The organism is Alsobacter sp. SYSU BS001988 (assembly GCF_054796215.1).
This window is the reverse complement of the sequence record NZ_JBTAMK010000003.1, coordinates 112003-223462: the sequence shown is the minus strand read 5'-3', so window position 1 is coordinate 223462 and position 111460 is coordinate 112003. Positions and strand designations below refer to the sequence as shown.

Below are 111460 nucleotides of genomic sequence, written 5' to 3'. Positions count from 1 at the left end.
GCGCGAAGCTCTGGGGCGAGAGCAGGAAGGCGGCCAGCAGCGCGGCCGCGAGGAGCCTCGGCCACAGGGCCCGCAGCGTCGTCACCGCGCCCTCCCCCGCTCCAGCACGCCGCGCAGGGTCAGCACCCCGAGCGGCCGCTCGTCCGGACCCGTCACGGCGATCCGGTCGACGCCGCGCCAGACGAGTTCGGCCAGCGCGTCCTTGAGGCTGGCGTCGGCGTCGACGGCGCCCGGCGTCCCGGCCGGCGGAGCCCCCGGCTCCACGGCGTCGCCGGCGCGCAGCAGCGACAGCAGCCGGAAGGCGCGCTCCGAGGACCCGGTCAGCCGGGCGACGTAGTCGTCCGCCGGGCGGACCAGCAGCTCGGCCGGGGCCCCGTATTGCAGGAGGCGGCCGCCGCTCATCACGGCGATGCGGTCCCCCAGGTGGAAGGCCTCGTCCATGTCGTGGGTGACGAGCAGGACGGTGGTGCCGAAGCGGCGCTGGATGGCGAGCAGGTCGTCCTGCGCCTTCATGCGGATGATGGGGTCCAGCGCCCCGAAGGGCTCGTCCATGAGGAGGATGTTGGGCTCGGTCGCCAGCGCGCGGGCGACGCCCACCCGCTGCTGCTCGCCGCCGGAGAGCTCGTGCGGATATTTGCCGGCGAACTGCGCCGGATCGAGCCCGAACGCCTCCAGAAGCTCCGTGACCCGCGCGGCGGTGCGGGCGCGCGGCCAGCCCAGCAGGCGCGGCACCGTGGCGATGTTCTGCGCCACCGTGCGATGCGGGAACAGGCCGTGGCCCTGGATGGCGTAGCCGATGCCGCGCCTCAGCTCATGGCCGGGCTTGGCCGCGACGTCGACGCCGTCGATGGTCACCGTTCCGGAGCTCGGCTCCACCAGCCGGTTGATCATCCGCAGCAGCGTCGACTTGCCCGAGCCGGACTGCCCGACCACGACCGCGATGGTCCCGGGCTCGATGGTCATGGACACGCGGTCGACGACCGTCGTGTCCCCGTAGCGCTTGGTCAGGGCGTCGAGGACGATCATGCGGGCGCCTTTCGCAGCGCATCCACGGCCGCGTCCAGCAGCACGGCGGCCGAGAAGGCGAGCGCGACCGTCGGGACGGCCCCGAGCAGGACGAGGTCGATCGCGGTCTGGCCGACGCCCTGGAACACGAAGGTGCCGAAGCCGCCGCCGCCGATCAGCGCCGCCACGGTGGCGAGGCCGATGTTCTGGACCAGCACGATGCGCACGCCGGTGAGGATGACCGGCAGAGCGAGCGGAATCTCCACGCCGCGCAGCACCTGCCAGCGGGTCATGCCCATGCCGTAGGCGGCGTCCACGGCGGCGGGGGAGACCTGCCGCAGGCCGAGCGCCGTGTTCGCCGTCAGCGGCAGCAGGGCGTAGAGGAACAGCGCCACGAGCGCGGGGGCGGCGCCGATGCCCCGGACGCCGAGATCGCCGGCCAGGGGGAACGCCCGCCCGAGATAGCCCAGCGGGGCCATCAGGATGCCGAAGAGCGCGATGCTGGGGATCGTCTGGACGATGTTCAGCGCCGGCAGCGCCGCGGCGCGCAGGCGCGGGGAGCGGTGGCACGCGGCGCCCAGCGGAGCGCCCGCCAGAATCGCGGCGGCCACCGAGCCGCCGGCGAGCAGCACGTGCTGGCGGGCTTCGCGGGCGAAGACCTCGGCGCGCGAGGCGTATTCGCGCAGCACCGACAGGGAATCGAACAGGCCGGACTTGAGCATGAGGGCCGCGACCGCGCCTGCCGCCGCCAAGGCCAGCACGCGGGCGAGCGGGCCGGGCCTCAGCCGGGCCAGCGCGTCGGTGGCCATCAGGCCGACGGCGAGCAGGAGCAGCCAGGCGCCGCCGCCCGGCGCGATGCGGGCGAAGCGGTCGCCCGGCGGGGAGAGATGCGCGGCGCCGAGAGCGACGGCGGCCAGAAGCGCGGCGACTCCGGCCAGGGAGGCCGCGAGCCGCGCCTTGGGGCTCGCCGCCAGCACGGCGACGGCCGCGACGCCGCCGACCGCCGCCCAGAACGCCGCGGCGCCGGCGGGCGGCAGGGCCTCCCACACGCCTTTCGGAGCGCCCGAGGCGATCCGGTTGGCCTTGAAGACCAGGAACGGCATCAGGGCCATCCCGGCGCCGCCGATGGCGCACAGGAGGACTCCGAGGCGGTCGATGCGACGGGTCCGTTCGCCGCCGCGCTCCGCCGATGGCGCCGGCAGCGCGGCGGCGGCTCCGGACGGCGCGGCCACGGCGCGCTTACTTCTTCAACAGGCCCTTGGATTTCAGGTAGTCCTCGGCCACCGCCTTGGCGGGTTCGCCGCCCACCTGGATGCGCGCGTTCAGCTCCTGCAGGGTCTCGCGCGTGAAGCTCTCGAAGACGGGCTTCAGCATGTCGGCGATCTTCGGATGCTCCTTCAGCACCGCCTCGCGGATGATGGGGGCCGGGGCGTAGACCGGCTGGTCGTTCTTGTCGTCCTCCATCACGGTGAGGCCGGAGGCCGCGATCCCGCCGTCGGTGCCGTACACCATGGCGGCGTTGGTCCCATTCGACTGGTCCGCCGCGGCCTTGATGGTGGCCGCCGTGTCGCCGCCCGAGAGCACCAGGAGCTGGTCGGGCTTCAGGGCGAAGCCGTAGGTCTTCTGGAAGGACGGCAGGGCGGCCGGCGAGTTCACGAACTCGGCCGAGCCGGCGAGCTTCACCTTGCCGCCGCCTGACGCCCATTTGCCGAAATCGCTCATGGTGGCGAGCTTGGCGCCGCTCGCCACGTCCTTGCGGACGGCGATCGCCCAGGTGTTGTTGGCGGGCGCGGGCGTCAGCCAGACGATCTTGTTGGCGTCGTAGTCGAGCTTCTTCGCCAGTTCGTAGCCTTTGGCGAGATCCTTCCAGGCCGGGTCTTCCGCCTTGTTGAAGAAGAAGGCCGCGTTGCCGGTGTATTCCGGGTAGATGTCGATCTCGCCGGACGTGATCGCCTTGCGGACCACGGGCGTGCCGCCGAGCGTGAGGCGGTCCTGCGTCTTCACGCCATTGGCCTCCAGGACGATTCGGATGACGTTGCCCAGCAACGTCGCCTCCGTGTCGAGCTTGGAGGAGACGACGACGTCGGCGGCGCGGCCGGCGCCTGCTGCGCCCGCCGTCAGCGCCAACGCCAGCCCGAGCGTCTTCAAGGAACGAAACATGGAGCCCTCACGATTGCCAATGCTGGCCCCCGCCAGCCGCCAGAGTGGCCGCCAGCGTTCTCCGCCGTCAAGCGGAACGCGCATCGGCGCCCGGTGCGGCGTCCTGTGAACACGCTCACACGCCGGATGGCTCCACCATGATCTGATCATGGGGCCGAGAGGTTCTCCTTCTCGACTTCCCTCCGAGACCGTCCCCTGGCCGCGTCGCGTCGGGCCAGGGGACATCCACTTCCCGCCGGCGTTCCGCGCCGGCGGTTTTTTTCGTCCGGCTCCGCCCTTCAGGGCGCGGGAACGTAGAGGGCGCCGCCGGCGGCCGTGAACTCCCGGGCCTTCTGGTCGAGGCCCGCGGCGCGCTCCTGCTCGGCGGCCGCGTTCATCGCGGCGGCTTCCTGGCGCAGGTCCTGGCTGATCTTCATCGAGCAGAATTTCGGGCCGCACATGGAGCAGAAATGCGCCACCTTGTGCGCCTCCTTGGGCAGCGTCTCGTCGTGGAAGGCGCGGGCCGTGTCGGGGTCCAGCGACAGGTTGAACTGGTCCTCCCAGCGGAACTCGAAGCGCGCCCGCGACAAAGCGTCGTCCCGGACCTGCGCGGCGGGATGGCCCTTGGCGAGGTCGGCCGCATGGGCGGCGATCCGGTAGGTGATCACGCCCGTCTTGACGTCGTCTCGATTGGGCAACCCGAGATGCTCCTTGGGGGTGACGTAGCAGAGCATCGCCGTGCCGAACCAGCCGATCATGGCCGCCCCGATGCCGGAGGTGATGTGGTCGTAGCCCGGCGCGATGTCGGTCGTCAGCGGCCCGAGCGTGTAGAAGGGCGCCTCGCCGCAGGTGGCGAGCTGCTTGTCCATGTTGGCCTTGATCTTGTGCATCGGCACATGGCCGGGGCCCTCGATCATCACCTGGCAGCCCTTGTCCCACGCGATTCGCGTGAGTTCGCCCAGCGTGTCGAGCTCGGCGAACTGGGCCGCGTCGTTGGCGTCCGCGATGGACCCCGGGCGCAGGCCGTCGCCGAGCGAGAAGGACACGTCGTAGCGGCGCATGATGTCGCAGATCTCGCCGAAGCGCTCATAGAGGAAGCTCTCGCGGTGATGCGACAGGCACCAGCGGGCCATGATGGAGCCGCCGCGCGAGACGATGCCGGTCACCCGGCGGGCGGTCAGCGGCACATGGGCCAGGCGGACGCCGGCATGGATGGTGAAGTAGTCGACACCCTGCTCGGCCTGCTCGATCAGCGTGTCCTTGAACACCTCCCAGTCGAGGCGGGAGGCGTCGCCGTCCACCTTCTCCAGCGCCTGGTAGATCGGCACCGTCCCGATCGGCACGGGCGCGTTGCGCATGATCCAGTCTCGGATGTTGTGGATGTTGCGGCCGGTCGAGAGGTCCATGACGGTGTCCGCGCCCCAGCGGATCGCCCAGACCAGCTTCTCGACCTCCTCGGCCACCGACGAGGTGACGGCGGAGTTGCCGATATTGGCGTTCACCTTCACCAGGAAGTTGCGGCCGATGATCATCGGCTCGAGCTCCCGGTGGTTGACGTTGGCCGGGATGATGGCGCGCCCGGCGGCGATCTCCCGGCGGACGAATTCCGGCGTCACATGGGCCGGCAGCGCCGCCCCGAAGCTCTCGCCGTCCGCGATGCGCGCGCCCGCCTCCGCGAGCGCCGCCTCGCGGCCGAGATTCTCGCGCGCGGCGACATAGATCATCTCCTCGGTGATCAGGCCGGCGCGGGCGAACTCGTACTGGGTGACGAGCGCGCCGGGCTGGCCGGCCAGAACGGACCGGGGCGCGGGGCAGGACGGAACCAGCCTGTCGGGCGGGACCGAGCCGTTGTCCTCCGGCTTCACGGCGCGGGGCTGGGCCGGGGCGAGGCCGAGCCGCTTCTCCAGCCAGGGCTTGCGGATCTCCGGCAGGCCGGCCGCGAGGTCGATGACGGCGTCCGGATCGGTGTACGGCCCGGAGGCGTCATAGACGCGGACCGGCGGCTCGTCCGCGGAAGGCGCCAGCGCGATCTCGCGAAACGGGACCTGGATTCCGGGCCCGCCCGGCGCGGGGGCGTAGACCTTGCGGGAGGCCGGCAGAGGACCGGTCGTGACCGACTGCGGCGCGTCGGCGCCGTTGCGCGGGGAAAGCGGGGTGTGAATCGTCATGGGATCTCCTGGTGCGATGGAGACCCGGGACTCGCGTGGGGTGGCGCCGTGAAGCAGGTTCCTGTCCCTCCGCCGGTATGACCCGGATCAGGTTCAAAGGGTCCGGCTCACCGCCGTCTCAGCTCCGCCCTGGAGCTCCCCTCGGAATGGGCCGAGGATGGTCTTCAATCCGGGGTTGTGTCAACGGCTCCGGCGTCGGGCGCGCGGCTCACAGCTCGGCGAGCAGGATGCTGGTCTCCGAGTGGGACACGCCCCGGATCGCCCGAATCTGCGAGATGGCGCGGTCGAGGGCGCCGAGGTCATGGGCGTTCAGCTCGACGGCCAGGTCCCAGCGGCCATTGGTGGAGTAGACGCGGGCGGCTTCGGGGATGCGCTTCAGCGGCCCGACGACGGACTTCATGTCGACCGTGCGGACCTCCAGCATGGTGAGCGCGCGCACGCCCACCGCGTCGGCCTCGGAGCCCAGCCGTGCGGTGAAGCCCAGCAGCACCTTGTCCTCGATCAGGCGGGCGATTCGGTTGGCGACGGTTCCGCGCGAGACGTCGAGGATGCGGGCCAGCGTGGCGGCCGGCATGCGGGCGTCGCTGCGCAGCAGCTCGACGAGTCGGCGGTCGGTCTCGTCCAAGAAGCCGTGCTTCTGACTTTTCGCCATCGCAGCCTGCCTTTTCGTCAGCTCAATGGCTGATCGTAGCACATTGCTGGCTTTCTGTTCAGCACGCCGTCCCGCATCATCGATCCTGGATGTCGAACACCGGAGAGAGAGCGTTGGCTAATATCCTTGTCCCGTCGCAGCAGGCGTCCCGCGCCCGGCGGCATGACGCCGCCCTGTCCGAGATCGCGCTTCTCGGGATCCCGCTCGAATATGGCGCGGGCGCCCGCGGAACCCTGATGGGCCCCGCGGCGCTGCGCACCGCCGGACTGCCGGAGACGCTGGCCGGCCTGGGCTACCGGGTGAAGGACCATGGCGACATCGCGCCCCCGCACGCGGCGCTCGCGCCGGCGCTGCAGCCGCTGGCCGAGCGCTGCCGCAACGTCGCCGAGATCGCGGCCTGGACGGCCGCCATCCACGACCGGGCCTATGGGATCATGACCTCAGGGGCTCTGCCGGTGTTCATGGGCGGCGACCACAGCCTCTCGATGGGCACGGTCAGCGCCGTCGCGCGCCGCTGCGGCGAGACCGGCAAGGACCTGGTCGTGCTCTGGCTGGACGCCCATTCCGATTTCAACACGCCCGCGACGACGCCCTCCGGCAACATGCACGGCATGTCCGTCGCCTTCCTGTGCGGCGACCGCAGCCTCGCGCCGCTGCTCGGCGGACGGCCGTTCCCGCCCGTGCCGGCCGACAAGGTGCACCTGTTCGGCATCCGCTCCATCGACGCGCAGGAGCGCGAGGCGATCGAGGACCACGGCATCGCCTGCAACGACATGCGGCTGATCGACGAGTTCGGGGTCTCGGTGCTGATGCAGCGCATGCTGGAGGGGCTCGACCCTGACCGGACGCATCTCCACGTCAGCCTGGACGTGGACTTCCTCGACCCGCAGATCGCGCCGGGCGTCGGCACCACGGTGCCCGGCGGGGCGACCTACCGCGAGGCGCATCTGGTGATGGAGATGCTGCACGACAGCGGCCTCGTGGGCTCCATCGACCTCGTCGAGCTCAACCCCTTCCTGGACGAGCGCGGCAAGAGCGCCCTGCTGATGGCCGACCTCACGGCCAGCCTGCTGGGCCGCTCGATCCTGCTTCGGCGCGACGTGGGGACGCGACGGCCGACCCTTCAGACCAACGGATCCAGCGCCATGGAGGTGGTGGGATGAGCATGCACGCGGCGGACCTCATCGCGGTCGAGCAGACGCTCGGCGCCCACAACTACGCCCCGCTCGACGTCGTGCTGTCGCGCGGCGAGGGCGTCCATGTCTGGGACGTGGACGGCAACCGCTACCTGGACTGCCTCTCGGCCTATTCGGCCGTCAACCAGGGCCACTGCCATCCGCGCATCCTGGAGGCCATGATCGAGCAGGCGCGCAAGCTCACACTGACGTCGCGGGCGTTCCGCAACGACCAGCTGGCGCTCTTCTACGAAGAGGTCGCCGCGCTGACGAACGCGCACAAGATCCTGCCCATGAACACCGGCGCGGAGGCCGTCGAGACCGCCGTCAAGGCGGTGCGCAAATGGGGCTACGAGGTGAAGGGCGTGCCCGCCGGGCAGGCCGAGATCATCGTCGCGTCGGACAACTTCCATGGCCGCACGCTCGGCATCGTGGGATTCAGCACGGACCCGGAGGCGCGCGGCAATTTCGGGCCCTTCGCTCCCGGTTTCCGGGTCACGCCGTTCGGCGACGCGGCGGCGCTGGAGGCCGCCATCACGCCCAACACGGTGGCCGTGCTGATCGAGCCCATCCAGGGCGAGGCGGGGGTGATCATCCCCCCGCCGGGCTATCTGCGCCGCGTGCGCGAGCTTTGCACCGCCCACGGGGTGACGTTCATCCTGGACGAGATCCAGACGGGGCTCGGCCGCACGGGCAAGCTGCTGGCGGAGGAGCACGAGGGCGTCGAGGCCGACGTCACGCTGGTCGGGAAGGCGCTGTCGGGCGGCTTCTACCCGGTCTCCGCCGTACTCTCCAACACGCAGGTTCTCGGCGTGCTCAAGCCGGGGCAGCACGGCAGCACCTTCGGCGGCAACCCGCTCGCCTGCGCGGTCGCCCGCATGGCGCTGAAGGTGCTCGTCGAAGAGGGCATGATCGAGAACTCCGCCCGCATCGGCGCGGCCATGAAGACGGCGCTGGAGGGGCTCGGGAGCAACATCGTCAAGGAGGTCCGCGGGCGCGGACTGATGCTGGCCGTCGAGCTCCATCCCGAGGCCGGCGGCGCGCGGCGCTTCTGCTACGCCCTGAAGAACCGCGGCTTGCTGGCCAAGGACACCCATGGCCACACCATCCGCATCTCGCCGCCGCTGGTGATCACGCAGGACCAGGCCGACTGGGCCGTCGAGCAGATCGGGGCCGTGCTGCGCAGCGAGGGCGTGGCGGCGGCGTGAGCGACGCTCGCCACTCTCCCGATCGCGCGCAGCGGCGGGCTCAGCGCTCTTCCTTGCGGAACGGCTTCAGCAGCGCCGCCGGGGCCACGGCGTTGCGCGACATGATCGCCATGGCGACGATGGTCAGCACGAAGGGCAGGATCAGGAAGGCCTCGTAGGGAATGTGGCCGATGCCGCTCGCCTGCAGGCGCAGTTGCAGGGCGTCGATGGCGGCGAAGAGCAGCGCCGCGCCGGCGCAGCGCCAGGGGTCCCACCGGCCGAACACGACGAGCGCGATCGCCACCCAGCCGCGGCCCGACACCACGCCGAACGTGAAGGCGTTGAACTGGGCCATGGACAGGAACGCCCCCGCGAGCCCCATGAAGGCGCCGCCCAGCACCACGGCCTGGAACCGGATCGCCACGACGTTCACGCCGGCCGAGTCGGCCGCGCGCGGGTTCTCGCCCGCCATGCGCAGCGCCAGACCCCAGGGCGTGCGGTAGAGCAGGACCGCGATCACCGGCACGGCCAGCAGGCCGACATAGACCAGGGCGAACTGGTTGAAGAGCACCGGCCCGAGGATCGGGATGTCCGACAGGACCGGGATCGGGACAGGCTGGAAGCTGACGATGCTCGGCGACGCGCTGCGCTGGCCATAGATGAGGCGGAACAGGAAATAGGCGAGCCCGGAGCTGAACAGCGTCAGCCCGATGCCGGCGACGTGCTGGCTCAGGCCCAGCCCCACCGTGAAGACGGCGTGCAGCGCCCCCGCCAGAGCCCCCGTCGCGACGGCGGCCAGGATGCCGATCCAGAGATCGCCGGTGAGGTTCGCGGCGGTGAAGCCCGTCATGGCCGAGAGCAGCATGATGCCCTCGATCCCGAGATTGAGGACGCCGGCCCGCTCGGAGATCATCTCGCCCAGCGTGGCGAGGATCAGCGGCGTGGCGATGCGCACGATGGCGGCCAGGAAGCCGACCTGCATCAGCTGGGCGAGGACGTCGCTCATGTGGCGACGCCCCGGACCCGCCTCAGGCGGTAGCCGGTGAAGAGCAGCGCGACCAGCATGGCGAGGAGCGCGATGCCCTGCAGCACGTCGGCCAGGAACACCGGCACGCCGGTGGCGCGCGACATGGCTTCGGCCCCGGTCATCACCACGGCGAAGAAGATGGCGGCCGGCACGACGCCGAGCGGGCTGAGGCGCGCCAGCATGGCGATCACGATGCCGCTGTAGCCGAAGCCCGGCGAGAGGTCGCTCATCACCTGGAAGTGGACGCCGCCCACCTCCCCTACTCCGGCGAGGCCCGCGAGGCCGCCCGACAGGGCCGCGGTCAGCAGGATGATCCGGCCGACCGGGATCCCGCCATAGCGGGCGGCGGCGGCGTTCTCGCCCGTCACCCGGATGGCGAAGCCGAGCGTCGTGCGGCTCATCAGGAACCACACCGCGCCGGCCGCCGCCACGGCGGCGAACACGCCCAAATGCAGGCGGGTGCCGGCCAGCAGCACCGGGAAGTTCGCGTCGTCCTCGATCGGCGGCGAGATGGGGTAGCCGCTCATCGGGTCCTTCCAGGGGCCCTCGATCAGCGCCATTACGGCGTAGAACACGATGGAGTTGAGCAGCAGCGAGCTGACCACGTCGTCGACCTTGAAGTTGACCCGCAGCACGGCCGGGATCATGGCCACGCCCGCTCCCGCGGCGGCGCCCGCCAGCGCCATGGCGAGCCAGGCCAAGGGCGCCGGCATCGGGAACGCCCCGATCCAGGCGCTCGCGACCGCGCCGGCCAGGAGCTGGCCTTCAGCGCCGATGTTCCAGAACCTGGCCCGGAACGCGACCGCGACCGCGAGCCCGGTGAAGATCATGGGCGCGGCCTTCACCATGGTCTCGGTCAGGCCCGTGCGGCTGCCCAGCGCGCTGGCGAAAAGCACCGCATAGGCGTCCAGCACATTCGCGCCGGACAGGCCGATCAGCAGGCTGCCAAGCAGCAGCGTCGCCGCGATCGCGAGGAGCGGCAGGCCCACATTCAGCGCGTGCGGGGTGGTCTGGCGCGGTTCGAGCTTCAGCATCTCAGGCCCGCCCTTCCACGCCGCTCATCAGCAGCCCGAGCCGGGCGACCGAGGCGTCGGCCGCGTCGAGCACTCCGGCGATGCGACCCTCATACATGACCGCGATGCGGTCGGAGAGCGTCAGCAGCTCCTCCAGGTCCTCGCTGATCACCAGCAAGCCGCAGCCGCGGCCGCGCAGCTCCAGGAACTTGTCGTAGACGAAGCGCGCCGCGCCGATGTCGAGCCCGCGCGTGGGTTGCGCCACGACCACCACCTTGGGGTCGAAGGCCAGCTCGCGCGCCAGCAGCGCCTTCTGCAGGTTGCCGCCCGACAGCGCTCCCGCCCTCGCCATGGGTCCCGGGCAGCGGATGTCGAAGGCGCGGATCTGCTCCTCCACGAAGCGCAGGATCGCGCCGGGCTTGAGCAGGCCGTGGCGGCTGAAGGCCGGATCCTTGATGCGCGGCAAAACCATGCTGTCGGCCAGCGGCAGGCTGGTGACGAGGCCGGTGGTCATCCGGTCCTTCGGGATGCGCCCGAGGCCGTGGGACTGGACCTCCGCGGGCGTGAAGCGCTGGATTCGCGCGCCGCAAAGGGTCATCGCGCCCTCCGACGGCGTGAGCATCCCGGCCACGACGTCCGCCAGCGCCCGCTGGCCGTTGCCGGACACGCCCGCGACGCCGACGATCTCGCCGGCCCGCACGGCGAGGCTGACGTCGCGCAGCGGCGCGCCGTCATGGCCACGTGTCGAGACGCGGTCGAGCGTGAGGAGCGCCGGGCCGGGCGTCACGGGCGGGCGCACGGGCGCGACGATCTCCTGGCCGCACATCAGCCGCGCTATCTCGGACGCCGTGGCGCCCGCGGGATCGGCGATGCGCCCCGCGACGCGCCCATGGCGCAGGATCACGCAGCGATGGGTGAGCGCCCTCACCTCGTTCAGCTTGTGCGAGATGAACACGATGCCGAGCCCTTCGGCGGCCATGCGGCGCAGCGCTTTGAACAGCCCCTCCACCTCGTCGGGCGCCAGCACGGCGGTTGGCTCGTCCAGGATCAGGAGGCGCGCGCCGCGAAACAGCGCCTTCAGGATCTCCAGGCGCTGCTGCTCGCCGACCGACAGCGCTCCGACGGGCAGGTCGGGCTCGATGCGCAGGCCGAAGTGCCGGCCGATCTCGTCGAGGCGCGCCAGCGCGCCGGCGCGATCGAGAGCGCCATGGCGCCCGGGCATCCCGACCAGCAGGTTCTCCAGCACCGTCAGGCGCGGCGCGAGGTGGAAGTGCTGGTGAACCATGCCGACGCCCGCGGCGAGCGCGTCGGCCGAGTTGCGGATGCGCACGGGCCGGCCGCCCATCTCGATCGTCCCCGAGTCGGCCGCATAGGCGCCGAACAGGATGTTCATCAGCGTGGTCTTGCCGGCGCCGTTCTCGCCCAGGAGGCCGACGATCTCGCCCGGCATGACGTCGAGGTCGACGTCCGCATTGGCGCGCACGTTTCCAAAGCTCTTCGACACGCCCCGCATGGCCATGAGCGGGACGACGGCGGGCGCCGGCGATGGGGGATGGGGTTCACGCATGGCGGGGTCCGGCCGGCGCGGTTCGGCGCCGGCCGGCGTCGCTGGATCAGCTCGAGCTCGGGGTGGCCTCGTCGACGTCGACGCGGAACTCGCCGGAGAGGATGTCCTGCTTCTTCTTCTCGACGAGCTCCTTGACCTCCGCCGGCAGCTTCGACTCGAACTTGCCGTAGGGCGCCAGGAAGGAGCCGCCCTTGCCCATGCGCGAGAAGTCGCCGTAGTCCTGCGCTGTGAAGACGCCCGCCTTCACCAGCTTGATGGCCTGCTGGACGGTCGGGTACATGTCCCAGACCGGACCGGTGATCACGGTGTCGGGCGCGAGGCTCGACTGGTCGGACATGTTGGAGATCGCCAGGATCTTCTTTTCGGCCGCGGCCTCGATCACGCCGAAGCGCTCGGCGTAGATCACGTCCACGCCCGCGTCGATCTGCGCGATGGCGGCTTCCTTGGCCTTGGGCGGGTCGAAGAAGGAGCCGATGAAGGTGATCTTCTTCTTGATGTTGGGGTTCACTTCCTTCGCGCCGGCGAAGAAGGCGTTCACCAGCCGGTTCACCTCCGGGATGCCCATGGCGGCGACGGCGCCGACCGTGCCGCTCTTGCTCATCTTGCCGGCGATCAGGCCGGACAGATAAGCGGGCTCGTGGATCCAGTTGTCGAAGACGCCGAAATTGGGCTCAGCCGGACCCGCGCCGGAGCCGAACAGGAAGGCGACCTTCGGGAAGGCCTTGGCGGCGCGGCGCGCCTCGCGCTCAGCCGCGAAGGCGTCGCCCATGATGAGGTCGAAGCCGCCCTGGGCGTATTCGCGCAGCACGCGGGCGAAATCGGAGGCCTGAACCTTCTCGGAGTATTTATACATGATGCCGAGCTCCTTCTCGGCGCGTTGGAGGGCGACATGGATCTGGTGGTCCCACGGCTCCTCGATCGGCGTGGCGAAGATCGACGCCACCTTGAGCCCGTCGGCCGCGCGGGCGCGCAGCGGCAGTCCGGCGGCCGCCAGCCCGGCCGCGCCGGCCAGGACGAAGCCGCGGCGGGACAGGCCGTTCCCGAGAATGAACCGTGTCGGATCTTGCGTCATGACCGCCCCCTTGGCAGCCGGAAAGCCCGGCTTCGTTGAATCCGGGCTGGAGTTTGGTCCGCCCAGGCGACTTTGTCCATCCGGTCAGGTTGGCTTTCACCGCCCATTTTGACGGCCGAAAACGCCTGTTCGTCAATCAGTTGGCCGCTTTTGGCGCATAGGAGGCGGGGTCGACGGATCCGGGTCGCCCAGGCAGGCGCAGGCTGGTCAGCCGGGGAGCGCTTTCGGCGATGACGACGCCGCGCCGCACCACCGCAAGCCGCTGGGCGCGCAGCCGGATGGCCTCGATCGGATCGGCCGCCTGGAGGAGCACGAAGTCGGCGTTGCAGCCGATGTCGAGCCCATAGCCCTCCAGTCCCATCACCTGCGCCGGGATGGCGGTGACGGCCTCGAAGGCGTAGCGGATGGCCTCGCGGCTGGTCATCGGAACCGCGTGGACCGCCATGTGGGCGACGTCCAGCATGTCGGCTCCGCCGAGCCCGTACCAGGGGTCCATGACGCAGTCCTGCCCGAGGGCGACCGGGATGCCGTGCTGGCGCATCTCCGGGATGCGCATCAGCCCGCGGCGGCGCGGATAGGAGTCATGCCGGCCCTGGAGCGTGATGTTGATCAGCGGGTTGGCGATGGCGAAGATCCCGGATTCGGCGATCAGCGGCAGCAGCTTCGAGACGTAGTAGTTGTCCATCGAGTGCATGGAGGTGAGGTGCGATCCCGCGGCGCGCCGGCCGAGCCCCAGGCGTTGCGCCTCGCAGGCCAGCGTCTCGATGTGGCGGGAGAGCGGGTCGTCGCTCTCATCGCAATGGAGGTCGATCATCAGGCCGCGCTCGGCCGCGATCTCGCAGAGCGCCCGCACGGAGGCGGCGCCCTCCTGCATGGTCCGCTCGAAATGCGGGATGCCGCCGACCACGTCGACGCCCTTGTCGAGCGCCCGCCGGAGATTGTCGGCGGCCGTCGGGGAGCGGTAGTAGCCGTCCTGCGGAAAAGCGACGAGCTGCAGGTCGAGCCAGGGCTTCACCTGCTCCTTCACGTGCAGCAGGGCGTCGACGGCCAGCAGCCGGTCGTCGCAGATGTCGACATGCGAGCGAACGGCCAGCAGGCCCTGCGAGACGGCGAGGTCGCAATAGCGCAGCGCGCGCTCCACCACGGCCTCGACGGTGAGGATCGGCTTCAGGTCGCCCCAGAGCGCGATGCCTTCCAGCAGCGTGCCGGACTGGTTCATGCGCGGCAGCCCCAGCGACAGCGTCGCGTCCATGTGGAAATGGCAGTCGACGAAAGGCGGCGAAACGAGCTGCCCCTTTGCGTCCAGCTCCGCCCCGGCCTCCCCCTGCAGCGACGGCTCGAGCGCGGCGATGCGCCCTCCCCGCACGCCGATGTCGAGGCGGCGGCCGTCCGGCAGGGCGGCGTTGCGGACGATGAGATCGAAGGACATGCGAGGCTCCACGCGTCGGCGGCCGATGCGGTCTCTTCCCACAGGCGGGCGGCGGGGCGCAACGGGCTGTTGCGGCGCGAGCGCAGCCGGGCGGCTCCTTGCACGTCAGCGCAGTTGCGAGTTGCGAACAAAACGCGAAACGTGCTGGCATCGCCCAGCATGATCGAATCGCCCCTCGCCGCGCCGGTGGCCTATCTGGACGCGCTCAACCCGCAGCAGCGAAGCGCGGTGGAGCATGGCGTCCATGCGGGCGCGACCGTCGGGCCGCCGCTGCTGGTGATCGCCGGCGCGGGCTCGGGCAAGACCAACACGCTGGCGCACCGGGTGGCGCATCTGGTGGTCAGCGGCGCGGATCCGCGCCGCATCCTGCTCATGACCTTCTCGCGCCGCGCCGCCACGGAGATGACGCGGCGGGTCGAGCGCATCGCGCGCCGCGTCATGGGACCGGCGGGCGGCGCCGTGGCGGACGCGCTCACCTGGGCGGGCACCTTCCACGGCGTCGGGGCGCGGCTGCTGCGGGACTATTCCGAGCAGATCGGGCTCGACCCGGCCTTCACCATCCACGACCGGGAAGACTCAGCCGACCTGATGAACCTGATCCGGCACGAGCTGGGCTTCAGCAAGACCGAGAGCCGCTTTCCGACCAAGGGCGCGTGCCTCGCCATCTATTCGCGCTGCGTCAACGCCGAGGCGGCCATCGAGGAGACGCTCGCCGCCGCCTATCCGTGGTGCGCCGGGTGGGCGGCCGAGCTGCGCCAGCTCTTCGCCGCCTATGTGGAGGCCAAGCAGCGCCAGAACGTGCTCGATTACGACGACCTGCTGCTCTATTGGGCGCAGATGGCGGCCGAGCCCGCCATCGCGGCGGACCTCGGCGCCCGCTTCGACCACGTGATGGTGGACGAATACCAGGACACCAACCGCCTGCAGTCCTCGATTTTGCTGGCGCTGAAGCCGGACGGGGCCGGCCTCACCGTGGTGGGCGACGACGCGCAGTCGATCTACTCGTTCCGGGCCGCGACCGTGCGCAACATCCTGGACTTCCCGCGCCAGTTCTCCCCGCCCGCCGCCGTGGTGACGCTGGACCGCAACTACCGCTCGACGGCGCCGATCCTGGCGGCCGCCAACGCGGTGATCGGCCAGGCGCGCGAGCGGTTCACGAAGAATCTCTGGACCGACCGCGACAGCGGCGGGCGCCCGCGGCTCGTCAGCCTGCGCGACGAGAGCGACCAGGCCCGCTACGTGGTCGAGAAGGTGCTGGAGAACCGCGAGACCGGGGCCATGCTGAAGCAGCAGGCGGTGCTGTTCAGGACCTCCCATCACAGCGGGCCGCTGGAGATCGAGCTCACGCGGCGCAACATTCCCTTCGTCAAGTTCGGCGGCCTGAAGTTCCTCGACGCCGCCCACGTCAAGGACCTGCTGGCGCTGCTGCGCTGGGCCGAGAACCCCCGCGACCGCGTCGCCGGTTTCCGGCTGCTGCAGCTCCTGCCCGGCGTCGGTCCGTCCTCGGCGCAGCGCATCCTGGACCGCATGGCCGAGGCGTCCTCCCCCGTGGCGGCCCTGGCCGAGCATCCGCAGCCGCCGCGCTCCGGCGCGGACTGGACCTCGTTCGTCGACACCGTGGGCCAGCTCGCCGGCAGAGCCGCAGGCTGGCCGGCGGAGTTCGAGCTGGCGCGGCGCTGGTACGAGCCGCATCTGGAGCGCATCCACGAGGACGCGGTCACAAGGCAGGCCGACATCCTGCAGCTGGAGCAGATCGCGTCGGGCTATCCGTCACGCGAGCGGTTCCTCACCGAGCTGACCCTCGACCCTCCGGACGCGACGAGCGACAACGCCGGGCCGCCGCTCAAGGACGAGGACTACCTGATCCTCTCCACCGTGCATTCGGCCAAGGGGCAGGAGTGGAAATCGGTCTTCGTGCTGAACGCCGTCGACGGCTGCTTCCCGTCCGACCTCGGCACGGGCACGACGGCCGAGATCGAGGAGGAGCGGCGCCTGCTCTACGTGGCGATGACGCGGGCCAAGGACGACCTGCACATCCTGCTGCCGCAGCGCTTCTTCAAGCACCAGCAGTCCTCGGGCGGCGACCGCCATGTCTACGCTTCGCGGACGCGGTTCATCCCGCCGCAGCTGCTGGCGCATTTCGAGAGCTGCGCCTGGCCGCCGGCCTCGGCCGAGGCCGCGCGCGCGGCCGCCCAGGGTCCGCGCATCGACATCGGCGCGCGGATGCGGGGCATGTGGCGCTAGCTTGCCGGCGGCGGATCCTGGCAGACGTCGACCCATTCGGCTCCGGTGATCTCGGCCATGCGCTCCGGCGCGATCCGGACCGCCGCATGGATGTCGCCCGCCGCGGGCAGCACCTCGTCGAAGGCCTTCAGCGACACGTCGCAATAGACCGGAAGCGGCGTGGCGAGGCCGAAGGGGCAGACGCCGCCGACCGGATGCCCGGTGAGCGCGACGGCTTCGTCGACGGAGAGCATCGTGGCCTTGCCGCCGAAGGCCGCCTTGACCTTCGGATTGCTCAGCCGGGCGTCGCCGCGCGCCACCACCAGCATCGCCCGCTCGCCGACGCGCAGGGACAGCGTCTTGGCGATGCGGCCCGGCTCGACGCCGTGGGCCTGCGCCGCCAGCGCGACGGTCGCCGTGCTCTCGGCGAGTTCGACGACGGTCAGTTCGGGGGCTTTGTCCGCCAGGAAGGCGCGGACGGTCTCGAGGCTCATGGCCGGGTCCGGATGGATGCGGGCCCGACCTGTAGCGCAGCCGGCGCGCGGCGTGAAGCGCGCCGGCCGCCGTCGGGATGCTCTACTGCATGCCGATGGTGGTCAGGTCCTGGAACCAGTGCTGGGCCTGCACGAAGGATTTCACCTTGGGCGACAGCGCGTGCGGGTTGGTGTCGTGAACCACCCAGACCAGCACCGAGTCGTCGACGATGATGGAATGCGCCTGGGCCAGCAGCTCGTCCTGCTTGGCGACGTCGAAGCTGCGCTTGGCGTCGTCGATCAGGGCGTCGACCTTGTCGTTCTTGTAGAAGCCCCAATTGACGCCGACCGGCGCGACCTGGCCGGAGTGGAAGAACCGCACCAGCGCATAGAGCGGATCGGAGGTGACGTAGGCGACGTTGTTGGCGCTGACGCCGGCGTTCATCTCGTCCTTCGCGCCCTTGCGCCACTGCGTGTAGAGCACCTCCAGCTCGACGGGCTTGAACTCGATCTCGACGCCCACCTCCTTCAGGTTCTGCTGGATGTATTCGTTCATCGGCAGCGACTGCATCTGGCCGGTGCCGCCGATCGCGATGGCGAAGGTCGCCTTGAGGGGCTTCTCGGGCGAGTAGCCGGCCTCCTTGACCAGCTTCCGGGCGGCCTCGGGGTCATATTTGATGTCGAAGGCGGGCTTGCCGAACCAGGGGCTGGACGGGTCGACCTGGCCCTTGGCGGGGCTCGCCAGCCCGCTCAGGAGCTGCACCAGGCCGGCGCGGTCGATGGCCAGGTTCAGCGCCTTGCGCAGGCGGATGTCCGTCCAAGGCGAGCCCGGCAGCGTGCTCAGGTGGTAGTTCCACACATGCGGGGTGACGTTGTCGACGATGCGCATGCCGCCCTGCTTGAGGGCTGCGACGGTGTCGGGCGCGGGCGCCTCGATGACGTCGACCTGTCCCGACAGGAGCGCGTTGGTGCGGGTCAGCGCTTCGGGCAGCGGCACGAGGACGAGCCGGTCGACCTTGGGGACGCGCTTCGGGTTCCAGTACCCGGCGTTCTTCACGAGCTCTGCGCGCTGGCGCGGCTGCAGCGAGTCGAGCTTGAAAGGGCCCGTGCCGGAGGGCTTCTGCGCGAATTTATCCCAGTCCCTGCCTAGTTTTTCATACTGGGCAGGGCTGGAGACCAGGAACCAGAGCATCTGGTAGGGGAAGAAGCTGTCGACCTCCTTGGTGACGATCTCGACGGTGGCGTCGTCCACCTTGCGCCAGCTCGCCACCGAGGGCAGCCGCGGCTTCACCTGCGCGCTCTGGCGCTTGTCGAAATGCGGGGCCTTGTCGTCCAGCACCTTGTCGAGGTTCCACACGACCGCGTCCGCGTTGAAGGGGCTGCCGTCGTGGAAGGTCACGCCCTGGCGCAGGGTGAACCGCCACAGCTTGGGATTGGCGGGATCGACCTTCCACTCCGTGGCGAGGCCCGGGATGAGCTTTCCGGGCCGGTCAGCGACGTCCATCTCCCAGGCGACCAGCGGGTCGTAGATGGTGTAGCCGGTGAACTGGTAGGCGCCTGCGCCGCGGTCCGGCTGGCCGGAAGTGAGCGGAATGTCGTTCATCGAGATGCCGTAGCGGACGATGGTCTCGGCCGACGCGGGCGCGACGAGCATCGCCAGAGCCACGGCGGGAAGCAGCTTGCGGAACATGAAGGCTCCTTTCGGGTGCGCCCGATCGGAGCAAGCCGCGTGCCATGGCGGCAGGATGCACGAAGGCGGCGCCTGCGCGCCGCCTCCGGATGGGGCTTCCCTTCTGCCGGGACCCGGCGCCGCTCAGACCGTGCGTTCGCGGCCGAGGGCGGCGGCGGCTTCGACGGGCGCCGGATCGCTCGCGGGCAGGTAGCGCGCGCGCATCGGCTTGAGGACGAACATCGCCAGCAAGGCCGCGACGGCGTTGAGCGCCACGGTGATCATGAACACCGCGCTCCAGCCATGAGAGGCGGCCAGGATGCTGGCGAAGGGCACCATGAAGGAGGCCGTGCCCTTGGCGGTGTAGAGCATCCCGGCGTTGGTGGCGGCGTATTTGGAGCCGAAGGTGTCGCCGCAGGTGGCCGGGAAGAGGCTGTAGATCTCGCCGAACACGGCGAAGAACAGCGCCGTCACCAGCACGAAGACCACCGGGTTGTGGCCATAGGCGGAGAGGGTGAGGATCGACAGCGCCGCGATCGAGAAGGCGATGAACATGGTGTTCTCGCGCCCGATATTGTCCGACACGAAGCCGAAGAACGGCCGGCCGAAGCCGTCGAAGATGCGGTCGAGCGAGATCGCGAAGGTCAGGGCCGCCATCTGCACGCCGAAGAGGGACACCGGCACGTCGGCGACCTTGTAGTCCTTCGCGATCGGGGCGATCTGGGCCGCCGCCATCAGGCCGCCCGAAGCCACCATCACGAACATGGCGTACATCAGCCAGAAGACCGGCGTGCGCAGGGTCTCGCCCGGCGTGCGGTCGACGCGCGTCTGCGGGACGCGCACCATGCGCTTCTGCGGCGGGCCGGCGAAGTCGGGCTTGCGCAGCAGGAAGGACATGATGAGCACCACCACGCCCTGGCCGACGCCGAAGGTGAAGAACGCGTCCTGGTAGCCGGTCGTGGCGATCATCCTGGCGATCGGCACGACCGTGATGGCGGCCCCCGCGCCGAAGCCCGCGGCGGTCACGCCCGCCGCCAGGCCGCGGCGGTCCGGGAACCACTTCAGCGCGTTGCCCACGCAGGTGCCGTAGACGGAGCCCGCCCCGACGCCGCCCAGGATGGCGGCCAGATAGAGCAGCGCCAGCGAATCCGCATAGGAGTTCAGCACCCAGGCGAGCGTGATCATCACTGCGCCGAAGCGGATGACGACGCGCGGCCCGTAGCGGTCCACGAACCAGGCCTCGATCGGCACGAGCCAGGTCTCCGTCGCGACGAAGAGCGTGAAGGCGAGCTGGATCGCGGCGCGACCCCAGTGGAACTTGGCGTCGATGGGGTCGACGAACAGCGTCCAGCCATATTGGAGGTTGGCGATCATCGCCATGCAGATGACGCCGAACGCCAGCTGGAACCAGCGCGCAGACGGAGCTTCCTGCGTTTTCATCCCTATGTCCCTTGTTGTTGTAGGACGAGGATGGCCGACTGGTATGTGGCATACAAGATAGAACTTGCGTCCACTCCGATTACGATTTCGTAATGCAGCGGACAATTGTCATTTAAAAACAAAATAGAAGCTCCTCTCACGCCACGAAAAATAAACTCCGCCGCAGCATCGCTGGGCGGAGTTGCTGACAATCACAGCAGTTTGCTCGGGATGGAACGACCGAGGTCCACGAACATACAGATGGTACGGCTGCTGGCACGTTATGGATCCGCAACATACTTGCGCGGGCCCGACGGATCCCGGAGCCGCCAGGGGCCGGGATCCGGGCCGCCGAGGAGGCCTCATTTGCAGGTCCGCGGCGTCCCCGCCATCATGGCGGACCACACAGGACCTTCGACGGCATGGCCACCGACATCGCGACCCGCGTCTTCAACCACAGCTTCAGGATCGATCCGGCGGTCCGAACCTTGCTGGACACCGATTTCTACAAGCTGCTGATGCTGCAGCTGATCTGGACCATGCACCGGGACCGGAAGGTGACCTTCACGCTCATCAACCGGTCGCGCCGGGTGCGGCTCGCCGACATGATCGACCGGCAGGAGCTGGCCGAGCAGCTCGACCACGCCCGCACCCTGCGCTTCGCCAAGAACGAGCTGATCTGGCTGGCCGGCAACACCTTCTATGGCGAGAAGCAGATCTTCCAGCCCGCCTTCATGGACTGGCTCGCCGGCTTCCGGCTGCCGGACTACGAGCTGTCGCAGCGCGACGGCCAGTTCGAGCTGCGCTTCGAAGGACCGTGGTGCGAGACCACGATGTGGGAGGTCCCCGCGCTCTCGATCCTCAACGAGTTGCGGTCGCGCCACGCCATGCGGCGGATGACGCGGTTCGAGCTGGACGTGCTTTATGCGCGGGCCAAGGCGAAGCTCTGGGCCAAGATCGAGCGGCTGCGCCTGCTGCGGGCGGAGGGGCCCCTGGTGCTGGCGGATTTCGGCACCCGCCGGCGGCATGGCTTCCTGTGGCAGCGCTGGTGCGTGGAGGCGCTGCAGGAAGGCCTCGGCCCCAGCATGATCGGCACCTCCAACGTCAAGCACGCGATGGATCTCGGGCTCGAAGCCATCGGCACCAACGCCCACGAGCTTCCGATGGCCTACGCCGCCGTCGCGCGCGACGACGCCGAGCTCGCCGAGTCTCCCTATGCGGTGCTGCGCGACTGGGCCCGGATGTATGGCGGCAACCTGCTGGTCTTCCTGCCGGACGCGTTCGGCACGCCCTCGTTCCTCGAGCACGCCCCGGACTGGGTGGCGGACTGGAAAGGCGCGCGGCCGGATTCGACCCCCGCCATCGAGGGCTCCGAGCAGATCATGGCCTGGTGGCGCGAGCGCGGGCGCGACCCGCGCGACAAACTGATGGTGCTCTCCGACGGCATGACCATCGACAGCATCGAAGCCGCGGTCAGGCATCTGCGCGGCAAGGTGAACGTCTCGATCGGCTGGGGCACCGACCTCACCAACGACTTCGCCGATTGCGTGCCCAACGGCAGCGACGCGGACCTGCGGGCCCTGCACCTCGTCTGCAAGGTGGCGGAGGCCGAGGGCCGGCCCGCCGTGAAGCTCTCCGACAATCCCGAGAAGGCGAGCGGCCCGCCCTCCGAAATCGAGCGCTACCGCCGCGTGTTCGGCTCTCCGGCGTGAGCCTCAGCTCCTGGGTGTGAGAGCCTCGTCGATCTCGTTGGCGCGGCGGGCGGCCGGGCGCGCGCTGATCCGCTCCCAGTAGCGCTCGAAGGCCGGGCGCTTCTCGACCGTTCCGAACATCATGCCCCAGCCGAGATGCGCGCCGACATAGAGGTCGGCCGCGCTGAACCGGTCGCCCGCCAGATAATCGCCCTGCGACACGGCGGTCTCCAGCGCGTTCATGACGTCCGCATAGGTGCCGTAGCCCGCCATCCTCTCCCGGCCCGGCGGAAGCTCGAAGCCGAGCGCCCGGTTGGTCGCGGCGGATTCCAGCGGACCGGCGGCGAAGAACATCCAGCGGTAATAGGGGCCGCGCAGGGCGCTTCCGGCGGGCGGCGCGAGGCCGGCCTCCGGGAAGGCGTCGGCCAGATAGGCGCAGATCGCCGCCGTCTCGGTCACGACGGTCGAGCCATGCGTGATGGCCGGCACCTTGCCCATGGGGTTGATGGCGAGGTAGGCGGGCGACTTCATCGCGCCTTCGAACTCCAGGATCTCGGTGCGGTAGGGCCGCCCCACCTCCTCGAGCATCCAGCGGGCCGTGCGGCCCCGGGACATGGGATGCGTGTAGAAGACGAGTTCGTCCGCCATCGGGTCCTCCAGGATGCGCGCCGGCGGCCGGGAGCTTATCGCGAGCGCAGAAGGCGGCAAGCTGGAGCAGAGCCGGAGCCAGCAACCCGAAGAGGGGCGCTCCCCGAAAATTGATCGCCAGAGTACGGACGCGCGAGGCCGACCGTATAGAATGGCCGGTGCCCACAGGAGCTCCCCCATGCCTTTGCGTGACGTCATCGCATCTACTCGCGTCTCGCTGTCGATCGCCGCCGCCGCGTTGGTCTTGCCTGCGGCGTCGACGGCGCAAACGCCGACGGCCCGCATCCGCGGCGTCATCGAAAGCGCCGGTCCGGCCCAGATGGTGGTCCGCACGCGCGAAGGCGACGTCCTGCCCATCGCCCTGAAGGGGACCGTGACGGTGAGCCGGCGCGTGAAGGCGACGACGGCGGCGATCGGACCGAAGGCCTTCGTGGGCGTCGCGGCCGAACCTGGGCCGGACAGGACCCTTCGCGCGGTCGAGGTGTTCGTGTTCCCGGAAGCGATGCGCGGGACGGGAGAGGGACACCGGCCCTTCGACCTGACGCCGGAGAGCACGATGACCAACGCCACGCTGACCGACACGGTGGAGACCACCGACGGAAAGGCGATGAAGCTCGCCTACAAGGGCGGGGAGCAGACCATCCTGCTGACGCCCGAGACCGCCGTCTTCACCTATGCGGCGGGCTCGGCGGACGATCTGAAGCCCGGACGGCGCATCGCCGCCACGGTCGAGCAGACGCCCGACGGCGGCGCCCAGACCTCGCGCGTCTTGGTCGACACGCCCTGAGTTCCGGCGCCGGGCGTCTTCCCGGCGCAGCCGAACTCGCCTAGAAGACGGCCATGGCCCACCGAGCAGGAAGCGCCGACCTCCCGCTGCATGGCGGCCGCGTGCCGCCCTGGCTGGGACAGCGAATGACGCGGCTCAGCGCGGTGATCGCGGAGGCGATCGTCATCCATTACGGGCGCGACGAGCTGCTGCGCCGCCTGGCCCATCCGTTCTGGTTCCAGTCGTTCGGCGCCGTGATGGGCATGGACTGGCATTCCTCCGGCATCACCACCAGCGTCATCGGCGCGTTGAAGCGAGGCCTCGCGCCGCTCTCCGGCGAGCTCGGGATCCACGTGTGCGGGGGACGCGGCTCGCATTCGCGCAAGACGCCGCACGAACTGGCCGCGATCGGGGAGCGGGTCGGCTTCGACGGGCATGCGCTCGCGCGCGCCAGCCGCCTCGTCGCCAAGGTGGACAGCGCCGCCGTCCAGGACGGCTTCCAGCTCTATCTGCACGGCTTCATCGTCGCCGACGACGGAAGCTGGGTGGTGGTCCAGCAGGGCATGAACGACGCCAAGCGGCAGGCCCGCCGCTATCACTGGCTCTCCGAAGGGCTCGCCAGCTTCGTCGAGGAGCCGCATGCGGCCATCGAAGGGCGCTCCCGGGGCGAGATCGTCAATCTGACGGACCGGCGCGCCGCGCCGTCGCGGGCGCGCCAGATCGAAATGCTGGGATCGCTGGGGCCGGACGGCGTCGTCCGCGAACTGGCCCTCCTCGAAGGCGGGCCGGCGGCTCCGCCTCCCGCCGCCGATGCCCAGCTCAGCCTTCCCCACCTCGTCATGCCGGCGCATCACGACGTGCGCGCGGCCGACGTGGTCGCCAGCCGGCTTCACTCCACCTTGGCGGCCGCGGCGGACCGGGGGCCGGTCGACTTCGCCGACCTGCTGCTGACGCCGGGCGTCGGCGCGCGAACCGTCCAGGCCCTGGCGATGGTGGCGGAGGTCGTCCACGACGCCCCCTACCGGTTCAGCGATCCGGCCCGCTTCTCGCTGGCCCACGGCGGAAAGGACGGCCACCCCTTCCCGGTGCCGCTGAAGGTCTATGACGAGACGATCCGGGTCATGAAGAGCGCCGTCGCCGGCGCGAAGCTGGATCGCGACGAAGAGCTCGCGGCCCTGCGCCGCCTCGACGAGCAATCGCGCAGGCTGGACCGGGTGATCGACGGGCCGAGCCTCCAGGAGCACATCGACAAGGAGCGTCAATCGTCGGCCGCCTGGGGCGGACGGACCGTGTTCGACAGGCCGGAAGGCTGACCTGCGGACCCGTTCCTGCATAAATCGGCGGGGGACCCGCCATGGCTCCCGGTCGCCCAGTAACCCGAAGATCTTCTCAGAAAAGCGACAGGTGTTGAGCGCGCATCTTTGCTGAGTGATATCCGCAGTCGTCTCACGAAGACGCTGCCGCAGGGCGCAGTTTTAATCATATTTTAACGGCCTGTTTGACTCCACAGTCATGGCCCACCTAACGTTCGATGGTCACGCGTATCGGGCGTCCCCTCGTCGCCCCTGAGTGAGTATCGGAGAATACAGTGGTCGAAAACCAAGCCGTGAACGGAACCTCGAACGGGGTTTCGCATGTCAGAGCCCCCGCTCCTCTTGCCGATCAGGCGATCCTGGACGGTCTCAGCCGCGCCCTGATGGGCGACAAGCAGGACGTCAAGAAGCTGACCGCGACGACCCGCGTCATCAATGCGTTCTACAACTATCTCGGCGTCGTGTGCGGCCGTCCGTCGGACGACACCACCCCCCAGGACACGATGCGTCTCGGCATGATCCTCAAGATCCTGGACGAGCTGGAGCCGCAGGACCGCCTTCGCCGCCTCTCCTGATCCGCTTCGCTGCGGCCGAGACCCAAAGCCCCGCCTCCGGCGGGGCTTTCGTCGTGATGCGCGCCCTCAGACCAGCTGCTCGGTCGTCACATGGAACGACAGGAGCGTATTCTGGCCGAAGGTCAGGGTGAGCGGGACGTCCGCGGCGTCGCGCCCGAAGGCCATCAGGATCCGGCCGATGCGCGGATCGTTGTTGCGCGGATCGAAGGTGTGCCACTTGCCGCCGAGAAACACCTCGATCCAGGCCGCGAAGTCGCCGGGGGCATAGGGGGGCGGCAGCCCGATGTCGCTGATGTAGCCCGTGCAGTAGCGCGCCGGGATGTTGAGGCAGCGGCAGAACGCCAGCGCGAGATGAGCATAGTCGCGGCACACGCCCCGGCGCTCGTCGAAAGCCTCCGCGGCGGTCCGCGTCGGGCGCGAATGCTCGTAGCCGAACTGGATCCGCTCGTGGACGTAGTCGCACACGGCCTTCACCCTGGGCCAGCCCAGCGGCGCGCCTCCGAACAGGTTCCAGGCCGTCTCCGAAAGGCGGTCCGTCTCGCAGTAGCGGCTGCCGAGAAGGAATTGCAGCGTGTCGGCCGGGAGGAGCTCGATCGGAATCTGCTGGGCGTCCGGCTCGGCCGGATCCCACTGCCCGGAATCCCGCACGACCGTCTCGGTCTTCAGCGTGATGCGGCCGGCGGGCGCGACGAAGCGGTTGCACCAATTGCCGAACGTGTCGCGATAGCCCTCGATCGGGACCGCCGGGGTCGTGACGAGATAATCGGGCCGCTCCAGGTCCGACACCCTGGAGGCATGGACGTTCAGCATCGCGATCACGGGGGTGACCTGCTGGAACTCGTAGACCATCTCGCAGCCGACCAGGATTCTCATGGGGTCTCCACTGGCGCCGTGGCGTCGGGTTCGGGGCGATCGGACGGCGGGGCAGGACCGCGCCGGCAGACGCCGCGGGTGTGCCGCTCGATCTCGGCGAGCGCGGCGTCGAGCGAGCGGTGCGGCCCGAGATGGCACCCTTCCATGGTCTGGACGGCGAAGCCGTCCGGCTCGATCGCGAAAGCGGCCGCCTGGGTCTCGACCACGCGGCCCATCGAGCGGCCGAGCAGATCCGTCAACATCCAGGGGCCGGCGTCGCCCGCAGCAGAAACCGTCACGTCCATCGATTCGCGATCCAGCCTGGGCGTGCGCCGCCGCCGGTCACGCGAGACCGGCCCGGACGTCAACGAAGGAGCCTGCGATCCGGCCGGGGCCCAGGACCCGGCGAGCGCTGCCTCAGGCAGCCAGGCGTGTGTCCCGACAGCATCGCACGTTTGAGCCGTCCTCACACGCGCTCGTTTACGCCCGAGATCTTACCTTATGCATCGAATTGTTTGCTTTTGATCAATGATGCATGTCAACGATTGCGCAGCTTTTGATTGAGTGGCGGGCGCGCATGGCTGGCGGCGGAGGAGGCGAGGAGGACAGCTACTGGCCCGGCTATGTCGACGCCCTCACGACCATGACCATGGTGCTGACCTTCATCATGATGGTGCTCGGCGTCGTGGTGTTCATGCTGTCGCAGAACATCTCCCGCACCCTGTTCGAGGCGATCGCCAGGGCGGCCCGGATCGACATGACGGGGCTGGCCGGCAAGACTTACGAGGAGCAGCGGCTCGCCGTGCTCGGGGCGCTGGAGCGCAGAGCCGAGAAGGACGGGACGGCGCAGATCGCGGCCCCGGCGCCGGGTCCGCCCCCGATCGCCAGGCCCGTGGTGGCCGAGCAGGCCGAAGAGAGCGCGCCCGCCGAACGGGACCTGCGGCTCGGGGCCGGCAAGGTGCTGGAGGAAAGGCGGTCCGAGACGGCCGAGGCTCCCCGCCAGGGCGGTGCGGCGACGGAGGTCGGAGCGGGGCTTCGCATCGCCTTCGCGCAGGGCGCCATCAAGCTCGGCGACGGGGCGGCGGCGGAGCTGGCGACCTATCTGCGCCAATCCGCCTCGGGGACGTTTCTGGTCCAGGCCAACGCGGTGGAGACCGGAAACGGCGCCACCGACGCCCGCCGGCGGGCCTATTACAGGGCCATGCTGGTCCGGTCCCAGATCGCCGGGAACGGCGTCCCGGCGGACCGCATCACCGTGCGGGTGCGCGACGCCTCGGCCGGTGAGGACGAAGCCGTCGTGATGGTGTTCGGGCGCAACGGCCGGGCCGCCCCATGACCGATCGCAGGCCCCTTCACGCATCCCGTCCGGTTCCCCTGCGGAGCGCCATCCCATGAAGAACATCGTCCGCAAACAGGCCACCCGCATGGCCGTCGTCCACCTTCTGCTGGCCAGCCTGGTCGTGTGGCAGAAGCATTTCATCTGGGGAGGCATCCAGTCCAATCCGTACCTGAACGCCATCATCATCGGGGTGTTCGGGTTTGGCGCGATCCTGGCGATCCGCTCCCTGCTGGGCCTGCGCAACGACGTGAAGGCTTTCGCGGCGCTCAAGGACGTCTATGACGACATCCAGGCCGAGCGCCACAGCGCCTCGGCCGATCACGACGCGCGCAAGCTGCAGCGCTGCGCCGTCCCGGGGATCGTCTACGCCTCGCCGCAGCTCTTGGGCCACGTGTTCACGCTGACGCTTGACGAGCTGCTCCGCACCCGGCACATGCGCATCTCCATCGCCACCATGCAGCACCTGATCGCCGCGATCGACGCCCGCATGGCGCACCAGCGCTCCCTGATGGGCTACCTGACCGGCCTCAGCGTCTTCCTCGGGCTGATCGGCACCTTCATCGGCCTCATGGAGATGGTGGGCTCCGTGGGCGGCATCATCGGCGGGCTCGCGAAGGGCGATTCCGCCTCTCCCGAATCCATCAAGCGGCTGATCCACGACCTCGAGGCGCCCCTGGTGGGCATGGCGACGGGCTTCTCGTGCTCTCTGTTCGGCCTGTTCGGGTCGCTGACGCTCGGCCTGCTGGGCCGCTTCGTGAACACGGCCGCGGACGCGATGAAGCACGAATTCGAGGGCTGGCTCGCCGGGATCTCCCAGATCGAGACCGCGCGGGCGGAGGCCCCGACGGGCCAGCAGGACGCCGAGGCCGGCCGCCTGTCGGCGGGCGCGCAGGCCGTGCTGGCGGCGGCCATCCGGCAATCGGTGGATTCCATGGACCTGGCGACGGTGGGCCTGCGCCGCGTCGTCGAGCGCCAGGACTACCACGCCGAGCTCATCGAGCGGACCTGCCGCCTCCTCGACAGGGCGGCCCAGAACGACAACGCCGCCCTGGAGGCGCTGCACCGGACCGACGCGCTGCAGGCCGAGATCGCCCGGATGCGGGAGGACCTGCTGCGCCACACCGAGGGGCTGCGCCAGGGCTTCATGCGCGGCTTCGAGCAACTCGGCCGCGTGGCGCGCGAGCATCACGGCTCGGCGATGCGCAGCATGGTCGAGCTGGGCGCGGCCCAGACCGAAGGCACGATCCTGCTGCGCCGCATCCACGAGCACAACGACGCCAAGCCCGACGAGAGGCTGGTGTCCGGCATGATCGCGCATGCGGTCGCGACCGGCGTCGGCGACCTGGCGAGCGCGCTGAACAGCGCCGTGCAGGAGATCGGCCTGGAGGTCGCGCGCCTGACCGAGGAGCAGCGGCGGACCACCGCCGCGGTCGGCGCGCCGGGCTCGGGCGAACTGGCGCTCGAGATCCGCGCCCTCAGCCGCACCCTGCAGGAGGGCATCGGCGACGGACTCGCCGACATGGCCCGCACCTTCGACAGCGCCTTCAAGTCCTACGCGGCGATCGTCAGCAATGTGGTCGACCAGGCCGAGGAAGCCGCCCTCGCCCGCAAGGCCGAAGCGCCGGCGCAGCGCTCGGCGTAGACGGAGCATAATGATGAACCATCCGCAGAAATCCGCAGCGTCGCCCTCCTGGATGGACCGGTTCAGGCGCGCCAGCGCCCGCAACCGCGCCTTTCCCCGCCATCCCTGCGCGCTGCGGGCGAGCCTGCTGCTGCCCGAGAAGGCGCTGAGCCTCGACGGCGTGGTGACCGAGCTCTCGCGCGGCGGCGCCCTGTACCGGGAGGCGAGCCGCTACATTCTGGACCGGCGCGGTTCTCCGGTGGTGATCGAGCTTCCGGGCGTCGCCCTCGCCGGGATCATCGTCAACGTCTCGCCCGCCGGCTACGGCGTCAGGCTGGACGACGTCATGGACGACGATCTGCTGCAGGGCGTCCTGAACCGGCGGGACGCGTTTCCTGGACGGCGGGGGCTGGGCGACGCCGCCTAGCGCCTCAGCGCGTTGTCGCGCACATAGCGCAGGGGACGCAGCAGCGTCTCCAGGATGGTGTGGCGGCCGGACAGGATGTCGACGTCCGCCACCATGCCGGGGACCACGGGCCGATCCGGACCGAAGCTCGCCGCGCTGGCCTCCAGCCTGATCCGGAAATAGGGCTGACCCCTCTCGTCCTGCAGCGCGTCGGGCGAGACCTCCACGACGGCGCCCTTCAGGCCGCCATAGACCGAGAAGTCGTAGGCGCTGATCTTGACGATGGCCGGCAGGCCCGGCCACACCTCGGCGCGGTCGCTCGGCGACAGCCGGGCTTCGACCGCGATGGCGCTGTCGGTCGGCACGATCACGGCCAGCGGCTCGCCGGATTTGACCACGCCGCCCACGGTCGAGACGTAGAGCTTGTTCACGATCCCGGAGATCGGGGCGACCACGTCGGACCGGACGCTGCGGTCCTGCAGGGCGAGCGCGCTCTCCTTCAGCTTGGCCTGCTGCAGCGCGACGTCCGAGGCCTCCTTGTCCGCCTCCGATGCGAAGCGCAGCGCCGCCTCCGCGCTTTTGCGCGCCAGCTCCGCCAGCGCCGACTCGGTGCGGGGGATCTCGTGCGTGAGGTCGGACATGCGCGCCTCGACCTGCTGCAGGCTGCGCTCGTTGTCGAGCAGGTCGTTGGCGGACACGGCGCCCATCTCGGCGAGCCGGCGCAGGCTGCGGACGCGCTGCAGCACGAGGTCGCGCTCGCGTGTCGCGTGGGTCCAGCGCGATTGCAGTTCGGAAAGCTCCAGCCCCTTCTGGCGGCGCTGCTCCTCGATGATGGCGAGTTGCTCGTCCAGCGTGCGGCGGCGGCTGTCATAGAGGGCGGCCTCCCGCTGCGCGAACAGTTCGGGCGCGCCGCTCAGGCCCGGCGGAGCCTTGAAGGGCTTGCCTGCGGCCTCGGCGGAGAGCCGCGCCAGCCGCATTTCGCGGGCGACGATCTCGATGCGGGTCTGCGCCAGCTCGGCTTGCGAGAAGCTGTTCTCGATGCGCAGCAACGGCGCGCCCCTTTCGATGCGCTCGCCCTCGCGGACCAGGATGTCGGCGACGATCCCGCCCTCAAAGTGTTGCACCGTCTGGTTCTGCGACTGCGGCACCACCTTGCCGGCGCCGCGGGTCACCTTGTCGAGCGAGGTCATGCTCGCCCAGGCGACGAGCGCCGCAACGCCCAGCGCCGTCGTCGCCACGAAGGCGTTCTCGGCCCGCCCGGCGATCCTGTCGCACTGCCGCGGATAGGGGACCGGGGGGCTGGCCGCAGGCGGCGTCGGCGGGTTTGGCATGAAGCGCTCGGAGTGCAGAACAGGATTGACGCAACCATAAGCAAGCGCTGATTTACGATGTTAAGCATGCAAAAATCAATGATGGCCCGAGTGACGGCGGACGGCCGCCAGGAACACGCGCCCGCATGACCCTGCTTTCATCCCTGATCCCCCGGCGCGGAAGCGACCCGCGCCCCCCGCCGACGCTCTCCAGGCGGCGTCGGGGAGCGCCGAGGGGCATCTGCTCGCCGACATCGACGCTGTCGCGCAGGCGTGGTACGGGCGAAGCTGGTCCGGCGAGGCGGAGCCCCTGCCCTTCGGCGTCGCGACGCCCGAGGAGCTCGCCGCCGCCGCCGAGGACCGCGGCCTGAAGGTCTGGTATGCGCAGCGCAGCCTGTCGTCGCTGCGCGACGCCGACTTTCCCTGCGTGATCCTGGACCAGGCGGGGCGCAGCACGATCCTGACCGGACGTCCCGCCCCGGACCGCTTTTCGCTGCTGACGAATGGCGGGCCCGGCGAGGCCGCCCTCGCCGATCTCGCCGCCGGGCATGGCGGAACCGTGTTCTTCATCGCGCCGCGGGAGCCCGCGCCGCAGGACGCCGGGCGGGAGCCGGCGCTCCGCGCCGGACTGCTGCGCACGGTCGCGGCCGAGATGGCGACGCGCCACCGGGGGCGGCTAGCCGTGCTGTGCGTCGCGGCGGCGCTGGCCAACCTCTTCCTGCTGAGCGTCCCGATCTTCTCCATGGCCGTCTATGACCGGGTGATCCCGCATCTGGCGATGGAGACCCTCTGGGCGCTGGCCATCGGCGTGGGCGTCGCGCTGGCGCTGGATCTCGCGATCCGGGTGGTGCGAATGCGGCTCTCGGACGCCGTGGGGCTGAGCGTCGCCACGTCCGTGCAGGCGCGGCTCTTCAGCCGCATCCTGCGCGCGCGGCTGGGAGCCGTGGGGGCGGCAGGCGGCGGCGTGCAGACCAGCATGCGCGAGGTGGAGGCGCTCGCCCAGTTGCTGCCCGGGCTCGTCGCATCCCTGGCGATCGACGTTCCGTTCTTCGTCGCGTCGTCGCTCCTGCTCTACGGCATCGCCGGATCCGTCGCCTGGATTCCCTTGGCCGGCGTCGCCCTGATCGCGTTGATCCAGCTCGCCGGGGAGGTGCGCGGCCAGCAAGCCGTCGAGGCGGCGCGCCTCAACGCCGCGCAGGCGAACCTGCTGCTGGAGAGCGTCGCCGGGATCGAGACCGTCAAGGTGGCGAACGCCACGCGCCCGATGATCCGCCGCTGGGAGCGGCTCGTCGACGGCGCGGCCTTCGTCGGCCACGCCCATCGCATGCACGGCGCCTTCGCGCTCCAGGCCGCCGGCGCGATCTCGCAGGCGGCCGTGGTGATCGGCATGGTGCTCAGCGTCTACCAGATCGGCGACGGCGCGATGACCATCGGCGCCCTGTCGGCCGCCTCGATGCTGATCGGCCGCGTCATGGCGCCCATGACCCAGCTCGGCGCCCAGCTGCACCGGCTGCTGCAGATCCTGCGCTCGGCCCGCACCATCGAGGCGATCCTGGCCGCCCCCACGGAGGACGCCGGCGACGGAACGGCGGCGCGCCGGCCCCTCCAGGGGCGGCTTGCGTTCAAGGGCGTCGGGTTCACCTATCCGGGCGAGACGTCGCCCGCGCTCACCGGCGTGGACCTTTCCATCGCGCCCGGCGAGCGCGTGGGCCTGATCGGGCGCGCGGGAAGCGGCAAGAGCACGCTGCTGAAGCTCGTCTTGCGGCTTCACACCGCGACTGAAGGCGCGCTGCTGCTCGACGGGCACGACATCCGGCAGACGGCGCCGGAGCGCGTGCGGCGCCATTTCGGCTTCATGCGGCAGGACTCGGCGCCCTTCGACGACACGCTGCGCAACGCGATCTGCTTCGGCCTCGACGGCGTCTCCGAGGACGCGTTCGAGCGCGCCGTCGCGCTTGCCGGCGTCCAGGCCTTCGCGGCCCGCCATCCGGCCGGGTACGGGATGCGGGTCGGCCCGCGCGGGGAGCGCCTGTCGGGCGGCGAACGCCAATCGGTCATGCTGGCGCGCACGCTGCTCGGCGATCCGAGGGCCCTGGTGCTGGACGAACCCACCGCCGCCATGGACAACGCCATGGAGGCGAGCATCGTGCGCGAGCTGGGAGCGGCGCTGGGCGACCGGACGCTGATCATCGCCACCCACCGCGCGCCGCTGCTCGGCCTCGTGGACCGCCTGGTCTGGATCGAGCACGGCCGCATCGTGGCCGACGGCCCGAAAGCCGAAATCCTGCGGAAGGTCTCCGGCCAGAACGCCGCCTGAGAGGCTCCCCGCGGCGCTTTCGCGCAGGCGCGCAAGGGCGCCCTGGTGAACGAATGCGGCCCCGCCCCGTTGTGCTCGCCGACACCACGGAGCCCTGCATGACCGACGATCCCACCTTCAGCCGCCGTCAACTCGTCGGCGCCGGCGCTGGCCTGGCGGCCACGGCCGCCTCGTCCGGCGCCGCCATGGCGCAAGGCGCAGCCGCGGCCCCGGCCCCAACGATGCCCCAGGATCCCAGGACGAAATATCCCCAGCCGCCCTTCAAGGAGCAGTCGCAGCCCTGGCCGGGACTGGCCGGCCGGATGGAGCCCCGGCCCGACCATGGCGAGAAGAGCTACCGCGGCTCGGGCCGGCTCGCCGGCCGCAAGGCGCTCATCACCGGCGGCGACTCCGGCATGGGCCGCGCCGCCGCGATCGCCTACGCCCGCGAGGGCGCGGACGTGGCGATCAACTACTTCCCCACCGAGGAGGAGGACGCCCGGGAGGTGATCGCGCTGATCAAGGCGGAGGGCCGGACCGCCCTCGCGATCCCGGGCGACCTGCGCGAGGAGGCGTTCTGCGTCCGCATGGTCGAGGAGGCCGTCCGCGGGCTGGGCGGGCTCGACGTCCTGGTCTGCAACGCGGCGCGCCAGCAGGCGCGAGCTTCGATCCTGGACGTGTCGACCGAGGACTTCGACGCCACGATGAAGACCAACGTCTACGCGCCGTTCTGGATCATCAAGGCCGCGCTCCCTCACCTGCAGCCGGGAGCCTGCATCATCGGCACCACGTCCGAGCAGGCCTACGACCCCTCAGCCGACCTCTACGACTACGCCCAGACGAAGGCCGCCACGATGAACTACGTGAAGAGCCTGGCCAAGCAGCTCGCCCCCAAGGGCGTCAGGGTGAACGGCGTCGCGCCCGGGCCGATCTGGACGCCGCTCCAGGTCTCGGGCGGGGCCACGATGGAGAAGCTGAAGTCCTTCGGCGGCCAGACCCCGTTGAAGCGCCCGGGCCAGCCGGTCGAGCTGGCGTCGATCTACGTCCAGCTCGCCGCGCTCGACGCCAGCTACGCCACCGGCCAGGTCTATGGTGCGGCGGGAGGCGGCGGCCAGCCCTGACGCCGATCGACGGAACCGGTCCGCCCGCCGGGCATTCGCAACGGTCGCCGCCGCAGCGCTGGTCCAGGAGAAGGAACAGGACATGGCCGAACAGATCCCCCTCTCGCAGGACGCCAGCGCGATCGACCCGGAGATCGACGCGGCCCGCCACGACCACACGCACGAGGTCGCGCCAGACCTGGCCTATCGTCGCCTGGGCATCGTCAACGTCGTGTTCGTCGGGCCGCCGCGCGCCGGCGACCGCGGCTGGGCGCTGATCGACGCCGGGCTGCCCGGCACGAAGAGCTTCATCGCGCAAGCCGCCCGCGAGCGCTTCGGCGAGGGCGCGAGGCCCTCCGCGATCCTGCTGACGCACGGCCATTTCGACCATGTCGGCGTGCTTCAGGACCTTGCGGCCGAATGGGACGCGCCCGTTTACGCCCACGCGCTCGAGGCGCCGTATCTTGACGGTCGCGCCGCCTATCCGCCCGGCGACCCCACGGTCGGCGGCGGCGCCATGGCGGCGCTGGCGCGCTTCTATCCGCGCGGGCCCATCGACCTCGGCGACCGCCTGAGGATCCTGCCGGAGGACGGGTCCGTCCCGGGCCTGGCGGGCTGGCGCTGGATCCACACGCCGGGCCATAGCGTCGGGCATGTCTCCTTCTGGCGCGAGGGCGACCGCAGCCTCGTCGCGGGCGACGCCTTCGTGACCACCGGGCAGGAATCGGCCTATGCGGTCGCGGTGCAGCGGCCCGAGATGCATGGGCCGCCCCAGTACTTCACCATCGAGTGGGACAAGGCGAAGAGGTCCGTCGAGACGCTCGCCCGGCTCCGCCCGGACCTGGTCGTGACCGGCCATGGCCAGCCCATGCGCGGACCCGAGATGCAGGAGGCGCTGCAGCGGCTGGCGGCCGCCTTCGACGGGATCGCGGTCCCTGCCGAGGGGCGCTATGTGTCGGCCCCGGAACGGGCCGAGGACGGCCGCGCCTATCACTGGCGCAAGGGGCGGACCGCGTAGCGTCGAAGACGCGCGCCGCACGGCCCGCCGTTTCTGCATAGCGCGACGCCCCGCTCCGTGCCGTGACTCGCCGATGCTCTGCGGCCGCACGGGCCGGGAGCACGGACCCTGGCCGGACCGGCGAGCTGCCCATGAGGCGTTCCTATGGCTATGCGGCGATCGCGGCTGCGCTGGCGGCGGCGTGCGCCCTCGCAGCGTTGATCTACCTGAAGTCCCCGCACGCCACGCTTCGGATCACCACGGGGCCGCTCGGCGGAACCGCGGACGGGTTCCTGGCCGGGATCGGGACGGTCCTGCGCAAGCACCACCCCTTCATGTCCGTGCAGCCCGTCCAGGTCGACGGCCTCGCCGAGAGCAGCGCGAGGCTGGAGGCCCGCCAGGTAGACCTGGCGATCGTGCGCTCCGATGCGTCTCCGCCGCGCAACGGCCAGACGATCGTCATCCTCAGGCGCGACGCGGTGGCGTTCCTGACGCCGCCCAGCGCCAGGCTGGAGACCCTGTCGGGCCTGTCCGGCCGCACCGTGGCGCTGATCGCCGGCCGCACCCAGGCCGAAGACGAGGCGCTGCTCGACCGGCTGCTCGGCTTCTACAATGTGGACCCCAAGGCGGTCCGGCGGCTCGTGGTTCCGATCGGCGACCTCGGCAAGACCCTGCGCGACAAGCCGGTGGCGGCCGTCCTCGCCATCGGCCCGGTCGGGCCCGGCGGCCTGGTCGACGCCGTCGCCGCGATGGCGCGCAGCGTCGGGCCGCCCCGGCTTCTCGCCTTCGACGACGCGGACGCGATCGCCTCCCGCTTTCCGGGCCTCGAAAGCCTCGACGTTCCGAAGGGCGCGCTCAGGCCGCGCCCGGAACTGCCGGACGACAGCGTGACCGTGATGGCGGTGACCTACCGGCTGGCGGCGCCCTTCTCCATGCTCAATTTCGAGGCGGGCGCGATCGCGCGCAGCGTCCTAGCCGCCAAGGCCGACCTCGCGGCCGCCTTTCCGCAGGCGGCCCAGATCGAGGCGCCCGATCCGGACGCGAACACGTCCGTCCTGCCCGTTCACCCCGGCGTGGCCCAGTACCTGGCCTCCGGGGAGCAGAGCCTGCTCGACGATCTCCAGGGCTACGCTTATGCGGCCGCCATGGCGTTCAGCGTCATCGGCTCCTCATGGGCCATGGTGGCCAGCCGCATGCGGCGCAAGCAGGACGCGGCGGACCGCACGCAGATCGCCCGCCTGATCGCGATCGCCGACCAGGCCAGGCGCGCGACCGCGCCCGACCTCCTCCGCCTCCAGGACGCGCTTCACGAGGCGCTCGCCGAAATCATCGAAGCCGGCCGCAGCGACACGACCGTCCTGCTCGCCGCCTCGCACGCCCAATCCATGATCTCCTGGCGCCAAAGCCTCGGCGAGCCCGACCGCGCCAAGGCGTCGACCCTGTCCGCGCTGGGCTAGGCCGCCGGACGCCCGATCGCGACGCCTCCCCACGCGGGATGGCTGGGGCGGGAGGATTCGAACCTCCGCATGGTGGAATCAAAATCCACTGCCTTACCACTTGGCGACGCCCCAATGACTCGGCCGCGGGCCGGTCGGGGCGGACCATAGTGGGGCTCGGTTTCGTGCGCAACACGCGTCGCGCGGGCGCTCGCGGGCGGCGCGTAAAGGTGGCGTTCACCATCTCGATCAACCATGGGGGACATGTGCGCGGGCGCACGCCGCCGCCGCAGCTTCGCCGCGAAAGTGGCGCCGTTCACTCTGCCTATCGGAGGCGTGCTCGCCGACAAGCGCAACAGGAGAATGCTGATGATCGACGCCATCTTCGAAACGCTCCTCGAACTCATCGACGAAGCGGTGTTCGGGACGCTCGGCCGCATGGTCGCCTGGGTCCGCGCTCTCGGCCGCAGCGAAACCGCTCCGGACGCCGCCTGCTGCGACTGACCCCAGGGGAAGCGGCTCGCCCGCCCGGGCGGCCCGGCCGCTTTTTCGGTTGCGCCAACCCCCTCGCCTGCCTATACAGGCCGCGTCGGAAGCCGATGACATCGGAGCGTAGCGCAGCCTGGTAGCGCACCTCGTTCGGGACGAGGGGGTCGTAGGTTCAAATCCTATCGCTCCGACCATCGGTTCCAGCCACGCAAGGCCGCTCCTCGGAGCGGCCTTCGTCGTTTTTGGGCGCCCCCATGGCCTCGTGTAGGGGGCCGTCGGGCGTTCGGCGTTTCGCCCCCGCCAGGCGCAAACCGACCCTTCAAAGTATGGCCCTGAACATTCCTTCGGCCGCTGCGGCCACGCCGAAGCTTTCGTGCCGCAGTGAAGGGAAAAAGACACACCTCTCCTGCAAACAGCTTGACGTGGTTAATCGATTGCTGATCCGGGATTGGCAAAGCGATTCGCTTGATGCTAAAAGGCGAACCTCGTTGCGGGCTGATCCTTGTCAGGACTTGCCCCGCTCCATCGGACTTCCCCGGACATCGCCGGGACCACGTGTCGATTCGCCGACGGCGTCACGCGGGTGAGGCCGTCATCGCATCGGCTTGGCCGCAGCAGGGGCTGACGACCGCCCCGAGTTCTGGACGCGTCGATTTGACATTGACGATCGCGGTTCACCGCCGGTTAACCAACCGGGCGCTGAATGGATCCCGAACCGTAGGGGGCCTTTCCTCCGCCAACCTCGCCAGGACCGCGTGGTCCTCGGCGCGCCGGCCGCGCCTCCAAGCGTCGTCCGGCAAGGGAGCGGGGGACGTCGGCCGCGTATCCCGAGAGCGTGTCGCATGAGTTTCGTGTTGGGTAGATCGTTCTCGTCCGGCCGGTCCGGCGTCGTCCTGAGCGGCTCGAAGCGCGGCCGCGCCGCCGTCCCCCTCACTCTGGTCTCGACCCTCGTCCTGGGAGCCGGCCTGTGGGCCGGTTCGCCCGCATGGGATCCCGCGGGTCCGGCCGCCATGGCGGTTCCGGGCCCCGCCGCGTCCACTCACGCCCAGAGCGTGGTGGCGAAGCTCGACCCCCTGCTGTCGCCAACCTACTCGCTGGGCGTCGCGGCGCGCCCGCTCTCCCAGAGCGCGCCCTTGACGGCGGAATGGGTTCCGTCCACCCCGCCGGCCATCGCCCGGGTGGAGCCGTCCGTGGTGATCGCGGCGGTCGCGCCCGCCGCCCCGGCCGTGGAGGAGGACGAGGAAGACGAGGACGTCGCCTCGGCCGCGCCGCTGCCGCTGCCGCGGCCTCCGGAGCTGCGTTCGCCGGAGCAGCCGCGGCTGACGGGCCCGCTCTCGCCGCGCCGGTCCAGGGTGGCGGCCGCGCCGGCCGCGCCGCCGGCCGACGACCGCTCCATCTTCGAAAAGATCTTCGGCGTGCAGCGGCAGCCCAACGGGCCGGCGCTCGCCTATGCGGCGCCCCAGGACGACGCCGTCGGCGGCAATCCGCTGAGAGGGCTCATCCCGGCTCCGGCGCCGGCGACGCCCCCCTCGGCCGCCTCGGGCCAGGGCACGGCCGTCTACAACATCGCGTCCCGCACGCTCACGATGCCGAACGGCGAGCGGCTCGAGGCTCATTCGGGCCTGGGCGACAGGCTCGACGACCCGAGATACGTGCATGAGCGCATGCGCGGGCCCACGCCCCCGCATGTCTATGACCTGACCATGCGCGAGCAGCTGTTCCACGGCGTGCGCGCCCTGCGCCTCAACCCGGTCGGCGGCAGCGCCGCCATCCACGGGCGGGCGGGCCTTCTGGCGCACACCTTCATGCTCGGCCCGAAGGGCGACTCGAACGGCTGCGTCTCCATCCGGGACTACGACAAGTTCCTGCAGGCTTATCTGAAGGGCGAGGTCAAGCGTCTCGTCGTGGTCGCCGGCCTCTAAGTCCGTCCCGCAGCTTCGCCAGACTGACGGTCCCGGTCCTCCGGCGCACGGGCGCCGGAGTTGATCTACGCAATTCTACGTGCCGGCGCTTCCCCTCCGAAACAATGCAATTTTAAGAGAGCACAACCCATAGTTGCCGTCCTGAAGCATGATTTTTTTTGGACGACATGGCCAAAACCGCTTTCTCCACCTCCCGATTCAGGCGGCTGTTCACCGGAGATGAGCGTGGCGCGGCGGCCGTGACGTTCGCGGTCGCGGCGATTCCCCTGATGCTGTGCGTCGGCGTGGCGGTGGACTACAGCCGGCTCGTCAGGGCCAAGGCGACGATCGACGGGGCCGCCGACTCCGCCGTGCTGGCCGCCACCAGCAGTTCGGCGACGAATCTGAACGCGGAGCAGGCCAGGAAGGCCGGGCAGGCCCTGTTCGACACGCTCTCCGTGCGCGCCGCGCCCGGGCGGACGCTGGACGTCGATCTCCAGGTCAAGGACCAGGGCCTGACCCGAACCGCGACGCTGAACTACACGCTGCGGATGCAAACCTCCTTGGCCAGCGTCGTGGGCATGAGCGTGATGTCGGCGTCCGGCTTCGCCACCTCGGCCCAGAGCCGCGCGCCCTATATCGACTTCTACCTCCTGTTGGACAACTCGCCCTCGATGGGCGTGGGCGCGACCCAGGCCGACATCGCCGCCATGGTGGCGAACACGCCGGACCAGTGCGCCTTCGCGTGCCACGACACGTCCAATCCCAGCAGCTACTACGATCTCGCCAAGAAGCTCGGCGTCACCATGCGGATCGACGTGCTGCGGACGGCGACCCAGAACCTGATGGACACCGCCACGAGCATGACGGCGACGCCCAACCAGTTCCGGGTGGGGGTCTACAGCTTCGGCGTCGACGCCTCGAACGCCAAGCTGACGGAAGTCGCGCCTCTCACGCCCATTTTGGCCAACGCCAAGGCGAAGGCGGGCTCGATCGACCTGATGACGGTGCCGTACCAGAACTACCAGAACGACATGCAGACCAACCTGTCGACGCTGATCCCAGCCGCCAACAAGGAGATGTCGGACCCCGGCGACGGCAGCTCGCCGTCCGGCCCGCAAAAGGTGCTGTTCCTCGTCTCGGACGGGGTGGCGGACGAGTACAATCCCACCGGGTGCACGCAGCCGTTGGCGGGCGGCGGGCGGTGCCAGCAGCCGCTCAATCCGGCGCTGTGCGACGCCGTCAAGGCCCGCGGAATCCGCGTCGCGGTGCTGTACACGACCTATCTGCCGCTGCCGACCAATGGCTGGTACACGACCTGGCTGCAGCCCTTCGCGGGGTCCATCGGCCGCAAGATGCAGGAATGCGCGAGCCCGGGGCTGTATTTCGAGGTCAGCCCGTCGCAGGGCGTCTCCGAGGCCATGGCCGCGCTGTTCAGGCAGGCCGTCATGACGTCCCGCCTGGTCAAATAGGCCCGGAGCCTAGCGGGCGATCGCCGCCGGGACGGCGGCCTGCGACAGCTCCAGTCCGGCCGCGCGGCGGGTCGACGCGGCGAGGCGTTGCGCCAGCCCCACTCCGCCGACCTTGCAGACGCCCGAGGCGACGCCGGCGACGGCGGGCTGGTAGCGGCATTCCACCTTGCGCCAGCGCACCTGCAGCTCCAGGCGGGTCGCGGCCCGGATGACGCAAGGCTCGGCCACGCCGTCGAGCCGCAGGCACGTCTCCTTCGCGGACGGAGCGGGGACGTCGGCGAGTTGGATCAGGAGATCCCCGGCCTTCAGGGTGCGGCCGTCGACGGCCGAGACGCCGACGAATTCGCGCTCGATGTCGGGAGCGGGCGGCCGCTCGGCCGGCGCCGCGAAGGAGAGGCCGCGCATGGCGTCGAGGGGCGCGGGGCCGGCGGCCATGAGGCCGGGGGCCGCTTCGGGTCCGGGCTCCGACCCCGCCCGCGCGGCGTGCCGGGACTGTCCGAAGGGCTTCCATGCGGCGTAGGACAGCGGCGCGTCCTCCGTCGCGGCCAGGGCCTTGCCGTCCTGCGTCGCCCGGGCCGCGGCCACGCCCCACAGGGCGGCCGCCATCAGGGAGGCGATCGCCAGCGTGCGCGCGCCCGTCTCCAGGTTCAGCGCCGGGCTGGTGCGCGAGTAGCCTATCGCCGGATATCCTTCGCTCATGCAAGAAGGTCCCATCGTCGTTGCTTGACGACGACTGTTCAGCGCAGGCTTCTCCAACCTGTTAGACGAACCCGTAAAAACGTCAGATATCTCAATGTTCTTCGGGTTGTTGGAGCGATTTGGAATGATGGAAGCAATTTTAACAAGACGGGTTAATCGCAATTCACTCCTTTTCGTTGCCGCCGATGCGGATTCATAGGCCGTTAAGAGCGCGAATTCTTACTCGTCCCTGACAAAAAGCCACGAATGGCGGACGAGCATGTGCTTTTACAACCCTAGCGTGTCTATCGGCGGCGGCTGTTCCGCCAGGAGGGAGCGGCCTTCGGCCCTGCTCGCCCGTTCGGCCGCGATCGGTTTGCTGGCGCTGGCGCTCCAGTCGGCGACGCCCGCCTCGGCGGCCGAGCCGCGCAGCGCGGCCCGGACCGGCCAGGTCAGCTCGGTCCAGGTCGCCCAGGGCAAGTCGCGCACCATCCAGATCGGTCCGTCCTTCGTGGACCTCGTGGTCGGCGATCCGGAGATCGCGGACGTGATGCCGCTGACGGATCACAGCCTCTACGTCCTCGGCCGGAAGGCGGGCTCGACCAACATCTCGGTCTTCGACGCGGCCAAGCAGCTGGTCAGCGTCGTCGAGGTGGAGGTGAACTACAACACGCCCAGGCTCAGCCAGGACCTCGACCAGATGTCGGGCGGGGGCGTCCGGGCGTCGTCCGCGAATGGCAGGACGGTGCTCAGCGGCAGCGCCCGCGACGGGGTGGAGGCCGCACGGGCGGTGTCGCTGGCGCGCCAATACGGGCCGGACGTCGTCAACAACGTCCAGGTGCGCGGATCCCAGCAGGTCATGCTGGAAGTCCGCTTCATCGAGGCGTCCCGCACGGCGGGCAAGGATCTCGGCGTCAACTGGCGCGCGGTCGGCAACAATTTCGGCGACCCTGTGAAGGGGGCGTACAATCTCGCGGCCAATGCGGGCGCGAGCGGGCTCGCCTCCGGGGCGACGCCGTTCGGCGCCGTGATCGGGCGCGTGCTGTCCAGCGGCGTCCAGGCGGACGTGCTGGTGCAGGCGCTCGAGGATCGCGGACTGGCCCGGCGGCTGGCCGAGCCCAACCTGATCACCATGTCGGGCGAACGGGCCAGCTTCCTGGCGGGAGGCGAGTTCCCGATCCCGGTGCAGGCCGACCAGGGCAGGATCTCGGTCGACTATAAGAAGTTCGGCGTCGGGCTCACCTTCCTGCCGACGGTCCTCGCCAACGGCGTGATCAACCTGCGCATCGAGCCGGAGGTCAGCCAGCTCGACACCACGAACTCGGTCCGGACCGGCGGGGTCGCGGTGCCCGCCCTCATCGTGCGCCGGGCCTCGACGGTGATCGAGCTGCGGGACGGCCAGAGCTTCGCCATCGCGGGGCTGCTGCAGAGCATCAGCGCCGAGACCCAGCAGCAGCTTCCCTGGATCGCCGACGTGCCGGTGCTCGGGGCCCTGTTCCGGTCGGCCTCGTTCGAGAAGAAGGAGACCGACCTCGCCATCATCGTGACGCCCCATCTGGTGCGTCCGGCGCGGCCCGGCGAACGCCTGCGCACGCCGCTCGACTCCGCCCAGGTGGCCAACAATCTCGACCTGTTCGTCGCCGGCGAGCAGAGCGTTCCCGCCCGTGGCCGCAACGCTCCGCCGCGCGCGGGCGGCTACATCCTCGACGTCGCCGGAGGCCGCAATGCCGCGATCCGATAACCCGCTCCGCTGGCTCGCCCTGGGCGGCCTGCTCGCCCTCGCCGGATGCCAGGAGAGCCTGGCGCGGCGCGACGCCATCTCCTTCGCGGCCGGGGACGCCATCGCCTACAACAAGGCCGTCCACATCATCGATCCCTGGCCGGCCGCCTCGGTGAACCCGGACATCCCCACCAGCGGGCGGCGGGTGGCGGACGCCATCGAGCGCTATGAGAACCACGGCTTGCCCGACGCCGGGCGGCTCGGCGGCCCGGCTCCCGGCGGTCCGCCCGTCCTCGCGCCCGTGGCCGTCGGCCCCTGAGCAGGCCCGCGCCCTCCCCTTCGCCGACGCCGAGTCCGAGATCCATGACCACCAGCGCTTCCAGCCCCGCCACCCTGATCCTGGCGGGAGCAGACCAGCCCTTGCTGGAGAGCATCGCGGCCGTCCTGGCCCCGATGCGTTCGCTTTCGCCCGTGCTCATTCCCGAGCCGGTCGAGCACATGCACCGGGACGCCCGGGTCGCGGCGGCGTCGATCGTCGTGGTCGATCTCGACGCCCGCAACAAGGAAAGCCTCGCCGGCCTGCGCAGCCTGATGGGCGTGGTCGCGCCGGGCGCGCCCGTGATCGTGCTCACGGACGCGTTCGACGACGGCCTCGCCCGCTGGTTCCTGCAGATCCGCGTCGCCGACTTCCTGCGCAAGCCCGTCCAGGCGAAGGACGTGCTGCGATCCTGCCTGCAGGCGTTGAGCGCCGGGACCGGCCTGCCCGACCAGGGCGGCCGCACCCATACGCTGATCCCGGCGCTCGGCGGCGTCGGCAACACGTCGCTGGCCATCGAGACCGCGATGCTGCTGCTGCGCGACGGCAAGGAGCCCTCGACCTGCCTGGTCGATCTCGATTTCCAGAGCGGCGCCTGCGCGGACTATCTCGACATCGAGCCGCGACTCAACGCCGCCGAGATCGGGCCGCACCCCGAGCGGATGGACCAGCAGCTCCTGGAGGTCATGTTCAGCCGGCACGCGTCGGGCCTGGTGGTGCTCGCCGCCCCGGGCCGGCCCGCCCAGCCCAACGACGTCGACCCGGCCTTCGTGCTGCGCATGCTGGACATCGTCTCCTCCACCTTCGCGCATGTCGTCATCGACCTGCCGCGCCGCTGGGATCCCTGGACGGATTCGGTGCTGGCCGGCTCCAACGCCGTCTATGTGGTGACCGACATGACCGTCCCGGGGCTCCGGCAGGGGCGCAATCTCGCCACCGCCCTCGCCCAGCGCCTGCCGGAGGTGGAGCCCCGCGTGATCGTCAACCGCTTCCAGCAGACCTCGATGTTCGGCACGGGCCTGCGCAAGGTCGACGCCGAGCGGGCGCTGGGGCCCATGTTCGCCGGCGCCGTGGCCAACAACTACGCCCTGATGCGCGAGGCCATCGACCGCGGCCTGCCGCTGGATTCCGTCAAGGCGGGCAGCAACGTGTCCGCGGACCTGCGCAAGATCGTGTGCGCGCCAACGTGACGGAGCCCGCGTATTTTCGACTCTAGGTTGCATTTTAGAGGTCGAAAAAGAGCGGATTTCACACCTCCCCGGCACCATCGGGGCGAGCTCCCGATGGCAGCCCCCCAGACGCCGAAAGCCGAACACGCATGCTCGGACGCTTCTCCGCCCGCCTCTCGACCGCGCCCCGGCCCCGCATCGACGACGACCTTCCGGCGCCGCCCGCCCCTCCCGCGTCGGGCCCCCGCCCCGCCTTCCCGCCGCCGCCGGACGGGCCCGAGGCTCCCCCGGCCGCGGCCGAGCCGATGCCGGCGCCGCCCCCCGTCGAGGCCCGTCACCATGCTCCCGAGCCGGAGACGTCCGCTCCGTCCAGGCCGGCGGAACCCAGGGCGATGGACGTCAAGCCGAAGCTGCTGGAGGCCAAGGTCCGGCTGCACAAGCGGCTGATCGACGAGCTCAACCTCGCCAGCCTGGAGAAGCTGCCCGAGCAGGATCTGCGCCGCGAGATCCACGCCATCATCTCCGGCTGGGTGGTGGCCGAGCGGCTGCCGCTGAACGCCAAGGAGCTCGACGGCTTCGTCTCCGAGGTGCTCGACGAGATGACCGGCCTGGGCCCGCTGGAGCCGCTGCTGAAGAATCCCAGCATCTCCGACATCCTGATCAACGGCCACGAGAACGTCTTCGTCGAGAAGGGCGGCGTGCTGGAGCAGACGCCCTCCCTCTTCAAGGACGAGGCGCACCTGATGCGCATCATCCAGAAGATCGTCTCGGGCGTGGGCCGGCGCGTCGACGAATCGAGCCCGCTCTGCGACGCGCGCCTGCCGGACGGATCGCGCTTCAACTGCGCCATCCGGCCGATCGGGGTCGACGGCCCGCTGGTGTCGATCCGCAAATTCTCCAAGTCCAAGCTGTCGCTGGAGCGCCTCGTCGAGATCGGGGCCATCCGGCCGCAAATGGCGGAGCTGCTGGCGGCCGCCGTGAAGGCGCGCATCACCACCATCGTGTCGGGCGGCACGGGCTCGGGCAAGACCACGATGCTCAACGCCCTCTCGGCCTTCATCTCGCCGACGGAGCGCCTCATCACCATCGAGGACGCGGCCGAACTGCAACTGCAGCAGCCGCATGTCGCCCGGATGGAGACCCGACCCGCCAATCTCGAGGGCAAGGGCGAGATCCGCCAGCGCGACCTGGTCAAGAACGCGCTGCGCATGCGGCCGGAGCGCATCATCCTGGGCGAGTGCCGCGGCGAGGAAGCCTTCGACATGCTGCAGGCCATGAACACCGGCCACGAAGGCTCCATGGCGACCATCCACGCCAACAACCCGCGCGAGGCCATCTCCCGCCTCGAGCAGATGATCGGCATGGCGGGGCTGCCGCTGAGCCAGCTTTCCATCCGCGGCCAGATCTCCGCGGCGGTCCGCATGATCGTGCAGCTCCAGCGCCTGTCGGACGGCAAGCGCCGGGTGACCTCGATCGCGGAGATCACCGGCATGGAGGGCGACATCATCCAGATGCAGGAGATCTACAAATTCGTGCGGACCAGCACGGACCAGGATGGGATGATCCAGGGCCACCACGTCGCCACCGGGATCCGTCCGCGCTTCCTGCAGGAGCTCATCGCCCACGGGGTGAACATCCCGACGTCTCATTTCGACCCCTCCCGGCCGCTCTGAGCCATGGACGCGCTGTTCGATCTCGATCCGCTCTATCTGGCGCTGGGCTTCGTCGCCGTCGCGGCGATCCTGGCCGCCGAGGCCGCCTACCTGTTCCTGCACGACACCACCGACTACCGGTCGCGGGTGAACCGCCGGCTCGCCCTGGCCGGCAAGGAGGCGGGGCACGAGCCGGTGCTGCTGCAGTTGCGGCGAGAGCGCGGGCTGGGCGCCGACGGCGAGGCGCGGTGGTCCGGCTCGCTCAGCCGCATGCTGCTGCAATCGGGCGTCCGCGTCACGCCCGCGACCGGAGCGGCGGCGGCCGGGGCGGCGCTCGCCTGCGGCGCCGGGGCCTATTGGGGGACCGGCGACGTCATGGCCGCCTGCGCAGCGGTTTTCGCCGGGGCGGCGGCGCTGCCCCTCGCGGCGCTCTGGTGGCTGCGCCGCCGCCGGCAGGCCAAGTTCGCCGAGCAGCTTCCCCAGGCGATCGACGTGGTGGTGCGCAGCCTGCGCGCCGGCTACCCGGTGCCGATCGCGATCGCCATGGTGGCGCGCGAGATGGCCGATCCGCTCGGCTCGGAATTCGGCATGATCGCCGACGAGATCACCTATGGGGCGGATCTGGAGACCGCCATGCGCAGCATGTGGGCGCGGGTCGGACAGGAGGATCTCGGGCTCTTCGTCACGTCGGTGGCCATCCAGTCCACCACGGGCGGCAATCTCGGGCAGATCCTGGAGAACCTCGCCAAGGTCATTCGCGAGCGCTTCAAGATGAGGCGCAAGGTGAAGGGCTTGTCGGCCGAGGGACGCGTCGCGGCGCTGATCCTCAACGCCATGCCGGTCTTCGTCTTCCTGTCCATCAACGCCATCAGCCCGGACTTCTACGGCGACGTCTGGAGCCAGCCGTCCGCCCCCATCGTGCTGGGCGGGGCGGTCGCCTGGATGATGGTGGGCAACGCCATCATGTGGCGCATGATCAACTTCAAATTCTGAGGCGCGGGCGTGTTCGACGGCGATCTCATCACGGCGGAACAGGCGCTTGGCGGCGTGGCCGTCGCCATCGCGGTCGCGATCCTGGCGGCGGCCCTGTGGTCGGTGGCGCGGGGGCGGCGGGATGTCCGGCGCCGCGCCGCGCAGGGGACGGACGCGGCGGCCGCGGGCCGCAGCCTGATCCCGGCCGCGTCGCTGCAGCGGATCGCCGCCTCGTTCGGCCCGGCGCTGGTGGGCGACGCGCGCGCCCAGCGCGCCATCCGGGTGAAGATGGTGCAGGCGGGCTATCTCTCGCCCCATGCTCCGACGCTCTATTTCGCGGCGCGGCTCGCCGCGGCCGTGGTGGCCGCGCCCCTCACGTTCCTGGCCATCTGGCTGTCGGACAGCGGCGTCAACGCGCCCCTCTGGACCTGCGTCGCCATGGTGGCGGGCTATATGGGCCCGAGCTTCCATCTGGGCCGGGTGATCTCCCGGCGCATCGACGCGCACCGGATCGGCTTCCCGGACTTCATGGACCTGATGGTGGTCTGCGCGGAAGCCGGGCTGCCGATGGAAGCGGCCATCGAGCGCATCGCTCGGGAGTTCGTGCAGTCCTATCCGTCGCTGGCCGAGAACCTCTACATGGCCTCGCTCGAGATCCGGGCCGGCACGCCCACGGGCGACGCGCTGGAGCGCATGGGACAGCGCCTCGGCATCGAGGAGGCCGCCACCTTCGCGACGCTGCTCCAGCAGTCGGCCGAACTCGGCGCCAGCCTCTCGCAGTCGCTTCGCGTCTATTCGGATGAGATGCGCCACAAGCGCATGTCGCGGGCGGAGGAAAAAGCCTATGCGCTTCCCGCCAAGCTGGTCGTTCCGTTAACGGTTTTCGTCTTCCCTGTGCTGATCGTGACCCTTCTTTATCCGGCGGCGGTGCGGGTGATGACTTCCATGTCGGCGTCCTGAACGATGAGAAACACTTCCGTCCCCCGCGGCCTCTCCTTCCTGCTGCTGACCGGGATCGCGGCGGCGCTCGGGGCCTGCAACCCGATCGCGCCCGGGGGAGAAGCGGCGCCGGTCTTGGCCGCGCCCGCCGGGGCGGTGGTGGTCCCGGTCGCGCCCGACGCGGCGCCGACCGATCTCGCGCTCGCCCGCAAGCACTTCGCCGCCGGGCATTACGGCCTCGCCGAGCTGCATTTCCAGCGCTCGGTGGAATCGCCGGACGCCACGGCCGAGGGCTGGCTCGGGCTGGCCGCGTCCTACGACCAGTTGCGCCGCTACGACCTCGCCGACCGGGCCTATGCGAAGGCGCTGAGCGTGGGCGGCCGCACGGCGGCCTATCTGAACAACCACGGCTATTCGCGAATGAACCGCAAGGACTACCGGGCAGCCAGCCAGGAGCTCTCGGCCGCCCTCGCCCAGGATCCGGAGAACGCCCAGATCATGGCGAATCTCGCCGAACTGGACCAGCGCGTGAGGGGGCCGCGTTGAGCGGCTGGCGCTAAGCCGAATCATGTGAGCCGCCGCCTCGCGGAACACAGTGGCTCGATCTTTGAAGCAACTCGGCCGGGAACGAAGGACTCCTGAAAGCATTCTGACCCTGTGACAATTGCGACGGGGTCAGGACCATGCTTCGAATCATTGCACTTCTGAGCACGTCAGCTGCAATCATCGTCGCCGCCTTCATCGGCCTCGTCCTGTATTACCCGGCGCAAGTCGGCGGCGCAGGGCAGCAGGCGAAGATCGGACCTCAATACAATCCCGGGCAGCCCATTGCGGTGAAGTCCGTCCGCGCCGGCGTCGTCGGCAAGGCCGCGGCGTCCCCCGCCCAGCCCGCGAGGCCCGCCGCCGTAGCCCCGGTCCAGGCCGAGGACAAGGCGGTGGCCGAGATCGAGACGGGGTCCATCACCTCCGCGGCCGCGGCCACGGCCCCGCAGACCCCAGTCCCGGCCCCGGCGGCCGAAGCCCTGCCGCGCGCCGCCGCGGTGGAGAAGGCCGCGGCGCGGCGCGAGGCGGCCAAGCCCGCTTCGGCCGCCTCGCGGACGGCCCAGCGCTTCGCGCCGGGCGCCGCCGGCTGCACCGGGTTCAGCACCTATGACGCGAGGACGCAGACCTATCGCGGCTTCGACGGCCGGACGCATGAGTGCCGGCCCGGCGCGAGCGCCGCCTCGACCCGGTCCGCCGCGCTGCGCCGGCCGATCCAGCATGAGGCGCCGCGTCGCGAAGCCTTGCGCCGCGACGGTTTCGGCCGCATCGACTCGTTCGCGGCCTCCTCGCAGCCGTCCGACGGCGTCCCGCTCGCCTATACGTTCCAGGACTGACCGGCGCCCTGGGCCGGAGGACAGCCCCGCGCCGCTTGCGCGGGGTTTTCGCCGTTTAGAGGGACGGGACCTTCGGCGTCCCCGGGGCTTTCCCACTCTGCTGCGACCCACCGGCCGGCCAAAACCACCCTCAATCTTGATGTTTGTGTATTTTCTCTAATCTAATATCAATTTAAGATTGTGCAGATTCGGCTTTGCAACCGCGAACGTCGTTCGCCCTCAAAGCCGAACTGGAAATCCCATGTCCCTCGCACGCCTCACGCTTTCGTCGCTGTTCGCCGTCCTGCTGACCCATGGCGCGTCCGCCATGGACGCCGCGGGCTACGAATCCCTGACCAAGGACACCGTCAAGGAGCTCGTCGCCGGCTCCTTCCCGGACGTGGCTAAGAGCCTGGCCCGGCTCGAGAAAGCCATGACGCTGGGCATAGAGGCCTGCGAGGAGTTCGCCAAGGCGAGCCCCGCCGACGCCGTCCTGATCGCCCATGCGGTGAAAGCGGCCCCGGCCATGAAGGCCATGAAGCCGGACGAACTCGAAGCCCAGTGGGGCGACGAGGGCGTCGCCGGAGACGCGATCGGCCGGCCGCTGAAGGACATGGACCAGTTCAGCATGGCCAGGAACTACATCGACCTCATCGTCCATCCGGCGCGCGCCTATGACTACATCGTGTCGTGGAAGGCGTCCGGCGACAAGCAGGACCTTGAACAGGCCAAGGGCGAGCTGATCGAGGTTCTCGAACATCTGAAGAAGATCAAGGCCAAGTCCTGACCTGAGCCATTCTCCACTCCTGCGAGGTCCGCGATGCCGTCCCTGATGTCCGTTCATTCGATCAAGGCGAAATTGTCCGGCGCCCTGGTCCTCGTCGCACTCCTCGCGTCGGCGCCGAACGCCGTCTCCTGGTTCGGCATGGCCGAGTTGGCGGCAAGCTCCGACAGGCTGATCGGGGCAGACCTGCCGAAGCTGCTGACCGCCGGCGAGGTGAGCCTGACCAGCCAGACCGTGGCGGCGGACCTCCAGGCGGCGCTGCGGTCCGACAGGATGGCCGAGTTCAACCCTGCCCCGGTCCAGAACGGGCTCGGCCGGCTGGAGTCCCTGGTGGCCTCGCTGAAGGAGTTGGAGGGGGAGGACGGCGGCCGGGAGATCGTCGGACGGATCGAGGCGCGCCTTCCCGAGTTCCGCAGACAGGCGTTCGACGCGCTGGCGGCGCACCGGGAGGCTCTCCAATACCAGTTCGACCTGCAGGGACGCAGCGTCAACGTCCTCGCCCACGTCCTCTGGCTGGGAAACCGCTCATCGAAATGGGTGGAGAGCCTGGAGCAGTCGGCGCGCTTCGACGTGGCCTTCCCGGGCAACGCCGACGCGGCCAAAAGCGATTTCGCCGCCTTCGCCGAGGCTTACAAGCCCGCGGATCCTGTCCTGGCCCGGCTCATGGACCAGTACGGCAAGGCGAATGACAAGATCCACCTCGCGGCGCGGCAGATCAACGCCGCCTCGGGCGAAGCCAAGGTGGCGATCTTCGAGAAGCAGCGCGGCCAGTCGCTGCAGCTCGCCGACAATCTCCTGGAGAAGATGCTCGCCCATGTGCTGCCCATCTCCACCGGCCTCGCCGCGCGCGAACGGGCGGCCGTCGCCGCCGTGGATGCGTCCGTCGACGCCATGAAGCGGCTCACGGCCGAGCTCGGCTCCGTGGCCCAGGACGCCTTCAAGGCCGGCGAGAAGAAGACGGCCGACATCCGCGTTCACGCCAGCCGGCTGGCTCTCACGGCGACGCTCGGGGTCAGCCTGGTCGCCGTCCTGCTGATCGTCGGGCTGACAGGCAACCTCGCCAAGCCGATCACGCTGATCGCCCGCGCGCTCGGGCAGATCAAGGAAGGCTGGGTGCAGGTCGACATTCCCTGCCTGGGGCGCAAGGACGAATTCGGCGAAGTGGCGCGCGCCCTGGGCTCGATCAGCGATCTGGGGCGCAACAACAAGCTGGTCGCGGCGGCGCTCGACGGCTCCTCGACCATGATCATGATCACCGACGTCGAAGAGCGGATCGTCTTCATGAGCGGCGTGCTGGTGCAGTTCCTCACGCAGCACGAGCCGCTCTTGCGCGCCGGCCGGCGGGATTTTTCGGTCGAGGCGCTGTTCGGCCAGACGATCGACTTCAGCAGCTTCGCCGGAGAGCTGCGCTACGAGCGTCTCTCGGACGACGGCAAGACCCGCAAGTCCCGGCTCACGATCGGCGACACGGTCGTCGACCTGGACAGGAGCCACATCCACACGCCCGACGGCGGCCGCGTGGGCTACGCCATCGTCTGGCACGACGTCACGGCCGACCTCGCCGGTCAGATCGAGGTCGCCCAGGTGGTGGCCGCCGCCAGCGCCGGGGACTTCAGCCGCCGCGTCTCGCTGGCGGGCAAGACCGGCTTCACATGCGAACTCGCGAACGGCCTCAACGGGCTGGCGGAGGTGGTCGAAACCGCCGTGCGGGACTTCGCCGACGTGATGACCGGCGTGGCGGGGGGAGATCTCACCCGCAGCGTCTCGGGGTCCCATTCCGGCGTGCTCGGAGAGCTGCAGGCGAGCATCAACGCCACCATCGGCCAGTTGGCCGCGACGGTGGTCACGATCCAGACCGCCGCCTCGGACGTCTCGTCGGCGGCGAGCGAGATCGACGCCGGTTCGCAGAACCTCGCCTTGCGCACCGAGCAGCAGGCCACGGCCCTGGAGCAGACCAGCGCCAATTCGGAGGAGCTGGCGCATTCCGTCCGCGGGTCGGCCGAATCCTCCCGGACGGCCGTGAACCTGGCCGAGCAGGCCAAGGGCGTCGCGGCGGACGGCGGCAGCGTGATCCGGCAGGCCATCGAGGCGATGACGCGGATCGAGACCGCCTCCACCAAGATCACCGACATCACCACCGTGATCGAGGAGATCGCCTTCCAGACCAACCTGCTCGCCCTCAACGCGGCGGTCGAGGCGGCGCGGGCGGGCGACGCCGGCAAGGGTTTCGCCGTGGTGGCGGCCGAGGTCCGCACGCTGGCGCAGCGCTCCAGCGCGGCCGCCAAGGACATCGGCGGGCTCATCGATTCCACCTCCGTGGAGGTGGCGGAGGGCGTGAAGCTGGTGCAGAACGCCGGCGCGACGCTGGAGCGCATCGTCGAAGCCACCGAGCGCGTGGTCTCCACGGTCGCGGAGATCTCCAACGCCTCGGCGGAGCAGGCGGTCGGCATCGCCGAGGTGAGCCAGGCCATCTCCCACATGGACGACATGACCCAGCAGAACGCCGCGCTCGCCGAGGAGAGCTGCGCCTCGGCGACGGCCCTCGCCTCGCAAATCGGCAAGCTCAACGACCTCGTGGCGCATTTCCGGACCGAGCAGGCCGCAGCGCTGCGCGGGCGGGCGAACGGCCAACGTCAGCGCGCGCGAAGCCTCGCGGCCTGATCCCGCGCCGGCTTCGCCGGGGGCAGGCAAGCTTGAGCTTGTGCGCCAGTTTGTCGCATAGGTTCGAATCCGAATGGTGGGAGGTTGCGCTTGGTAGCACCCTCTCGCCGCTTCAGAGGGGCGGGCACGAGATCCACCGCTTCACACCCTCTGCGGCGCGTCCGGTCCTCGATCTCCACCGGACAGGTTCTCAGGCGCTTGGAGGGGGATGCCAGGTTCTGAGCAAGGGAGAGTGGTCCAAGAGTCTCCACCACGTCTGCGTTCTCCCGAACCGCCCGGTCAAGAGACCCACCGGGCCCTCTTTCGTTGACCGGCCCCGCCGCGCGCCAGGTCGACGCCATCCCGGAGCGGCCCCGGCGCGCCGACGTGCGACGCCACTCTGTTCGCCCTCCGGTAGCGGAGGGCAGACCTGTCGCCCGCCGACTGCGGCGCCCGCGTGACAGGCGCCCCTGTTCGCCCGATCCGGCGCGCGTTATCGGACCGATTGCCCTTGACGCGACGCATCGGGAGATGCCCGTTGGGCGCATCCAAATCGCCTGAAACGGCGCGACCGAGGAGGCAGCCTTGAGACGCAACCGCCGCGCAAAGATCGTTGCGACGCTGGGACCCGCCAGTTCAGACGCGGACATGATCCGCAAGCTGTTCGAGACGGGCGTGGACGTCTTCCGGCTCAATTTCAGCCATGGCAGCCACGAGGACCACCGCGAGCGCCACCGGGTCATCCGGGCCCTCGAGCAGGAGTTCGGCTATCCGATCGCGATCCTGCAGGACCTTCAGGGCCCGAAGATCCGCCTCGGCGCCGTTCCGGGCGGGCGCGTGATGCTCCAGGCCGGGCAGACGATCCGCCTCATCCTGGCCAAGACCTCCGACGATCCGGCGCGGCTGCCCTTGCCCCACAAGGAGATCTTCGACGCCGTCATGCCCGGCAACAAGCTCCTGATCGACGACGGCAAGGTGCGCCTCGTCACCACGGGCGTCGGAAGCGACTATATCGACGCCGAGGTGGTGACCGGCGGCCCGGTGACCGACCGCAAGGGCGTCAACATCCCGGACACCCTCCTCGATCTCTCGCCGATCACCGAGAAGGACAAGGCCGACCTCGCCTTCGGGCTCGAGCTGGGCGTGGACTGGGTCGCGTTCTCCTTCGTGCAGCGCCCGTCCGACATCATGGACGCCCACCAGCTCGTGGGCGGGCGCGCCGGAGTCATGGCCAAGATCGAAAAGCCCGCCGCGCTGGCCTCCATCAACGACATCGTGTCGCTCTGCGACGCCATCATGGTGGCCCGCGGGGACCTTGGCGTGGAGATCCCGCCGGAAGACGTTCCGGGCGCCCAGAAGGATCTGGTGAAGCTCTGCCGCCTCGCCGGCAAGCCGGTGATCATCGCCACCCAGATGCTGGAATCGATGATCAACGCGCCCACGCCCACGCGCGCCGAGGCGTCCGACGTCGCCACGGCGATCTATGACGGCGCCGACGCCGTGATGCTCTCGGCGGAATCCGCGTCGGGCCAGTATCCGCTCCAGGCGGTCGAGACGATGGACCACATCATCGCCCGCACGGAGAAGCACGGCAGCTACCCGCCGATCATCGAGGCCCTGCGCCCGGCCGTGGAGCCGCTGCCGCAGCACGCCGTGTCGGCCGCCGCCGCCGAAGTCGCCAACGCCATCGGGGCGGCAGGCATCGTGGCCTTCACGTCGAGCGGCACGACGGCGGCCCGCATCGCGCGGCAGCGTCCGTTCATGCCCATTTTGTCCATCACGCCGAACGAGGCCACGGCGCGGCGGCTGGCGTTGCTCTGGGGCTCCTACAGCGTGCTGTCGGAGGACGTCACGACCTACAAGGAGATGGTCGCCCAGGCCGTGGCGCAGGCCAAGGCCGTGGAGTTCGCCAAGCCTGGCGAAGCCATCGTGGTGGTCGCCGGCGTGCCCTTCGGCAAGGCCGGTTCGACCAACAATCTGCGCGTCGTGACGGTGTAGCGTCCGGGCTCAGTCGAAGATGCCCTCGCTGTGCGCCTCCACATAGGCGGCGAGCGCGAGGGTATGGTCGCGGGCGCGTCGCTCCGCCGTCTCCGTTTCGCGCCGTTCCAGCGCCTCGATGATGCCCATGTGGTCGGCCATCGAGCGGGTGGCCCGGTCGTCCCGGCCGATCGTGATCTGGCGGATGCCGCGCACGTGCAGGACGAGGTTGTCCGTGAGATCGGCCAGCAGCCGCGACCCGGAGAGACGGATCAGCGTCTGGTGGAACGCCAGGTTGGCCGAGGAGTACTCGCCCGGGAAATCCGCCGGCTTGTGGCTCTCGTCGAAGCCGCTGAAGATCTTTCGCAGGGAGGCGATGTCGTCGTCGCTCGCGCGCTCGATGAGCAGGCGGACAGCCATGCTCTCCAGGGCCGCCCAGGCCTGGATCATCTCGATGACTTCGCGCTTGGTCTTACGCAGCACCATGATGCCGCGGCGAGGCAGGGACTTGACGAAGCCCTCCTGCTCCAGCATGGCGATCGCCTCGCGCACCGGCGTGCGGCTCACGCCCAGCCTCTCGGAGAGATGGCGCTCGTCGATCCACGTCGGCTCGCTGCTGGCGTAGATGTCCATCCCGATGATGGCCTGCTTCAGCGCCCCATAGACGCGCGTCTTGAAGGTCTGCTCCGGAGCGAAGCGTTCGAGCACGAGTTCCGGCGCCGGCGCGTCGGCTACGGGCCAGCGGGCGGGAGCTTTCACCGACAGACCTCCATCTTGAGCATTGGCCCGCCTTAAGTGGGTGATGAAGAGGCGTTTGTCGAGTGCGAGGTTGTGGTCGGGTTTGTTCGACGGCCGAAGGATGAGCCGCAACCGGCCCCCTCTCCCCGGAACGGGGAGAGGGCTGGGGTGAGGGGACCTTGGGTCTCCCCTCATCCGACCTCGCTTTGCTCGGCCACCTTCTCCCGATGCCGGGGAGAAGAAAAAACTCAGCCCTTCAGCACATCCACCAGCGTCTTGCCGAGCCTTGCGGGCGAGGGCGACACGCGGATGCCGGCGGCTTCCATCGCGGCGATCTTGTCTTCGGCGCCGCCCTTGCCGCCCGAGATGATCGCGCCGGCGTGGCCCATGCGGCGCCCGGGAGGCGCCGTGCGGCCGGCGATGAAGCCCACCATGGGCTTCTTGCGGCCGCGCCTGGCCTCGTCGGCCAGGAACTGCGCGGCGTCCTCCTCGGCCGAGCCGCCGATCTCGCCGATCATGATGATCGACTCGGTCTTCGGGTCCGCCAGGAACAGCTCCAGCACGTCGATGAACTCGGTGCCCTTCACGGGGTCGCCGCCGATGCCCACCGCGGTGGTCTGGCCGAGGCCCTCGCAACTCGTCTGGAACACCGCCTCATAGGTGAGCGTGCCGGACCGCGACACGATGCCGACATTGCCGCGCTTGAAGATGTTGCCGGGCATAATGCCGATCTTGCACTCGCCGGCCGTCATCACGCCCGGGCAATTCGGCCCGATCAGGCGCGACTTCGAGCCCTGCAGGGCGCGCTTCACCTTCACCATGTCGAGCACCGGGATGCCCTCCGTGATGGCGACGATCAGCGGGATCTCCGCGGCGATCGCCTCGCAGATGGCGTCGGCCGCGCCGGCCGGCGGGACGTAGATCACCGAGGCGTCGGCGCCGGTCTTCTCGCGCGCTTCGGCCACCGTGTCGAAGACAGGCAGGCCGAGATGGGTGGAGCCGCCCTTCCCGGGCGACGTGCCGCCGACGATCTTCGTCCCGTAGGCGATCGCCTGCTCGGAATGAAAGGTGCCGTTCTTGCCCGTGAAGCCCTGGGTGATGACCTTGGTGTTGGAATCGATCAGGACGGACATCAGGCGGCCTCCCGGGCGGTGCGGACCGCCCCCACGATCTTCTGGGCCGCGTCGTCGAGGTCGTCGGCGGACACGACGTTCAGGCCGGACTCGGCCAGGATCTCCTTGCCCTGCTCGACATTGGTGCCTTCCAGGCGCACCACCAGGGGCACCTGCAGGCCGACGTCGCGCACCGCCGCCACCACGCCGGCCGCGATCACGTCGCAGCGCATGATGCCGCCGAAGATGTTGACCAGGATTCCCTTCACATTGGGATCCGCGGTGATGATCTTGAAGGCCGCCGTCACCTTCTCCTTGGTGGCGCCGCCGCCGACGTCGAGGAAGTTGGCCGGGCTCTCGCCATAGAGCTTGATGATGTCCATGGTGGCCATCGCCAGGCCGGCGCCGTTGACCATGCAGCCGATCGTGCCGTCCAGCGTAATGTAGTTGAGGTCGTATTTGGAGGCTTCGACCTCCTTCGCGTCCTCTTCGGTCTCGTCGCGCAGCGCCGCCACGTCCTGGTGGCGGAACAGCGCGTTGTCGTCGAAGCTCACCTTGGCGTCGAGGCAGCGCAGCTTCTGGTCCTGCGTGACGATGAGCGGATTGATCTCCAGCATCGCCATGTCCTTCTCGACGAAGGCGCGGTAGAGCTTGGCCGTCAGGTCCTCGGCCTGCTTGGCGAGATCGCCCGTCAGCCCCAGCGCCTTGGCGACGCGCCGGCCATGCAGGGGCATGATCCCGGTGGCGGGGTCGACCGAGAAGGTGACGATCTTTTCGGGGTGCGAATGGGCCACCTCCTCGATGTCCATGCCGCCTTCCGTGGAGACCACGAAGGCGACCTGGGACGTCGCGCGGTCGACCAGCATCGAGAGGTAGAACTCCTTCTCGATCAGCGAGCCGTCCTCGATATAGACGCGATTGACCTGCTTGCCGGCCTCGCCGGTCTGCACCGTCACGAGGGTCCTGCCCAGCATCTCGCGGACATAGCGCTTGGCTTCGTCGGCCGAGCGGGCGAGACGCACGCCGCCCTTGTCGCCGGCCTCCGGCTCCTTGAAGCGGCCCTTGCCTCGGCCGCCGGCGTGGATCTGGGACTTCACCACCCAGACGGGGCCGCGCAGCTGCTTCACGGCGCTCTCGGCGTCCTCGGGCTTGAGCACCGGCGCGCCGTTGGGCAGGGACACGCCGAACTCGCGGAGCAGGCTCTTGGCCTGGTATTCGTGGATGTTCATGGCGACCTCATTCAGAGGCGAATGGCGAGTAGGGAGCAGCGAATAGGGTGGGCGTGGACGCGCCGGGCGAATGGCGAAGGGTCGCGACCCTACGCCATTCGCTCTTTCGCTACTCGCCTGAGCTTACTTCCCCAGCAGGCCGGCCGAGCGGGCCCACTTGTACTTGGCGCCGAGCACCTCGACGGGCGTCTCGGTGGTGTAGGGATAGGCCACCACGCCGCGCTCGTAGAGATACTGGCAGGCTTCCTCGACCTGCACGTCGCCGACCAGCGAGGCCACAACGGGCTTGTCGATGCCCTTGGCGCGGAACTCCTCCACCACCTCGCCGACCAGCTTCGCGAACACCATCGGAGGGGTCACGATCGTGTGCCAGTAGCCCAGGATGAGCGAGTGGATACGATCGTCCTCGAGGCCGAGGCGGATGGTGTTCTGGTAGGTCTTGGGCGGCTCGCCGCCCGTGATGTCGACCGGGTTGCCGGCCGCGCCGAAGGGCGGGATGAACTTGCGGAAGGCCGCGTCGAGGTCGTCCGGCATCTTCATCAGGGTGAGGCCGTTGTCGAAGCAGGCGTCCGACAGGAGCACGCCCGAGCCGCCCGCGCCGGTGATGATGACCACGTTCTCGCCCTTGGGCGTCGGCAGCACCTGCACGCCGCGGGCGTATTCGAGCATGGAGCGCAGGCTCGGAGCGCGGATCACGCCCGCCGCCTTCAGCACGTCGTCGTAGATCTTGTCGTTGCCGGCCAGCGCGCCCGTGTGGGACGCGGCGGCGCGGGCGCCGTAGGCCGTGCGGCCGGCCTTCAGCATGATCACGGGCTTCTTCTTGGAGACGCGCGAGGCGACCTCCGAGAAGGCGCGGCCGTCCTTCAGGTCCTCGCAATGCATGGCGATGACCTTGGTGTTGTCGTCCTGCTCGAAGAAGGTGAGCAGGTCGTCCTCGTCCAGGTCCGACTTGTTGCCGAGGCCGACGATGGCCGAGACGCCCATCTTGGTGGAGCGCGCGAAGCCGATGATCGACATGCCGACGCCGCCCGACTGCGACGAGAGCGCGGCGTGGCCCTTCACGTCGAAGGCCGTGCAGAAGGTCGCGCAGAGATTCTCGGGCGTATAGTAGAAGCCGTAGATGTTCGGGCCCATGACGCGGACATTGTGCTTGCGCGCCATGGCGAGCAGCTCGTCCTGCAGGGGCTGGTTGTCGGTCTCGGCGAAGCCGGACGGGATCATCACCGCGCCGGGCACGCCCTTCTGGCCGACCTCGTCCATGGCGGCGACGCACAGATGCGCCGGCACCGCGAACACGGCGACGTCCACCACGCCGTCATAGTCCAGGATGGATTTGTAGGCCTTCACGCCCTCGATCACGTCGGCCTTGGGGTGCACCGGAACGATGACGCCCTTGTAGCCGCCATTGATGAGGTTCTTCATCACCGAGTTGCCGATCTTGCCGGCCTCGTTGGAGGCGCCGATCACCGCCACCGCCTTCGGCTTGAAGATGCGGTTGGTGGCGCGCAGGATCTCGGTCTGGTCGGGACGATAACGCTGCGTGTGCGCCTCGAAGTCCACGACGATGCGGGCGTCCACGGCGGTCGCGCCCTTGGAGGTCGCGAAGACCGGGTTGAGGTCGAGCTCGCTGATCTGCGGGAAGTCCTCCAGCAGGGCCGAGACGTTGACCAGGATCTTGGCCAGAGCCGCGCGGTCCACCGGCTCGGAGCCGCGGACGCCGTTCAGCATTTCCTGCGCCTTGATGCTGTTGAGCATGTCGGTCGCCTGGGCGTTGTCCACCGGGGCGAGCCGGAAGGTGAGGTCCTTCAGCACCTCGACCAGCACGCCGCCGAGGCCAAAGGCCACCAGCTTGCCGAAGGACGGGTCCGTGATGGCGCCCACCAGGGTCTCGATCGCGCCGGAGGGCAGCATCTGCTGCACCTGGACGCCCTCGATCTTGGCGTCGGCCTTGTAGTTCTTGGCGTTGGCCAGGATCTTGTCGTAGGCCGCGCGGGCGTCCTGGTCCGACTTCACGCCCACGATCACGCCGCCGGCGTCGGTCTTGTGGAGGATGTCGGCGGAGACGATCTTCATCACCACCGGATAGCCCATGCCGGAGGCGAGGCTCACGGCCTGGTCCGCCGTCGTGGCGAGGCCTTCCTGGGGCAGCGGGATGGAATAGGCGTCGCAGACGCGCTTGGCCTCGGGGGCCGTAAGGGCGGTGCGGCCGTCGGCCTTCACCTCGTCGAGCACCTGGCGCACTGCGGCTTTGTCGAAGCTCATATTGTCCTCCCGTCGGACCTGTCAGTCGTTTGGCGTCGACCCCTGAGGCGGTCGACTCGCCTGCGTCCCGCCCCTATCGAGGCGGGTTGTTCGCTGGTCCTTGGTATTTGGCATGCCAAGCGAGCATGCTGTCAAGGGGGGCGTCAGGCTCTTTTTGGAGCAGGCCGCCTGCGGCCCCGGATCGTGACGCAAACTTCCAGGCGTAACGCTCTCACCGTCATCCCCGGCCGCGCGAAGCGCCGGGAGGGATCCAGGGGTGAGCGCGGCCGCCCTGCATCCCCTTCCCTTTCGCGGCTGCGCCGCTCCGGCCGGGGATGACGGCGGAACGCGCGGCGCGCCGCTTCCTCAATACGGAAGGGCCGGACCCCTTTCGGCGATCCGGCCCTTCCCTCTCGTTCAGGCGATCAGGCCGAGGCGGGCTGGAGCACGGCCGCCTGGGCCTTGTTGATGACGCCCTTGCGCCAGGGCTTCAGCACCGCGATGGCGAGCACGGATGCCAGGATGTTGGCGCCGGCCGCGATCAGGAACACCGTGTCCCAGGTGCCGGAGGACTGCTGCATGTAGTTGGCGAAGGGCACGAGCAGAGCCGCGGTTCCCTTGGCCGTGTAGAGCAGGCCGGCGTTCGTGGCGGCGAACTTGGAGCCGAAGGTGTCCGTGCAGGTCGACGGGAACAGGCTGTAGATCTCGCCCCAGGCGAAGAACACGAAGCCCGACAGCAGCACGAACCAGAGCGGGTCGTGACCCCAGGCGTAGAGCAGGTAGATGCCGATGCCTTCCATGCCGAAGGCGATGAACATCGTGTTCTCGCGTCCGATCTTGTCCGAGACCCAGCCGAAGAACGGACGCGTCAGGCCGTTCAGGATACGGTCGATCGTGGCCGCGAAGGTCACGGTGGTCATCGTCAGGCCGATCAGCGAGACGTTGATTCCGTCGATCTTCCAGTCGGCCGCGATGGGCTTCAGATTGGCGGTGACCATCAGGCCGCCGGCGCCCACGATCACGAACATGAAGTACATCAGCCAGAAGATCGGCTGCTTCAGCACTTCGCCCGGCGAGTAGTTCTTGCGGGTCTGGATGATGTTGGCGTTGGCGACCACGGCCGGAACCTGGCCGGTCTTGGGAGCGTAGAGGAACATCGCCAAAATGCAGATGATGACGCCCTGGCCGATGCCGAACCAGTAGAAGGTCGCCTGGTAGCCGGACGACGCGATCATGGCCTGGATGGGGGCGACCGTCAGGGCCGAGCCGGCGCCGAAGCCGGCCGCCGTGATGCCGGCCGCGAGGCCGCGCTTGTCCGGGAACCACTTGAGGGCGTTGCCCACGCAGGTGCCGTAGACGCCGCCCGCGCCGATGCCGGCCACGATCTGGCCGAGATAGAGCATGTTCAGCGTCGTGGCGTAGGAGTTGAGCACCCAGCCGATGGCGCACAGGATGCCGCCGATGAACACCACGGCGCGCGGGCCGTATTTGTCGACGAACCAGCCTTCGATCGGGACCAGCCACGTCTCGAACAGCACGAAGAGCGTGAAGGCCCACTGGATGGCCGCGCGATCCCACTTGAAAGTCTTCTGGATGTCGGGAACGAAGAACGTCCAGCCATATTGAAGGTTGGCGATCATCACCATCGCGCCGACGCCCAGCGCCAGCTGGGTCCAGCGATAAGCGTCACTGACGCGCGGAGCCGCAGCTCCGCCCTCTGTGTAATCGGTCATTTCCATCCCCATGCGTTGTTTGTGACTGGTCGCCACGCATTTGAGACGGTCAGAGTGGTATATGTTATGCCAACGCGCAAGCGCCAAAAAAAGAGCCGGGCGCAAGTGGACGCCCGGCACGCAATCGCGACTTCAGTTTGGGAGGAAGTTCAGAGACGAAGCCGTCGCGGCGATCGCCGCGACGGCAGGACCTTGGTCGACAGCTTCGGCGGCCCGGGTTCAGGACCGGCCGACCGAAGTTGGTCGACGCGTCAGAGGCCGAAGGGCTCGACCGAACCGTTGCGGCGCTCGATCTCGGCCACGCGGTTCAGGAACGCGACGACCGACGCATAGAGGCGGTCGAGCAGCGAGGACTGGCGGGTGGCGCCGTAGAGAACGTTGGTGGCCATGGCGAAGCTCCTAGTCTTGCAGGGTCTGGGAGGAGCCGTTTGCGTCAGCTCCAGTGACCTAAATCTGGCATGCCACACACCAGACGAGAAGATCCCTATGTTGCATCGCAGCTAAGCCAATTTTGCATCGCATCATAATCGTGCGAAGACAAAGTCTTATACAGGATCTCCGCTCCCTCGTTGACAGCTGGTGTTTGGCATGCCACCAATTTGGCATGCGTCGTGCCAGACCGTCGCGCTCACGACCCGAGGCGTCATGACCAAAGATCTGAGCTCGCAGGCCCCTGGCGCTGCGTTGGTGATCCCGGAAGGCTCGCTCGCTCTGGAGCGGACGAGCGGCAGCGCAGTGCCCATGCTCGACATCGAACCCATGAAGCCGGAACTGACCTTCAAGAAGCGCGCTTATACCGCGCTGAAGAAGGCGATCACCGGCATGGACCCCTACGGCACGCGTGAACCCGTATGGCTCGACGAGCGCCAGCTCTCGGTGCAGCTCGGCGTCAGCCGCACGCCGGTGCGCGAGGCCATCGCCATGCTGGAGCATGAGGGCTTCGTCCGCTCGGTGCCCCGCCGGGGCATCGTGGTCGTGCGCAAGAGCCTGCGGGAGATCGTCGAGGCGATCGAGGCGTGGGCCGCGCTGGAGAGCATGGCCGCGCGCTTGGCCGCCCATCACGCTTCGATGGCGGACATCCGGGGCCTGCGCACCCTCTTCGAGTCGTTCGGCGAGCAGCACCCGCCGGCGGCCTTCGTCAGCGAATATTCCGCCGCGAACATCGCGTTCCACCAGCGGCTGATCGAGCTCGGCGGGTCCGAGCTCATCGTCGATCTGACGGCCAACCTCTTGCTGCATGTACGCGGCATCAGGCAGCTCTCGATCGGCAAGTCGGAGCGCATCGCCAGGTCTTTCGACGAGCACCTGGGCATCATCGACGCCCTGGAGCGGCGCGACGCGGATCTCGCGGAGCGGCTCTCCAAGGAACACACGCTCGGCCTCGCGGCCTATGTCGAGAAGCACGGCAAGGAGCTGCTCGGCGACGGCCCGGTCCGGCCCGGAAGAAACTGAACAAACACGTGGAGGACACAAGGATGAGCGCAGCTCTGAGCGAGAGCACGGCCGCAGGCGTGGAAGAACGCGAGCTGACAGACGGCTTTCACCTGATCATCGACGCACTCAAGCTGAACGGCGTCGAGACTATCTATGGCGTTCCCGGCATCCCGATCACGGATTTCGGCCGCATGGCCCAGGCCGCGGGCATCCGCGTCATCTCGTTCCGCCATGAGCAGAACGCCGGCAACGCCGCCGCCATCGCGGGCTTCCTCACCAAGAAGCCGGGCATCTGCCTCACGGTGTCGGCCCCGGGCTTCCTGAACGGCCTGACGGCGCTCGCCAACGCCACCACCAACTGCTTCCCGATGATCCTCATCTCGGGCTCGTCCGAGCGTGAGATCGTCGACCTGCAGCAGGGCGACTACGAGGAGATGGACCAGCTCGCCATCGCCAAGCCGCTGTGCAAGGCGGCCTTCCGCGTGCTGCATGCGGCCGACATCGGCATCGCGGTCGCGCGCGCCATCCGGGCCGCCGTGTCCGGCCGCCCCGGCGGCGTCTATCTCGACCTCCCCGCCAAGCTGTTCGGCCAGGTCATGGACGCCGAGAAGGGCGCCAAGTCGCTCGTGAAGGTGATCGACCCCGCCCCGGCGCAGATCCCGGCCCCCGACGCCGTGAAACGCGCGCTGGACGTGCTCAAGGGCGCCAAGCGTCCGCTCATCATCCTCGGCAAGGGCGCGGCCTATGCGCAGGCCGACGAGAAGATCCGCGAGTTCGTGGAGAAGAGCGGCGTTCCCTTCCTGCCGATGAGCATGGCCAAGGGACTGCTGCCCGACACGCACCCGCAGTCGGCCGGCGCGGCGCGCTCCACCGTGCTGAAGGACGCCGACGTGGTTCTGCTCATGGGCGCGCGCCTCAACTGGCTGCTCTCGCACGGCAAGGGCAAGACCTGGGGCGACGCCCCCAAGAAGTTCATCCAGGTCGACATCGAGCCCAAGGAAATGGACTCCAATGTCGAGATCGTGGCCCCGGTGGTGGGCGACATCGGCTCCGTGGTGAACGCCTTCCTGCAGGGCATGGGCGCCAACTGGCCGGCCCCGCCCTCCGACTGGGTCAACGCCGTGTCGACCAAGAAGGAGGAGAACATCGCCAAGATGGCTCCTCGCCTGATGAACAACAAATCGCCGATGGACTTCCACGGCGCGCTCGGCGCGCTGCGGACGATCATCAAGGAGCGGCCTGACGCCATCCTGGTGAACGAGGGCGCCAACACGCTCGACCTCGCCCGCGGCGTGATCGACATGTACCAGCCGCGCAAGCGCCTGGACGTCGGCACATGGGGCGTGATGGGCATCGGCATGGGCTTCGCCATCGCGGCTGCGATCGAGACCGGCAAGCCGGTGCTCGCCGTCGAGGGCGACAGCGCCTTCGGCTTCTCGGGCATGGAGGTGGAGACGATCTGCCGGTACAACCTGCCGGTCTGCGTGGTCATCTTCAACAATAACGGCATCTACCGCGGCACGGACGTGAACCCGGTCGGCGGCGACCCGGCCACCACGGTGTTCGTGCCCGGCTCGCGCTACGACAAGATGATGGAGGCCTTCGGCGGCGTCGGCGTCAACGCCACGACCCCGGACGAGCTGTCGCGCGCCGTGAACGCCGCGATGGACTCCGGCAAGCCGACCCTCATCAACGCCGTGATCGACCCCGCGGCCGGCACCGAGAGCGGCCGCATCGGCAACCTGAACCCGCAAAGCGTGGTCAAGAAGAAGTAAGGGAGGACGATTTATGACGAAGGCGCTCGAAGGGGTGAAGATCCTCGACTTCACCCACGTCCAGTCAGGCCCGACCTGCACGCAGCTCCTCGCCTGGTTCGGCGCGGACGTGATCAAGGTCGAGAGGCCCGGCACCGGCGACATCACGCGTGGCCAGCTTCAGGACATCCCGAAGGTGGACAGCCTCTATTTCACGATGCTGAACCACAACAAGCGCTCCATCACGCTCGACACCAAGAACCCGAAGGGGAAGGAGGTCCTCGAGCGCCTGATCAAGGAGTGCGACGTCCTGGTCGAGAATTTCGGCCCCGGCGTGCTGGACCGCATGGGCTTCCCCTGGGAGCGCATCAAGGCGCTGAACCCGCGCATGATCGTGGCCTCCATCAAGGGCTTCGGCCCCGGCCCCTATGAGGACTGCAAGGTCTACGAGAACGTCGCCCAGTGCACGGGCGGCTCCGCCTCCACGACCGGCTTCCGCGACGGCCTGCCGCTCGTCACCGGCGCGCAGATCGGCGATTCCGGCACCGGCCTGCACCTCGCGCTCGGCATCGTGACCGCCCTCTACCAGCGCACCGTCACGGGCGAGGGCCAGCGCGTCACCTGCGCGATGCAGGACGGCGTGCTCAACCTCTGCCGCGTGAAGCTGCGCGACCAGCAGCGCCTCCAGCACGGCCCGCTCAAGGAATACAGCCAGTTCGGCGAGGGCGTGCCCTTCGGCGATTCGGTGCCGCGCGCCGGCAACGACTCGGGCGGGGGCCAGCCGGGCCGCATCCTGAAGTGCAAAGGCTGGGAGACCGACCCGAACGCCTATCTGTACTTCATCACCCAGGCCCCGGTCTGGGAGGCGATCTGCGACATCATCGGCGAGCCGGAGTGGAAGACCAACCCGGACTACGCCACGCCGCCGGCTCGCCTGCCGCGCCTGAACGAGATCTTCGCCCGCATCGAGCAGTGGACGATGACCAAGACCAAGTTCGAGGCCATGGAGATCCTGAACGAGCGGGACATCCCGTGCGGGCCGATCCTCTCCATGAAGGAGATCGCCGAGGACGAGTCGCTGAAGGCGACCGGCACCCTGGTCGAGGTGGATCACCCCACCCGCGGCAAGTACCTCTCGGTCGGCAACCCGATCAAGCTGTCGGCGAGCCCCACCGTGGTGGAGCGCTCGCCGCTGCTGGGCGAGCACACGCAGGAGATCCTGCGCAGCGTGCTCAACTACTCGGAGGCCGAGGTCTCCGAGATCGCCGCCTCGGGCGCCACCGGCGCCCCCCGCATGGCGGCGGAGTAACCCTCCCCGCTCCAGTTGGCCGGGACCCGCAAGGTCCCGGCCTTTTTGTTTCTCCGCCGCTGACCTATAATGAAGCCCGATGGAGATCGGTGCGTCATGCGTGCGACTGTCGACCTGAGCGAAGCTGATTTGCGCGTCCTCGACGACGTCGCCCGTGAGACCGGAAAGTCTCGCGAGGAGGTGATCGAAGCCGCCCTCGCCGACTATCTCGCCCGCCGGAAACGCCAGCGCATCGACGCCGCTTTCGGTCTCTGGGGACACCACGAGGTCGACGGCCTGGAGTATGAGCGCAAGTTGCGCGCCGAGTGGTGAGGGTACTCCTCGACACGAATATCCTCATCGACTTCCTGAACGACGTTGAGGAAGCAAGGGCCGAGATCCATCGGTATGCCGACCCTGCGATCAGCATCATCACATGGATCGAGGTTCTCGTCGGCACGCCGGAACACCTGTCGGAAGCCACCCGTCTCTTCATGTCGAGCTTCAACGTCATCGAGATCCGTCCCGACATCGCCGACGAAGCCGTTCGGATCAGGCAGTCTCACAAATTGAAGCTGCCCGATTCAGTGATCTGGGCGACGGCGAGAGCCGAAGATCGACTTTTCGTGACCCGCAACACCAAGGACTTTCCTTCCGGGGATGACCGGGTCCGAGTTCCTTACAAACGGTAGCTTCGCCTCATGATCCTCACCTTCGCGCTCCTGATGCTTGCGGCCTTCGCGGCTGGCGTGGTCAACGCCGTGGCGGGCGGCGGGGCCTTCCTGACCTTTCCGGCCCTGGTCTTCGCCGGCGTGCCGCCGCTGGCCGCCAACGCGTCCTCCACGGTGGCGCTGTTCCCGGGCCAGGGCGCGAGCGCCTGGACGTACCGGCGCGACATTCAGTCCATCACGCAGGTGAACGTGCCGGCCTTCGTCGCCGTCAGCCTCGTCGGCGGGCTCATCGGCGCGCTCCTGCTGCTGTTCACGTCCAACGAAGCCTTCGCGCGCCTCGTGCCGTTCCTGATGCTGTTCGCCACGGCGGTGTTCGCCTGGGGCAACCTGTCGAGCCCCGCCGCGCTGAAGCGCTACTCCCTCGGGCCGACGGCCGTCCTGGCCACGCAGTTCGCGATTTCAGTCTATGGCGGCTATTTCGGCGGCGGCATCGGCTTCCTGATGCTCGCCGCCCTGACCCTGTTCGGGCTGCGGGACATCCACGCCATGAACGGGCTGAAGATCCTGCTGGCGACGCTGATGAACGGCGCGGCGGTCGTCGCCTTCGCGGGGGCCGGCATCGTGCGCTGGCCCGAGACGATCGCGATGGCGCTCGCCGGGATCGCGGGCGGGGTGCTAGGGGCCAAGGGCGCCAAGAAGGTGAACCCGAAGCACATCAAGCTCGCCATCCTGGCGCTCGGCGTCGGGCTGACCGCCTTCTTCTTCTGGAAGCAGTACGGCGCGGCGGCCTGAGCCCGCCGGCCCTCTCGGCTGCAAAAGCGAACGGCGCCCGCAGGCGCCGTTTCTCCGTCCTGATTCAGCCTGCGCGCGTCAGGCGCGACGCTTGTCCACGACGCTCCACACGGCGGGCACGAGGGCCGCGCCGAGCGCGGTCTTGAGCGCCGTGGCGGCGAAGAAGGGGACCACGCCGACCAGCCAGGCCTTTTCGGCGCCGATCGCCATGGCGAGCCAGCCGAAGCCGAAGGCGAAGATGGCGAGGTGGCCGAGCGTCATCGCCACGCCCATGCCGACCAGAGAGCGGCCCAGCCCGCGCTCGCACAGCACGCCCACCAGATAGGCTCCGGCGACGAAGCCGAGCAGATAGCCGCCGGTCGGGCCCATCATGTAGGCGAGGCCGATGCCGCGCTCCGGCGTGTCGGCGAAGACCGGCAGGCCCAGCGCGCCCTCGAGCAGGTAGGCGATCGCCGTGACGGCCGCGAGGCGCGAGCCGTAGGCGGCCCCGAGCCAGAGCACCACCAGCGTCTGCATCGTCATAGGCACCGGATAGAACGGAACCTTCAGCTTGGCCGACAGGGTCAGCAGCGCCGTGCCGGCGAGCACCAGCAGCACGGAGCGGGCCAGGCCGGCCGCGTCGTCGCGGGCGGGCCAGAAAGCGGAGGCGAGCGTGGTGGGAAGCGGCTGCGCGGCCATGCGGGAAACCTTTCGGCGCTAGTCGTGGTCGGCGTCCTGGCGGGGGATTCGCCCCCTATCCGATCCTGGCTTCGACCTATAGGGTCTCGCGCGGACGGCCACAAGGCCGCCATGCCCTCGACCAAAGATCAGCCCGGCGCGGGATGCGAACCATCGTCGCCCGGCCCGGGCGCTGGCCCCCGCGACGAGACACCATGGCCGACGACATCCCCTTCGACCGCAGCTTCGACGACCCGCCCGGACAGCTGCGGGAGGTGAGCCCCCTCATCCGCCGCATGGTGGCGGGCAATTCCGGGCCTTTCACCTTCACGGGCACCTGCACCTATGTGGTGGGACGGGGCGAGGTCGCCGTCCTCGATCCCGGCCCCGACGATCCCGGCCATGTCGAGAGGCTCCTGGCGTCCCTCGCGGGCGAGCGCGTCAGCCACATCGTCGTCACCCACACCCATCGCGACCATTCGCCCGCAAGCCGGGCCTTGCAGGCGGCCACGGGGGCGCCGATCGTGGGCTGCGCCCCGCACACGGCTTCGCGGCCGCTGGCGGCAGGCGAGAGCAAACGGCTGGACGCGAGCGCGGACCGGGACTACGCGCCGGACCGCATCACCGCCGAGGGCGACGCGATCCGCGGCCCCGGCTGGACGCTGACAGCCGTCGAGACGCCCGGGCACACGGCGAATCACCTGGCTTTCGGGCTTGCGGCGGAAGGCGCGCTGTTCTCCGGCGACCACGTGATGGCGTGGTCGACCACCATCGTCGCGCCGCCGGACGGCGCGATGGGAGACTACATGGCCTCGCTCGCCAAGCTGCAGGCGCGGGACGACCGGGTGTACTGGCCCGGCCACGGCGGCCCCGTGGTCAACCCGTCGCGGTTCGTGCGGGCGCTGGTCCATCACCGCCGCCAGCGAGAGGCGTCGATTCTGGACCGCGTGGCGGCCGGAGACGGCCTGATCGCCGAGATCGTGCCGAAGCTCTACGAGGGTCTGGCTCCCGCCCTGCACGGCGCGGCCGCCCTCTCGGTGTTCGCCCATCTGGAGGACCTGGCGCGCCGCGGCGTGGTCGCGACGGAGGGTCCGCCCAGCCTCGCCGGGCGCTACCGCAAGGCCTGAGCCCTAGTAGTTCAGCAGCCGCAGGACGATCCAGGTGATCGCGAAGGCGATCACGAAGGCGACCAGCGCCATTCCGATCGCCCGCGGGTTGCGCAGGCCCTGGGCCCGCCCCGGCCCGGCGAAGACGTACCAGAAGGCGACGATGAGCCCGATGATGGCGGCGATGTCGTTGCGCGGCATGTCCGCTCCCTGGTTGCGCTTCCGTCCCGACGCTCAACTCTCCCGGCCGGAGAAGGATGCCGTCCTTGTCCGCGCGACGCTAGTCCCGGTTGTCCGCCAGCTCCTGGAGCGCGGCCATGAAGGTCTGGATGCGGGTCGCGTTGGCGCCGAGGTCGTGCGCGCCGACCCGTGAGGCGGACCGGACGTCGACGCGTGCGCCGTTGGCCAGCGGCCGGATCCGGACCGTCACGTCGAGCGGAAAGCGCATGATCAGCGAATGGTCGATGGCCTCGATGCGGCCCACGCCGGTGCGCCCGCCCGGGGCCGCGCTCTCGATGATGGTCCAGCCCCGCTGCTGGGCGGCCTTCATGGCGAGCTGGAACGCCTCCTGGGCGGTGATCTCGAGCGTGAGGGGGGCGACGCCCGGATAGGCGGCCCGGATCGTCTCGCGGGAGGCGGCCGGAGGGTCGGTGAGCAGGCGCCCTCCCCGCATCTCCAGCGCGCGCCTGGAGCGCGAGAAGGCCGGCGGATCGACCATGTCGGAGCTGACGTCGTGCAGGCGCGGCAGGCGCACGGCCTCCAGCCCCAGCCAGGCCGGGAACGCGACCAGCGCGCCCGCGACCAGAAAGGCGCCGAGCGCCTTGCCGAAGCCGGGCCGCCCGTCGCCCCAGATCACGAAGAACGCGGCGACGGCGAGCAGCACCGCCGCGATCGCCACCACGAGGCCCGCGCCGAGCACCACAAGGGCGGCCGGCGTCTCGATCCGCTCCGTCCGGCCCAGCGCCACGCCCAGCAGCACGGTCGCCAGGGCGAACATGGACATGCGTCCGCTCCACAGAGCGGCGCGCGAAAACGGCAGATCGACGACGAGACGGCGCATCAGGACCTTCTACACCGCGGCCCGGACAATCGTCACCGTCCTTGCGCCTCAGGCGGCGGGAAAGCGGTAGTCCTTGAAGCGCTCCCGCAGCTCCATCTTCTGGATCTTCCCGGTCGCCGTATGGGGGATGTCGGGCACGAAGACGACGTCGTCCGGCATCCACCATTTGGCGATCTTGCCCTGCATGAAGGCCAGGAGGCTGTCCTTGTCCGGGTTGGCGTTGGGCTTGGGCACGATGATCAGGAGGGGCCGCTCGTCCCATTTGGGATGGGCGACGCCGATCACCGCCGCCTCGGCCACGTCCGGATGGCCGAGCGCGAGATTCTCCAGGTCGATCGACGAGATCCACTCGCCTCCCGACTTGATCACGTCCTTGGCGCGGTCGGTGATCTGCATGTAGCCGTGCGCGTCGATGGTGGCCACGTCGCCGGTGTCGAACCAGCCGTCCTCGTCGAGGATCTGGCCGCCCTCGCCGCGGAAATAGCTCTTGGCCACCGCCGGCCCCTTCACCTTCAGCCGGCCGAAGGTCTTGCCGTCCCAGGGCAGCTCGACGCCTTCGTCATTGGCGATCTTCATCTCGACCATGAAGGGCGCATAGCCCTGCTTCATCTTGAGGTCGTAAAGAGCGTCGTCGCGCAGCTCGCCCAGCTCCGGCTTGACGAAGCAGACCGACCCGACCGGGCTCATCTCCGTCATGCCCCAGGCGTGGATGACGTTGACGCCGTAGTTGCGCTCGAACTTCTCCGTCATGGCCCGCGGGCAGGCCGACCCGCCGATGAACACGCGCTTGAGGTGCGAGAGCGGCTTGCCGGTCTGCTCCAGATAGGCGAGCAGGCCCAGCCACACGGTCGGCACCGCCGCCGTGACGCTCACCTTCTGGGTCTCCAGGATGTCGTACACGGAGGCCCCGTCCAGCTTGGCGCCCGGCATCACCATGGTGGAGCCGGACATCGGGCCCGAGAAGGCCAGCGACCAGCTGTTGGCGTGGAACAGCGGCACCACCGGCATCACCACGTCCCCGGGCGATAGGCCGAAAGCCTCCTTGGGGATCAGCATCATGGCGTGCAGCACGTTGGAGCGGTGGGAGTAGACGACCCCCTTGGGATTGCCGGTCGTGCCGGACGTGTAGCAAAGCCCCGCCGCGGTGTTCTCGTCGAAGCTCGCCCAGCGGAAGTCGCCGTCGCACTCGGCCAGCCAGTCCTCATAGGCGACGGCGTTCTTCAGGCTGGTCGCCGGCATATGGGCGCCGTCGGTGAGGACGATGAACCGCTCCACCGTGGGGATGCGCGCGGCGATCTTTTCGATCATCGGCACGAAGGTGAGGTCCAGGAAGAGGATCCGGTCCTCGGCGTGGTTGATGATATAGATGATCTGCTCTTCGAACAGGCGCGGATTGACGGTGTGGTAGATCGCGCCCAGCCCGGCGATGCCGTACCAGCATTCGAGATGGCGCCACGTGTTCCAGGCCAGCGTCGCGACGCGGTCGCCGTGGCGGATTCCGTCGCGGCTGAGCCGCTGGGCGACCTTCATGGATCTCTGCCGGATCTCCCCGTAGGAGATGCTGTGCATCGGGCCTTCGATGGATCGCGAGATCACCTGACGCTGGCCGTGCTGCTTCGCCGCGTGGTCGATGATCCGATGGATCAGAAGCGGCCAGTCCTGCATCAATCCGAGCATCGTTTCCTCCGGAACGGGGTGTTCGGGCGCGTTGCGCCGCCCTTATGGTTCCGCTTCACTTTAAACGAGACCGAGGCTTGCGAAAGCCGTCCCGGCGTCAATAGTTTGCAGGCGAACAACCCGGCGCGAGGCACGTCCCCATGAATGCTCCCGACAGCGGCGACGTCCTGCGGACCTGGTTCCGGTTCCTGCGGCTGCACCACCGGATCACCAGCCGCGCCGCCCAGGAGTTCAAGCGAATCGGACTGTCGCTGCCGCAGTTCGACGTGCTCTCCACGCTGTCCGAGCGCGAGGGCGTCAGCCAGCAGGAGATCGCCGAGCGGCTCTATGTCACCAAGGGGAACGTCTCCGGCCTCATCGACCGGTTGACCGCGCAGGGACTGGTCGAGCGCCGGGCCCTGCCGGCCGACCGCCGGAGCTACGCCCTGCACCTGACGCCCCAGGGGCGCGCCCTCACCGAGCAGGGGCTGAGCCTGCAGCGCCAGCTGATCGGCGCCACGCTGGGCCGCCTCGCCGCGGCCGACCTAGCGACGCTCGACCGGATTCTGGTGGCGTGGCGCGAGGAGGTGCGCGCCCTGCCGGAGCACGCCCCGGACCAGGCGGCGGAGTAGCCGCCTCAGGCCGCCAGCGCGCGCAGGAAGGCCGGCAGCTCGGCGATGGAGGCGACGACGTGGTCGGCGTGGGGCTCCAACTCGTCGCGCAGCGCGGGGCCGGTCAGGACCGCGATCGCCACCGCGCCGGCCGCCCGCGCCGCGTGGAGGTCGTGCGTGCTGTCGCCCACCAGCGCGACTTCGGACGGCGGGACGCCGAGCGTGCGGGCGAAGGCCAGCACCATGCCGGGCTCCGGCTTGCCGCCATGGCCGGAATCATAGCCGCAGATGAAGTCGAGATGGGGGATCAGCCCCAGGCTCTCGGCCTGCTCCAGGGCGGAGGCCTCGGCGTCGTTGGTCGCCACCCCGAGCCGGTAGCCGTCCTGGAGAAGCTCCCTGATCACCGTGAGCGGCTCGCCGATCGGCTTCAGGTTCTTGCGGCCATGCTCGAGAAAGAGGGCGTCGATCTCGCCCGCGACGGCGTCATGGTCGGTCCGGCCGAGCGCGGCGGCCCAGTCGCGTCCGAAAGCGCCGGAATTTCCCGCCACCAGCGGAGAGGTGCGTCGAAAGGTGCGCGTCTCCAGGACATAGTCGCTGATCTCGACCAGCCGCGCGAAAGCGGCGTCGTCGCCGCGCGCCAGCGTCCGCATCACCTCGAAGGCGGCCGGACCCCAGGTCGCGTCGAAATCGATCAGGGTGCCGTCCTTGTCGAACAGGATTCCCTTGAGACCCATGCTGCCTCCCGCGGCCAAGACGTTCGCGGTGGTAGTGGGTTTGGGGCGAACGGTCCAGCGCCGGACTCGCGGGCCGGCCGCGCCAGCGCCGACCGTTCGGCGCTAGGACGCCCGGGCCTGGAGGCCGGCCGGGGCCAGGAGCCGCTGCAGCTCCATCCGGCGACGCAGCATGGTCAGCCGGAACGCGTATTTCCGGCCGACCGGAGCGAAGGCGGCTCCGCCCTCGATCGCCTTGCGGGTCTGCTGCGCCAGCACCAGCTGGCGGATGGACTGGCTGAACAGCCCCTCCTCATACACCGCCACCGCGTAGCGGATATGTTCGTACTCGGTCGACGACACGTCGTCGGCGTCGCGCTCGACGATGGCTTTCACGGCCGCGAAGAGGCACAGATACGCAGTGTCACGCTGACGCTCCGGATCGAGCAGTCCGAAATGGGCTGCGATGACCTCGAGGGGCATGTTCTGATCGGTCATGACTGAACCTGCGAGTCGAACGCCGCACGCCGACGCCCGCGCAGATTAAAGGATACAAATTAATTAATGTTAAAAATGATCTGATCTATCGTCAACGCCGTCCACAGGCGCTTCAGCCCTCGATGCTGGAGAAATCCGCGACCGTCCGGGTGGCCTCGCGAAGGCGCGAGAGGAGCCGCAGCCGGTTGGCGCGCAGGAGCGGGTCGGGAGCGTTGACGGTGACCTTTTCGAAGAAGGCGTCGACCGCCGGGCGCAACCGGGCCAGCGCCGACATCGCGCCCTCGAAGTCGTCCGACGCCACCGCGGAGCGGGCCGCTCCGGCGGCCGAATCGAGGGCGGAGGCCAGGGCCTTCTCCTCGGCGTCGGCCAGCAGGACCGGGTCGACGGGCTCGGCGTAGGACCGCCCGTCCTTCTTCTCCTCGATGCGCAGGATGTTGGCGGCCCGCTTGTACCCGGCGAGCAGGTTGCGGCCGTCCTCCGTGTCGAGGAAGCGGCCCAGCGCCTCGACGCGGCGGACGATCATCAGCAGGTCGTCGTTGGCCGGCTCCCCTCCCGCTTGCGGGGAGGGTTCCGCTGCGGCGGTCGGGCCCGATTGCGCGGCGCGCGGCTGCGCGGCGCCATGGCCGAGCACGGCGTCGATCAGGTCGTGCCGGGCGCCCTGGTCGCGGAGGTAGACCTTGAGGCGGTCGTGGAAGAAGGAGAGGAGGTCGGAAGCAGCGCCGTCGTCCAAATCCGGTGTCCAAGCAACACCGCCGATCGGAGCCAATGCCAGCTGCGTTTGAGCCGAGTGAATAGTTGATTTGAGCCCCAGCCTGATCCCATTCTCCAGCACGATCCGGATGACGCCCAGCGCGGCGCGCCTCAGCGCGAAGGGGTCCTTCGAGCCCGTGGGCTTCTCGTCGATGGCCCAGAATCCCACCAGCGTGTCGAGCTTGTCGGCGAGCGCCACGGCCACGCTCACCGGATCGGTCGGGACGCGGTCGGTCGGGCCCTGCGGCTTGTAGTGCTCCTCGATGGCGGCGGCGACGCTCGGGTGCTCGCCCTGCAGCTCGGCGTAGCGGCGGCCCATGAGGCCCTGCACCTCGGGAAACTCGCCCACCATCTCGGTGACGAGGTCGGCCTTGGCGAGTTCGGCCGCGCGGGCGGCGAGTTCCGGGTCGGCGCCCACGAGGGGCGCGAGCTCGCGCGCCAGCGCGACGATGCGGTCGATGCGCTCGCCCTGGGTCCCGAGCTTCTCGTGGAAGACGATGCCGAGCGCGCGCAGCTTGGCGAGGCGCTGGTCGAGCGGCTTTGCGGAGGCGGTCTCGAAGTCCGGCAGCGGGCGCTGGTCGGTCTCCCAGAAGTGCCGGGCGTCGGACAGGCGGGCGCGGACCACGCGCTGGTTGCCGGCCACGATCTTCTCGCCGCCGTCGCTGGCCTCGATATTGGAGACGAGCACGAAGCGGTTGGTGAGCGCGCCCGTCGCGGGCTCGCGCAGCACGAAGCATTTCTGGTTGGCCCGGATGGTGGCGCGCACCACCTCGGGCGGGATGGCGAGGAAGCTCTCGTCGAAGGAGCCGACCAGCGTCACGGGCCATTCCACGAGCCCGGCGACCTCCTCGAGCAGGCCCTCGTCCTCGACCAGCTCCAGCCCGCGCGCGAAGGCGAGGTTCCTGGCGTCGGTGAGGATCATCTGCTTGCGGCGATCGGCGTCGAGCACCACCTTGGCGCGCTCCAGCGCGGCCACATAGTGGTCGAAGCGACGCACGATGATGAGGTCGGGCGCGAGGAAGCGGTGGCCGCGCGTGACGTCGCCGGAGCGCAGGCCGTCGATCTCGAAGGGGACGACCTCGGGCGTCTCCATCTCGTGCCCGAAGGTGCACAGGATGGACTGCAGCGGCCGCACCCAGCGCAGCGCGCCCGGGTTGGCCGAGGCCGCGCCCCAGCGCATGGACTTCGGCCACGGAAAGCCGCGGATGATGCCCGGCATGATGTCCGCGATCACCTCGGGCGTGGAGCGGCCCGGCTTCTCGACGATCGCGACATAGAACTCGCCCTTCTTGGGGTCGCTCTGCACCTGCGCCTGGCTGATGTCGGACAGGCCGGCGCTCTTCAGGAAGCCCTGCAGCGCCGCCTCGGGGGCGCCGACGCGTGGGCCCTTCTTCTCCTCGCGCAGGTCCGGCTGGCGGGCCGGCAGGCCCACGACATGCAACGCGAGCCGCCGCGGCGTCGCGAAGGCCTGGGCGCCCTCATAGACGCAACCCCGCTCCACCAGCGCGTCGGTGACGAGCTTCCTGAGGTCCTCCGCGGCGCGCCGCTGCATGCGGGCGGGGATTTCCTCGCAGAAGAGTTCGAGCAGAAGATCGGGCATGGCGGTCGCGGTTCGTTTCGGGCGGGAATGGGCGGGCCGCTACGCTTTAAGCGGCGCGGGCGGGCCTGTCGAGGGAGGTTGGGCCGCGGCGCAAGTCTCTCCCGCGCAGCGGGAGAGATGTCGGCGCCAGCCGACAGAGGGGGGCGGCGGAGCGCGGCGAGGCTTGGGAGATTGCGGCGCTCGACCGCCCCCTCCCTGCCCTCCCCCGCTGCGCGGGAGAGGGTTCCGCGTTGCGGCGCTTCGTGTGACTTCGATTCCGACCGAGTTCGGCTCCAAGGTCCTCTCTGCCTACGCCTCGATCTCCGCCGCGCGGCAGATCACCGCGAAGCGGTCGGAAAGCTCCGTCAGCGCGGCGCGGTGGATGGCGGCGGCGGACAGGGGTTCGCCGCCGAGCGCATCGGGCAGGTCGCGCGTCGCGCAGGCGTCGGCCGCGATCGTGGTGCGGAAGCCGAGGTCAAGCGCCGCGCGCGCCGTGGAGGAGACGCACATATGCGTCATGAAGCCGGCCAGGATCAGCTCCTTGCGGCCGGTCGCGCGCACCAGGTCGAGCAGCGTCGTGTTGGCGAAGGCGTTGGGCAGGCCCTTCTCCACCACCGTCTCGGCCCCCACCGGGGCGGCGTCGTCGGCGACCTCGAAGCCGCGCGTTTCGGGATCGAAGGCCTTGCCGGTCCCTGCGCCTCCCTTGTGGACCACGTGGAAAATGGGCGCATCCTGCACGCGGGCGCGATGCAGCAGGCCGGCGATCACCTTCAGGGCGGGCCGGGCGTCCGGCAGCGCCAGCTTGCCGTCGACATATTCGTTCTGCACGTCGATCAGGACGAGCACGGCCTCGTGCAGCTTCGCGGGGGCGAGATTGGCGCCGGCCATCTGGAGCAGCGTGCGGGGCGCTGGTGCGGTCATTGGGGGGTCCTCCCGTTTGGGCGGGAGAGTACACGGAATGGCGGCGGTGGGGAGGGGGCTGCTTGAACGCTCCTGTTCCCGAGACGCCCCCCCGGAATACCCTCATCCTGAGGAGCATCGCCCCTTGGCGATGCGTCTCGAAGGACGAGGGACTCCAGCTGGCTCCACGGCGGTGCGCTCTGGACCCCTCGTCTTTCGAGACGCAGTCCCAAGCGGGCCTGCTCCTCAGGATGAGGGGCATTGTATGGAAGCGGTGCTGATAAGGCTCTCAGGGCGAGAGGGGCAAGAGCTGGGATGCGGGCCGCCGGCGCTCGGCCGCCCCCTGCCTGCCCTCCCCCGCTGCGCGGGAGAGGGTTCCGCGACGCGCCCTACGCCGCGACGAAGCCGCCGGCCTCGGTGCGCAGGAAGGCCGCCCCGCAGGCCTTGGCGAGTTCGCGGACGCGCAGGATGTAGCTCTGGCGCTCGGTGACCGAGATCACGCCGCGGGCGTCCAGCAGGTTGAAGACGTGGCTGGCCTTGATGCACTGGTCATAGGCCGGCAGCGCCATGGCGTGGGCGGCGGCTTCGCCGCGGTCGCCTTTCTCAAGCAGCGAGCGGCACTCGGCCTCGGCGTCGCGGAAATGCTGGAACAGCATCTGCGTGTTCGCGTGCTCGAAATTGTGCCGGGAGTATTCCTGCTCGGCCTGCAGGAAGACGTCCCCATAGGTGACCTTCTGGTCGCCTTGCAGGCCGTTGAAGTTGAGGTCGTAGACGTTCTCGACGCCCTGCACATACATGGCGAGGCGCTCCAGCCCGTAGGTGAGCTCGCCCGAGACCGGCGAGCACTCGAAGCCGGCGACCTGCTGGAAATAGGTGAACTGGCTCACCTCCATGCCGTCGCACCAGCACTCCCAGCCGAGGCCCCAGGCGCCCAGCGTCGGGCTTTCCCAATCGTCCTCGACGAAGCGCACGTCGTGCAGGCGCGTGTCGATGCCGATGGCGGCCAGCGAGCGGAGATAGAGGTCCTGGAGGTCCGGCGGCGAGGGCTTCAGGATCACCTGGTACTGGTAGTAGTGCTGCAGGCGGTTGGGGTTCTCGCCATAGCGGCCGTCCTTGGGGCGGCGGGAGGGCTGCACATAGGCGGCCTTCCAGGGCTTCGGCCCGAGCGAGCGCAGCGTGGTCGCCGGATGGAAGGTGCCGGCGCCGACCTCCATGTCATAGGGCTGCAGCACGACGCAGCCCTGCTCCGCCCAGAAGCGGTGGAGCGTGAGGATGAGGCCCTGGAACGAGCGCGTGGGCTCGAGAGCGTCCGACATGGCGTGTTTCCGGCGTGCGATTGAAATCGGCGCGACCCTAAGAGGGGGGCCGGGGCGGGTCAAGGCGGCGCCCCGGGGCCGCCATCCCCCGGCTTGTGCGCGGACGCACCCCGGCCGGGTCCGCCGGCCGGCATGGTGCGCGCCAAGTTCCCCGGTGGCGACGCCACGACGAGGGGACTGGGAGGTCGCCATGACGAGAACTATCGCCGCCCTTGCGGGCGCCGCGCTCCTGCTCACGCCGCTCGCCATGAGCGCGATCGACGCCGCCTCGGCCCGCCAGACCGCGCCGCAGCCTGCAAGGACGCAGGCGCGGACGCCGGCCCCCCTGCCCGCGCCCGTCCCGCTCCCGAGGCGGGACCTGGAGGACCAGGGCGCCCGTCTGTGCATGGAGACGGTGCGGGTGGTGGCGTCCGGCTATGGCGAGCCCGCGGGCCGCCGCTGCGCCCGCCGGCGAGAGGGCGCGGCCCTCTAGGCGGCGCGACCGGACGGCGTGGCCTTAACCGAACCTGCAATTTTTAGTATCGGCCCTTTAATCGCCCAAGTTGAACGTGTGATATAGGGGTTGCAGCAAAAGTTCGGAGGAAACCACATGAAGCGGATCGGATTATTCCTGGGCGGCCTTTTCGCCCTGTTCGTCGCCTTCACGGCCGTGCCGCAGGCGGCCAACGCCGCCGCCGTCAACCCCGCCGCCGCCGTCCAGATCGACAGGCAGGCTCCTGCGCTGACCGAAGCGACGCAGTACTATCGCCGGCATTATTACGGCCGCCCCTACGCCTATCGCCCGCGCTACTACCGGCCCCGCTACTACGCCCGTCCGATCTATCGGCCCCGCGTCGTCTGCCGCGTGCAGTACACCTATTACGGCCCGCGCCGCGTCTGCCGCCGCTGGTGACCGCCGCGGACTGAGTCCGCTTCTGAACCGACGAAGGGAGCCGGCCCCGTAGGCCGGCTTTTTCGTGGTCACCAGGCCAGCGCGGCCTCTCCGCGGTGCAGCGCCTCGGCGAAGGGCGTGAAGGCGCCGCCGTCCTGGTGAAGAACGATCCCGGCGCACAGCCGGAAGGGCCCACGACCGCCCTTGACGCCGCGCACCAGGACCCTCGAGGCGGGCTCCCCTGCCCGGGGATGGACCGGCAACACAGCCACGTCGCCGAAACGCGGCCCCATGGCGCGCAGCACCGCCGGCAAGGCGTCGGCGCGGTGCACGACCACCAACGCCCCGCGGGACCGCAGCAGGCCGGCGGCGGCCTTGATCCAGGCCTCCAGCCCTTCCGCCGGCATCACATGCGCGTTGGATCTGGCGCCGTCCGGCGAGGCGCGGTGCGCCGACGCGTCGAGATAAGGCGGGTTGGTCAGCGCCAGGTCGGCGCTCTCCTGCGCGAGCCCCGCCGCCCGGCGCGCGGCGAAGCCGGCCAGGATGTCGCCCTGCGTGACCGTGACGCGCGCCTCCAGCCCGTTCAGGGCGACGTTGCGCTCGGCCAGGGCGGCGAGACGGGGATCTAGTTCGACGAGGCGGACGCGGGCCGCCCGGGCGCGGAGCGCCAGCGAAAGGCCAACCGCGCCGGTGGAGGCGCCGATGTCGACGGCCTCTCCGGCGAAGTCCGCCGGCGCCGCGGCCGCGAGCAACGCCGCATCGGTCCCGGCCCGGTGGCCCCTGGCGGGCTGGAGCAGGCGCAGGCGTCCTCCCAGCAGGAGATCCGTCGAGACCTCGTCTCCGGGGGCCGGCGCCTCAGACGGCATGGCCCTGCTCGGGATTGAGCTCGGCGCCGAGCCCCGCGTCACGCAGGATCCGGCGCGCCTGCCGCTCGTCGTCCTCCGGGACCAGGAGCCGGCGGGGGAACGCCCCGATGCCGCCCTCCATCGCGCTGACATGCGCGTCGGCCAGGAAGAACGGCACTTCGGCGGCCTGGAGCAGCGCCTCGATCAGCGAGATGAGAACGAGATCGTTGGTGCGCAGGATCTCCCGCATGTCTCCTCCAGGGCCGACGGCCAGGCCGCCGCATTTCGCGCCGCCGCGATCGCGACGGCGCCGCCGCGGGCTGCGGCCGTCCCCCCTTGTGCGGCATTGGGCCGAGTTGCGGCAAGTGGCGGCATGTTGCAGTTTGCGACGCAATAGCGCGACCCGCCCGCCCGTGGTACCGGAGGCGGCGGGATCGCAGTCGCGCCGCCATCGGCGCGCTCGTCCGGCCCGTCCTGGCGTCGGATAGAAAGGTTGAGCACGTGGGTGTCGTGGTGTCCCTCGATGGCAAGCAGCCATCGGTTTCCAGTGCGGGCGCGCCGAGCATCGAGCCTCTTGTGAAGCTCACGGCCCAGGGCATGGAGCGCGTCAACCAGCTCATCCTGGCGCGCGTCGGCTCCGACGTGCTGCTCATCCCCGAGATCGCCAAGCACCTGATCAATTCCGGCGGCAAGCGCCTGCGTCCCATGCTGACGCTGGCCACCAGCGTGCTGTGCTCCTACGAGGGCGACGGCGACATGAAGCTCGCGGCCGCGGTCGAGTTCATGCACACGGCGACGCTGCTGCATGACGACGTCGTCGACGGCAGCGAGATGCGCCGGGGCAAGCTCGCCGCCCGCATGCTGTGGGGCAACGAGGCCAGCGTTCTGGTCGGCGACTTCCTGCTCGGCCAGGCCTTCAAGATGATGGTCGAGGTCGGCTCCCTGCAGGCGCTCGACGTGCTGTCCACCGCCGCCGCCGTCATCGCCGAAGGCGAGGTCATGCAGCTCGCCGCGGCCAAGAACACCGAGACGACCGAGGACGAGTATCTGGCCGTGATCCGCGGGAAGACCGCCGCGCTGTTCGCGGCCGCCTGTGAGGTCGGCCCCATCATCGCGGGCCGGGCCAAGGCCGAGCAGACCGCCTGCCGCAGCTACGGCGCCAATCTGGGCATCGCCTTCCAACTCGTCGACGACGCCCTGGACTATGGCGGCCTCAGCGCGGACCTGGGCAAGAAGGTCGGCGACGACTTTCGCGAGGGGAAGATCACCCTGCCGGTGGTCCTATCCTTCCGGCGGGGCACGGACGAGGAGCGCGCCTTCTGGAAGAAGACGCTGGAGCGCGGGGAAGCGTCGGACGCCGACCTGCAGCAGGCGATCGCCATCATGCGGCGCCACCGGGCCATCGAGGACACCGTCGAGCGCGCGCGCCATTATGGGGCCATGGCGAAGGACGCCTTGGCGCTGTTTCCCGACAGCGCCATGAAGGGCTCCATGCTGGAAGCCGTGGATTTCTGCATCGCCCGCTCGCACTGAGCCGTCCATCGCGGGCCGCGAGGCCGTCAACGCAGCATCGTCGGCACGATCCACCATTGGGGCCGCCGGCGGGCCAGCGCGCGGGCGGCGGCGGCGGCGGCGTGGCGGTCCGGATAGAGGCCGAAGCAGGTGGCGCCGGAGCCCGACATGCGGGCCAGCAGGCAGGCGGGCGTCTCCCGCAAGGCGGACAGCACGTCCGCGATCACGGGCGCGACCGCCACGGCGGGGGGCTCGAGGTCGTTGCGCAGCGCCGACAGGGCTCTGACGAAGTCGCCGCGGTCCGTCGCGGCCGGCGGCGCGACCGGGGCGGAGAGCGTCCCCGCCGCAGGGGCGAAGGATGCGCCGCAGTCGAGCCCGAGGGCGGCGAACACGCCGGGCGTCTCCACGGGCGCGCGAGGATTCGCCAGAACGGCGAAGAGCGGCGGCAGCGCGAGCGCAGGGCCGACCGTCTCGCCCGCGCCCTCCATCATGCGCAGGCGCGGCGCCAGGCACACCGGCACGTCCGCGCCGGTCAGGCGCGCGGCTTCCAGCACGGCCGGATGATCCGCCGCGAGGCCGTTGACCCGCGCGAGCAGGCGCAGCGCCGCCGCGGCGTCCGAGGAGCCGCCGCCCAGTCCGGCCGCCACGGGCAGGCGCTTGACCAGCGCGAAGGCCCCGGCGCGCAGTCCGGCATGCAGGGAAGCGAGGTGGCGGGCGGCGCGCAGCACGAGGTTGTCGGCGTCGGGGCCGGCCGCCGTCGCGGTGGGGCCAGAAACCTCGAGCGAAAGCTCCGGGCCGGGCGCCAAGGCGAGCCGATCCGCCACGCCCGCGAAGGCCACGAGGCTGGACAGCGCGTGATAGCCGTCCGGCCGCCGGCCGAGCACATGGAGGGCGAGGTTGACCTTGGCGGGCGCGCGCTCGGTCAGCAGTGCGCCGGAGGGCGCGCCAGCATGCGCCCCCGCGCCGTCACGCATGTCAGCCGCCGTTGGTCTTCGGCTCGGGCTTGGGATCGGCCGCCGGCTTCTGCTCCGCTTCGGCGGCGGGCTTGGCGTCAGGCAGGCCCTTGTCGATCTTTTCGAGGATCTTCGGCAGGTCCTCGGGCTCCGGCTTCAGGTCGCGCGCGTGGTTCCACTGGAAGCTCGCCTCCAGCTTGCGCCCGACGCGCCAATAGGCGTCGCCCAGATGGTCGTTGATCACCGGGTCGGAGGGCTTCAGGTCGATCGCCTTCTCCAGAAAGCGCACGGCCTCGTCATACTGGCCGAGGCGGTAATGCGCCCAGCCGAGGCTGTCGACGATGTATCCGTCCGTAGGCCGCTGCTCGACGGCGCGCTTCAGCATCTTGAAGGCCTCGTCGAGGTTGATGTTCTGGTCGACCCACGAATAGCCCAGATAGTTCAGCACCAGCGGCTGCTCGGGATAGAGCTCCAGCGCCTTCTTCAGGTCCGCCTCGGCCTTGGGCCACTGCTTGGTGCGCTCCAGCGCGATGCCGCGGAAATAGAACAGGGTCCAGTGGCCCTGGTCGGGCTTTCCGACGGCCTCGATCGCCTTGCTGTAGGTCTCCGCCGCCTGGGCGAACTCCTTGCGCGAGCGATAGACGTTGCCGAGCGCCGTCAGGGCCTCCACGTCGGCCGGGTTCTTGGCCACCACCGCCTGAAGCTGTCGGACGGCCTCGTCCTTGCGCTCGAGCTGCTCGAGATTGAGCGAGATCTGGATATCCGCGCTGCGGCGCAGCGGCGAGGATTGCGACACCATGTCGTAGGTGTCGTTGGCGCGCTCGCTCTGCTTCATCCGATCATAGATGTCGGCGAGAGTGATCACCGCCAGCCCGTTGTCCTGGTCCAGCCAGAGCGAGAGCCGCAGATAGATCATGGCGGCGAGTTCGTCGCCGGTGCGGTTGCCGGCGGCGCCGAGCCCGTAGAGCACTTCGGCGGCGCCGCTGGCGACGCTGGGCACGGCGGCGTCGAGCGTCTTTCCCGCCTCCAGCGAGGCGATCGCGGCGGTCACGAGCGGATGGCGCGGCAGCAGCTTGTCGAAGGCGCGGTAGACCTCGAGCGCTTCCTTCTGCTTGCCGACCCGCGACAGGAAGCGGCCATAGACGTCGACCATGCGCAGCGTGCGGTTCTCGGCGTCGTAGGCCGCCTTCAGGCGGCGCTCCGCCTCGGCCTTGTCGCCGCCGAGATCGGCGATGAGCCCCGCATGGTAGTTGCGGAAGACCGCGATCGAGTCCTCGCCCTTGATGGTGTCGACCGTCTCGATCGCCTTCTTGAGGTTGCTCGAGCCGAGCCAGCTCCAGGCCGTCAGCAGCGTCGCGGTGAGATCGGTCGTGCGGTTGCGCCCGCCGGTGGAGAAGCGCGAGCGCGCCTTGCCGTATTGCTTGGCCTTGTAGTCGCGGATGCCGAGGACGAGCTGCGCCAGCCCGTTGCGCGCTTCGCGCGCGCCGCCCAGGCGCTCGGCCAGCTTCAGGGCTTCCGGGTAGGACCCTTCGGCCAGCAGCGACACGAAGGCGCGCTCGGTGAGGTCGGCGCTGCGCGGATCGTCGCGCAAGGCCTCGCGGTAGAAGAACGCGGCCGCGCTGGTGTCGCGGGACGCGCCGGCGACGACCGCGGAAAGGTAGTTGCCCGCCAGGGTGTTGCCCGCGTCGATCGCGTCCGAATAGCTCTGCCCGTTGCGGGCCTGCGCGGCGGCGCAGCCGGCCATCAGCGCGAGGGCGGCGACCAGGGGCCGGACGCGGGTCAAGGCAAGGCGGGGTGTCGCAGGCGTCACGCTGTCATCGCTTTCAAGGGTCGCGACCCAGCGCGCCGGGCCGGCATGAATCGAAGCTGTTTTGTCCGGCCGCAACATGGCGTTTTTGCGAGTTGGCGGCAAGCGAAGGGCGCGCCGCGCCCCCGGGGCGCGACCGCCGCCGCGATCACATGTTCGGGTAATTGGGGCCGCCGCCGCCCTCGGGCGTGACCCAGGTGATGTTCTGGGACGGGTCCTTGATGTCGCAGGTTTTGCAGTGCACGCAATTTTGGGCGTTGATCACGAAGCGCGGGTCGGTGCGGGCCTCGGGATCGGCGTAGACGACCTCGTAGACGCCCGCCGGGCAGTAAAGGCGCGCCGGCTCGCCATAGAGCGGCAGGTTGCGGGAGACCGGAATCGTCGGATCGGTCAGCTGCAGGTGCGAGGGCTGGTCTTCCTCGTGATTCGTCGCGGAGAGGAACACCGAGGACAGCTTGTCGAAGCTGACCACCCCGTCGGGCTTGGGGTAGACGATCGGCTTCACCTCGTCGAGCCGCTTTAGGCTCTCCGAATCCGGCTTGCCGTGGCGCATCGTCCCGAAGAAGGAGAAGCCGAAGAGCTGGTTGGTCCACATGTCCAGCGCGCCGAGCCCGATGCCGAGCACGGAGCCCAGCTTGGACCAGAGCGGCTTGACGTTGCGGACGCGCTTCAGGTCGCGGCCGATCTCGCTGTCGCGCCAGGCGTTCTCGTATCCGGCGAGCTCGTCGTTCGCGCGTCCCTCCGCCAGCGCGGCGACGACGTGCTCGGCGCACAGCATCCCCGACAGGATGGCGTTGTGGGAGCCCTTGATGCGCGGCACGTTGACGAAGCCGGCCGCGCAGCCGACCAGCGCGCCGCCCGGGAAGGCGAGCTTGGGCACGGACTGCCAGCCGCCTTCCGTGATGGCGCGCGCGCCGTAGCTGATGCGCTTGCCGCCGATGAACACGTCGCGGATCAGCGGGTGCGTCTTGAAGCGCTGGAACTCGTCGAACGGCGACAGTGTCGGGTTCTCGTAGTTGAGGTGCACCACGAAGCCGACGGCGACGAGGTTGTCCTCCAGGTGGTAGAGGAACGAGCCGCCGCCCGTGCGCGTGTCGAGCGGCCAGCCGAAGCTGTGCTGGACGAGGCCGGGCTTGTGCTTGCCGGGATCGACCTGCCACAGCTCCTTCAGGCCGATGCCGTATTTCTGCGGCTCGCGGTCGGCGTCCAGCCCGAAGCGCTTGACCAGCTGCTTGGTGAGGCTGCCGCGCGCGCCTTCGGCGAAGAGCACGTATTTGCCGCGCAGCTCCATGCCGCGGGTGAAGCCCTCCTTCACCTCGCCGGTCTTGGACACGCCCATGTCGCCGGTGGCGACGCCCACGACCTCGCCCTTGTCGCCGAACAGCACCTCCGCGGCCGCAAATCCCGGATAGATCTCCACCCCCAGGGCCTCGGCCCGGACGGCCAGCCAACGCGCCACATTGCCCAGCGAAACGATGTAGTTGCCGTGATTGGAGAGCAGGCCGGGCATCAGCGCGTTCGGAAGCCGCACGCCGCCGGCGGGGCCGAGCACATAGAAGCGGTCGTCCGTGACGGGGGTCTTCAGCGGCGCGTCGGGATCGTCGCGCCAGTCCGGGATGAGTTTGTCGAGGCCGATCGGGTCGACGACCGCGCCCGACAGGATATGCGCGCCGACCTCCGAGCCCTTCTCCACCACCACGACGCCGAGGTCCGGGTCGAGCTGCTTCAGGCGAATGGCTGCGGCCAGACCGGCAGGTCCGGCGCCCACGATCACCACGTCGTAATCCATGCCCTCGCGGGGCATGCTCTGCGCCTCGGCCAGATCCATCGTCACCCTCGTTTCGCCGGACTGCGCGTCTCGTTCCAGACCGCCTCCCGTTCCCTGATATAGTTCACAGGTGAACCATTGCAAAGCCATGCGCATCGCAGGCGCGCCGGCTCGTCACCCCTGCAGTAACAAAGCCCGAACGCCCGCGCCATAGGCCGAAGCGCTGGTTTCGGGCGTTCGGGGCCGCTACAGTGCCGCCATGGCCCTGACCGAGATCGATCCCGCGCGAGCAGCCGCCGACCTGCTGGCGTGGTACGCCGAGATGGGCGTCGACGCGCTGCTGGACGAAGGGCCGCATGACCGGTTCGCCGAGGCGGTCCCGGTTCAGCGCGCGCCGCCGCCGCCGCCGTCGGAGCAACGGCCCGCAGCCTTCGCCGGGGCGTCGGCCAGCGCCGACGACGTCGAGGCGCAGGCCCGCATGCTGGCGCGGTCGGCCAGAGACCTCGACGAGCTTCGCGCGCTGCTCGACGGCTTCGAGGGCTGCGCCCTGAAGCTCACGGCGCGCAGCCTGGTCTTCGCGGACGGCAACCCGGAGGGCCGGGTCATGTTCGTGGGCGAGGCGCCCGGGGCCGAGGAGGACCGTTCGGGGCTGCCCTTCGTCGGGCGTTCGGGGCAGCTGCTCGATCGCATGCTGGCGGCGATCGGCCTCGACCGGACGCAGGTCTATGTCGCCAACGTGATCCCCTGGCGCCCGCCGGGCAACCGCACCCCGACGCCGCAGGAACTGGCGACGTGCCTGCCTTTCGTGGCGCGGCAGATCGAGCTCTGCAAGGCCGAGATCCTGGTCTGCCTGGGCGGACCCTCGGCGCAGTCCCTGCTCGGCGTGACGGACGGCATCCAGCGCACGCGCGGGCGCTGGATGGACTATGATGCCGGCTCGCGCCGCATGAAGGCCCTGGCGACCCTTCACCCCGCCTATCTGCTGAGGCAGCCGCTGCAGAAGCGTCTCGCTTGGCGGGATTTCAAGATGATCCGCGCGGCGCTCGACGGGTGAGAGGCCGGCAGCGCCGGAGAGAAGAAACGCCGCCGCAACGAAAACGGCCGCCCGGAGGCGGCCGTTCAACGACTCTTGACGTCGAAGCTCAATTGAGCTTGGCGCGGACTTCGGCGAGGCCCTTGGCCAAGAGGGCGTCCCCCGAGCCGACCGTGTCCTTGCGGAGGATCTCCTCGGAAGCCTTGACGGCGGCGTCGGCGGCGGCGGCGCGCACGTCGGCGGTGGCCTGGGCTTCGGCCTGGGCGATCTTCTGCTCGGCCATCCGGGTGCGGCGGGTGACGAAGTCGGCCAGCTTGGTCTGGGCGTCGGCCGCGAGGCGCTCGGCCTCGATGCGCGCGGTGCGGACGATCTCGGCCGCCTCGGCCTCGGCCTCCTGGCGCTTCTTCTGGTAGTCGGCCAGCACGCGCTGCGCCTCCTCCCGGAGGATGCGGGCGTCCTCGAGCTCGGCGCGGATCATGTTCCCGCGCTTGTCGAGGCCGCTCACCAGGGCGTTGAAGCCCCCCACCTTCCAGACGATGCCCACGAAGATGAAGAAGGCGACGGCGACCCAGAATTCGGCGTCATAGATGAAAGACATCGTCCTACCTCACTGTCCGAGCGTGCGGGCGACCGCCGCGTCGACCTCGTCCGTCGACGGCGTGCGGCCGACGAGCTGCTGGACGATGGCGGCGGTGGCGTCGGCCGCGATGCCGCGGACATTCTGCATGGCGCGGGTCTTGCCCTCGACGATTTGGCGTTCGGCCGCGTCCAGCTTCACGTGGAGATCGGCCTCGAGCGCCTTGCGCCGCGCCTCCGTCTCCGCCTGCAGCTTGTCGCGGGTCTCGCCGGCGATCGCCTGGGCGTTGGCCCGGGCGTCGGCGAGCGCCTTCTCGTAGGACGAAATGGCGGCGTCGGTCTGCGACTTCAGCCTTGCGGCCTCGTCGAGATCGGCCGTGATCTTGCCGTGGCGCTCGTCCAGGATGCGCGAGACGCGCGGAAGCGCCACCTTCGACATCAGGAGGTAGAGCGCGCCGAACGCCAGCGCCAGCCAGATCAGCTGAGAGCCGAACGTGCTGCTGTCGAAGGGCGGGAACGAGCCGCCGCCCTCATGGGCGCCGCCATGGGCCTGCGTCGTCGCGTTCGTGGTTTGCGCCATGACCTAACCTCTCAAAAGCAGGCGCCCTGTCAGTCGGGACCCGGAGCGGCGCGAGCGGCTCCGGGCTTGCTGACGGGCGACCGACCTGAAGCATCGCCGCTGCGCCGGTCCGTTCAAGCCCGTGCGGGCCTGCTGCGGACCGGGATCGCGCGGCCCGCCGGCAGCGAGCCGGCGGACGCCTGAGCGTGGATCAGACGGCGAAGAGCAGCAGGAGGGCGATGAGCAGCGAGAAGATGCCCAGCGCTTCCGTCAGCGCGAAGCCGAGGAGCAGCGTGCCGCGCTGGCCGTCGGCGGCCGACGGGTTGCGCAGGGCGCCGGAGAGGAACTGGCCGAACAGGTTGCCGAGGCCAATGCCGGCGCCCGCCATGCCGAGGCAGGCCAGACCAGCGCCAATGTACTTCGCAGCGACGGGATCCATGGAAAACTCCTTGAGGTCGGATCGGTAGGGAGGGTTTGTCCCGGCCGGGAGATCAGTGGCCGGGGTGGAGGGCGTCGTTGAGGTAGATCGAGGTCAACGTGGCGAACACGTAGGCCTGGAGAACCGCAACAAGAACTTCAAGCGCCGTGAGCGCCACGGTGAGCGCCAGCGGCAGCGGGGAGATGATCCCCCAGGCGCCGGCGGCGAGCAGCGAGCCGATGAAGCCCGCGAAAATCTTCAGCGCGATGTGGCCGGCCAGCATGTTGGCGAAGAGACGCACGGAAAGGCTGATCGGCCGCGAGATGAAGGAGATGATCTCGATCGGCACCAGGATGGCCAGCATCACCGGCGGCACGCCGCCCGGGACGAACAGGCCGAAGAAATGCGTGCCGTGCTTCATCACGCCGTAGACGATGACCACGCCGATCACCAGCAGCGCCAGGGCGGCCGTGATGATGATGTGGCTGGTCACCGTGAAGCTGTAGGGGATCAGGCCCGCCAGATTCAGGATCAGCACGAACATGAAGAGCGAGAACACGAAGGGGAAGAAGCGCATCCCCTCATTGCCGGCGGAACTTCGGACGGTGTTGGCTACGAACTCGTAGGAGAGCTCCACCATCGACTGGATGCGGCCCGGCACCAGCGTGCGGCCGCTCGTTCCCCACAGCATGAACAGGGTGATGACGCCCACCGCGATCAGCATGAAAAGGGCTGAATTGGTGAACACGATCTCCTGGTGACCGATATGGCCAAGGGTCGTGTAGGACTTCAGCTGGAACTGGTGGATCGGATCGGCCATGGCCGGTCTGGCCCTCTCTCGCTTCCGCGCCGACCGGGAGTGGTCCACGCTGATCGCTGCCGAAGCAGCCTTGCATTCGAAAGACCCGCAGGCGGCGACGCCTCCGGGGCCTCAGGGTTTCGGCGGCCGGGTGAAGCCGGACGCCCGCATCACATTCCAGACGCCCGCGCCGAAGCCGAGCATCAGGCCCACGATCAGACCCCACGGCTTGGAGCCCACCATGGCGTCGATCGCCCAGCCGAGACCGCATCCCGCGATGATGCCGGCCACGAATTCCGTCGACAAACGGAAGGCCTTGCCCATCGCGGAGGGATCCCCTCCGCTCGTCTCGCGGGAACGCTGCTGCTCCTGCCCGGTCTCCCGGACTTGGTCAAGCCGCTTGCCCAGACGATCGAGCCTGGCTGAGAGTTCGACGTCCTGCGAGGCGCGAGCCTTGTCTCCGTTCCCGTTCGGCGTTCCGTCACTCATGGGCGAAGCCGCGCTCCCGGGTTCGGAGCGCCGCCCTGGCGCCCCCCTGAAAGTCGCGCGCACCATAGTTTCCGGTCCGGCGGGTGTCAAGAATGGGGCGCCAGCCGTTAAGTCTCTGATTTTGTGTCAAAAATGCCGTCTTCGACGAATGGACGGATCAATGGCCGTCACAGGTTGCGGGCAGGTTGCGCGCCGCCCCGCCGGTCCAGGGTTGCGCAGCCCTGCTGCGGCCTCGGATTGTCGCCGTCCTACACCGCCTCGGCGAGTTTCTCGGCCAGGCCGAGATCCACCGAAACGAGCTGGCTCACGCCGCGCTCGGCCATGGTGACGCCGAACAGGCGATCCATGCGGGCCATGGTGATGGGATTGTGGGTGATGACGAGGAACCGCGTCTCAGTCTCCCGCGCCATGTCGCGCAGGAGGTCGCAGTAGCGCTCGACGTTCGAATCGTCCAGCGGCGCGTCCACCTCGTCGAGCACGCAGATCGGCGACGGATTGGTGAGGAACACCGCGAAGATGAGCGCGATCGCGGTCAGCGCCTGCTCTCCGCCGGAGAGGAGCGTCATCGTCTGCGGCTTCTTGCCGGGCGGCCGGGCGACGATCTCCAGGCCCGCCTCGAGCGGGTCGTACGATTCGATGAGTTCGAGCTGGGCCGTGCCTCCGCCGAACAGGCTGGTGAACAGCCGCTCGAAATGGCCCTGCACGACCGCGAAGGCGGCGAGGAGGCGCTCGCGCCCTTCCCTGTTCAGGCTCTGGATGGCCGTGCGCAGGCGCTTGATGGCTTCGGTCAGATCGTCCCGCTCGCCCGTGAGGGCGTCGCGCTGGGTCTCGACGGCCGTCAGCTCTTCCTCGGCCCGGAGATTGACGGCGCCCAGCCGCTCACGGTCGCCCCGCATCGTCTCCAGCCGGCGCTCCACCAGGGCGGCGTCGGGCAGGTCGGCGCCGGGCGCGACGCCGCTGAGCTCGGGAAGCTGGTCCGGGAGCGCGTCCAGCCGCTCGGCGACGGCCCTGACGATCTCGGAGAAGCGGTCGCGGGCGGCTTCCAGGCGCGCCTCGGAGCGGACCTTTTCCTCGCGGGCGGCGGCCAGCGCCGCGAGCGCCTCGTGGGCGAGGCGGTCCGCGGCGGTGTGGATCTCGGCCGCCTCCGCCAGCCGGTCGCGCGCCAGGCTGCGGGCGGCTTCGGCCTCGGAGATCCCGGTGAGGATGAGCCGGCGCTGCTCGAGGAACTGCTCGGGCGCTTCGCGCAACGCCTCGCGCTCCTCCTCGACCTCCGCCTGGCGGCGCTCGATCTCGTCGATCTGGCCGAGCGCGCGCTGGCGGCGCTCGGTCCAGGCTCCTCTCTCGGCAGCGATCGCTTGGCGCCGGCGCGCCCGCATCTCGACCTCGCGCTGGACGCTCTGGACCAGGATCCTGGCCTCGTTGACGGCCTGGCGATCCTGCGCGGCGCGCTGGCGGGCCGTTTCGAGCCCGGCCTCGAGTTCGGCCGCGCCCGGGAGGTCGGCGAGCTGCGCCGCGAGGCCCTCGCGGCGCGCCTGCGCGTCTTCGGCTTCGGCGCTGAGGCGGCTGTGCGCCTCCGCCATGGCGGACCGCTTGGCCGCCGCGTCGCCGCGCCGCCGTTGCGCGGCGGCCAGCCTCTCGCGCACCGCATCGAGACCGCGGCGCATCATCTGCGTGGTCTCGAAGCCCATGGTCTCGTCCTGGGCGGCCGCCCGCACGGCCGCGTCGGCGATCTCGCCTTCGTGGCGCAGGCGCTCGGCGGCCTCGCGAGCCGCCTGCGCCTCGCCCTTGAGTTCGCCGAGCCGGTTGCGCTCGGCCAGCCGGCGGGCGGCCGGCGTCGGCGCCTCGGCGGCGGCGGTGAGGCCGTCCCAGCGCCAGAGATCGCCTTCGCGCGACACGAGACGCTGTCCCGGCTTGAGGGTTGCGCGCAGGGCGGCGCCGTGCGCCCGGTCCACCACGCCGACCTGCCGCAGGCGCCGGGCCAGCGCGGCCGGAGCCGCGACGACCTCGGAGAGAGCGCGGGCGCCGGCGGGCAGCGCGGGGTCGCCCTCCCCGGCCCCGGTCTCGGCCCAGTGGGCCGGCGCGGCGGGGTCGATCGAGGCGTCCAGGTCGTCGCCCAGGGCCGCCCCCAGCGCCGCCTCGTAGCCGCGCTCGGCGCTGAGCCTGTCGATGGCGCGCGGCCATCGTTCGCCGCCGCCCGAGGCCAGCATCTTCTCCAGGGTGCGGACTTCGGTCTCCAGCCGCTGCGCCCGGCGGTCCGCCTCCTGGGCGGGGGCCCGCAGCCGGTCGGCCGCCTCGCGGGCCGCCGCATGCTGGGCCCGGGCCGCTTGCGCCCGGTCCTCGGCTTCGGCGTAGGACTCAGCGACCTGCTCCATCTCGGCCTCGAGCGCGGCGAGGTCGACGTCTCCGCCCAGGCTGGCGTCGAGCACGGCGAGGTCGCGGCCCACGCGTTCAGCCTCGCGGGTCAGCCGGACGATCCGCTCGTCGGCCTCCTTGAGCGCGCGTTCGGCGGCCGAGCGCCTGGCGTTCCGGTCGGCCAAGGCCGACTGGGCGGCGCCGAGCGCGGCCTCCGAGTCGAAGAGAACGTCCTCCAGCTCGGCCAGGCGCTCGCGCGCTTCCGCCTGCGCCTCGGCCGCGCCTTCGGCGTCGTCGCCGAGCCCCTCCTCCTCGGCGGCGAGACGCTCCAGCGCGGCGGCGGCGTCGTCCACGAGGGCGCGTTCGCGGGCCGCGTCGCGGGTGAGTTCGAAGGCGCGGCGCTCCAGCTCGCCGGCGCGCTCGCCCGCGCGCTTCTCCTCGGCGTCCAGCGCGTCGCGGGCCAGCGTCAGGCGTTGCAGGGCCGCGCCCGCCGCGATTTCGGCGTCGCGCAGCCCCGGGATGGCGTGGGCGGCCACGGCCTGGTCGCGCGCGGCCTTGCCCTGCGCCGCGGTGCGCTCCGCCACGAGCCGAAGATCGGCCTCGACCTTGCGCTCGGCCTCCGCGACGCCGTCGCGCGCCTCGCGCCAGCCGATATAAAGGAGCAGCGCCTCCGCCCGGCGGATGTCCGAGGCGAGCGAGCGGTAGCGGGAGGCTTGGCGGGCCTGCCGCTTCAGGCTCTCCACCTGTCCGTCGATCTGCTGCAGCACGTCCTCGACGCGCAGGAGATTGTCCTCGGCGGCCTTCAGCCGCATCTCCGCTTCGTGCCGGCGGGAGTGGAGGCCCGCGATGCCGGCGGCGTCCTCCAGAATGCGCCGGCGCGCCTGGGGCTTGGCGGCGATGATCTCGCCGATCTGGCCCTGCCGCACCATGGCGGGCGAACGCGCGCCGGTGGCGGCGTCGGCGAACAGGAGCTGCACGTCGCGGGCGCGCACCTCGCGGCCGTTGATCCGATAGGTGGAGCCCGACTCGCGCTCGATCCGACGGGAGACGTCCAGGCTTTCGGCGTCGTTGAAGGCGGCCGGGGCGCCGCGGTCGGAGTTGTCGACCAGCAGCGCGACTTCGGCGGTGTTCCGGCTGGGGCGGCTGCCCGAGCCGGAAAAGATGACGTCGTCCATGCCGGAGGCGCGCAGGCTCTTGAAGGAGCTCTCGCCCATCACCCAGCGCAGCGCTTCGACGAGGTTGGACTTGCCGCAGCCGTTCGGCCCCACCACGCCGGTGAGGCCCGGCTCGATCAGGAAGTCGGTCGGCTCGACGAAGGTCTTGAAGCCGACGAGGCGCAGGCGGGTCAGCTTCATGCCGCGCCCGCCGCGATCGAACCGGGGAGATCACGTCGGGGCGGCGCGGCGGCGCAGGCCCGCGACGCCGGCCGGTCCGCCGCGGCGGCGCCGGCCTGGCCCTCAGCCTCCGACGAGCGGAGCGAGGATCTTGTCGAGCTCCTCAATCGTGATGGCCCCGCGCTGAACCTGCCCGTTGATGAAGAATGTGGGGGTGGAGTTGACGCCCAGCTTCTCGGCCCCCCGATCCTTGACCCAGTTCACGGCGTCATAGATCTGCTGGTTCTTCAAGCAGGACTCGAACTTTTCCTGTGTAAAACCGGCCTGCTTCATCAGCTTGGAGAGCGCGTCGACCGGCTTGTCGGTGAAGGCCCAGTCCCGCTGCTTGGAGAACAGCAGATCGGTGACCGCATAGTATTTGTCGGCGCCGTCGCACCGGGCGAGCATGAAGCCGGCGGTGGCGAGCGGGTCGAGCGGGAACTCCCGCAGCGAGAAGCGCACCTTGCCGGTATCGATGTATTTGGACTTCAGCGCCGGCCAGGTGGTGGCGTGGAAATGGGCGCAGTGCGAGCACGTCATCGACGCATATTCGATGATGGTGCACTTGGCGTCCGCGCTGCCGAGCCAGACGTCGCCCAACGGGCCCGCGACGCCGAGATCGGCTGCGGTCGGCGACTGCGCGAAGGCCGCGTCCGGAAAGGCCGGCGATGCGGCCGCGAGACCGAGCGCGGCGATCCCTTGAACGACGTTGCGGCGGGTCGTGATCACAAAGCTCTCCTCAATGCAGGATGCCGGCCGAGAAAGGCCGCTTGTCTTGAATCCGGCGACTGTGAAGGGCCGGCGCGGATGTGGCAAGGCGACAGTCGCACGCGCCATTCACGAAAGCGCGCCTGCGCCGGCGCCGGCGCGCCTCACCCGTCGCGGCGGGCCATGACGCCGGCCCCGAGACGCACGAGCGCCTCGCGCAGGCCTTCGTCGGCCATTTCGCCGACCCGGCGGCGCGCCTCCTCGATGGTGGGGGCGTCCGGCAGCCGCACTGCGGCCTTGGCCGGGCGGTCTCGTCCGACCGGCCCCTGCCGGAAGCTGAGCCGCCCGACGCAGCGCCAGCCATAGCGCGTGTTGACGCGCTCGACGATCACCGGCGCGAGGTGCTGCAGCTCCAGCGCGAAGGCGCCCTCCACACGCACCACCAGGATGGCCGGGTCGGACGGCTCGTCCGGGCCCATGCCCTTGGGCCTGCGCGGCCACTGGATCTTCACCGGCTCGCAATAGGGGGCCAGCCGTTCGCCGACGATCTCCGGCCAGGCGACGACGACGTCCGACGCCGCGAACCCCTGCGCGGCCAGCGCCGGGGCGATGCAGTCGTCCACGAGGTCGGCGAGGGTGCGGAGCGCTGGCTTCTTCTTCACAGGCGACGATCCGCTCACTTCACGGCCGGCGGGAGCGCGGCTACACAGGCCCGCATGGTACCCCCTCGATCCTCCCCCGCAAACCCTGTCGCCGCATCTGCGGCGGGACGGCCGGATCCGGCCGCGCTGCTGGCCTGGTACGACCGGCACCGCCGGGCCCTGCCCTGGCGGTCCCTGCCCGGACAGGCGCCGGACCCCTACCGGGTCTGGCTGTCGGAGATCATGCTCCAGCAGACCACGGTGCGGGCCGTGAAGCCCTATTTCGAGCGCTTCTTGACCCTTTTCCCCACCGTGGAGGCCCTGGCCGCGGCGCCCGCCGAGGACGTCATGAAGGCCTGGGCCGGGCTCGGCTACTATTCGCGCGCACGCAACCTGCATGCCTGCGCCAAGGCCGTGGTCGACCGGTTCGGCGGGCGTTTTCCGGCGAGCGAGGACGAACTGCGCAGCCTGCCCGGCGTCGGCGCCTATACGGCGGCGGCGATCGCGTCCATCGCGTTCGACCGGCGCGCCATCGTGGTGGACGGGAACGTGGAGCGCGTCGCCACGCGCCTTTACACGGTGCGGCGGCCGCTGCCCGGCGCCAAGCCGCTGATCCGCGACCTGGTCGACGGGCTCACCCCCGATGCGCGCCCGGGCGACTTCGCCCAGGCCATGATGGATCTCGGGGCGACCATCTGCACCCCGAAAAGCCCGGCCTGCGGGCTCTGCCCATGGCGGACGCCCTGCCAGGCGCGGGCCGAGGGCGCGCCGGAGATCTACCCCTTCAAGGACAAGAAGGCGACCGGCGCGCTGAGGCGCGGCGCCGCCTATGTGGCGGTGACGCAGGACGGCCTCATCCTGGTGCGCACCCGCCCGCCGAAGGGGCTGCTCGGCGGCATGACGGAGGCGCCCACCAGCGCCTGGGCGGCGGACTTCGCCGAGGAGGCGCCCGGCGCGTCAGCTCCGATGCGCGCCGATTGGCGCCGCCTCCCCGGCGTGGTGGAGCACGTGTTCACCCATTTCCCGCTGCATCTCACCGTGTACCGGGCGGACGTGCCGGCGGGGACGGCCGCGCCGGAGGGCTGCCGCTGGGTCCCGGTCGCCGGGCTGGCCGGCGAGGCGCTTCCCACCGTGATGCGCAAGGTGGTGGCGCACGGCCTGGAGCGCGCCTGAGCCGAGACGGTCCGTCAGGCCGCCGCCATCGCGGTGCGGATGGACTTGCGCAGGTCGTCGATGGGCCTCAGCGCGCCGCCGCCGCCGGTGTGCCAGAAGGTCCAGCCATTGCAGGCGGGAAGCCCCTGGGCCAGGGCGCCGATCTTGTGGATGGATCCGACCAGGTCGCCCAGGGCCAGCGAGCCGTCGGCGCGCACGACCGCCTGGTAGCGCCGCCGCTCGTCGGTGAGCACCGCTCCGGGCGCCAGCAGCCCCGCCTCCACGACGGACAGGAACGGGATGCGCGGCTCGCTGCGCTTTTCGGGCGGCAGCGCGAGGGCGTCGGCGGGCAGCGGCTCGACTTTGGCGATGCGGGCCATCGCCGCATCCGCGTAGCCGCGCTCGCGCTCCACGCCGATGAAGCTGCGCCCCAGGCGCCGCGCCACCGCCCCGGTGGTGCCACTGCCGAAGAAGGGGTCCAGCACCACGTCGCCGGGATTGGACGACGACATCATCACCCGGGCGAGCAGCGCCTCGGGCTTCTGGGTGGGGTGGAGCTTGCGCCCCTGCGCATCCTTCAGCCGCTCGCCGCCCGTGCAGAGAGGTAGATACCAGTCCGAGCGGACCTGCAGGTCCTCGTTGCCGGCCTTCAAGGCGTCGTAGTGGAAGGTGTAGGCCTTGGCGTCCGCGCTCTTCGTGGCCCAGATCATCGTCTCATGGGCGTTGGTGAAGCGGCGGCCGCGGAAATTCGGCATCGGGTTGGCCTTGCGCCAGACCACGTCGTTGAGGATCCAGAAGCCCAGATCCTGCAGGATCGCGCCGACCCGGAAGATGTTGTGGTAGGAGCCGATCACCCACAGCGTGGCGGTGGGCTTCATCACCCGCCGGCACGACAGCAGCCAGGCGCGGGTGAAATGGTCATAGGCCTCGAAGCTGGCGAACTTGTCCCAGTCGTCGTCGACCGCGTCCACCAGCGACTGGTCCGGACGGGTGAGCGCGCCTTCGAGCTGAAGATTGTAGGGCGGGTCCGCGAAGACGAGGTCGACGCTCGCGTCCGGCAGCTTCGCGAGCTCGGCGACGCAGTCGCCGACCAGCACGGTGTCGAGGGGGAGAGCGCAATGCTCCATCCGAGGTGACGACGGCGGACGCCCGGTACGCGAGACCTTATTCCGGGATCCGACGTCGACTGCCTCGGTACGCGGGGTACCCATGGCGCAACACCATTTACGCAACTGAACGAGGGGCAGAGTGCAGGCGCCAAGGTAAAGGGCAAGTTTCCAAGACGAAAATAATTCGTCTCGAATGAGAACAATGCTAGGCAGTTTTTGCCTATACTATGCTTTATTCTTCATTAACGATCGCGCCGCCGAGCGGCGAGAACGTGAAGCGGTGGAAGGGGCATGGCCCGTTCTCCGCCAACGCCGACCGGTGGGCGGCGGTCGCATAGCCCGCATGGCGCTCGAAGCCATAGGCGGGGTAGTGCCGGCCGAGGCGCATCATCAACCGGTCGCGCGTGACCTTGGCGACGATGGACGCGGCCGCGATGGAGCAGACCAGCCTATCGCCCTTGACGACGGCTTCGCCGGGGCCGTCCCAGGCCGGCAGGTCGCGCCCGTCCACCAGGATATAGCCCGGCGGCTTGACGAGGCCGCCGAGAGCGCGCCGCATCGCCTCGAGGGAGGCCTTGCGGATGTCGGTCGCGTCGATGCGGGCGGCCGACATCGACGCCACCGCGACATCCGCGGTGGCCAGGATCTCCTCATAGAGCTCGTCACGCCGGGCGGCCGTCAGAAGCTTGGAATCGGCGAGGCCGTTCGGGATGCGCTTCGGGTCGAGCACGACCGCGCAGGCCACCACGGGTCCGGCGAGCGGCCCCCGGCCGGCCTCGTCGACGCCGGCGACGGGCCTGAAGCCCTTGCGCATGAGGGAGCGCTCCCGCCGGTAGTCGGGCCATGCGGGCGCCGCAGCCGGCTTGGGGGCGGGACGCGCGACGCCGCCGGTCTTGCCTTCGTCGGGCTGGCCCTGGTCGGGCTGGCCCCGGGCGGGAATGGCGGCGTCGGTGCGGGCGATTCGCGGCATCCCGCCATCCTCGCCCCTTCGCGGCCGGGGGCAAGCGCCGGGTCGCGGTCATCCCCGCTGTCCCCTGTCCGCGTCGCGCGCCGCCCCGCCGAACCGTCCGCTACCGCGCGCTGCGGGACGTCAGCCGCCTCCGGGCCCAGGAGGCGGGAGGACGATCCGGCCTTCGGCGTCCAACGGCCAGAACGGGTTGTGGGCGATCTCCCAGACATGACCGTCCGGATCCGCCACATAGCCCACATAGCCGCCCCAGTGGGTCTCGTGCGGCGGCTTCAGGACCGCGCCGCCCGCAGCCGCGGCTTCGGCCAGCACGCGGTCCACCTCCGCCCGGCTCGGCTGGTTCTGGGCGAGCGTCATGGCCGCGCCCGGGCCGGAAGCGGCCCCCTGGCCGAGGTCGCGGGCGAGGTCGCCGCGGCCATAGAGCGACAGCACGATTCCGCCCAGGTCGAAGAAGGACGCCTCGGGCTGGCTCGCCGAAGACAGCGGCCATCCCAGCGCCTGGTAGAAGCGGGTCGCCGCGGCGACGTCCGCCACGGCGAGCGTGATCAGGCTGATGCGGGGCGCGACGGCCATTCTGGATCCCCCTCGGCGTCCCTCAGAACAAAGTGAGCTGCTCGCCGGCGCGCTTGGGCGGCGTGAACAGGTCGGTCCGCAGCTTCAGGCGGCGCTTGTTCAGTTCGAGCTTTTCGGCGGCGATCTCGAAGCGGCGGCCGATCATCCACGCATAGGGCCCGTCTCCGGTCATCCGCTCCCCCCACTTGGCGTCATAGTCCTTTCCGCCGCGGGTGGACCGGATCAGCGACAGCACGTGCCGAAGCTTGCCGGGATGATGCTCCAGGAGCCATTCGCGGAAAAGGTCGCGCACCTCGTGCGGCAGGCGAAGCAGCACGTAGCCGGCCTCGCGGGCGCCGGCCGCCGCCGCGGCCGCCAGGATGGCCTCGATCTCCGGATCGTTCACGGCCGGGATGATCGGCGCCACCATCACGGAAGCCGGCACGCCCGCCTGCGAGAGCTGGCGGATGGCGTCCAGGCGCTTCGCCGGGGTCGCGGCGCGCGGCTCCATCGTGCGGGCGAGCTTGGGGTCGAGCGTGGTGATCGAGAGCGCCACCTTGGCGAGGCCCTTCTCGGCCATGGGCCCGAGGATGTCGATGTCGCGGGTGACCAGGGCCGACTTGGTGACGATGCCGACCGGATGGTTGGCGCGGGAGAGCACCTCCAGGATCGAGCGCATTACGCGATGCTCGCGCTCGATGGGCTGGTAGGGATCGGTGTTGGTGCCGATCGCGATCGTGCGCGGAGAATAGCCCTGCGCCGACAGCTCCCGCTCCAGGAGTTCGGCGGCTCCCTGCTTGACGAACAGCTTGGATTCGAAATCGAGGCCGGGCGACAGCCCCATATAGGCGTGCGTGGGCCGGGCGAAGCAGTACACGCAGCCATGCTCGCAGCCCCGGTAGGGGTTGATCGAGCGATCGAAGGAGATGTCGGGCGATTCGTTGCGGGTGATGACGGTCTTGGCCTTCTCGGCGATCACCTGCGTGACGAAGGCCGGCAGGTCTTCCGACGAGCCCCAGCCGTCGTCCTCGACCACGCGCGCGATAGGCTCGAAGCGCCCCGACTTGTTGGAGACCGCGCCCCGCCCGCGACGGCGCCCGGCGTCGACCAGGTCGGCCTCGTTGACGCCGTCGCCGATTTGATAGTTGAGGGGCCGGGGTTCAGGCCGGAGCTTCAGCATCGGCTGATTCCAATTTGTGAACAGAGGGAGAACAGACACCGGAACGAGGCCTTTGGCAAGATGTTCCTGCCCTGTTCTCCTCCGCTCCACCCACGGTGGCCCTTTCCACCCAGGGTGGCCCTTCCCCGCGTTCCTCAACCCGGTCGACCGTGCTAAGGCCCGCGCATGCTGACGGTGATGATCCCGGCGCTCGACGACGAGCCCGCCTTGCTCGACACGATCGCCGCGCTGGTCCCGGCGGCGGCGGAGGGCGTGGTGCGCGACGTGATTCTGATCGCCCCCGAGACGACGGGCTTCGTGGCCGTCGTGGCGGACGCGGCCGGCTGCGCGCTCGTCCGGGCGGAGGGCGGCAGGCCGGAGATGCTGGCCGCCGGCGCCGCCTCGGCCCGCTGCGCGTGGTCGCTGGTCATCGAGCCTGGTCTCGTCCCGGCGGGCGGCTGGATGGACGAGGCCGCCGACTTCCTGGCCGGCTCGCCCGACGGGGCGCGTGGCGCCGCGTTCACGCTCACGCCGCGTGGGGGACGCGGTCGCCTCAGGGCCATGCTGGCCAATGGCGGCGCCAGCCTGCTCGGCCGGCCCCATCCGGCCGCCGCCCTGATCGTGGCGACCGAACGGCTCGCCGCGCGCAATCTGCCGCGGGTGGTGCGGCTCGCCAGCCCGATGATCGACCGCCGGGGCCGGCGCTAGCCCTCAGAGCCGTTGCGTCTGGAAGGTGTTGCAGGTCCTCACGTCGCCGTTCTTGAGCCCGGTCATCAGCCAGCGCACCCGCTGCTCCGACGAGCCGTGGGTGAAGCTGTCGGGCACCGCATAGCCCTGGCTCTGGCGCTGCAGGCGGTCGTCGCCGATGGCGGTCGCGGCCGCCACGGCCTGGCGCACGTCGTTCTCGTCGATATTGCTGCGGCGCTGGTTCATCTTGTTGGCCCAGACCCCGGCGAGGCAGTCGGCCATCAGCTCCACGCGGACGGAGAGATTGTTGGCCTCGCCCCGGTCCGCGGCGCGGCGCTGCGCCTGCTGGACCTTGGGCAGGATGCCGAGCAGGTTCTCGACATGGTGGCCGACCTCATGCGCGATCACATAGGCGTAGGCGAAGTCGCCGCCGCCGCCGAAGCGGCGCTGCATGTCCTGGAAGAAGGACGTGTCGAGATACACCTTCTGATCAACCGGGCAGTAGAACGGCCCCATGGCGGACTGGGCCGAGCCGCAGGCGGACTGGGTCGCGCCGGAGAACAGCACCAGCCTCGGCTTGGCGTACTCACGATTGGCCTGCTGCGGCAGGACCTGCGACCACACATCCTCCGTCTCGCCGAGGATCTTGGCCACGAAGCGGCCGGCGTCGTCCGCGGGCGAGCTGGTCGGGGCCGGCCGGGACTGCTGGGTGGGAGCGCGGTTCGACACCATCTCGGCGCCGCCGATGAGGATGCGCGGATCGATGCCGAGCGCCCAGCCGGCCAGGCTGAGCACGATCACCGCGCCGATGCCGAGCCGGCCGCCGCCGAGCCCGAAGCCGGTTCCGCCGCCGCCGAAACCGCCGCCGTCTCCACGGCGGTCCTCGACGTTCTCTGACGTGCGCAGATCGTCCCAACGCATGACGGTTTTCCCTCACCGGGCGCGGCGGGCTCGTCCGCGCAGTCTCAGGCACAAATGGCGCTGACCGCAGGTTGGTTGCAAGGGGTACATTGGATTGGGTCGAGCCCGCCCGGACGGCGGGCCCACCCGGCCCGCTCGCCGGGCGGGCGGCCCGGGCGAATGCTACTCGGCCGCGTCGCGGACGGGGGACGGCGGGGTCCAGCGCAGCACGGGAGACCGCGCCGCCCGGGTCTCGTCCAGCCGCCGCAGCGGCGCGAAATGGGGCGCGCCCGTGAAGCGCTCCGTCTCGCCCCGCTTCGCCGCCATCGCGAGATCGCGCAAGGTCGCCACGAAGAGGTCGAGCGAGGCCTTCGACTCCGACTCGGTCGGCTCGATCAGCATCGCCCCGTGCACCACCAGCGGGAAATACACCGTCATGGGATGATAGCCCTCGTCGATCATCGCCTTCGCGAAATCGAGCGTGGTCACGCCCGAGCCCTTCAGCCACGCGTCGTCGAACAGGACCTCGTGCATGCAGGGCCGGTCGCCGAAGGGCTGAGACATCAGGTCCGACAGGCAGGCCCGCACGTAGTTGGCGTTCAGCACGGCGTCCTCGGAGGCCTGCTTCATTCCGTCGGCCCCATGCGACAGCATGTAGGAGAGCGCCCGCACGAACATGCCCATCTGGCCGTGGAAGGCGGTGAGCCGCCCGAACGGGCTCGCGCCGCCCTCCTCGGCCTCGGCGGCGTGCTCGACCAGGGCGAAGCCGTCGGCGGACCGCGTCACGAAGGGCGTCGGAGCGAAGGCCGCGAGCCTGTCGGACAGGACGACCGGGCCCGAGCCCGGCCCGCCGCCGCCATGCGGGGTCGAGAAGGTCTTGTGCAGGTTGATGTGCATGGCGTCGACGCCGAGGTCGCCCGGCCGCGCCTTGCCGACGATGGCGTTGAAATTCGCCCCGTCGCAGTAGAAGTAGGCGCCGGCCTCGTGCATCGCCGCCGCGATGGCGACGATGTCGGGCTCGAACAGCCCGCAGGTGTTGGGGTTGGTGAGCATGATGGCGGCGACGTCCGGCCCGACCAGGGCGCGCACGGTCTCGGGGTCGACCGTCCCGTCCGGCCGCACCGGAACGGGCTTCACCGCAAAGCCGATCAGGGCGGCGGTGGCCGGGTTCGTGCCATGGGCGGATTCGGGCACCAGCACGGTCCTGCGGACCTCGCCTTCGCCCCGCGCCGCGATCGCGGCCTTGATGGCCATCATGCCGCAGAGCTCGCCATGGGCGCCGGCCTTGGGCGACATCGCGACCGCGCGCATCCCGGTCAGCTCCATCAGCCAGGCCGCCAGCATGTCGATCAGCTCGAGCGCGCCCTGGACCGTGGAGACCGGCTGAAGGGGGTGGATGTCGCCGAAGCCCGGCAGCCGCGCCATGCGCTCATTGAGCCGGGGATTGTGCTTCATCGTGCAGGAGCCGAGCGGGAACAGGCCCGTATCGATGCCGTAGTTCTTCTGCGACAGCCGCACATAGTGCCGCATGGCCTCCGGCTCGGAGAGCCCGGGAAGGCCGACGCCGTCGGTGCGCTCGAGCCCGCCCAGCCGGGGCGTGAACGGCTCCGGCTCGTCGATGTCCACGCCGGTGGCGTCGACGCGCCCGATCTCGAAGATCAGGGGCTCGACCTGCTGGAGAGCGCGGTTGCCCGTGAAGGTGGCGCGCTCCGCCATGTGTGCGTCGGTGGGGGAAGTGGGGCGTCCCTGGCGGTTCAGCATGGGCTAGGATCCGGAAACTTTATTGCGGTTATTATGCCGAACTCAATCGACCCGATCAGCTCTATGCATTTTTTTGCTCGCTGCGGTGATAAATTCAAATACGAATAGTCACCAATATGATGAATACTCTCCCTAATCTCTTCATTCAGCCTTCTGAACAATGGTCGCACATCTTCCGGAAAATCAGAATCTTGCAACTTGAACAGATAACTGCGATATGCGCTGAGAAGCCTTTTTGAAAATGGTTTTGCGCTGGATGCCATCATTGCAAGTGACATTGAGAGCTGAACTTGTACGTATCCGAGGCTCATTTCAGCGCCTCCCTCAGGCCCGCCACGAGGGCGGCGCGGTCGTCATCGGTGTTGATCTCGGAGGAGGCGACCAGCAGAAGGTCGTCCAGCCCGGCTCCCGGCAGCAGGCGCGACACGGGCACGCCGGCCATGATCCCGCGCCCGGCCAGAGTCTCGACAAGGGCGGCGGCGGGCTTCTTCAAACGCAGCGTGAACTCGTTGAAGTAGCTTCGATTGATAACCTCAACCTCAGCTAGAGATTCCAGCGCCTCGTGCAGCTTGACCGCATGGGCGTGGTTGACCCTCGCCAGGCGCTGCAGCCCCGCCGAGCCGAGAAGCGACATGTGGATCGTGAAGGCCAGGCAGCAAAGGCCTGAATTCGTGCAGATATTCGAGGTGGCCTTGTCGCGCCGGATGTGCTGCTCGCGCGTGGAGAGCGTCAGCACGAAGCCGCGGGCGCCGTCCGCATCCACGGTCTCGCCGCAGAGGCGTCCCGGCATCTGGCGAACGTACTTTTGCCTCGTGGCGAAGAGGCCCACATAGGGACCGCCGAAATTCAGGCCGTTGCCGATGGACTGGCCCTCGGCCGACACGATGTCGGCGCCCATGGCGCCGGGCGGCGTCACCAGCCCCAGAGACAGCGCCTCGGTGACGACGGCGACCAGCAGCGCGCCCTCGGCGTGGCACTTGTCCGCGACCGCGCGCAGGTCCCGCAGATGGCCGAACAGGTCCGGCGTCTGCACCACCACGCAGGAGACCGATCCGTCGATGGCGGCCAGGAGGTCCTCGGTCGCGGTCACGTCCGGCGGCAAAGTGACGACCTCGTCCTCGGCCATGCGCGACAGGGTCCGCACCACCTCGGCGTAGTGCGGATGCAGTCCGCCCGACAGCACGGCCTTGCGCCGCCGGGTGATCCGGTGGGCCATCAGCACGGCTTCCGCGCATCCCGTGGAGCCGTCATACATGGAGGCGTTGGCCACCTCCATGCCGGTCAGGGCCGCCACCTGGGTCTGGAACTCGAACAGGTAGTGCAGCGTGCCCTGGGCGATCTCCGGCTGGTAGGGCGTGTAGCTCGTCAGGAACTCGGAGCGCTGGATCAGGTGGTCCACGGTGGCCGGGACATGGTGCTTGTAGGCGCCGGCCCCGACGAAGAACGGGACCGAGCCGGCCGCCACGTTCCGGGCCGCCAGCCGGCCCAGCAGGCGCTCCACCTCCATCTCGCTCTTGCGGCGCGGCAGGTCGGGCAGGCCGGCCCGGCGCTTGTCGGCGGGGATGTCGGCGAAGAGGTCGTCGATGGAGCCGACGCCGATCCGCGCCAGCATGTCGGCGCGCTCGAGGTCGGACAAAGGCAGGTAGCGCATGGCGGCTCCGTGGTCGTCCGTGATCGGGTCAGAGCGAGGCCACGAGGGCCTTGTATTCGTCTTCGCCCATCAGGCCGTCGAGCTCGGCCGGATCGGCGATCCGCAGCTTCACGAACCAGCCCCGGCCGAGCGGGTCCTCGTTCACCACGCCGGGAGCGCCCTCCAGCTCGGAATTGACCTCCAGCACCTCCCCGCTCACGGGGGCGAAGACCTCGCTGGCCGCCTTGACGCTCTCCACGACCGCGGCCTCGGTCCCCTTCGCGATGGTTTTCCCGACCGCCGGAAGCTCGACGAACACGACGTCGCCGAGTTGCTGCTGGGCGTAGTCGGTGATGCCTACGACGCCGGCGTCGCCCTCGACGCGGACATATTCATGGTCCTTGGTGAACTTGATGGTCATGCAGGGCTCCTGTTCGGCGGAGGGCGTCAGGCCGGGGCGGCCAGCGACTTGCGGGCGTAGCGGTGCGGGACGAATGGCATGGCGACGACCTTGGCCGGCAGGGCCGAGCCGCGCACCATCAGGGCGAGCGATGAGCCGACGGCCGCGAAGGCCGGCTCGACATAGCCCATCGCAATGGGGCCGCCGACCGTAGGGCCGAACCCGCCGGAGGTGACCTTGCCGACGGGCCGGCCGTCCGGCGCGACGATCTCGGCGCCTTCGCGGGCCGGCGCCCGACCTTCCGGCTTGAGCCCCACGCGCAGGCGAGGCGGCCCCTCGGCCAGTTCGCGGCGGACGCGCTCGAAGCCGGGGAAGCCGCCCTCCTCGCGCCGGCGCTTCTGCATGGACCACACGAGCGCCGCCTCCACGGGCGAGGTCGTCTCGTCGATGTCGTGGCCGTACAGGCAGAGCCCCGCCTCCAGCCGCAGCGAATCGCGCGCGCCGAGCCCGATCGGCTTCACCAGCGGATCGGCCAGCAGGACGTCCGCCACGGCCTCCAGCCGCTTCGCCCGGACCGAGATCTCGAAGCCGTCCTCGCCCGTGTAGCCGGAGCGCGAGACATGGACCGGGACGCCGTCGAAGTCGGTGGCGCGGGCCGACATGAAGCCCAGATCCGCCGCGCCGGGGCAATGGCGCGCCAGGATCTCGGCCGCTTTCGGGCCCTGGAGAGCGATCAGGCCGCGCTGGGGCGCCCGGAGAAGGCGGACCTCCGGCCCGAGGCGTCCCTCGATGTGGGACCAGTCGTCATCCTTGCGGGAGGCGTTCACCACCAGCATGAGCACGCCCTCCTCGCCCTCCTCGGCGGGTCGGGTCACCATGAGGTCGTCGAGGATGCCGCCGCGCTCGTTCAAAAGCTGCGTGTAGCGCTGCTGGCCGGGCTTCATGCCCAGGATGTCGGCCGGGCACAGCGCCTCCAGGGCGCGCGCCGTCGTCTCGTGGTCGGGACCGACCAGGAAGCCCTGGCCCATATGCGAGACGTCGAAGAAGCCGGCGTTCTCGCGCGTCCACTGGTGTTCGGCCAGGATTCCGGTGGGGTATTGCACCGGCATGTCGTAGCCGGCGAACGGCGCCATGCGGGCGCCCAGCGCGCGGTGGCGCGAGGCCAGCGGCGTCAGCAGCAGCGGAGCGGGAGGCGGGGCGGTCGGATCGGCTTCGGCGGTCGGCGGGACTGGATCGGCCATTCGGGTCTCCCGGACAGGATTGCGCGGCCGGACCCCACTGTCCGGTTCGCGCCCCCTCTGTCCAAGTGACCTGAGAGATTTCCTTCACGCCGCCCGAAAGCGGATGAAGTTACCCCCGTCGGTGGACGCGCGACCAGCGCGCGCCGCTTTCCAGAGCGCCAGCTCTCCGCGGTCCATTGGGCCTGAGCGTTTCCGGGGCGGTTGCGCCTTCGGCGCCGGCGACCAGGGCCTTACGGCCCCCGCCGGACTCTTCCGCGGAGATCAGAAGCATGACTGTGGTAGGTGAGCCCCCGCGCCGAGTCAATCGCAGGGGGCCGGCCCGCGCGAGGCGGGCCGGTCAGCCGCGCTTGCGGCGGGGCTTGGACGGGCCCGCGGCGCGGCCGTTCGGGTCGAAGCCGACATAGATCTCCAGGTCGCCGCCCTCCTTGGGGGCCATCAGGCCTTCCTGGACCATGACGAAGGAGGCCTGGGTGTCGCCCTGCGGGATGGTGACGGTCGTGCGCTGGAGCTGGGAGGCGACCACCCGGTCGCCGCGCTTCACCACGAATCGGACCGGCGCGACGAAGCTGCCCGGCGAGCCGCCCGGCCCCAGCAGCGCGCGTCCCTCGATGCCGACCTTGATGGCGATCTGGCCGCCGACCGCCCGGCATTCGCGCGCCGTCTGGCCGATGGAGAGCTGGCTGCGCAGATTGCCGCCCGCCTCCTGCTTCAAGGCCGCGGTGCCGTCCAGGATCTGCACGGAGGGGCAGTCGATCTCCTCCTCGGGCGCGCTCATCGAGGCCGGTACGGTCGGGCCGGCGTATTTGAACATGTTCATGAAGCTCGAGCCCCCCGACGGGGTCGACGCGACTGGCTCGCTCGAGCCGCCGAAGGTGTTGCATCCCGCCAGGAGGGCCGCGACGGCCGAGGCTGCGGCGAGGCGGGCGAAACGCGGAACGGACCGGAACATCGAGATCTCCAGGCGAGGCGCCAGGGCGGCGAGAGGCGATCCTTTACCACACGGACCGCGGATGCACAGGGTGGCCAGCCGACTTCCCCCCCGCTCAGGGCAGCGAGTCGAAGGCGCTCGGAAAACCGTTGAGCGAGACCGGGATGCCGATCCCCTCCTCGGGGGTCTGGAACACGATGAAGGTGGCGGCCTGCCCGCCCTTCAGCTTGCCCAGGAGCTCGTCGTCCATGATCACCTCGGCGATGCAGCCGGTGGGTAGGCAGCGGACGAAGCCGGCGCGGCCGACATCGGCCTGGTCGATCTTGAGCCCGAGGCCGGCCGGCAGCAGCACGCCCAGCGGCGCGATCACGCGCAGGAGGCGGCTCTTGCCGTCCGCGGTCTTCAGAACGATCACCACGAGGGTGACGTTCGGCTTGTCCTCGGCCTGGACGCTCTGAACCAGCGCGCATTGCTCGGTCTTGGCGCCGGCGGGCGTCTCGCAGCGCATCTGCCAGTCGCCGAAGCTGTTCTTCACCGGCCCCTGCGCCCGCGCCGGCTGGGCCGACACCAGGAGGACGACGGCGAACGCCGCCACGGCGGCGCGTGCGAAAACGGCCCGGACGCGTCCGGCCGACGCGGCGCCCGGCAAGGGGCGGTTCCGTTCAGTCGGATTCGATGGAGCCATCGACATGGGGGCGCTCCCGTTGCTATGCCACGCAGGGCGTCGGGCGCCTCGGCGGCGCCGGTCGGATCGTTGGGACCATGGGGAGAATGCGCTGTCAAGGCGCGGCGATCGGAGCCGGGACGGCGCGAGCCGTGCGCAAAACCGCAATCAAGCGTGCATATGACGCACAGATTTCGCCAAACGACGCGATTGCGCTCGTGACGGCTTTGTGGTCTTTGCCCTAAATCAAACTGAGCGAGGTTTGGTCAGCGCGTCCACGCGGCTGTGGTCCTGCCGGTGTCTCCCGGGAGGATCGGCCGCCCCCCCCGAGACGCGGCGCGCCGATGAGCCGGGCACAATTCAGGTCAGGAGATTCGCAGGTGACGATTCGTTTCTGGAACCGGTCAGCGCTCGCGCTTGCGACGCTCGGTCTCAGCATTTCCGGTCCGGCTTTCGCCGCGCCCGGACATCCCGAACCCTGGCAGATGGGCTTTCAGGACGCCGTATCCCCGGTGGCCGAGTTCGTGCACGACTTCCACACCGCGCTGGTCTGGATCATCACGGCGATCACGCTGTTCGTGCTCGCCCTGCTGGTCGCCGTCGTCGTGAAGTTCAACGAGAAGGCCAATCCGACGCCGTCCCGCACGACGCACCACACCGGGCTGGAGATCGCCTGGACGATCATTCCGGTGCTCATCCTGGTGGGCATCGCGATCCCGTCCTTCCGGCTGCTGAAGTACCAGATCGAGCTGCCCAAGGCCGACATCACCATCAAGGCCATCGGCAACCAGTGGTACTGGTCCTACGAGTACCCGCAGGACCAGGGCGGCGGCTTCAAGTTCGACAGCTACATGCTGACGCGCGAGGACGCCCAGAAGGCCGGCCAGCCGGCGCTTCTCGCGGTGGACAACGAAGTGGTCCTGCCCACGGGCAAGACGGTCGTCATCCAGGTGGTCGGCGCGGACGTGATCCACTCCTTCTCGGTGCCGTCGCTGGCCTTCCGCATGGACGCCATCCCGGGCCGCCTGAACCAGACCTGGTTCACGACCGACCGCGAGGGCGTCTACTACGGCCAGTGCTCGCGCCTGTGCGGGCAGAACCACGCCTTCATGCCGATCGCGATCCGGGTGGTGAGCCCCGAGAAGTACACGGCGTGGCTGGCGGACGCGAAGAAGAAGTTCGCGTCGCTCGACTCGAACGAGACCGTGAAGGTCGCCGCGCGCTGGACCCCCGTCGAGTGACGACCTGACCACCCGAACAGGACAGCGCTAGACTTTCAGCGATCTGGGACAGACATCATGGCAACTGCGGCACTGGCGCACGACGCGCACGCACATCACCCGACCGGCTGGCGCCGGTGGGTGCTGTCGACCAACCACAAAGACATCGGGACGATGTACCTGATCTTCGGCCTCATGGCCGGACTGATCGGCGGCGCGTTGTCGATCGCGATGCGGCTCGAGCTCCAGGAGCCGGGCCTCCAGTATTTCACCAATCCGCAGACCTACAACGTGTTCGTCACCGGACACGGGCTGATCATGGTGTTCTTCCTGGTCATGCCGACGCTGATCGGCGGCTTCGGGAACTGGTTCGTGCCGATCATGATCGGAGCGCCGGACATGGCGTTCCCGCGCATGAACAACATCTCGTTCTGGCTCCTGCCCTCGTCGCTGACCCTGCTGCTGATCTCCCTCTTCGTCGAGGGCGCGCCCGGCTCCAACGGCTTCGGCGGCGGCTGGACGGTGTATCCGCCGCTGTCCACCTCCGGCCATCCCGGCCCGGCGCTCGACTTCGGCATCCTGTCGCTGCATCTGGCCGGCGCGTCGTCGATCCTCGGCGCGATCAACTTCATCACCACCATCCTGAACATGCGCGCGCCGGGCATGACCCTGCACAAGATGCCGCTGTTCGCCTGGGCGATGCTGGTGACGGCGTTCCTGCTGCTGCTGTCGCTGCCCGTCCTGGCCGGCGCCATCACGATGCTGCTGACGGACCGCAACTTCGGCACGACCTTCTTCGACCCGTCGGGCGGCGGCGACCCGGTGCTCTACCAGCACCTGTTCTGGTTCTTCGGCCACCCCGAAGTCTACATCATGATCCTGCCGGCCTTCGGCATCGTCAGCCACATCATCTCGACCTTCTCCAAGAAGCCGATCTTCGGCTATCTCGGAATGGCCTACGCCATGGTGGCGATCGGCGCCGTGGGCTTCGTCGTGTGGGCCCACCACATGTACACGGCCGGCCTGTCGCTCGACACGCAGCGCTACTTCGTGTTCGCCACGATGGTGATCGCGGTGCCGACGGGCGTGAAGGTGTTCTCCTGGATCGCGACGATGTGGGGCGGCTCGATCCGCTTCACCGCCCCGATGATCTGGGCGATGGGCTTCATCTTCCTGTTCACCGTGGGCGGCGTGACGGGCGTGGTGCTCGCCAATGCGGGCGTCGACCGCCAGTTGCACAACACCTATTACGTGGTGGCGCACTTCCACTACGTGCTCTCGCTGGGCGCGGTGTTCGGCATCTTCGCCGCCTGGTACTACTGGTTCCCGAAGATGAGCGGCTATGTGATCCCGGACTGGATCGGCCGCCTGCACTTCTGGATCGCCTTCGTCGGCGCAAACCTGCTGTTCTTCCCGATGCACTTCACGGGCCTGGCCGGCATGCCGCGCCACTACGTGGACTATCCGGACGCCTTCGCGGGCTGGAACAGGATCTCGTCCTTCGGCTCCTACATCTTCGCGCTGGGCCTGCTGGTGTTCTTCTACGGCGTGTACACCGCCTTCAGCCGCAAGGAGCTCGCTGGCGAGAACCCCTGGGGCGCGGGCGCCACGACGCTGGAGTGGACCTTGTCGTCGCCTCCGCCGTTCCATCAGTTCGAGACCCTGCCCCGCATCACGGGCTCGGACCACTAATCAGGCGCGGGGCCGGCTTCGGCCGGCCCCGTCCCCGCCCGCCGATCCTTCGCCTCTCCGCCCGCCGGGCGGCGACGCCGAGGACCGGTCGACCGGGCCGAAAGCCCGGCCGCCCATCGCAAGGGAGCGAACCTTCCTGAGGCCGCCCCCTCCCACCGGAGCACACGTCGCGTTCATGTCAGCCGTCACCGACAGCATCATCCACGAAAGCCGGTCAGGCGTGTCGA

General features: G+C 69.7%; 104 protein-coding genes, 2 tRNA genes and 3 riboswitches (2 of these 109 running past the window's edge). Of the genes, 46 read left to right on the top strand and 60 right to left on the bottom strand.

The annotated features are described in order from the left end of the window. The 6 genes from ACYVO7_RS08115 to ACYVO7_RS08090 form a co-directional block, all read right to left on the bottom strand. Positions 1-76 carry the start of an ABC transporter permease gene (locus ACYVO7_RS08115; protein WP_460449582.1) on the bottom strand. Its footprint begins 665 nt before the window's first position, so 76 of the gene's 741 nt are visible here — the first part of the coding sequence; its start codon is at positions 74-76; its stop codon lies off the left edge, out of view. Positions 77-81: 5 nt separating this feature from the next. Continuing rightward, positions 82-1026 (bottom strand): ABC transporter ATP-binding protein, encoded by a 945-nt coding sequence (locus tag ACYVO7_RS08110; protein WP_460449320.1) that lies wholly within the window; start codon positions 1024-1026, stop codon positions 82-84. Further along, entirely contained in the window at positions 1023-2207 is a 1185-nt protein-coding gene (locus tag ACYVO7_RS08105) for an ABC transporter permease (RefSeq protein WP_460449581.1), read from the bottom strand. Before ACYVO7_RS08105 ends, ACYVO7_RS08110 begins: the two co-directional genes overlap by 4 nt. A 37-nt stretch (positions 2208-2244) precedes the next feature. Then, complete coding sequence (osmF, locus tag ACYVO7_RS08100) at positions 2245-3165, bottom strand: glycine betaine ABC transporter substrate-binding protein OsmF (protein WP_460449319.1); 921 nt, start codon at positions 3163-3165, stop codon at positions 2245-2247. Between the two features lie 278 nt (positions 3166-3443). Next, a complete protein-coding gene (gene thiC / locus ACYVO7_RS08095; protein ID WP_460449318.1) occupies positions 3444-5312 on the bottom strand; it encodes a phosphomethylpyrimidine synthase ThiC in 1869 nt (622 codons plus the stop codon). A gap of 46 nt (positions 5313-5358) precedes the next feature. Continuing rightward, positions 5359-5464, bottom strand: a riboswitch (TPP riboswitch). Between the two features lie 56 nt (positions 5465-5520). Next, a complete protein-coding gene (locus ACYVO7_RS08090; RefSeq protein ID WP_460449317.1) occupies positions 5521-5964 on the bottom strand; it encodes an Lrp/AsnC family transcriptional regulator in 444 nt (147 codons plus the stop codon). Between the two features lie 113 nt (positions 5965-6077). Between ACYVO7_RS08090 and rocF the strand changes: the two genes are divergently transcribed. Both rocF and rocD read left to right on the top strand, forming a co-directional pair. After that, positions 6078-7127 carry an arginase gene (gene rocF / locus ACYVO7_RS08085; RefSeq protein ID WP_460449316.1) on the top strand — a complete coding sequence of 350 codons (1050 nt, stop codon included), beginning with the start codon at positions 6078-6080 and terminating at the stop codon, positions 7125-7127. Beyond that, a complete protein-coding gene (gene rocD / locus ACYVO7_RS08080; protein ID WP_460449315.1) occupies positions 7124-8347 on the top strand; it encodes an ornithine--oxo-acid transaminase in 1224 nt (407 codons plus the stop codon). The genes rocF and rocD overlap by 4 nt, the downstream gene beginning before the upstream one ends. 40 nt (positions 8348-8387) lie before the next feature. Here rocD and ACYVO7_RS08075 read toward each other — a convergent pair whose 3' ends face one another. From ACYVO7_RS08075 to ACYVO7_RS08055, 5 genes are all read right to left on the bottom strand, one after another. Next, positions 8388-9332, bottom strand: a complete 945-nt coding sequence (locus ACYVO7_RS08075) for an ABC transporter permease (protein WP_460449314.1) — start codon at positions 9330-9332, stop codon at positions 8388-8390. Continuing rightward, entirely contained in the window at positions 9329-10387 is a 1059-nt protein-coding gene (locus ACYVO7_RS08070; RefSeq protein WP_460449313.1) for an ABC transporter permease, read from the bottom strand. The genes ACYVO7_RS08075 and ACYVO7_RS08070 overlap by 4 nt, the downstream gene beginning before the upstream one ends. A gap of 1 nt (position 10388) precedes the next feature. Beyond that, positions 10389-11933 (bottom strand): ABC transporter ATP-binding protein, encoded by a 1545-nt coding sequence (locus tag ACYVO7_RS08065; RefSeq protein ID WP_460449312.1) that lies wholly within the window; start codon positions 11931-11933, stop codon positions 10389-10391. Positions 11934-11979: 46 nt separating this feature from the next. Continuing rightward, positions 11980-13005 (bottom strand): BMP family protein, encoded by a 1026-nt coding sequence (locus ACYVO7_RS08060; protein WP_460449311.1) that lies wholly within the window; start codon positions 13003-13005, stop codon positions 11980-11982. A 136-nt stretch (positions 13006-13141) separates the two neighbouring features. Then, positions 13142-14434: an amidohydrolase family protein gene (locus tag ACYVO7_RS08055; RefSeq protein WP_460449310.1), complete on the bottom strand. Its 1293-nt coding sequence runs from the start codon at positions 14432-14434 to the stop codon at positions 13142-13144. 159 nt (positions 14435-14593) lie between these two features. Here ACYVO7_RS08055 and ACYVO7_RS08050 point away from each other — a divergent pair, with 159 nt between their 5' ends. Then, positions 14594-16678 carry an ATP-dependent helicase gene (locus ACYVO7_RS08050; RefSeq protein WP_460449309.1) on the top strand — a complete coding sequence of 695 codons (2085 nt, stop codon included), beginning with the start codon at positions 14594-14596 and terminating at the stop codon, positions 16676-16678. Here the strand turns inward: ACYVO7_RS08050 and ACYVO7_RS08045 are convergent. The 3 genes from ACYVO7_RS08045 to oxlT (ACYVO7_RS08035) form a co-directional block, all read right to left on the bottom strand. Then, positions 16675-17151: a YbaK/EbsC family protein gene (locus ACYVO7_RS08045; protein ID WP_460449308.1), complete on the bottom strand. Its 477-nt coding sequence runs from the start codon at positions 17149-17151 to the stop codon at positions 16675-16677. The two genes, ACYVO7_RS08050 and ACYVO7_RS08045, sit on opposite strands and share 4 nt — an antisense overlap. An 82-nt stretch (positions 17152-17233) precedes the next feature. After that, positions 17234-18820, bottom strand: a complete 1587-nt coding sequence (locus ACYVO7_RS08040; protein ID WP_460449307.1) for an ABC transporter substrate-binding protein — start codon at positions 18818-18820, stop codon at positions 17234-17236. A 123-nt stretch (positions 18821-18943) separates the two neighbouring features. Beyond that, on the bottom strand, positions 18944-20239 hold the full coding sequence (oxlT, locus tag ACYVO7_RS08035) for an oxalate/formate MFS antiporter (RefSeq protein ID WP_460449306.1): 1296 nt from the start codon (positions 20237-20239) through the stop codon (positions 18944-18946). Positions 20240-20640: 401 nt separating this feature from the next. On the opposite strand from oxlT (ACYVO7_RS08035), the gene ACYVO7_RS08030 reads away from it, so the two are divergent. Then, the gene (locus tag ACYVO7_RS08030) at positions 20641-21930 is read left to right on the top strand and encodes a nicotinate phosphoribosyltransferase (protein WP_460449305.1); all 1290 of its coding nucleotides are present in this window, start codon (positions 20641-20643) and stop codon (positions 21928-21930) included. 3 nt (positions 21931-21933) lie between these two features. Here ACYVO7_RS08030 and ACYVO7_RS08025 read toward each other — a convergent pair whose 3' ends face one another. Further along, positions 21934-22557 (bottom strand): glutathione S-transferase family protein, encoded by a 624-nt coding sequence (locus ACYVO7_RS08025; RefSeq protein ID WP_460449304.1) that lies wholly within the window; start codon positions 22555-22557, stop codon positions 21934-21936. A 178-nt stretch (positions 22558-22735) separates the two neighbouring features. Between ACYVO7_RS08025 and ACYVO7_RS08020 the strand changes: the two genes are divergently transcribed. The 3 genes from ACYVO7_RS08020 to ACYVO7_RS08010 all read left to right on the top strand — a co-directional run bounded on the left by ACYVO7_RS08020 (position 22736) and on the right by ACYVO7_RS08010 (position 25211). Next, positions 22736-23344, top strand: a complete 609-nt coding sequence (locus ACYVO7_RS08020) for a hypothetical protein (protein ID WP_460449303.1) — start codon at positions 22736-22738, stop codon at positions 23342-23344. A 53-nt stretch (positions 23345-23397) separates the two neighbouring features. Continuing rightward, complete coding sequence (locus ACYVO7_RS08015; RefSeq protein WP_460449302.1) at positions 23398-24636, top strand: DUF763 domain-containing protein; 1239 nt, start codon at positions 23398-23400, stop codon at positions 24634-24636. Positions 24637-24911: 275 nt separating this feature from the next. After that, a complete protein-coding gene (locus tag ACYVO7_RS08010; RefSeq protein WP_460449301.1) occupies positions 24912-25211 on the top strand; it encodes a hypothetical protein in 300 nt (99 codons plus the stop codon). Positions 25212-25277: 66 nt separating this feature from the next. On the opposite strand, the gene ACYVO7_RS08005 is transcribed toward ACYVO7_RS08010, so the two are convergent. Then, positions 25278-26084, bottom strand: coding sequence for a transglutaminase-like domain-containing protein (locus ACYVO7_RS08005; RefSeq protein WP_460449300.1), 807 nt, complete (start codon positions 26082-26084; stop codon positions 25278-25280). After that, entirely contained in the window at positions 26081-26368 is a 288-nt protein-coding gene (locus ACYVO7_RS08000) for a hypothetical protein (RefSeq protein WP_460449299.1), read from the bottom strand. Before ACYVO7_RS08000 ends, ACYVO7_RS08005 begins: the two co-directional genes overlap by 4 nt. A 272-nt stretch (positions 26369-26640) precedes the next feature. On the opposite strand from ACYVO7_RS08000, the gene ACYVO7_RS07995 reads away from it, so the two are divergent. From ACYVO7_RS07995 to ACYVO7_RS07985, 3 genes are read left to right on the top strand one after another with little or no spacing between them, the layout of a single operon-like run. Further along, on the top strand, positions 26641-27399 hold the full coding sequence (locus ACYVO7_RS07995; RefSeq protein ID WP_460449298.1) for a hypothetical protein: 759 nt from the start codon (positions 26641-26643) through the stop codon (positions 27397-27399). Between the two features lie 55 nt (positions 27400-27454). After that, on the top strand, positions 27455-29044 hold the full coding sequence (locus ACYVO7_RS07990) for a hypothetical protein (RefSeq protein WP_460449297.1): 1590 nt from the start codon (positions 27455-27457) through the stop codon (positions 29042-29044). 13 nt (positions 29045-29057) lie between these two features. Next, the gene (locus ACYVO7_RS07985) at positions 29058-29450 is read left to right on the top strand and encodes a PilZ domain-containing protein (protein WP_460449296.1); all 393 of its coding nucleotides are present in this window, start codon (positions 29058-29060) and stop codon (positions 29448-29450) included. On the opposite strand, the gene ACYVO7_RS07980 is transcribed toward ACYVO7_RS07985, so the two are convergent. Beyond that, complete coding sequence (locus ACYVO7_RS07980) at positions 29447-30760, bottom strand: HlyD family type I secretion periplasmic adaptor subunit (protein ID WP_460449295.1); 1314 nt, start codon at positions 30758-30760, stop codon at positions 29447-29449. The two genes, ACYVO7_RS07985 and ACYVO7_RS07980, sit on opposite strands and share 4 nt — an antisense overlap. A 406-nt stretch (positions 30761-31166) precedes the next feature. Between ACYVO7_RS07980 and ACYVO7_RS07975 the strand changes: the two genes are divergently transcribed. The 4 genes from ACYVO7_RS07975 to ACYVO7_RS07960 all read left to right on the top strand — a co-directional run bounded on the left by ACYVO7_RS07975 (position 31167) and on the right by ACYVO7_RS07960 (position 36589). Continuing rightward, positions 31167-33056: an ATP-binding cassette domain-containing protein gene (locus tag ACYVO7_RS07975; protein ID WP_460449294.1), complete on the top strand. Its 1890-nt coding sequence runs from the start codon at positions 31167-31169 to the stop codon at positions 33054-33056. A gap of 185 nt (positions 33057-33241) precedes the next feature. Continuing rightward, complete coding sequence (locus tag ACYVO7_RS07970; protein ID WP_460449580.1) at positions 33242-34156, top strand: SDR family oxidoreductase; 915 nt, start codon at positions 33242-33244, stop codon at positions 34154-34156. An 82-nt stretch (positions 34157-34238) separates the two neighbouring features. Next, positions 34239-35153: an MBL fold metallo-hydrolase gene (locus tag ACYVO7_RS07965; protein WP_460449293.1), complete on the top strand. Its 915-nt coding sequence runs from the start codon at positions 34239-34241 to the stop codon at positions 35151-35153. Between the two features lie 131 nt (positions 35154-35284). Continuing rightward, positions 35285-36589 (top strand): type 2 periplasmic-binding domain-containing protein, encoded by a 1305-nt coding sequence (locus ACYVO7_RS07960; RefSeq protein ID WP_460449292.1) that lies wholly within the window; start codon positions 35285-35287, stop codon positions 36587-36589. Positions 36590-36628: 39 nt separating this feature from the next. Here ACYVO7_RS07960 and ACYVO7_RS07955 read toward each other — a convergent pair. Further along, a tRNA-Gln gene (locus ACYVO7_RS07955) sits at positions 36629-36703 on the bottom strand. A 234-nt stretch (positions 36704-36937) separates the two neighbouring features. Between ACYVO7_RS07955 and ACYVO7_RS07950 the strand changes: the two genes are divergently transcribed. From ACYVO7_RS07950 to ACYVO7_RS07935, 4 genes are all read left to right on the top strand, one after another. Further along, positions 36938-37072, top strand: coding sequence for a hypothetical protein (locus ACYVO7_RS07950; protein WP_460449291.1), 135 nt, complete (start codon positions 36938-36940; stop codon positions 37070-37072). A 102-nt stretch (positions 37073-37174) separates the two neighbouring features. Continuing rightward, positions 37175-37251, top strand: a tRNA-Pro gene (locus tag ACYVO7_RS07945). A 648-nt stretch (positions 37252-37899) separates the two neighbouring features. Next, the gene (locus ACYVO7_RS07940; RefSeq protein ID WP_460449290.1) at positions 37900-38979 is read left to right on the top strand and encodes a DUF2778 domain-containing protein; all 1080 of its coding nucleotides are present in this window, start codon (positions 37900-37902) and stop codon (positions 38977-38979) included. A gap of 167 nt (positions 38980-39146) precedes the next feature. Next, positions 39147-40430 (top strand): TadE/TadG family type IV pilus assembly protein, encoded by a 1284-nt coding sequence (locus ACYVO7_RS07935; protein ID WP_460449289.1) that lies wholly within the window; start codon positions 39147-39149, stop codon positions 40428-40430. A gap of 9 nt (positions 40431-40439) precedes the next feature. Here ACYVO7_RS07935 and ACYVO7_RS07930 read toward each other — a convergent pair whose 3' ends face one another. Then, positions 40440-41129 (bottom strand): hypothetical protein, encoded by a 690-nt coding sequence (locus ACYVO7_RS07930; protein WP_460449288.1) that lies wholly within the window; start codon positions 41127-41129, stop codon positions 40440-40442. A 280-nt stretch (positions 41130-41409) separates the two neighbouring features. Here ACYVO7_RS07930 and ACYVO7_RS07925 point away from each other — a divergent pair, with 280 nt between their 5' ends. From ACYVO7_RS07925 to pyk, 11 genes are all read left to right on the top strand, one after another. After that, positions 41410-42849, top strand: coding sequence for a type II and III secretion system protein family protein (locus ACYVO7_RS07925; protein ID WP_460449287.1), 1440 nt, complete (start codon positions 41410-41412; stop codon positions 42847-42849). Beyond that, entirely contained in the window at positions 42833-43147 is a 315-nt protein-coding gene (locus ACYVO7_RS07920; RefSeq protein ID WP_460449286.1) for a hypothetical protein, read from the top strand. Before ACYVO7_RS07925 ends, ACYVO7_RS07920 begins: the two co-directional genes overlap by 17 nt. Positions 43148-43191: 44 nt before the next feature. Next, positions 43192-44334 (top strand): AAA family ATPase, encoded by a 1143-nt coding sequence (locus ACYVO7_RS07915; RefSeq protein ID WP_460449285.1) that lies wholly within the window; start codon positions 43192-43194, stop codon positions 44332-44334. Positions 44335-44618: 284 nt separating this feature from the next. Then, entirely contained in the window at positions 44619-45986 is a 1368-nt protein-coding gene (locus ACYVO7_RS07910) for a CpaF family protein (RefSeq protein WP_460449579.1), read from the top strand. A 3-nt stretch (positions 45987-45989) separates the two neighbouring features. Then, complete coding sequence (locus tag ACYVO7_RS07905; RefSeq protein ID WP_460449284.1) at positions 45990-46958, top strand: type II secretion system F family protein; 969 nt, start codon at positions 45990-45992, stop codon at positions 46956-46958. Positions 46959-46967: 9 nt separating this feature from the next. Further along, positions 46968-47897, top strand: a complete 930-nt coding sequence (locus ACYVO7_RS07900; protein WP_460449283.1) for a type II secretion system F family protein — start codon at positions 46968-46970, stop codon at positions 47895-47897. Positions 47898-47900: 3 nt separating this feature from the next. After that, entirely contained in the window at positions 47901-48422 is a 522-nt protein-coding gene (locus ACYVO7_RS07895; RefSeq protein WP_460449282.1) for a tetratricopeptide repeat protein, read from the top strand. Positions 48423-48559: 137 nt separating this feature from the next. After that, on the top strand, positions 48560-49252 hold the full coding sequence (locus ACYVO7_RS07890) for a hypothetical protein (protein ID WP_460449281.1): 693 nt from the start codon (positions 48560-48562) through the stop codon (positions 49250-49252). Positions 49253-49493: 241 nt separating this feature from the next. Next, complete coding sequence (locus ACYVO7_RS07885; protein WP_460449280.1) at positions 49494-50018, top strand: hypothetical protein; 525 nt, start codon at positions 49494-49496, stop codon at positions 50016-50018. Between the two features lie 45 nt (positions 50019-50063). Then, positions 50064-52676, top strand: coding sequence for a methyl-accepting chemotaxis protein (locus tag ACYVO7_RS07880; RefSeq protein WP_460449279.1), 2613 nt, complete (start codon positions 50064-50066; stop codon positions 52674-52676). Between the two features lie 564 nt (positions 52677-53240). Then, a complete protein-coding gene (gene pyk / locus ACYVO7_RS07875; protein WP_460449278.1) occupies positions 53241-54653 on the top strand; it encodes a pyruvate kinase in 1413 nt (470 codons plus the stop codon). 9 nt (positions 54654-54662) lie between these two features. Here pyk and ACYVO7_RS07870 read toward each other — a convergent pair whose 3' ends face one another. The 6 genes from ACYVO7_RS07870 to ACYVO7_RS07845 form a co-directional block, all read right to left on the bottom strand. After that, on the bottom strand, positions 54663-55397 hold the full coding sequence (locus ACYVO7_RS07870) for a GntR family transcriptional regulator (protein WP_460449578.1): 735 nt from the start codon (positions 55395-55397) through the stop codon (positions 54663-54665). A gap of 221 nt (positions 55398-55618) precedes the next feature. Further along, positions 55619-56503, bottom strand: a complete 885-nt coding sequence (sucD, locus tag ACYVO7_RS07865; protein WP_460449277.1) for a succinate--CoA ligase subunit alpha — start codon at positions 56501-56503, stop codon at positions 55619-55621. After that, complete coding sequence (gene sucC / locus ACYVO7_RS07860; RefSeq protein WP_460449276.1) at positions 56503-57711, bottom strand: ADP-forming succinate--CoA ligase subunit beta; 1209 nt, start codon at positions 57709-57711, stop codon at positions 56503-56505. The genes sucD and sucC overlap by 1 nt, the downstream gene beginning before the upstream one ends. 123 nt (positions 57712-57834) lie before the next feature. After that, positions 57835-59973: an acetate--CoA ligase family protein gene (locus tag ACYVO7_RS07855; protein WP_460449275.1), complete on the bottom strand. Its 2139-nt coding sequence runs from the start codon at positions 59971-59973 to the stop codon at positions 57835-57837. 404 nt (positions 59974-60377) lie between these two features. After that, on the bottom strand, positions 60378-61685 hold the full coding sequence (oxlT, locus tag ACYVO7_RS07850; RefSeq protein ID WP_460449274.1) for an oxalate/formate MFS antiporter: 1308 nt from the start codon (positions 61683-61685) through the stop codon (positions 60378-60380). A gap of 251 nt (positions 61686-61936) precedes the next feature. Continuing rightward, positions 61937-62074 (bottom strand): hypothetical protein, encoded by a 138-nt coding sequence (locus ACYVO7_RS07845; RefSeq protein WP_406856646.1) that lies wholly within the window; start codon positions 62072-62074, stop codon positions 61937-61939. A gap of 256 nt (positions 62075-62330) precedes the next feature. Between ACYVO7_RS07845 and ACYVO7_RS07840 the strand changes: the two genes are divergently transcribed. The 6 genes from ACYVO7_RS07840 (at position 62331) to ACYVO7_RS07815 (ending at position 67624) form a co-directional block, all read left to right on the top strand. Further along, complete coding sequence (locus ACYVO7_RS07840) at positions 62331-63137, top strand: GntR family transcriptional regulator (protein WP_460449273.1); 807 nt, start codon at positions 62331-62333, stop codon at positions 63135-63137. 23 nt (positions 63138-63160) lie between these two features. After that, positions 63161-64894, top strand: a complete 1734-nt coding sequence (oxc, locus tag ACYVO7_RS07835; protein ID WP_460449272.1) for an oxalyl-CoA decarboxylase — start codon at positions 63161-63163, stop codon at positions 64892-64894. Positions 64895-64907: 13 nt separating this feature from the next. Further along, a complete protein-coding gene (frc, locus tag ACYVO7_RS07830) occupies positions 64908-66182 on the top strand; it encodes a formyl-CoA transferase (RefSeq protein ID WP_460449271.1) in 1275 nt (424 codons plus the stop codon). A gap of 96 nt (positions 66183-66278) precedes the next feature. Next, a complete protein-coding gene (locus ACYVO7_RS07825; protein WP_460449270.1) occupies positions 66279-66494 on the top strand; it encodes a ribbon-helix-helix protein, CopG family in 216 nt (71 codons plus the stop codon). Next, on the top strand, positions 66491-66853 hold the full coding sequence (locus tag ACYVO7_RS07820) for a PIN domain-containing protein (RefSeq protein ID WP_460449269.1): 363 nt from the start codon (positions 66491-66493) through the stop codon (positions 66851-66853). Before ACYVO7_RS07825 ends, ACYVO7_RS07820 begins: the two co-directional genes overlap by 4 nt. Before the next feature lie 9 nt (positions 66854-66862). After that, a complete protein-coding gene (locus ACYVO7_RS07815) occupies positions 66863-67624 on the top strand; it encodes a sulfite exporter TauE/SafE family protein (protein WP_406856640.1) in 762 nt (253 codons plus the stop codon). Positions 67625-67702: 78 nt separating this feature from the next. Here ACYVO7_RS07815 and ACYVO7_RS07810 read toward each other — a convergent pair whose 3' ends face one another. Then, entirely contained in the window at positions 67703-68302 is a 600-nt protein-coding gene (locus ACYVO7_RS07810; RefSeq protein ID WP_460449268.1) for a biotin transporter BioY, read from the bottom strand. Between the two features lie 194 nt (positions 68303-68496). On the opposite strand from ACYVO7_RS07810, the gene ACYVO7_RS07805 reads away from it, so the two are divergent. Then, the gene (locus ACYVO7_RS07805) at positions 68497-69408 is read left to right on the top strand and encodes an MBL fold metallo-hydrolase (RefSeq protein WP_460449267.1); all 912 of its coding nucleotides are present in this window, start codon (positions 68497-68499) and stop codon (positions 69406-69408) included. 3 nt (positions 69409-69411) lie between these two features. Here the strand turns inward: ACYVO7_RS07805 and ACYVO7_RS07800 are convergent, their stop codons facing one another. The 3 genes from ACYVO7_RS07800 to ACYVO7_RS07790 form a co-directional block, all read right to left on the bottom strand. Continuing rightward, entirely contained in the window at positions 69412-69588 is a 177-nt protein-coding gene (locus ACYVO7_RS07800; protein ID WP_460449266.1) for a hypothetical protein, read from the bottom strand. Between the two features lie 79 nt (positions 69589-69667). Next, on the bottom strand, positions 69668-70390 hold the full coding sequence (locus tag ACYVO7_RS07795) for a DUF1499 domain-containing protein (RefSeq protein WP_460449265.1): 723 nt from the start codon (positions 70388-70390) through the stop codon (positions 69668-69670). A 105-nt stretch (positions 70391-70495) separates the two neighbouring features. After that, positions 70496-72124, bottom strand: coding sequence for a long-chain-fatty-acid--CoA ligase (locus ACYVO7_RS07790; protein WP_460449264.1), 1629 nt, complete (start codon positions 72122-72124; stop codon positions 70496-70498). 140 nt (positions 72125-72264) lie between these two features. Between ACYVO7_RS07790 and ACYVO7_RS07785 the strand changes: the two genes are divergently transcribed. Beyond that, a complete protein-coding gene (locus ACYVO7_RS07785; RefSeq protein ID WP_406856634.1) occupies positions 72265-72735 on the top strand; it encodes a MarR family winged helix-turn-helix transcriptional regulator in 471 nt (156 codons plus the stop codon). A gap of 5 nt (positions 72736-72740) precedes the next feature. Here ACYVO7_RS07785 and ACYVO7_RS07780 read toward each other — a convergent pair whose 3' ends face one another. From ACYVO7_RS07780 to ACYVO7_RS07760, 5 genes are all read right to left on the bottom strand, one after another. Beyond that, positions 72741-73448, bottom strand: coding sequence for an HAD family hydrolase (locus tag ACYVO7_RS07780; RefSeq protein WP_460449263.1), 708 nt, complete (start codon positions 73446-73448; stop codon positions 72741-72743). 102 nt (positions 73449-73550) lie between these two features. Further along, complete coding sequence (locus tag ACYVO7_RS07775) at positions 73551-73922, bottom strand: hypothetical protein (RefSeq protein WP_460449262.1); 372 nt, start codon at positions 73920-73922, stop codon at positions 73551-73553. A gap of 112 nt (positions 73923-74034) precedes the next feature. Then, positions 74035-76224 carry a glycine--tRNA ligase subunit beta gene (glyS, locus tag ACYVO7_RS07770; RefSeq protein ID WP_460449577.1) on the bottom strand — a complete coding sequence of 730 codons (2190 nt, stop codon included), beginning with the start codon at positions 76222-76224 and terminating at the stop codon, positions 74035-74037. Positions 76225-76560: 336 nt separating this feature from the next. Then, on the bottom strand, positions 76561-77172 hold the full coding sequence (locus tag ACYVO7_RS07765; RefSeq protein ID WP_460449261.1) for a cysteine hydrolase family protein: 612 nt from the start codon (positions 77170-77172) through the stop codon (positions 76561-76563). Positions 77173-77540: 368 nt separating this feature from the next. After that, on the bottom strand, positions 77541-78467 hold the full coding sequence (locus tag ACYVO7_RS07760) for a glycine--tRNA ligase subunit alpha (protein ID WP_460449260.1): 927 nt from the start codon (positions 78465-78467) through the stop codon (positions 77541-77543). A gap of 190 nt (positions 78468-78657) precedes the next feature. Between ACYVO7_RS07760 and ACYVO7_RS07755 the strand changes: the two genes are divergently transcribed. Beyond that, entirely contained in the window at positions 78658-78939 is a 282-nt protein-coding gene (locus tag ACYVO7_RS07755) for a hypothetical protein (RefSeq protein WP_460449259.1), read from the top strand. Positions 78940-79056: 117 nt separating this feature from the next. Further along, complete coding sequence (locus ACYVO7_RS07750; protein ID WP_406856627.1) at positions 79057-79359, top strand: hypothetical protein; 303 nt, start codon at positions 79057-79059, stop codon at positions 79357-79359. A gap of 68 nt (positions 79360-79427) precedes the next feature. On the opposite strand, the gene ACYVO7_RS07745 is transcribed toward ACYVO7_RS07750, so the two are convergent. Continuing rightward, entirely contained in the window at positions 79428-80204 is a 777-nt protein-coding gene (locus ACYVO7_RS07745; protein ID WP_460449258.1) for a tRNA1(Val) (adenine(37)-N6)-methyltransferase, read from the bottom strand. Then, entirely contained in the window at positions 80194-80433 is a 240-nt protein-coding gene (locus tag ACYVO7_RS07740; RefSeq protein WP_406856625.1) for a putative signal transducing protein, read from the bottom strand. The genes ACYVO7_RS07745 and ACYVO7_RS07740 overlap by 11 nt, the downstream gene beginning before the upstream one ends. A gap of 251 nt (positions 80434-80684) precedes the next feature. On the opposite strand from ACYVO7_RS07740, the gene ACYVO7_RS07735 reads away from it, so the two are divergent. Further along, positions 80685-81716, top strand: coding sequence for a polyprenyl synthetase family protein (locus tag ACYVO7_RS07735; RefSeq protein ID WP_460449257.1), 1032 nt, complete (start codon positions 80685-80687; stop codon positions 81714-81716). A gap of 26 nt (positions 81717-81742) precedes the next feature. On the opposite strand, the gene ACYVO7_RS07730 is transcribed toward ACYVO7_RS07735, so the two are convergent. The 3 genes from ACYVO7_RS07730 to ACYVO7_RS07720 form a co-directional block, all read right to left on the bottom strand. Next, complete coding sequence (locus ACYVO7_RS07730) at positions 81743-82669, bottom strand: 4-(cytidine 5'-diphospho)-2-C-methyl-D-erythritol kinase (protein WP_460449256.1); 927 nt, start codon at positions 82667-82669, stop codon at positions 81743-81745. Between the two features lies 1 nt (position 82670). Then, positions 82671-84392, bottom strand: a complete 1722-nt coding sequence (locus tag ACYVO7_RS07725) for a tetratricopeptide repeat protein (protein WP_460449576.1) — start codon at positions 84390-84392, stop codon at positions 82671-82673. A 211-nt stretch (positions 84393-84603) separates the two neighbouring features. Further along, the gene (locus ACYVO7_RS07720; RefSeq protein ID WP_460449255.1) at positions 84604-86283 is read right to left on the bottom strand and encodes an electron transfer flavoprotein-ubiquinone oxidoreductase; all 1680 of its coding nucleotides are present in this window, start codon (positions 86281-86283) and stop codon (positions 84604-84606) included. Positions 86284-86482: 199 nt separating this feature from the next. Between ACYVO7_RS07720 and ACYVO7_RS07715 the strand changes: the two genes are divergently transcribed. Next, on the top strand, positions 86483-87277 hold the full coding sequence (locus tag ACYVO7_RS07715) for a uracil-DNA glycosylase (RefSeq protein ID WP_460449254.1): 795 nt from the start codon (positions 86483-86485) through the stop codon (positions 87275-87277). 88 nt (positions 87278-87365) lie between these two features. Here ACYVO7_RS07715 and ACYVO7_RS07710 read toward each other — a convergent pair whose 3' ends face one another. The 8 genes from ACYVO7_RS07710 to ACYVO7_RS07675 form a co-directional block, all read right to left on the bottom strand. Continuing rightward, complete coding sequence (locus ACYVO7_RS07710) at positions 87366-87854, bottom strand: F0F1 ATP synthase subunit B family protein (protein WP_460449253.1); 489 nt, start codon at positions 87852-87854, stop codon at positions 87366-87368. Between the two features lie 9 nt (positions 87855-87863). Beyond that, positions 87864-88412, bottom strand: coding sequence for a F0F1 ATP synthase subunit B (locus ACYVO7_RS07705; RefSeq protein ID WP_460449252.1), 549 nt, complete (start codon positions 88410-88412; stop codon positions 87864-87866). Between the two features lie 190 nt (positions 88413-88602). Continuing rightward, entirely contained in the window at positions 88603-88830 is a 228-nt protein-coding gene (locus tag ACYVO7_RS07700; RefSeq protein WP_091831801.1) for a F0F1 ATP synthase subunit C, read from the bottom strand. A 52-nt stretch (positions 88831-88882) separates the two neighbouring features. Further along, the gene (locus ACYVO7_RS07695) at positions 88883-89629 is read right to left on the bottom strand and encodes a F0F1 ATP synthase subunit A (protein WP_460449251.1); all 747 of its coding nucleotides are present in this window, start codon (positions 89627-89629) and stop codon (positions 88883-88885) included. A gap of 111 nt (positions 89630-89740) precedes the next feature. Next, positions 89741-89932, bottom strand: a complete 192-nt coding sequence (locus tag ACYVO7_RS07690; RefSeq protein WP_460449250.1) for an AtpZ/AtpI family protein — start codon at positions 89930-89932, stop codon at positions 89741-89743. A 413-nt stretch (positions 89933-90345) separates the two neighbouring features. After that, positions 90346-93804, bottom strand: coding sequence for a chromosome segregation protein SMC (gene smc, locus ACYVO7_RS07685; protein ID WP_460449249.1), 3459 nt, complete (start codon positions 93802-93804; stop codon positions 90346-90348). A 102-nt stretch (positions 93805-93906) separates the two neighbouring features. Next, on the bottom strand, positions 93907-94548 hold the full coding sequence (locus ACYVO7_RS07680) for a DsbA family protein (protein WP_460449575.1): 642 nt from the start codon (positions 94546-94548) through the stop codon (positions 93907-93909). Positions 94549-94694: 146 nt separating this feature from the next. Continuing rightward, positions 94695-95192, bottom strand: a complete 498-nt coding sequence (locus tag ACYVO7_RS07675; protein WP_460449248.1) for a DUF721 domain-containing protein — start codon at positions 95190-95192, stop codon at positions 94695-94697. Between the two features lie 54 nt (positions 95193-95246). Between ACYVO7_RS07675 and mutY the strand changes: the two genes are divergently transcribed. Continuing rightward, positions 95247-96344 carry an A/G-specific adenine glycosylase gene (gene mutY, locus ACYVO7_RS07670; protein ID WP_460449247.1) on the top strand — a complete coding sequence of 366 codons (1098 nt, stop codon included), beginning with the start codon at positions 95247-95249 and terminating at the stop codon, positions 96342-96344. A 14-nt stretch (positions 96345-96358) separates the two neighbouring features. Here mutY and ACYVO7_RS07665 read toward each other — a convergent pair whose 3' ends face one another. The 4 genes from ACYVO7_RS07665 to ACYVO7_RS07650 all read right to left on the bottom strand — a co-directional run bounded on the left by ACYVO7_RS07665 (position 96359) and on the right by ACYVO7_RS07650 (position 100131). Then, the gene (locus ACYVO7_RS07665; protein WP_460449246.1) at positions 96359-97534 is read right to left on the bottom strand and encodes a DNA methyltransferase; all 1176 of its coding nucleotides are present in this window, start codon (positions 97532-97534) and stop codon (positions 96359-96361) included. Positions 97535-97664: 130 nt separating this feature from the next. After that, a complete protein-coding gene (locus ACYVO7_RS07660) occupies positions 97665-98246 on the bottom strand; it encodes a ribonuclease HII (protein ID WP_460449574.1) in 582 nt (193 codons plus the stop codon). A 276-nt stretch (positions 98247-98522) separates the two neighbouring features. Continuing rightward, on the bottom strand, positions 98523-98972 hold the full coding sequence (locus ACYVO7_RS07655) for a VOC family protein (RefSeq protein WP_460449245.1): 450 nt from the start codon (positions 98970-98972) through the stop codon (positions 98523-98525). A 22-nt stretch (positions 98973-98994) separates the two neighbouring features. Then, on the bottom strand, positions 98995-100131 hold the full coding sequence (locus ACYVO7_RS07650) for a PA0069 family radical SAM protein (protein WP_460449244.1): 1137 nt from the start codon (positions 100129-100131) through the stop codon (positions 98995-98997). Between the two features lie 165 nt (positions 100132-100296). Between ACYVO7_RS07650 and ACYVO7_RS07645 the strand changes: the two genes are divergently transcribed. Then, on the top strand, positions 100297-100818 hold the full coding sequence (locus ACYVO7_RS07645) for a glycosyltransferase (protein ID WP_460449243.1): 522 nt from the start codon (positions 100297-100299) through the stop codon (positions 100816-100818). 3 nt (positions 100819-100821) lie between these two features. On the opposite strand, the gene ypfJ is transcribed toward ACYVO7_RS07645, so the two are convergent. From ypfJ to ACYVO7_RS07605, 8 genes are all read right to left on the bottom strand, one after another. Beyond that, positions 100822-101718: a KPN_02809 family neutral zinc metallopeptidase gene (ypfJ, locus tag ACYVO7_RS07640; RefSeq protein WP_460449242.1), complete on the bottom strand. Its 897-nt coding sequence runs from the start codon at positions 101716-101718 to the stop codon at positions 100822-100824. Positions 101719-101880: 162 nt separating this feature from the next. Continuing rightward, positions 101881-103458, bottom strand: coding sequence for an aminomethyl-transferring glycine dehydrogenase subunit GcvPB (gene gcvPB, locus ACYVO7_RS07635; RefSeq protein WP_460449241.1), 1578 nt, complete (start codon positions 103456-103458; stop codon positions 101881-101883). After that, a complete protein-coding gene (locus ACYVO7_RS07630; RefSeq protein WP_460449240.1) occupies positions 103452-103769 on the bottom strand; it encodes a hypothetical protein in 318 nt (105 codons plus the stop codon). The genes gcvPB and ACYVO7_RS07630 overlap by 7 nt, the downstream gene beginning before the upstream one ends. After that, positions 103766-105109: an aminomethyl-transferring glycine dehydrogenase subunit GcvPA gene (gcvPA, locus tag ACYVO7_RS07625; RefSeq protein ID WP_460449239.1), complete on the bottom strand. Its 1344-nt coding sequence runs from the start codon at positions 105107-105109 to the stop codon at positions 103766-103768. The genes ACYVO7_RS07630 and gcvPA overlap by 4 nt, the downstream gene beginning before the upstream one ends. A 28-nt stretch (positions 105110-105137) precedes the next feature. Then, a complete protein-coding gene (gene gcvH, locus ACYVO7_RS07620) occupies positions 105138-105509 on the bottom strand; it encodes a glycine cleavage system protein GcvH (protein WP_460449238.1) in 372 nt (123 codons plus the stop codon). Positions 105510-105535: 26 nt separating this feature from the next. Further along, complete coding sequence (gene gcvT, locus ACYVO7_RS07615) at positions 105536-106729, bottom strand: glycine cleavage system aminomethyltransferase GcvT (protein WP_460449237.1); 1194 nt, start codon at positions 106727-106729, stop codon at positions 105536-105538. A 55-nt stretch (positions 106730-106784) separates the two neighbouring features. Next, a riboswitch (glycine riboswitch) is annotated at positions 106785-106885 on the bottom strand. 3 nt (positions 106886-106888) lie between these two features. Then, positions 106889-106994, bottom strand: a riboswitch (glycine riboswitch). A 72-nt stretch (positions 106995-107066) separates the two neighbouring features. Beyond that, complete coding sequence (locus ACYVO7_RS07610; RefSeq protein WP_460449236.1) at positions 107067-107678, bottom strand: hypothetical protein; 612 nt, start codon at positions 107676-107678, stop codon at positions 107067-107069. A 94-nt stretch (positions 107679-107772) separates the two neighbouring features. Beyond that, positions 107773-108306 carry an invasion associated locus B family protein gene (locus tag ACYVO7_RS07605; RefSeq protein ID WP_460449235.1) on the bottom strand — a complete coding sequence of 178 codons (534 nt, stop codon included), beginning with the start codon at positions 108304-108306 and terminating at the stop codon, positions 107773-107775. A gap of 395 nt (positions 108307-108701) precedes the next feature. On the opposite strand from ACYVO7_RS07605, the gene coxB reads away from it, so the two are divergent. The 3 genes from coxB to ACYVO7_RS07590 all read left to right on the top strand — a co-directional run. Further along, a complete protein-coding gene (gene coxB, locus ACYVO7_RS07600) occupies positions 108702-109562 on the top strand; it encodes a cytochrome c oxidase subunit II (RefSeq protein WP_460449234.1) in 861 nt (286 codons plus the stop codon). Between the two features lie 57 nt (positions 109563-109619). Continuing rightward, positions 109620-111233: a cytochrome c oxidase subunit I gene (gene ctaD, locus ACYVO7_RS07595; protein WP_460449233.1), complete on the top strand. Its 1614-nt coding sequence runs from the start codon at positions 109620-109622 to the stop codon at positions 111231-111233. A 175-nt stretch (positions 111234-111408) separates the two neighbouring features. Beyond that, a protein-coding gene (locus ACYVO7_RS07590; RefSeq protein WP_460449232.1) for a heme o synthase crosses the window boundary here: on the top strand, positions 111409-111460 show its 5' end (the start). 923 nt of this gene lie beyond the right edge of the window; the window shows 52 of its 975 coding nt (coding positions 1-52); it begins with the start codon at positions 111409-111411; its stop codon lies off the right edge, out of view.

Coding starts and splice junctions, on each gene's coding strand:
- ACYVO7_RS07725 (WP_460449576.1), bottom strand. CDS start 84,392: ATGGCCGGCTGCGCCGCCGCGCAGGCCCGCAACGGGCAGAGCTATTCG.
- ACYVO7_RS08025 (WP_460449304.1), bottom strand. CDS start 22,557: ATGGCGGACGAACTCGTCTTCTACACGCATCCCATGTCCCGGGGCCGC.
- ACYVO7_RS07965 (WP_460449293.1), top strand. CDS start 34,239: ATGGCCGAACAGATCCCCCTCTCGCAGGACGCCAGCGCGATCGACCCG.
- ACYVO7_RS07660 (WP_460449574.1), bottom strand. CDS start 98,246: ATGCGCAAGGGCTTCAGGCCCGTCGCCGGCGTCGACGAGGCCGGCCGG.
- ACYVO7_RS07935 (WP_460449289.1), top strand. CDS start 39,147: ATGGCCAAAACCGCTTTCTCCACCTCCCGATTCAGGCGGCTGTTCACC.
- ACYVO7_RS07910 (WP_460449579.1), top strand. CDS start 44,619: ATGCCGGCGCCGCCCCCCGTCGAGGCCCGTCACCATGCTCCCGAGCCG.
- ACYVO7_RS07995 (WP_460449298.1), top strand. CDS start 26,641: ATGGCTGGCGGCGGAGGAGGCGAGGAGGACAGCTACTGGCCCGGCTAT.
- ctaD (WP_460449233.1), top strand. CDS start 109,620: ATGGCAACTGCGGCACTGGCGCACGACGCGCACGCACATCACCCGACC.
- ACYVO7_RS07970 (WP_460449580.1), top strand. CDS start 33,242: ATGGCGCAAGGCGCAGCCGCGGCCCCGGCCCCAACGATGCCCCAGGAT.
- gcvPB (WP_460449241.1), bottom strand. CDS start 103,458: ATGCTGAACCGCCAGGGACGCCCCACTTCCCCCACCGACGCACACATG.
- ACYVO7_RS07940 (WP_460449290.1), top strand. CDS start 37,900: ATGAGTTTCGTGTTGGGTAGATCGTTCTCGTCCGGCCGGTCCGGCGTC.
- smc (WP_460449249.1), bottom strand. CDS start 93,804: ATGAAGCTGACCCGCCTGCGCCTCGTCGGCTTCAAGACCTTCGTCGAG.
- ACYVO7_RS08075 (WP_460449314.1), bottom strand. CDS start 9,332: ATGAGCGACGTCCTCGCCCAGCTGATGCAGGTCGGCTTCCTGGCCGCC.
- ACYVO7_RS07775 (WP_460449262.1), bottom strand. CDS start 73,922: ATGACCGATCAGAACATGCCCCTCGAGGTCATCGCAGCCCATTTCGGA.
- ACYVO7_RS07610 (WP_460449236.1), bottom strand. CDS start 107,678: ATGTTCCGGTCCGTTCCGCGTTTCGCCCGCCTCGCCGCAGCCTCGGCC.
- ACYVO7_RS08000 (WP_460449299.1), bottom strand. CDS start 26,368: ATGGACGTGACGGTTTCTGCTGCGGGCGACGCCGGCCCCTGGATGTTG.
- ACYVO7_RS08110 (WP_460449320.1), bottom strand. CDS start 1,026: ATGATCGTCCTCGACGCCCTGACCAAGCGCTACGGGGACACGACGGTC.
- gcvPA (WP_460449239.1), bottom strand. CDS start 105,109: ATGCGCTACCTGCCTTTGTCCGACCTCGAGCGCGCCGACATGCTGGCG.
- ACYVO7_RS08060 (WP_460449311.1), bottom strand. CDS start 13,005: ATGACGCAAGATCCGACACGGTTCATTCTCGGGAACGGCCTGTCCCGC.
- ACYVO7_RS08050 (WP_460449309.1), top strand. CDS start 14,594: ATGATCGAATCGCCCCTCGCCGCGCCGGTGGCCTATCTGGACGCGCTC.
- ACYVO7_RS07950 (WP_460449291.1), top strand. CDS start 36,938: ATGATCGACGCCATCTTCGAAACGCTCCTCGAACTCATCGACGAAGCG.
- oxlT (WP_460449306.1), bottom strand. CDS start 20,239: ATGAAAACGCAGGAAGCTCCGTCTGCGCGCTGGTTCCAGCTGGCGTTC.
- ACYVO7_RS07920 (WP_460449286.1), top strand. CDS start 42,833: ATGCCGCGATCCGATAACCCGCTCCGCTGGCTCGCCCTGGGCGGCCTG.
- ACYVO7_RS07745 (WP_460449258.1), bottom strand. CDS start 80,204: ATGCCGTCTGAGGCGCCGGCCCCCGGAGACGAGGTCTCGACGGATCTC.
- ACYVO7_RS07810 (WP_460449268.1), bottom strand. CDS start 68,302: ATGGCCGCGCAGCCGCTTCCCACCACGCTCGCCTCCGCTTTCTGGCCC.
- ACYVO7_RS08020 (WP_460449303.1), top strand. CDS start 22,736: ATGCCTTTGCGTGACGTCATCGCATCTACTCGCGTCTCGCTGTCGATC.
- gcvT (WP_460449237.1), bottom strand. CDS start 106,729: ATGGCCGATCCAGTCCCGCCGACCGCCGAAGCCGATCCGACCGCCCCG.
- ACYVO7_RS07760 (WP_460449260.1), bottom strand. CDS start 78,467: ATGTCGGACGCTCTCGAGCCCACGCGCTCGTTCCAGGGCCTCATCCTC.
- ACYVO7_RS07705 (WP_460449252.1), bottom strand. CDS start 88,412: ATGGCGCAAACCACGAACGCGACGACGCAGGCCCATGGCGGCGCCCAT.
- ACYVO7_RS07930 (WP_460449288.1), bottom strand. CDS start 41,129: ATGAGCGAAGGATATCCGGCGATAGGCTACTCGCGCACCAGCCCGGCG.
- ACYVO7_RS07700 (WP_091831801.1), bottom strand. CDS start 88,830: ATGGATCCCGTCGCTGCGAAGTACATTGGCGCTGGTCTGGCCTGCCTC.
- oxlT (WP_460449274.1), bottom strand. CDS start 61,685: ATGACCGATTACACAGAGGGCGGAGCTGCGGCTCCGCGCGTCAGTGAC.
- ACYVO7_RS07885 (WP_460449280.1), top strand. CDS start 49,494: ATGTCCCTCGCACGCCTCACGCTTTCGTCGCTGTTCGCCGTCCTGCTG.
- sucC (WP_460449276.1), bottom strand. CDS start 57,711: ATGAACATCCACGAATACCAGGCCAAGAGCCTGCTCCGCGAGTTCGGC.
- frc (WP_460449271.1), top strand. CDS start 64,908: ATGACGAAGGCGCTCGAAGGGGTGAAGATCCTCGACTTCACCCACGTC.
- ACYVO7_RS07665 (WP_460449246.1), bottom strand. CDS start 97,534: ATGGGTACCCCGCGTACCGAGGCAGTCGACGTCGGATCCCGGAATAAG.
- ACYVO7_RS07720 (WP_460449255.1), bottom strand. CDS start 86,283: ATGGATCTGGCCGAGGCGCAGAGCATGCCCCGCGAGGGCATGGATTAC.
- ACYVO7_RS07815 (WP_406856640.1), top strand. CDS start 66,863: ATGATCCTCACCTTCGCGCTCCTGATGCTTGCGGCCTTCGCGGCTGGC.
- ACYVO7_RS08055 (WP_460449310.1), bottom strand. CDS start 14,434: ATGTCCTTCGATCTCATCGTCCGCAACGCCGCCCTGCCGGACGGCCGC.
- ACYVO7_RS07905 (WP_460449284.1), top strand. CDS start 45,990: ATGGACGCGCTGTTCGATCTCGATCCGCTCTATCTGGCGCTGGGCTTC.
- ACYVO7_RS08070 (WP_460449313.1), bottom strand. CDS start 10,387: ATGCTGAAGCTCGAACCGCGCCAGACCACCCCGCACGCGCTGAATGTG.
- ACYVO7_RS07785 (WP_406856634.1), top strand. CDS start 72,265: ATGAATGCTCCCGACAGCGGCGACGTCCTGCGGACCTGGTTCCGGTTC.
- ACYVO7_RS08005 (WP_460449300.1), bottom strand. CDS start 26,084: ATGAGAATCCTGGTCGGCTGCGAGATGGTCTACGAGTTCCAGCAGGTC.
- ACYVO7_RS07645 (WP_460449243.1), top strand. CDS start 100,297: ATGCTGACGGTGATGATCCCGGCGCTCGACGACGAGCCCGCCTTGCTC.
- ACYVO7_RS08040 (WP_460449307.1), bottom strand. CDS start 18,820: ATGTTCCGCAAGCTGCTTCCCGCCGTGGCTCTGGCGATGCTCGTCGCG.
- ACYVO7_RS07980 (WP_460449295.1), bottom strand. CDS start 30,760: ATGCCAAACCCGCCGACGCCGCCTGCGGCCAGCCCCCCGGTCCCCTAT.
- ACYVO7_RS07855 (WP_460449275.1), bottom strand. CDS start 59,973: ATGAGCTTCGACAAAGCCGCAGTGCGCCAGGTGCTCGACGAGGTGAAG.
- osmF (WP_460449319.1), bottom strand. CDS start 3,165: ATGTTTCGTTCCTTGAAGACGCTCGGGCTGGCGTTGGCGCTGACGGCG.
- ACYVO7_RS07690 (WP_460449250.1), bottom strand. CDS start 89,932: ATGGGCAAGGCCTTCCGTTTGTCGACGGAATTCGTGGCCGGCATCATC.
- gcvH (WP_460449238.1), bottom strand. CDS start 105,509: ATGACCATCAAGTTCACCAAGGACCATGAATATGTCCGCGTCGAGGGC.
- ACYVO7_RS07795 (WP_460449265.1), bottom strand. CDS start 70,390: ATGTCCATGTTCGCCCTGGCGACCGTGCTGCTGGGCGTGGCGCTGGGC.
- ACYVO7_RS07840 (WP_460449273.1), top strand. CDS start 62,331: ATGACCAAAGATCTGAGCTCGCAGGCCCCTGGCGCTGCGTTGGTGATC.
- ACYVO7_RS08065 (WP_460449312.1), bottom strand. CDS start 11,933: ATGCGTGAACCCCATCCCCCATCGCCGGCGCCCGCCGTCGTCCCGCTC.
- ACYVO7_RS07960 (WP_460449292.1), top strand. CDS start 35,285: ATGAGGCGTTCCTATGGCTATGCGGCGATCGCGGCTGCGCTGGCGGCG.
- ACYVO7_RS07695 (WP_460449251.1), bottom strand. CDS start 89,629: ATGGCCGATCCGATCCACCAGTTCCAGCTGAAGTCCTACACGACCCTT.
- ACYVO7_RS07890 (WP_460449281.1), top strand. CDS start 48,560: ATGCTTCGAATCATTGCACTTCTGAGCACGTCAGCTGCAATCATCGTC.
- rocD (WP_460449315.1), top strand. CDS start 7,124: ATGAGCATGCACGCGGCGGACCTCATCGCGGTCGAGCAGACGCTCGGC.
- ACYVO7_RS07915 (WP_460449285.1), top strand. CDS start 43,192: ATGACCACCAGCGCTTCCAGCCCCGCCACCCTGATCCTGGCGGGAGCA.
- glyS (WP_460449577.1), bottom strand. CDS start 76,224: ATGCAGCGGCGCGCCGCGGAGGACCTCAGGAAGCTCGTCACCGACGCG.
- ACYVO7_RS07825 (WP_460449270.1), top strand. CDS start 66,279: ATGCGTGCGACTGTCGACCTGAGCGAAGCTGATTTGCGCGTCCTCGAC.
- ACYVO7_RS07655 (WP_460449245.1), bottom strand. CDS start 98,972: ATGGCCGTCGCGCCCCGCATCAGCCTGATCACGCTCGCCGTGGCGGAC.
- ACYVO7_RS07985 (WP_460449296.1), top strand. CDS start 29,058: ATGAACCATCCGCAGAAATCCGCAGCGTCGCCCTCCTGGATGGACCGG.
- ACYVO7_RS07765 (WP_460449261.1), bottom strand. CDS start 77,172: ATGACCGCACCAGCGCCCCGCACGCTGCTCCAGATGGCCGGCGCCAAT.
- ACYVO7_RS08045 (WP_460449308.1), bottom strand. CDS start 17,151: ATGAGCCTCGAGACCGTCCGCGCCTTCCTGGCGGACAAAGCCCCCGAA.
- mutY (WP_460449247.1), top strand. CDS start 95,247: ATGGTACCCCCTCGATCCTCCCCCGCAAACCCTGTCGCCGCATCTGCG.
- ACYVO7_RS07755 (WP_460449259.1), top strand. CDS start 78,658: ATGACGAGAACTATCGCCGCCCTTGCGGGCGCCGCGCTCCTGCTCACG.
- ACYVO7_RS07800 (WP_460449266.1), bottom strand. CDS start 69,588: ATGCCGCGCAACGACATCGCCGCCATCATCGGGCTCATCGTCGCCTTC.
- ACYVO7_RS07740 (WP_406856625.1), bottom strand. CDS start 80,433: ATGCGGGAGATCCTGCGCACCAACGATCTCGTTCTCATCTCGCTGATC.
- ACYVO7_RS07880 (WP_460449279.1), top strand. CDS start 50,064: ATGTCCGTTCATTCGATCAAGGCGAAATTGTCCGGCGCCCTGGTCCTC.
- sucD (WP_460449277.1), bottom strand. CDS start 56,503: ATGTCCGTCCTGATCGATTCCAACACCAAGGTCATCACCCAGGGCTTC.
- ACYVO7_RS07805 (WP_460449267.1), top strand. CDS start 68,497: ATGGCCGACGACATCCCCTTCGACCGCAGCTTCGACGACCCGCCCGGA.
- ACYVO7_RS08015 (WP_460449302.1), top strand. CDS start 23,398: ATGGCCCACCGAGCAGGAAGCGCCGACCTCCCGCTGCATGGCGGCCGC.
- ACYVO7_RS08090 (WP_460449317.1), bottom strand. CDS start 5,964: ATGGCGAAAAGTCAGAAGCACGGCTTCTTGGACGAGACCGACCGCCGA.
- ACYVO7_RS07895 (WP_460449282.1), top strand. CDS start 47,901: ATGAGAAACACTTCCGTCCCCCGCGGCCTCTCCTTCCTGCTGCTGACC.
- ACYVO7_RS07710 (WP_460449253.1), bottom strand. CDS start 87,854: ATGTCTTTCATCTATGACGCCGAATTCTGGGTCGCCGTCGCCTTCTTC.
- oxc (WP_460449272.1), top strand. CDS start 63,161: ATGAGCGCAGCTCTGAGCGAGAGCACGGCCGCAGGCGTGGAAGAACGC.
- ACYVO7_RS07750 (WP_406856627.1), top strand. CDS start 79,057: ATGAAGCGGATCGGATTATTCCTGGGCGGCCTTTTCGCCCTGTTCGTC.
- ACYVO7_RS07650 (WP_460449244.1), bottom strand. CDS start 100,131: ATGCTGAAGCTCCGGCCTGAACCCCGGCCCCTCAACTATCAAATCGGC.
- ACYVO7_RS07990 (WP_460449297.1), top strand. CDS start 27,455: ATGAAGAACATCGTCCGCAAACAGGCCACCCGCATGGCCGTCGTCCAC.
- ACYVO7_RS07790 (WP_460449264.1), bottom strand. CDS start 72,124: ATGCTCGGATTGATGCAGGACTGGCCGCTTCTGATCCATCGGATCATC.
- ACYVO7_RS07730 (WP_460449256.1), bottom strand. CDS start 82,669: ATGCGTGACGGCGCGGGGGCGCATGCTGGCGCGCCCTCCGGCGCACTG.
- ypfJ (WP_460449242.1), bottom strand. CDS start 101,718: ATGCGTTGGGACGATCTGCGCACGTCAGAGAACGTCGAGGACCGCCGT.
- thiC (WP_460449318.1), bottom strand. CDS start 5,312: ATGACGATTCACACCCCGCTTTCCCCGCGCAACGGCGCCGACGCGCCG.
- ACYVO7_RS08030 (WP_460449305.1), top strand. CDS start 20,641: ATGGCCACCGACATCGCGACCCGCGTCTTCAACCACAGCTTCAGGATC.
- ACYVO7_RS07845 (WP_406856646.1), bottom strand. CDS start 62,074: ATGGCCACCAACGTTCTCTACGGCGCCACCCGCCAGTCCTCGCTGCTC.
- ACYVO7_RS07630 (WP_460449240.1), bottom strand. CDS start 103,769: ATGAGCCTCGGATACGTACAAGTTCAGCTCTCAATGTCACTTGCAATG.
- ACYVO7_RS07715 (WP_460449254.1), top strand. CDS start 86,483: ATGGCCCTGACCGAGATCGATCCCGCGCGAGCAGCCGCCGACCTGCTG.
- ACYVO7_RS07780 (WP_460449263.1), bottom strand. CDS start 73,448: ATGGGTCTCAAGGGAATCCTGTTCGACAAGGACGGCACCCTGATCGAT.